Annotated in this window: 85 protein-coding genes and 1 tRNA gene (1 of these 86 only partly in view); 42 read left to right on the top strand and 44 right to left on the bottom strand. The window is 50.9% G+C overall.

Features of this window, described 5'->3' with window-relative positions:
• Positions 1 to 371 precede the first annotated feature (371 nt).
• The 14 genes from JUF22_RS12260 to JUF22_RS12195 form a co-directional block, all read right to left on the bottom strand.
• Positions 372 to 953, bottom strand: a complete 582-nt coding sequence (locus JUF22_RS12260) for a hypothetical protein (protein WP_203646660.1) — start codon at positions 951 to 953, stop codon at positions 372 to 374.
• 4 nt (positions 954 to 957) lie between these two features.
• Positions 958 to 1,434, bottom strand: a complete 477-nt coding sequence (locus JUF22_RS12255; protein WP_203646658.1) for a hypothetical protein — start codon at positions 1,432 to 1,434, stop codon at positions 958 to 960.
• A gap of 2 nt (positions 1,435 to 1,436) precedes the next feature.
• Positions 1,437 to 1,910 carry a hypothetical protein gene (locus JUF22_RS12250; RefSeq protein ID WP_203646656.1) on the bottom strand — a complete coding sequence of 158 codons (474 nt, stop codon included), beginning with the start codon at positions 1,908 to 1,910 and terminating at the stop codon, positions 1,437 to 1,439.
• Between the two features lie 92 nt (positions 1,911 to 2,002).
• A complete protein-coding gene (locus tag JUF22_RS12245) occupies positions 2,003 to 2,302 on the bottom strand; it encodes a hypothetical protein (protein ID WP_203646654.1) in 300 nt (99 codons plus the stop codon).
• Positions 2,303 to 2,492: 190 nt separating this feature from the next.
• Positions 2,493 to 3,407 carry a prenyltransferase gene (locus JUF22_RS12240; protein ID WP_203646652.1) on the bottom strand — a complete coding sequence of 305 codons (915 nt, stop codon included), beginning with the start codon at positions 3,405 to 3,407 and terminating at the stop codon, positions 2,493 to 2,495.
• Between the two features lie 145 nt (positions 3,408 to 3,552).
• A complete protein-coding gene (locus JUF22_RS12235) occupies positions 3,553 to 6,651 on the bottom strand; it encodes a YfhO family protein (protein WP_203646650.1) in 3,099 nt (1,032 codons plus the stop codon).
• A 372-nt stretch (positions 6,652 to 7,023) separates the two neighbouring features.
• A complete protein-coding gene (locus tag JUF22_RS12230; RefSeq protein ID WP_203646648.1) occupies positions 7,024 to 8,850 on the bottom strand; it encodes a DUF2207 domain-containing protein in 1,827 nt (608 codons plus the stop codon).
• Between the two features lie 997 nt (positions 8,851 to 9,847).
• Entirely contained in the window at positions 9,848 to 11,398 is a 1,551-nt protein-coding gene (locus JUF22_RS12225) for a glycoside hydrolase family 43 protein (RefSeq protein WP_203646646.1), read from the bottom strand.
• Between the two features lie 424 nt (positions 11,399 to 11,822).
• Positions 11,823 to 13,445, bottom strand: coding sequence for a glycoside hydrolase family 43 protein (locus JUF22_RS12220; RefSeq protein WP_203646644.1), 1,623 nt, complete (start codon positions 13,443 to 13,445; stop codon positions 11,823 to 11,825).
• Between the two features lie 150 nt (positions 13,446 to 13,595).
• Complete coding sequence (locus JUF22_RS12215) at positions 13,596 to 14,381, bottom strand: alpha/beta hydrolase (protein WP_203646642.1); 786 nt, start codon at positions 14,379 to 14,381, stop codon at positions 13,596 to 13,598.
• Positions 14,382 to 14,397: 16 nt separating this feature from the next.
• Complete coding sequence (locus JUF22_RS12210) at positions 14,398 to 15,255, bottom strand: alpha/beta hydrolase (protein ID WP_203646640.1); 858 nt, start codon at positions 15,253 to 15,255, stop codon at positions 14,398 to 14,400.
• A gap of 35 nt (positions 15,256 to 15,290) precedes the next feature.
• Positions 15,291 to 17,099: a family 43 glycosylhydrolase gene (locus JUF22_RS12205; RefSeq protein ID WP_203646638.1), complete on the bottom strand. Its 1,809-nt coding sequence runs from the start codon at positions 17,097 to 17,099 to the stop codon at positions 15,291 to 15,293.
• Positions 17,100 to 17,136: 37 nt separating this feature from the next.
• Positions 17,137 to 18,519: a glycoside-pentoside-hexuronide (GPH):cation symporter gene (locus tag JUF22_RS12200; protein ID WP_203646631.1), complete on the bottom strand. Its 1,383-nt coding sequence runs from the start codon at positions 18,517 to 18,519 to the stop codon at positions 17,137 to 17,139.
• A 55-nt stretch (positions 18,520 to 18,574) separates the two neighbouring features.
• Positions 18,575 to 20,008: an alpha-N-arabinofuranosidase gene (locus JUF22_RS12195; protein WP_125764872.1), complete on the bottom strand. Its 1,434-nt coding sequence runs from the start codon at positions 20,006 to 20,008 to the stop codon at positions 18,575 to 18,577.
• Positions 20,009 to 20,217: 209 nt separating this feature from the next.
• On the opposite strand from JUF22_RS12195, the gene JUF22_RS12190 reads away from it, so the two are divergent.
• Positions 20,218 to 21,126 carry an ArsR/SmtB family transcription factor gene (locus tag JUF22_RS12190; RefSeq protein ID WP_125764874.1) on the top strand — a complete coding sequence of 303 codons (909 nt, stop codon included), beginning with the start codon at positions 20,218 to 20,220 and terminating at the stop codon, positions 21,124 to 21,126.
• Between the two features lie 309 nt (positions 21,127 to 21,435).
• Here JUF22_RS12190 and JUF22_RS12185 read toward each other — a convergent pair whose 3' ends face one another.
• Complete coding sequence (locus tag JUF22_RS12185; RefSeq protein ID WP_203646629.1) at positions 21,436 to 22,341, bottom strand: AraC family transcriptional regulator; 906 nt, start codon at positions 22,339 to 22,341, stop codon at positions 21,436 to 21,438.
• Positions 22,342 to 22,521: 180 nt separating this feature from the next.
• Entirely contained in the window at positions 22,522 to 23,979 is a 1,458-nt protein-coding gene (gene cls / locus JUF22_RS12180) for a cardiolipin synthase (protein ID WP_373306117.1), read from the bottom strand.
• A 118-nt stretch (positions 23,980 to 24,097) separates the two neighbouring features.
• Here cls and JUF22_RS12175 point away from each other — a divergent pair, with 118 nt between their 5' ends.
• Positions 24,098 to 24,253, top strand: coding sequence for a hypothetical protein (locus JUF22_RS12175; protein ID WP_164511336.1), 156 nt, complete (start codon positions 24,098 to 24,100; stop codon positions 24,251 to 24,253).
• Between the two features lie 409 nt (positions 24,254 to 24,662).
• Here the strand turns inward: JUF22_RS12175 and JUF22_RS12170 are convergent, their stop codons facing one another.
• Positions 24,663 to 25,487 (bottom strand): DNA/RNA non-specific endonuclease, encoded by an 825-nt coding sequence (locus tag JUF22_RS12170; protein WP_203646627.1) that lies wholly within the window; start codon positions 25,485 to 25,487, stop codon positions 24,663 to 24,665.
• Between the two features lie 258 nt (positions 25,488 to 25,745).
• On the opposite strand from JUF22_RS12170, the gene JUF22_RS12165 reads away from it, so the two are divergent.
• The 3 genes from JUF22_RS12165 (at position 25,746) to JUF22_RS12155 (ending at position 26,949) form a co-directional block, all read left to right on the top strand.
• Positions 25,746 to 26,288, top strand: a complete 543-nt coding sequence (locus JUF22_RS12165; protein ID WP_203646625.1) for a hypothetical protein — start codon at positions 25,746 to 25,748, stop codon at positions 26,286 to 26,288.
• A 58-nt stretch (positions 26,289 to 26,346) separates the two neighbouring features.
• Complete coding sequence (locus tag JUF22_RS12160) at positions 26,347 to 26,517, top strand: hypothetical protein (RefSeq protein ID WP_203646623.1); 171 nt, start codon at positions 26,347 to 26,349, stop codon at positions 26,515 to 26,517.
• Positions 26,518 to 26,586: 69 nt separating this feature from the next.
• Complete coding sequence (locus JUF22_RS12155) at positions 26,587 to 26,949, top strand: hypothetical protein (protein WP_203646621.1); 363 nt, start codon at positions 26,587 to 26,589, stop codon at positions 26,947 to 26,949.
• A gap of 501 nt (positions 26,950 to 27,450) precedes the next feature.
• Here the strand turns inward: JUF22_RS12155 and JUF22_RS12150 are convergent.
• The 4 genes from JUF22_RS12150 to lepB form a co-directional block, all read right to left on the bottom strand.
• Positions 27,451 to 28,089 carry an HAD family hydrolase gene (locus JUF22_RS12150; RefSeq protein WP_203646619.1) on the bottom strand — a complete coding sequence of 213 codons (639 nt, stop codon included), beginning with the start codon at positions 28,087 to 28,089 and terminating at the stop codon, positions 27,451 to 27,453.
• 172 nt (positions 28,090 to 28,261) lie between these two features.
• Positions 28,262 to 29,593, bottom strand: coding sequence for a C1 family peptidase (locus tag JUF22_RS12145; protein WP_203646617.1), 1,332 nt, complete (start codon positions 29,591 to 29,593; stop codon positions 28,262 to 28,264).
• Positions 29,594 to 29,773: 180 nt separating this feature from the next.
• Complete coding sequence (locus JUF22_RS12140; RefSeq protein WP_203646615.1) at positions 29,774 to 30,232, bottom strand: MarR family winged helix-turn-helix transcriptional regulator; 459 nt, start codon at positions 30,230 to 30,232, stop codon at positions 29,774 to 29,776.
• Between the two features lie 173 nt (positions 30,233 to 30,405).
• Complete coding sequence (gene lepB, locus JUF22_RS12135; protein ID WP_125764890.1) at positions 30,406 to 30,999, bottom strand: signal peptidase I; 594 nt, start codon at positions 30,997 to 30,999, stop codon at positions 30,406 to 30,408.
• Between the two features lie 343 nt (positions 31,000 to 31,342).
• Here lepB and JUF22_RS12130 point away from each other — a divergent pair, with 343 nt between their 5' ends.
• Positions 31,343 to 32,539 carry a multidrug effflux MFS transporter gene (locus tag JUF22_RS12130; RefSeq protein ID WP_203646613.1) on the top strand — a complete coding sequence of 399 codons (1,197 nt, stop codon included), beginning with the start codon at positions 31,343 to 31,345 and terminating at the stop codon, positions 32,537 to 32,539.
• A gap of 930 nt (positions 32,540 to 33,469) precedes the next feature.
• Here the strand turns inward: JUF22_RS12130 and JUF22_RS12125 are convergent.
• Positions 33,470 to 34,711, bottom strand: coding sequence for a condensation domain-containing protein (locus JUF22_RS12125; protein ID WP_203646611.1), 1,242 nt, complete (start codon positions 34,709 to 34,711; stop codon positions 33,470 to 33,472).
• A gap of 262 nt (positions 34,712 to 34,973) precedes the next feature.
• On the opposite strand from JUF22_RS12125, the gene JUF22_RS12120 reads away from it, so the two are divergent.
• Positions 34,974 to 35,486, top strand: a complete 513-nt coding sequence (locus JUF22_RS12120; protein WP_203646683.1) for an acyl-CoA thioesterase — start codon at positions 34,974 to 34,976, stop codon at positions 35,484 to 35,486.
• A 119-nt stretch (positions 35,487 to 35,605) separates the two neighbouring features.
• Here JUF22_RS12120 and JUF22_RS12115 read toward each other — a convergent pair whose 3' ends face one another.
• On the bottom strand, positions 35,606 to 36,163 hold the full coding sequence (locus tag JUF22_RS12115; RefSeq protein WP_125764894.1) for a GNAT family N-acetyltransferase: 558 nt from the start codon (positions 36,161 to 36,163) through the stop codon (positions 35,606 to 35,608).
• A gap of 107 nt (positions 36,164 to 36,270) precedes the next feature.
• On the opposite strand from JUF22_RS12115, the gene JUF22_RS12110 reads away from it, so the two are divergent.
• From JUF22_RS12110 to JUF22_RS12095, 4 genes are all read left to right on the top strand, one after another.
• On the top strand, positions 36,271 to 36,918 hold the full coding sequence (locus tag JUF22_RS12110) for an NAD(P)-dependent oxidoreductase (RefSeq protein ID WP_203646609.1): 648 nt from the start codon (positions 36,271 to 36,273) through the stop codon (positions 36,916 to 36,918).
• A gap of 111 nt (positions 36,919 to 37,029) precedes the next feature.
• Positions 37,030 to 38,346, top strand: a complete 1,317-nt coding sequence (gene brnQ / locus JUF22_RS12105; protein ID WP_373306118.1) for a branched-chain amino acid transport system II carrier protein — start codon at positions 37,030 to 37,032, stop codon at positions 38,344 to 38,346.
• Between the two features lie 109 nt (positions 38,347 to 38,455).
• Positions 38,456 to 38,722: a hypothetical protein gene (locus JUF22_RS12100; protein ID WP_203646605.1), complete on the top strand. Its 267-nt coding sequence runs from the start codon at positions 38,456 to 38,458 to the stop codon at positions 38,720 to 38,722.
• Positions 38,723 to 38,913: 191 nt separating this feature from the next.
• A complete protein-coding gene (locus tag JUF22_RS12095; protein ID WP_203646604.1) occupies positions 38,914 to 39,597 on the top strand; it encodes a YjjG family noncanonical pyrimidine nucleotidase in 684 nt (227 codons plus the stop codon).
• Here the strand turns inward: JUF22_RS12095 and JUF22_RS12090 are convergent.
• The 8 genes from JUF22_RS12090 to rpmH form a co-directional block, all read right to left on the bottom strand.
• The gene (locus tag JUF22_RS12090) at positions 39,594 to 39,857 is read right to left on the bottom strand and encodes a type II toxin-antitoxin system Phd/YefM family antitoxin (protein ID WP_191988070.1); all 264 of its coding nucleotides are present in this window, start codon (positions 39,855 to 39,857) and stop codon (positions 39,594 to 39,596) included. The two genes, JUF22_RS12095 and JUF22_RS12090, sit on opposite strands and share 4 nt — an antisense overlap.
• A gap of 80 nt (positions 39,858 to 39,937) precedes the next feature.
• Positions 39,938 to 40,324 (bottom strand): hypothetical protein, encoded by a 387-nt coding sequence (locus JUF22_RS12085; RefSeq protein ID WP_203646597.1) that lies wholly within the window; start codon positions 40,322 to 40,324, stop codon positions 39,938 to 39,940.
• Between the two features lie 389 nt (positions 40,325 to 40,713).
• Positions 40,714 to 42,624 carry a tRNA uridine-5-carboxymethylaminomethyl(34) synthesis enzyme MnmG gene (mnmG, locus tag JUF22_RS12080; RefSeq protein ID WP_203640140.1) on the bottom strand — a complete coding sequence of 637 codons (1,911 nt, stop codon included), beginning with the start codon at positions 42,622 to 42,624 and terminating at the stop codon, positions 40,714 to 40,716.
• Between the two features lie 60 nt (positions 42,625 to 42,684).
• Entirely contained in the window at positions 42,685 to 44,079 is a 1,395-nt protein-coding gene (gene mnmE / locus JUF22_RS12075; protein ID WP_203646595.1) for a tRNA uridine-5-carboxymethylaminomethyl(34) synthesis GTPase MnmE, read from the bottom strand.
• 261 nt (positions 44,080 to 44,340) lie between these two features.
• Positions 44,341 to 45,132, bottom strand: a complete 792-nt coding sequence (gene jag, locus JUF22_RS12070; RefSeq protein ID WP_203646593.1) for an RNA-binding cell elongation regulator Jag/EloR — start codon at positions 45,130 to 45,132, stop codon at positions 44,341 to 44,343.
• 479 nt (positions 45,133 to 45,611) lie between these two features.
• Entirely contained in the window at positions 45,612 to 46,445 is an 834-nt protein-coding gene (gene yidC, locus JUF22_RS12065; RefSeq protein WP_203640147.1) for a membrane protein insertase YidC, read from the bottom strand.
• An 11-nt stretch (positions 46,446 to 46,456) separates the two neighbouring features.
• The gene (rnpA, locus tag JUF22_RS12060; RefSeq protein ID WP_125583415.1) at positions 46,457 to 46,813 is read right to left on the bottom strand and encodes a ribonuclease P protein component; all 357 of its coding nucleotides are present in this window, start codon (positions 46,811 to 46,813) and stop codon (positions 46,457 to 46,459) included.
• A gap of 95 nt (positions 46,814 to 46,908) precedes the next feature.
• Entirely contained in the window at positions 46,909 to 47,043 is a 135-nt protein-coding gene (gene rpmH / locus JUF22_RS12055) for a 50S ribosomal protein L34 (protein ID WP_081624573.1), read from the bottom strand.
• A gap of 535 nt (positions 47,044 to 47,578) precedes the next feature.
• Here rpmH and dnaA point away from each other — a divergent pair.
• The 12 genes from dnaA to JUF22_RS11995 all read left to right on the top strand — a co-directional run bounded on the left by dnaA (position 47,579) and on the right by JUF22_RS11995 (position 60,927).
• Entirely contained in the window at positions 47,579 to 48,937 is a 1,359-nt protein-coding gene (dnaA, locus tag JUF22_RS12050) for a chromosomal replication initiator protein DnaA (RefSeq protein ID WP_125764912.1), read from the top strand.
• Positions 48,938 to 49,206: 269 nt separating this feature from the next.
• Positions 49,207 to 50,346 carry a DNA polymerase III subunit beta gene (gene dnaN / locus JUF22_RS12045; RefSeq protein WP_125764914.1) on the top strand — a complete coding sequence of 380 codons (1,140 nt, stop codon included), beginning with the start codon at positions 49,207 to 49,209 and terminating at the stop codon, positions 50,344 to 50,346.
• A 652-nt stretch (positions 50,347 to 50,998) separates the two neighbouring features.
• The gene (yaaA, locus tag JUF22_RS12040; protein WP_203646591.1) at positions 50,999 to 51,226 is read left to right on the top strand and encodes a S4 domain-containing protein YaaA; all 228 of its coding nucleotides are present in this window, start codon (positions 50,999 to 51,001) and stop codon (positions 51,224 to 51,226) included.
• On the top strand, positions 51,226 to 52,377 hold the full coding sequence (gene recF, locus JUF22_RS12035) for a DNA replication/repair protein RecF (protein WP_203646584.1): 1,152 nt from the start codon (positions 51,226 to 51,228) through the stop codon (positions 52,375 to 52,377). The genes yaaA and recF overlap by 1 nt, the downstream gene beginning before the upstream one ends.
• A gap of 3 nt (positions 52,378 to 52,380) precedes the next feature.
• Positions 52,381 to 54,327: a DNA topoisomerase (ATP-hydrolyzing) subunit B gene (gyrB, locus tag JUF22_RS12030; RefSeq protein WP_203646582.1), complete on the top strand. Its 1,947-nt coding sequence runs from the start codon at positions 52,381 to 52,383 to the stop codon at positions 54,325 to 54,327.
• An 88-nt stretch (positions 54,328 to 54,415) separates the two neighbouring features.
• On the top strand, positions 54,416 to 56,938 hold the full coding sequence (gene gyrA / locus JUF22_RS12025; RefSeq protein WP_203646681.1) for a DNA gyrase subunit A: 2,523 nt from the start codon (positions 54,416 to 54,418) through the stop codon (positions 56,936 to 56,938).
• Positions 56,939 to 57,230: 292 nt separating this feature from the next.
• Positions 57,231 to 58,010 carry a helix-turn-helix domain-containing protein gene (locus tag JUF22_RS12020; protein ID WP_203646575.1) on the top strand — a complete coding sequence of 260 codons (780 nt, stop codon included), beginning with the start codon at positions 57,231 to 57,233 and terminating at the stop codon, positions 58,008 to 58,010.
• Between the two features lie 303 nt (positions 58,011 to 58,313).
• On the top strand, positions 58,314 to 58,610 hold the full coding sequence (gene rpsF, locus JUF22_RS12015; protein ID WP_203640007.1) for a 30S ribosomal protein S6: 297 nt from the start codon (positions 58,314 to 58,316) through the stop codon (positions 58,608 to 58,610).
• 35 nt (positions 58,611 to 58,645) lie between these two features.
• Positions 58,646 to 59,212, top strand: coding sequence for a single-stranded DNA-binding protein (gene ssb / locus JUF22_RS12010; RefSeq protein ID WP_125764926.1), 567 nt, complete (start codon positions 58,646 to 58,648; stop codon positions 59,210 to 59,212).
• A 28-nt stretch (positions 59,213 to 59,240) separates the two neighbouring features.
• Positions 59,241 to 59,480, top strand: coding sequence for a 30S ribosomal protein S18 (rpsR, locus tag JUF22_RS12005; protein WP_048733694.1), 240 nt, complete (start codon positions 59,241 to 59,243; stop codon positions 59,478 to 59,480).
• Between the two features lie 143 nt (positions 59,481 to 59,623).
• Positions 59,624 to 60,466 (top strand): hypothetical protein, encoded by an 843-nt coding sequence (locus JUF22_RS12000; protein ID WP_203646573.1) that lies wholly within the window; start codon positions 59,624 to 59,626, stop codon positions 60,464 to 60,466.
• A 197-nt stretch (positions 60,467 to 60,663) separates the two neighbouring features.
• Positions 60,664 to 60,927: a hypothetical protein gene (locus tag JUF22_RS11995; RefSeq protein ID WP_203646571.1), complete on the top strand. Its 264-nt coding sequence runs from the start codon at positions 60,664 to 60,666 to the stop codon at positions 60,925 to 60,927.
• A 71-nt stretch (positions 60,928 to 60,998) separates the two neighbouring features.
• On the opposite strand, the gene JUF22_RS11990 is transcribed toward JUF22_RS11995, so the two are convergent.
• The 4 genes from JUF22_RS11990 to JUF22_RS11975 form a co-directional block, all read right to left on the bottom strand.
• Positions 60,999 to 62,186 (bottom strand): metal-dependent hydrolase family protein, encoded by a 1,188-nt coding sequence (locus JUF22_RS11990; RefSeq protein WP_203646570.1) that lies wholly within the window; start codon positions 62,184 to 62,186, stop codon positions 60,999 to 61,001.
• Positions 62,187 to 62,463: 277 nt separating this feature from the next.
• Positions 62,464 to 64,071, bottom strand: coding sequence for a peptide ABC transporter substrate-binding protein (locus JUF22_RS11985; RefSeq protein ID WP_203646568.1), 1,608 nt, complete (start codon positions 64,069 to 64,071; stop codon positions 62,464 to 62,466).
• Between the two features lie 466 nt (positions 64,072 to 64,537).
• Entirely contained in the window at positions 64,538 to 65,725 is a 1,188-nt protein-coding gene (locus JUF22_RS11980) for a metal-dependent hydrolase family protein (protein WP_203646567.1), read from the bottom strand.
• Between the two features lie 427 nt (positions 65,726 to 66,152).
• Positions 66,153 to 67,760: a peptide ABC transporter substrate-binding protein gene (locus tag JUF22_RS11975; RefSeq protein ID WP_203646565.1), complete on the bottom strand. Its 1,608-nt coding sequence runs from the start codon at positions 67,758 to 67,760 to the stop codon at positions 66,153 to 66,155.
• Positions 67,761 to 68,346: 586 nt separating this feature from the next.
• Here JUF22_RS11975 and JUF22_RS11970 point away from each other — a divergent pair.
• The gene (locus JUF22_RS11970; RefSeq protein ID WP_203646562.1) at positions 68,347 to 68,811 is read left to right on the top strand and encodes a VOC family protein; all 465 of its coding nucleotides are present in this window, start codon (positions 68,347 to 68,349) and stop codon (positions 68,809 to 68,811) included.
• A 54-nt stretch (positions 68,812 to 68,865) separates the two neighbouring features.
• Here the strand turns inward: JUF22_RS11970 and JUF22_RS11965 are convergent, their stop codons facing one another.
• The 3 genes from JUF22_RS11965 to JUF22_RS11955 form a co-directional block, all read right to left on the bottom strand.
• Positions 68,866 to 69,246 (bottom strand): type II toxin-antitoxin system HicB family antitoxin, encoded by a 381-nt coding sequence (locus JUF22_RS11965; protein ID WP_203646561.1) that lies wholly within the window; start codon positions 69,244 to 69,246, stop codon positions 68,866 to 68,868.
• 27 nt (positions 69,247 to 69,273) lie between these two features.
• Positions 69,274 to 70,035, bottom strand: a complete 762-nt coding sequence (locus JUF22_RS11960; RefSeq protein WP_203646559.1) for a MerR family transcriptional regulator — start codon at positions 70,033 to 70,035, stop codon at positions 69,274 to 69,276.
• Between the two features lie 74 nt (positions 70,036 to 70,109).
• On the bottom strand, positions 70,110 to 71,993 hold the full coding sequence (locus tag JUF22_RS11955) for a DUF5776 domain-containing protein (RefSeq protein WP_203646556.1): 1,884 nt from the start codon (positions 71,991 to 71,993) through the stop codon (positions 70,110 to 70,112).
• A gap of 597 nt (positions 71,994 to 72,590) precedes the next feature.
• Between JUF22_RS11955 and JUF22_RS11950 the strand changes: the two genes are divergently transcribed.
• From JUF22_RS11950 to dnaB, 5 genes are all read left to right on the top strand, one after another.
• Complete coding sequence (locus JUF22_RS11950) at positions 72,591 to 74,606, top strand: DHH family phosphoesterase (protein WP_125764946.1); 2,016 nt, start codon at positions 72,591 to 72,593, stop codon at positions 74,604 to 74,606.
• 69 nt (positions 74,607 to 74,675) lie between these two features.
• Positions 74,676 to 75,134: a 50S ribosomal protein L9 gene (gene rplI, locus JUF22_RS11945; protein ID WP_125764948.1), complete on the top strand. Its 459-nt coding sequence runs from the start codon at positions 74,676 to 74,678 to the stop codon at positions 75,132 to 75,134.
• Between the two features lie 107 nt (positions 75,135 to 75,241).
• Positions 75,242 to 75,595, top strand: coding sequence for a hypothetical protein (locus JUF22_RS11940; protein WP_203646555.1), 354 nt, complete (start codon positions 75,242 to 75,244; stop codon positions 75,593 to 75,595).
• A gap of 7 nt (positions 75,596 to 75,602) precedes the next feature.
• Positions 75,603 to 75,962 carry a hypothetical protein gene (locus JUF22_RS11935; protein ID WP_203646553.1) on the top strand — a complete coding sequence of 120 codons (360 nt, stop codon included), beginning with the start codon at positions 75,603 to 75,605 and terminating at the stop codon, positions 75,960 to 75,962.
• Between the two features lie 108 nt (positions 75,963 to 76,070).
• Positions 76,071 to 77,462, top strand: coding sequence for a replicative DNA helicase (dnaB, locus tag JUF22_RS11930; RefSeq protein WP_125764954.1), 1,392 nt, complete (start codon positions 76,071 to 76,073; stop codon positions 77,460 to 77,462).
• Positions 77,463 to 78,329: 867 nt separating this feature from the next.
• Here the strand turns inward: dnaB and JUF22_RS11925 are convergent.
• The gene (locus JUF22_RS11925) at positions 78,330 to 78,866 is read right to left on the bottom strand and encodes a flavodoxin family protein (protein WP_203646551.1); all 537 of its coding nucleotides are present in this window, start codon (positions 78,864 to 78,866) and stop codon (positions 78,330 to 78,332) included.
• A gap of 569 nt (positions 78,867 to 79,435) precedes the next feature.
• Between JUF22_RS11925 and JUF22_RS11920 the strand changes: the two genes are divergently transcribed.
• From JUF22_RS11920 to JUF22_RS11905, 4 genes are all read left to right on the top strand, one after another.
• Complete coding sequence (locus JUF22_RS11920; RefSeq protein WP_203646549.1) at positions 79,436 to 80,611, top strand: MDR family MFS transporter; 1,176 nt, start codon at positions 79,436 to 79,438, stop codon at positions 80,609 to 80,611.
• Positions 80,612 to 80,684: 73 nt separating this feature from the next.
• Positions 80,685 to 80,954 (top strand): hypothetical protein, encoded by a 270-nt coding sequence (locus JUF22_RS11915; protein ID WP_203646547.1) that lies wholly within the window; start codon positions 80,685 to 80,687, stop codon positions 80,952 to 80,954.
• A 450-nt stretch (positions 80,955 to 81,404) separates the two neighbouring features.
• Entirely contained in the window at positions 81,405 to 83,024 is a 1,620-nt protein-coding gene (locus tag JUF22_RS11910) for an ABC transporter substrate-binding protein (protein ID WP_203646545.1), read from the top strand.
• 573 nt (positions 83,025 to 83,597) lie between these two features.
• On the top strand, positions 83,598 to 83,837 hold the full coding sequence (locus JUF22_RS11905) for a hypothetical protein (RefSeq protein ID WP_203646543.1): 240 nt from the start codon (positions 83,598 to 83,600) through the stop codon (positions 83,835 to 83,837).
• 59 nt (positions 83,838 to 83,896) lie between these two features.
• Here JUF22_RS11905 and JUF22_RS11900 read toward each other — a convergent pair whose 3' ends face one another.
• From JUF22_RS11900 to JUF22_RS11885, 4 genes are all read right to left on the bottom strand, one after another.
• Positions 83,897 to 84,898 (bottom strand): matrixin family metalloprotease, encoded by a 1,002-nt coding sequence (locus JUF22_RS11900; protein WP_236000779.1) that lies wholly within the window; start codon positions 84,896 to 84,898, stop codon positions 83,897 to 83,899.
• A 435-nt stretch (positions 84,899 to 85,333) separates the two neighbouring features.
• Entirely contained in the window at positions 85,334 to 85,645 is a 312-nt protein-coding gene (locus tag JUF22_RS11895; RefSeq protein ID WP_203646541.1) for a hypothetical protein, read from the bottom strand.
• 160 nt (positions 85,646 to 85,805) lie between these two features.
• A complete protein-coding gene (locus tag JUF22_RS11890; protein ID WP_236000778.1) occupies positions 85,806 to 86,477 on the bottom strand; it encodes a DUF6198 family protein in 672 nt (223 codons plus the stop codon).
• A gap of 172 nt (positions 86,478 to 86,649) precedes the next feature.
• Positions 86,650 to 86,722: transfer RNA gene (locus JUF22_RS11885), tRNA-Lys, on the bottom strand.
• A gap of 1,030 nt (positions 86,723 to 87,752) precedes the next feature.
• Here JUF22_RS11885 and yycF point away from each other — a divergent pair.
• The 9 genes from yycF (at position 87,753) to JUF22_RS11840 (ending at position 99,874) form a co-directional block, all read left to right on the top strand.
• Complete coding sequence (yycF, locus tag JUF22_RS11880; protein WP_125764968.1) at positions 87,753 to 88,469, top strand: response regulator YycF; 717 nt, start codon at positions 87,753 to 87,755, stop codon at positions 88,467 to 88,469.
• A gap of 39 nt (positions 88,470 to 88,508) precedes the next feature.
• A complete protein-coding gene (gene walK / locus JUF22_RS11875) occupies positions 88,509 to 90,365 on the top strand; it encodes a cell wall metabolism sensor histidine kinase WalK (RefSeq protein WP_203646540.1) in 1,857 nt (618 codons plus the stop codon).
• Positions 90,352 to 91,650 (top strand): YycH family regulatory protein, encoded by a 1,299-nt coding sequence (locus JUF22_RS11870; protein WP_203646538.1) that lies wholly within the window; start codon positions 90,352 to 90,354, stop codon positions 91,648 to 91,650. Before walK ends, JUF22_RS11870 begins: the two co-directional genes overlap by 14 nt.
• 28 nt (positions 91,651 to 91,678) lie before the next feature.
• Positions 91,679 to 92,536, top strand: coding sequence for a two-component system regulatory protein YycI (locus JUF22_RS11865; RefSeq protein ID WP_125764975.1), 858 nt, complete (start codon positions 91,679 to 91,681; stop codon positions 92,534 to 92,536).
• A 678-nt stretch (positions 92,537 to 93,214) separates the two neighbouring features.
• Positions 93,215 to 94,042 (top strand): MBL fold metallo-hydrolase, encoded by an 828-nt coding sequence (locus tag JUF22_RS11860; RefSeq protein WP_125764977.1) that lies wholly within the window; start codon positions 93,215 to 93,217, stop codon positions 94,040 to 94,042.
• A 570-nt stretch (positions 94,043 to 94,612) separates the two neighbouring features.
• Positions 94,613 to 95,962 carry a S1C family serine protease gene (locus JUF22_RS11855; RefSeq protein WP_203646536.1) on the top strand — a complete coding sequence of 450 codons (1,350 nt, stop codon included), beginning with the start codon at positions 94,613 to 94,615 and terminating at the stop codon, positions 95,960 to 95,962.
• Positions 95,963 to 96,503: 541 nt separating this feature from the next.
• Entirely contained in the window at positions 96,504 to 96,983 is a 480-nt protein-coding gene (rlmH, locus tag JUF22_RS11850; protein WP_057878196.1) for a 23S rRNA (pseudouridine(1915)-N(3))-methyltransferase RlmH, read from the top strand.
• A gap of 91 nt (positions 96,984 to 97,074) precedes the next feature.
• Entirely contained in the window at positions 97,075 to 98,010 is a 936-nt protein-coding gene (locus tag JUF22_RS11845) for an SIR2 family protein (RefSeq protein ID WP_203646534.1), read from the top strand.
• A 1-nt stretch (position 98,011) separates the two neighbouring features.
• Positions 98,012 to 99,874 (top strand): ATP-binding protein, encoded by a 1,863-nt coding sequence (locus tag JUF22_RS11840; protein WP_203646532.1) that lies wholly within the window; start codon positions 98,012 to 98,014, stop codon positions 99,872 to 99,874.
• Between the two features lie 553 nt (positions 99,875 to 100,427).
• Here JUF22_RS11840 and JUF22_RS11835 read toward each other — a convergent pair.
• Positions 100,428 to 100,475, bottom strand: partial view of a MerR family transcriptional regulator gene (locus JUF22_RS11835; protein WP_203646528.1) — the 3' end only. The gene runs 333 nt beyond the window's last position; the window shows 48 of its 381 coding nt (coding positions 334–381); the start codon falls outside the window, past its right edge; its stop codon occupies positions 100,428 to 100,430.

Genomic DNA, 100,475 nt, shown 5'->3' with positions numbered 1-100,475 from the left:
AAACTGGAATCCTCGTTCTAGCATTGAATATCCTCAAGTTAGTCTCCACCAGGAGAAGACGGCTTGAGAATCAAGAGCATGGAAATAAGGCACGAAACCAAAGTTCGGTTTCGTGCCTTATTTTTGTTCTACAGAGGCTAGTTATGTCACAGCCTCTTTTCTGTACTATTAGAGATGCCTGGTCCCAAGCATCGTAACCCCTACTTCTTCGAAAAATACTGCTTAATGTACGAAACACTCACCAAAACAACCGTAAAAAGAAGCGCCGTCTTAAAATCAGTAACAAAAAATAAACCAAGAAAGAAACCGCACCAACCACCATTAGCAGCGCGACAATCCCATCAAACTTTCTCATTCATCTTCCCCTATTATTATGTATTCGACGAATTCTTATGACGCTTGTTTGGCCAAAAACTCCCCACAACAAAACAGCCAATCACCCATACCGCTAGCTGCCAATTAAGTTGGCCGGCCTGTGGCCACAACAACCGGGCTAACCAACTGGCGCCGAGAAAAGCGACGGAGAAAACCAGAATGCGGAAAACTTTCTGCCGCAACGTCTCCACCTTCTTTGGCACGCGTCGTTGATACCAAGCCTGACCAATCTCATAGGCCGCCACTAAAAACAACGCAATCGCCACGTAGTTTGCGACGTTGGCAACCTGCCAGACGCTAGCTTGCCAGCCCTGAACGGCCGGACTGATGGCCAAGAACCCATAAGCCAGATCTCCCAGCACCAGCCACACCAATTCCGCAAACCGGTCAATCGTACCGTGCCAAAATGTCTGCCAGTGCCGTTGCCAAAAAACTAGACTGAGGTTAAACAGCCCCACCATCAGTGCTAAATGCCCTAACCTCCACGGAATCGTCGCCTGCATGGCTAGTGAGCTGTACAGGATTCCCGCGTTACCTAGAATAATCACGAGGCCCCAAATAAATTTCTTTCGTGTCATGCCCCTACCCCTTCCTGGCCGTCCGCCGACCACGCGTCAGTAGCCAGCGCAAAATATTCACACCCACGATGCCTAACGCGATTGCCGCGCTATCCAAGCCCAAAAACAGATTGGTCGTGGGTGGTAAGTTTATTAAATCCGCACTAAAACTAATGGCCACCATTAAGATTGCCAGACCCCCGAGAAGGCCCTTTGACCAGGTCCACCAATTTTGCACCGGATTGGCACTGTGCTCATTTAATAAGTAGAGCCAATCCGCCGTCTGTTCGGTCGTTAATGACCGTGGATTGTGCCAGAATAAATGCCCTAAACTCACGGCACTCAGGCCAATAGCGGCCACGGCAAAGCCCGCCACCGCTAGGAACCGCCAAGCCCACTCGCCATCCCATTCCAACAGCATCATGGCTAACTGCAGCGTCACCATAACTAAGATAATATCCCCGAAAAATTGTTGCCAGTAATCTCTTGTTTGCTTCGTCACGCTTATTTCCTCCCCGAAATTTGTGTGCGTTTGCCCAACCGATAGCCCCACAACCCGATATTCATGAGATAGATTCCTGTGGTCAGACCGGCCACTCCCAGGCCAGCTTGCTCACGCCAAAGCGATACGCGTCCGACTTGCAGACTGAGAGCCCCCAGCGCGGCCGCGACAATAACGACCTTGGACCAGGTCAGGTTCATCTGCTGATAATCCCCATTGGGCTCATTCAATAGATAGAGCCAGTGCCGCCGCTGTTGCCAGTCAAAGTCGGCGGGATCAGGCTGCGGCCGCCATAGGGTAAGCAGTCCCTCAATACCCAACAGAATCAGCATCAACACCAGGAAAATAGTATTTCCCCGCTGCCAATACCACTCACTGAACTTAGGCACAGCTTGAATCCCTATGTTGACCGCGACAATGAAAAAGAAGGCGTCAAAAACCTGTTGTCGTAAATAACTACGAACGTGTGCTGTCATTACTTTCCTCCCCAGGAAAAACTAGCTGTTTGACTTATAACCCGGGTTAACCCGAGTATATTCCCCCGTTAGATCAACGTCCCCACGTTCATCTAACTGCCCTGTATCCGTGCAACTGCCGCCAACAAAATTGCCAACACCACCATTACCGTTAGTAAGGCCAACACCACTCGGCGCAGGCGCCAAGCCACTCGATAGTAACCAAAGTTTTGCTGATATCGTCGTAACGCTAGTGACCGCGTCAGCCAGTCACCGATGCCCACCCCAATCAGGACCGCATACAGCAGCTGATCACGAAACGAGGCAAAAAACAGCAAGGCTGGCAACGCAACCAGGCTCCCGATACAACAGATATCATAAATGATTAAATAAGGTTTCATACTGCGGTTCATGGCTAGTTAGCTCCTTTACCTGCTGACTACACCTTCCACGATACCTTACTTTGGGACGCTTGCATAGCCAAAATCACCACGCCCCCAAACAATCTCACCGTAAGCAAACTAAAACGCCGATTCCGCTGACTAACCGAAATCGACGTCACTATTTTCAAACTATAACCCGGGTTAATTCTGACATTTCACCCTATAACCAGGCGCCCAACGCAAACAGTAGCGGGTACGCCACGAAAAATAAGGACGCACTCTTAACCATCGTCATGAACGTCTGGCGCTTATCCTGAACCCGAAAGAACGGCTGCATGCCCCGCCACATCACGGGCAGCAACAGAACTGCCAGCGCGGTCCACACCGGTGCGAGGCCCAGGGCCACGTTGACCAGTGGCCACAGGCTACCCAGAACCACAACCCCTTGAATCAGCCGCACGGATCCGCGCTGGCCCAGGTAATAGGCCAACGTGTAGCGATGATTGGCAATATCTTCCGCCCGGTCAGCCGTATCGTTAGCCATTTGTAGCGTAAAGAAGATCAACGTCAACGGCAGACACAGCAAGAAGGTCACGCCCACCATGCGCCAGGTGAGCGGCCGTTGACCATAGATGGACACGTAAACGCAGGTCAGTTGAATCAGAAAGGCAATCGCCAGCGCCACAATGATTGCAGAGAACGGCGTCGCATTGATAGGCCGCGGTCCGGCCGTGTAAAAGATCCCAATTAAATAACCCACGAGGCCAAAGACCGCCACCGGCCAGCCCGTCCGCCAAACTAAAACGACACCCGGCACCGCAGCCAACGCATACAAGCCCCAGGCCAGTTGCGCGACGCCCATTTCAGGCAAGGCTAACCGCCCAACCGGATTCGTCTGTTGCGCGTATCCCGCTCGGTCATGGGCGTGCTGATAATCATAGTAATTGTCGGCCACGTTGACCGCCAAATCAAAAATAAAAACGACCACCAGGCACAACCCAACGTTCACCCAATCCACCGTTCCCGCATAGAACTGGGCAATCGCTGCACCCAAAATGAACCACATAACGTTGAGTGGCGCCGTGTAAATCTCCGTTAACTCGTAAAACACGGGCCACGTTAACCACCGTGACATTTTTCTCACTCCCCACATTGTTTGACACTATTTCCAGTTTACCAAACTTACAGCGCAATGCTGGCCCCCAAGCTCACCGAAATTTCCGTCAACAAAAAGAGGGTGCCGCTCCCGCCCCATGGACAGTCGCAACACCCTAGTCTGTTTACTTCAGTCTGCTTTTCCGTTTTCTCTGACGCCAATGCCACCAATCGACTTCACCGGCTAATCCGATAAGCCCGACCACCGTCAGCATCCAACCGAGCTTGAGTCCCGGTGTCTGGTACGTCAGCTTGATTCGGTGCGTCCCGCTAGGTAGCCGAGCGCCAACAAAGCCGTCGTTGACCACCAGAGTCCGGGTTGGCCGGCCATCCACCGTCAGTCGCCAGCCCGTTGAGTACGGCACCGACGTCGTCATGACGCTGGTCTGACCTGTCGTCAGGTCCCCGGTGATTTGGTTGTTCGTGACCCGTGCATGCTGCAAGCCCCGCCGTTGAACGCGGTGAACTTGCTGATCGTAAGATTGCCCAAATGGCACGGCAATCAACCGCGCCGATTTGAAATTGATCTGCTTCGTCGCGTTAAAGGTCACATCAATGGTCTTGCGCAATTGCTGAGAATAGCCCAGGTTCAGCAGAACGTGTTGCTTGGGTTCATAGTCGGATAAGTTATCGATCCCAAATTGAGAGAACGTCTTGGCCGCGTTACGCGTTCTCGCCGTGACCCAGTAATCGCCCAGGTCCGGTGTCCGCATGGCATCGCGCCAGGCATTCAGTTTAGTTAGCGCCGACCGTGGCGTGGCGCCCAACACGCTGGTATTGTCCTGCGCCTGAAGCTGTCCGGCCGTGGTCAATTGCTCAGAGGTAATGCCGTTGAGTTCCAAATACAACTCGGTCCCCTGCGCGCGTTTGGGCCGGTTCAACGTCAGCGTGTAGCTAATCGGATTGTCTTGCGCATCACTGGCCAGTTGGTGCAGCCCCGTCGCGTTTGCCGTCGTGGTTTGCTTCAGAATCGTCTGGTTCTTCGTCAACACCCGGTTCAATGCCTGCTGGTTCTGGTGCAAGGCAACCATGGGGCCATACTGCTGCATATCCTGCTTGCTGATCAAGCCATTCTCATCCACGGTCAGCTTGGGCGCCTTCAGCGTGCTACCAAACATATCCTGTTGCTTCTCGTTCAGCCCGGTCTTCAGACCCGCTTGCCCCTGTTTCAGGCGATACTGGACAACCTTGTTGGTGCTGTCAATCACTGGCACAGCATTGGGCATGACCGTGTAGCCCAGCGTCCGCTTAGGCGACTGGTAGTCTACCGTCTTCACACCCTTAACTGCCGTTGGCGTGACGGCCCCCTGTGTCAAACTCCGTTCCCGGTCGACGCCACTTAGCTGATGCCAAGCCCCGGTCTTTAACGCTTGCGGTTGCGTGTAGACCAACGGGAAGGCCAGCTTGGTCGTCAATACCTGCGTGCCCACCCCGTTGGATAACGCGTAGACGGGCTTCTCGGTGAAGACCTTTTTCTGAGCATGATAGCCGTACGGTAAGGCTTGATGTGCAGCCACCTGATCCTCGCGGGCAAAGAGGTACTTAACCCCCAGCAGTTGATTCAGTGTGGTTCGACTATCCCCTTGCCCAATCGGCGCGTTCATCGCATACTCCGAGTTCTGCAGGTCGCGGCTAAATTGCCCTACGTAGCCATTTTGAACGGAAAAATACGACATCGTGCCGTGGAGGCCGTGGGTCATGGTCATGTTGTTGCCAACCGTCCGAAAGAGATTGAAGTTCCGCGTGGCATCGACTCGACTGAACGTGGTCGACTTTTGGGCCACCGTTTGGGCACCATCAAAGTAATCCTGAATGTAGCGAGTCGCGTCGCCCCGGCGAAGTTCCTGGGTCGCCTGTACCCCCGCGTTCGGGTCGTAGTAGCCCCAGGCATTATTTACCAAATTGAGGCCGACCAGTGTCCAAACCACCCCCAGCGTGACGCGAGCTGGCGCATTGGCCACAAGGACCGCCGTTAACGCCAGCAGGAGGCCGTAGGTAATCAGGTCTCGGGCGGGATTACTAAAGACCAAGCCGTTACAAAGGTAAACCAGCGCTAACAGGCCAACCGTACTCCCCGCCAGCCACCACCGGTCCCGGTTGGTCAGGGTCGTCAGCTGGTCGGCCAACGTCATCGTTGCGAGTCCGACCGGCACGGCTGCCAGCAGAATCCAGCGGTTAGACGGCGTTGACATTACGTTGAAGACCGCTGCCACGGCCGGAAACATCAGGCCGATGACGACGGCAATGAGCGTGCCCGCCACCCATTTGTGCTGCCGCCAATGGACCAGCGTGTAGACGCAGCCAAAGAAGGAAATGCCGCTCAACCCCAGTACGCTCCAGTAATTTAGCGTGTTCCCAGTTGTCAGGACGGCGTTGCCTAATTTTAAATAGTAATCAATCGGATAGAGCCACAGGCCGTTGGCAAAAATCGACCCGGTCCGTGTGGAATTGAGCATCATCAGGAGTGAAGGGACTAGCAACACACCAGAAATTAAGATGCCCAGCCCGGCAGCGGCCAAGAAACGGGCAATGACCACTGGCAATTTCACAGCCAGTGTCCCCTGCTGCTTGACGTGCAAGTAGCGAATCACCGCGTAAATCAGACTGCCCAACCCTAAGATGTAAGCAAAATAAAAGTTACTGAGAATCGTCACCCCGGTCATCAGTGCCAGCAAGCCCCACCCTTTGCCGTGAAGGATTCGGTCGATGCCGACGAACAATAGGGGCAGCCAAATCATGGGCAGGAGGAAGAAGGGGTGATGGACGCCCACCATCAGCGAGTAGCCGGTAAAGGCGTACGTAATGGCCCCCAACAGGCAGCTGCTGGGCTTAAACGCGTATCGTTTGGCCAGTGCCAGGAAGGCTAGGCCGGTGGCGTAGAGCCGTAGAATAATGGCCCAGCCGAACCCCGCCTCTAAAAATTTCGTCGGTAGCAGTGCCAACACGTAGGCAAACGGGTCGCCGAGAACGTAATAAGCCAGCGTTGTCAGCTTGTCGGCGCCTAGCCCCATCGTCCAGGACCAACCGGCTAGCCCGCCGACGCCCTCTTTTGCTAGCAAGCGGTGCAGCTCTAAAATGACGGGATAATGCTGCGTCACCCCGTCCATGTACCAGATCATGGTGCGATTGGCCAGGCCAAACACGCCAAACCCCAATGCCGCAATCACCGTAAACGCTAAGGTGTAAAGCACCCACAGCGGCCACTGGCGGTGTCCGATTTTCATTTTGTTCCCTCCGTTTTCATTTGGTTGCTGGTCTGATTCGTCCCCTGTCTGCCGACTAATTCGGACCAACCAGTAAATTGTCATTTTTTTGATTACAATTAAAATGTCACTTCCAAAAACGCTGACCAAAAGCTTAAATGGCGTCAGTGTTAGCTAAGTTAACCTCAATTTTTGCAAGAAAAGCGCTCCGTGTCAATGATTCTCGCCAGACGATACCCGATTGTAATGTTTCACATGGAACATTTTGCCAAAACCACCCTTTTGCTGGAAACGCCGGCGTTGGTTAACTGGTCCATACAAAAGGTCGCCACGAGCTTGAAAACTGCTCATGGCGACCGAGGTTTGCTTATATTCTGTTCTGGGCAATCGTTCTTAGAACGCACCACCGCCGGAACCGCCACCGAATCCGCCCGAACTGCCGCCAGAGAAGCCCCCGGAGCCACCAGACGTGGAGCTTAGGTCGTTCGACGTTTTAATCGAGCCGGCAACGCTACTGCCAATCGCATCGCCCAGCGGTTGCCCCGTGACGTTAGCGAAGTACAGTGGGTAGAAATCGATAAAGCTGGCTTGCACTTCTGCTCGGCCAAAATCAATTTCCAATTTCCGGGCAACCTGCTTGGCTAATCCAAAGGCCGCGGCGTACGGCAGGATTTGTTCCCACAAAATCAGGTCACCAATCTTAGCCGTGTTAAAGTGCCCGATGTCTTTGAGCATCCGCCGAAAACCTTGAATTTCGTTGACCAAGATCAGGCCTTCCGTATTATTGCGGTCGATGCGACGCCGTTGAACCAAGGCGTAACTCCAGACGCCAATCAGCAAGATCACGCCGCCACCCGCGGTCAGGGCAAACTCGTCGAGTCCCATGACCCAGGCGAAAATGACCAACGCGATAACCAGTACACTGATACCCGCTGCCAACCAGACTAACCGTTGGCGCAAGGTGATGTTCGCGTCGTCCTGGTATTGGTCGGTTTGCTCGTCGATGCCCGTTTGCCAGTGTTCGAACCACTTGCCAACCTTGCCCTTCTTATCCTTCTTCGCAAATGCATTGAGTTCTTTTAACGTGAAGCTGTCGTTGGCACCCAGGCGCACAAAACATTTCTGCAAGAAATAATTGTCCACGGTCCCCGTCTTGGTGATCCGGACGGTGTTCCGTCGCCCATCCTTCACCGTTTCCACCTTAAGCTGGTGATTGCCCGCCGCCATCATGATATCACCCGTCAGCGCATTCGTATTTGGCCAACGCGCATCAACTAGCGATTCCGCTAAAGCTGGCGTTACGCGCGGGACATCAAAGAAGTGGTCGACTGGAATGGGCCGCGAATAAACGTTGGCCGGATGGCGTTTCAACCACCACCAGGACCCACCAAGCGTCGCGACCAACGCCACGAGTAGGCCCACGTAGCCACCGTAAACCAGTCGGCGCCGACTCTTTCGTTGAGCATTGGCATCCGCGACCAAGGCCGCTTCCTGTCGTTGGGCCGCGGCTTTATGATTCTTCGCAACGCGATTGGGGTTGGTCGCCGTCACGCTGGTTGGAAAGAGCAGGTGACTCTCAATAAAGCTGTTTGAAGGATTATTAGCCACCGTCATCGTCACGGTCCCGGCCGCACGATTGACCTGCGTGTGGCCGTCTAAAGGTCCGTGCGTCCACCCCTGCAGCTGCGTGATGTTTTTCGCTGGCAACTGAATCGTGACCGTCACGTTGGTCAGCGGCACCTCCCAACCACCGCCAACGACGCGCCAGTTAAGCTGAGCGGTGTCGCGGTAGTTCGTGATAACCCCACGCAAATGAAATTTATACGTGACTTTCAGGCGGTTACCCGCACGTACTGACCGGTACAGCTTGGCCTTGAGCCGTTTGGAAGTCTGCGTCAGCTGATAGGTATTGTCTTGTTGATGACTACCTGGCTTGGCCGTCACAACCTTGCCGCCATTGAGCTGCGTCTGCACCTCGGTGAGTTTGCCACCCCGAATTCCCCGCAGATCCTGCACGTTAAAGACGCCATGATAATCCGAATTGAAATGGTACGTCAACGTTTCCGTGACGTTGGCATCCCCATTTTTCAAGACCGTCACGTGCATGTTAAATGGTTGAATCTTATAGCTGGCTGACGCGGTCACGGGCGTGTTGCCCCACACCAATAGTATGGTCAACACCGCCACCAGGCTCCAAATCAGTCCCGTTCCTTTTCGCATGTTCATCCCCCCGTTTTCCCGTGTTTGTTTCAGTGTAGCATATCGTTCTCGGGGTGGGTATTCGTTGGCAAAGAATCTTTGGGCTGGTCTGCCGTTTCACGCCAATAGTCTGTGGTATGTAAAGATCTCCATTAATAACCAATAACCCAGCAACACGATTGTTGTTATCTTTGATTGCTATTTACCAGTTAGCCAGGTACCATAATGGTGAGAAAAGAATTCAGCACACCAAACACCCCAACGATTGCACTCGTTGGGGTGTTTTTTAGTTCTAAAAGTGAACTGGTGGGCTAAGGAACACCTACTTCCGATGTTTACGACTTAACCAATCCGCAAAACTAATAACCCGACAACACGATTGTCGTTGTCTTTGATTGCTATTTCAGTATCATCCTTGTATCATGTATTTGAAAGCATTCAACAAACACGCCAAACACCCCAACGATTGTGGTCGTTGAGGTGTTTTTTAGTTTTAAGCTACAAAACTGGCGAGCTAAAAATCGAAAAAATTATTTCCGATGTCTGCGACTTAGCCAATCGGCAAACCAAGCGACAAGTAATCCCACCGCCAGTGGAAATAAGAAAGCATTCAACAAGTTACTCACTCCTTCCCATCATCACCTAAATCGACGACTTCTTTAGAATACAGGAGTGACCCCCATTCACCGCCTAGTCTGTCTCGCTTTCGTACCCACCGGCTTAATAGCCCGCCAACTCAACCAATCGCCCGGTAATCCGATTGTGAAGCACTTTGATTGTGTTTCCCCACTTGCTCAGTTACTATTAAGCCTGTAGATGGGCGTTACCAACCAGCACCCACCTATGGATTGCATTGGCACCCCTAACTAGTCAAACCAATCCAGTACCTTCAGTCAAGAATTAGGAAACACATGCATTTGCCAGGCCCCGACGACACGCCTCGCTGGGGTCTATTTTTATGCAGAAAAATAGGCGAGCCTTCCGGTATTGACCGGAAAGTGTCGCCTATTAGAGATTTCTAAAAACTATCACTCGTCGTCATCGACTGGATTTCAGCCGTTCCTTGACCCTCTGGCCCATAACAATAAACACCATCAACACAGCCCACAAAGCCACCGGCGACCTCGGTGCTTAGGAAACTCGTTTCCATCTGGGTAGCCAGCCAACGATAATTGCCGATGGCCTCGTCAAAGTACCCAAATGACAGCTTCTGCCCGTGCTGCTTAAGAATTAGTTTCTTCGGCATCTCTGGACAGGTGACCGTTTCAACGACCGTCTCCTGATCATCCAGATGCTTCGTTACCGTTAACGCAAATTGCCCGTCAGCTTCACTGATCATAAACGTCACAAAGTGCGTATGGCTCTGATAAACCGCCAGTCCCACCTGACTGTTCGGAATTGTGACCTCGCCAAAGGCCACTTCAAAGGTCCCCGTCATAGTGCTTTGACGAATCCCCAAGAATGTTGGCGAGTCCATGCTTGCCAACGACTTCAGAGAAGAAACTACCTTCAACACCTGTTTTTGCTGGTCCAAAACGTAGTGGTCGCGGTAAGGGTTACGCAGATATAGCGTCCGTAAGTCTGCTTTATCCGTTTCAAAAGTCAGTTTATTCGCTAACTGTGGGACCGTCTGACTAGGGAGATTCAGTTCGCCGTGCGTTGCCAGACGACCGATACCAGGATTCAAGACCGGCCAGCCATCTTCCCACTGGACCCGACCTAGGAACGTTTCTCGACCCAGATTGACATAGCCTTCACACTGTCTGCTACCGAGGCACACAAAGTACCAGTCGCCCGTATAAGCCTGAACAAAGTCGCCATGCCCAACGTTTTTAACCGGGAAGTCTTTGCCCAAGAAACGATGCGTGAGAATGGGATTATCCAAGTCCCCTTCGTAAGGCCCGAAGATGTTTTTACTTCTGGCAACCGTCATCGCGTGTTGGTGCGACGTCCCCGCCTCCGCTATCAGCAGGTAGAAGTGATCGCCCCGGTGATACAGGTGCGGACCTTCTGGCCAAACAACGTTCCGTAAGGCGCCTTGCCAAACCGGGGTCGTATCTCCAATTTGCCCTGTTTCCAAATCATATTCAGCAACGTAAATTTCTTTATCTCCAGGATACTTTGGCCCGGCTGAATTGTCATGCGTCGCGGCGAAGTAGCATTTGCCCTGATAGAAGAACAAACTGGGATCAATCCCATCGGCAGCATCAATGAAGCGTGGTTCAGACCACGGCCCACGTGGGTCTTTAGCTGTGACAACAAACATGCCACCACGATTCTTCGTCGTTTCATGGTCTGCAATAATGTAATACGTTCCTTGATTATAGCGAATCGTGGGAGCATAGATACCCTCGTGATCATCATTTCCTCGTAGACTCACCTGCGAATCTCGATCCAAGGCATTCCCAATCTGTTCCCAATGAACTAAGTCCCGACTATGAAACACCGGAATCCCTGGGAAATAAGAGAACGTGGAATTGACTAGATAGAAGTCCTTACCCACCGCACAAATCGAAGGGTCCGGATAAAATCCATGTAAAATGGGATTTTCATACTGTACATTTGCCATTGTTTACGCCACCTAGCTTTATTTTTAAAACTTCTAATAACCTGAGACACCTTATATTGTAATCGCTTTCACAAAAGGCCGTTATCTTCCTTCATACCTATTTTTAGTCAATTTGTGACCTTGACGTTTCTGACCCATTTCCCCATAAAAATAGGCGACCCCTCCGGTAAGAACCGAAAAGTGTCGCCTATCACACATACAGTCTAATCTGCTACGCGGGTACCACCCCAGCTGACCGGTTTCCCGGCCTCAATCCAGCTAACGGTGACAAACCACTTGAGCGGGTCCATCATACACCCACCACTAAATTCCGCCAATTAATCTGCTTAACGACATATTCAGTCACCTATTGGACAAATTGTGAACCTAGATTAATGACCGGACAGACAGGCTCTCCCACGCATATAACACCTGAGAAAATTGCTTAGTCAGGAAGTTCTTGGTAGTCGAAGTGGTCAAACGTGGCCACCTGTTCGTACCCCGCATAATCAACGGCCGCTAGCCCCACAAAGGCGCCGGTGAAGAAGCCACCTGACGTTTGCAGGACGTAGTCATCGGACAGGATAGCAGCGTCTAACGTGACGGGCACCGTTTCCCAAGTCTTGCCGTCAAAGGAGTATTGGTACGTGTAAGATTCCTTGCGGGCTTGGACTCTGAACCAAACGGATTTTGCATCTGCTGGGACGGGAATCGCGTTGTCCTTCAGGAAAGACGTGTAGGTATTGTCGTCGTTTTGAGCGACTTCAATCACGCGGCCCTTCTTCTCATCGTTGGTGATGAAGATCCAGGAGTAGTGTTTATCGTTGTAGAAGTTGGCCAGACCAGCCATTTGTTGGTAGCTAAATGGGTCAAAGCTAACTTCCGTTTCGGCATCGAAGTTGAAGGCTTGCCAGCGCCGCGCCACGAAGGACACGTCGAAGGTGCTAGATAAGGACTGTTGCCCCACCAGCTTCAGCTTGCCATCGCCGACCGTTCCCAACTTAGGGGTAAACGGCTGACGCAGCGTGTTCCAGTTGAGGTCCAACGTGGATTTACTAAAGTCATCGTGTTGCGAGTGATCCTTGGGCGCATCGGTTAAAATGGCATCCTTAGGGGCTTCCACTTCAACTTGACCACCGTGACCGCCAACAACCCGTGGCCAGCCAGCATCATCCCATTCAACCTTTTGAATTGCCGTTTCCCGGCCCAACGTGCTCCAACCACGAGGATCATGACTGGATTCGTTGGCGTGGTTCCAAGGACGCGCTACCAGCGAAGCGTAGTACCATTCGCCACCTGGTGTTGAAGCCAAGGCACCATGTCCTTGTTTTTGCAGGTAGAAGTCAGGCGTGTCCACGTTTGTAATGAATGGCCCGTCAGGTTCGCCTTCAAAGGATAATTCATCAAGCGTCTTGGAGCGCGCTACGATTTCCTGGTGGGTAAAGACGGTTCCCCCTTCAGCGGCAAACAGGTAGTAGTAGCCGTTGATTTGATACAGGTGTGGCCCTTCAACTAACTTAACATCATCACCGTTGTAAATGTTGCGGGCCGTTTCCGGCTTCAGTTGCATCGTATCCAGGTCGAACTCAGTCAACGTAATCCCGTTAAAGGGTTGCTTATATTCACGGTGATCCCAGGTTTGTTGAACCAGGTACTTACGACCGTTCTCATCGTGGAACAGGGAGGCATCGAAACCAACCCCGTTGATCTTGATGGGATCCGTCCATGGCCCGTGAATGTCGGTCGCCGTGGTCAGGTAGTTGATCATATCCTTGAATGGCCCATCGGTAATTTTAACGTCGGTGTAGATCAGCCAGAATTTTCCATCGGCATAGGTCAAGTCTGGTGCCCAAATCCCCCCGGAAGACGGATTACCCGTCATGTCGAGCAAGGTCTTCGTGGACAGGGGTGATGGCAACAAGTTCCAGTGAACCAGGTCCTTGGATTCATGTAGCCGTACCCCAGGGAACCATTCGAAGGTTGAGTTCGCAATATAATAGGTGTCGCCCACCCGAATCATGCTGGGATCGGCATTAAAACCAGGTAACACAGGATTTTGAATTTTCATAAGAAATTTATCCTTTCGTGTAAACTGAAATTTAATTTAGCAGGGCCTTTCGTTCGGCCGTAAATAACGAATAAATGAGGATTCAAACCTGGCAAGCTCGCCAGACCTGAATCCCCATCTTTCGTCGTCATTTTGGAATCGCCGTGACGGCTATTTCTGGCCTAACAACGTCTCCTTGAAGAACCCGAGAGTTTCTTTAAGCAACGTTTCTTTCACAGCAACTGAGTTCCAAGCATGACTGGCGCCTGGCACAACAACCAGATTTGTTGGCTGTTGATAAACGCTTTGATATTTCTCTGAGTAGCTGAGCGGTGCAATGTTATCCGCATCCCCATGAATGATGGTCACTGGCCCCTTATACTTGGCGGCCTCTTCGTAGATTCGAATGTTTTGCAAATCCGCAAAGAAAGCTGGGCCTAGTTTTAAGCTATTGAAGTCCAGATAACCCGTCTGGGAAACCGTATCCGTCGACTTGCCCTGCAACACGTGTTTGTTCGCAATCTCATCAACAAAGACTGCCGCTGGTGACCACATGCACAGTGACTTGATATCGTTTGGTAGCTGCCCCGCTGTCATACTAGCGGCCACACTGCCTAAACTCATGCCAAGTAATGACAAGCGCTGGGTATCAACGAAATCCAGTGTCTGAACAAAAGCAACCAGTGCACGACTTTCCTGGAGTTCCTGACTGAAGGTAAAGTCGATGAAGTCCCCGTCACTCTCACCATGGTAACCGTAGTCAAACGCAACCGCCGCGATACCATTTTTGTTGAGCAAGCGACTCATGTAGACGAAGGAATTAAATGCTTCGTCACGATTCGAGCTGAATCCGTGAAACATCAGGACGGTTGGCTGTTGACCCGTCGCACCGTCAGGGATGTGCGCCGTTCCGCGCAAGGTCAACCCGTTGATTTCCGTTGATAACTGTTTAATCATTGCCTATCTCCTCCCGCTACTGACTGTCGGTTGGCAGATGCTTCGTGATAAATCTGGCAATCTTGTCCCAAACAGCCGCGCTCCAAAAGTTACTCTCGTGGTCGGCACCCGATACCGTGACGGCTTCTACTTCATAGCCGTTGCGGTCGAGGCACTCGGCCATTTCCGGCATCTGCTGATACGGGACCAAGGTATCCTTGGACCCGTGCATTAACAGGAATGGCGGGTAACTTTGGTCGGGCCGGACTTGATAGACGGGACTCATTTGTTCGAGCGTCTTGGGAAACGCGGTGTTTTCTAAGTGCTGAGTCACTTCGACAAATTCCTTTTGATTCTTCAAAGCAACGACATTTGACACGCCGAAACAGCTAACGACCACGTCAACCTTATCCGAAAATCCTGCGTAATCAGCCGTTTCGTAGCGCGGATCATCCGCGGTCAACCCAACTAATTGCATCGCATTGCCCCCGGAAGAAGTTCCCAGACCAATAACCTTATCCGCATCAATCGCATACTGCGCGGCATGTGCCCGCAAAAACCGGATCGCACATTTAACGTCCTGGAGAAATGCTGGGAACGGATGGCCCTCAAACGCATTGCGGTGTTTGACCATCGCCACCACGTAGCCCTGTTTTGCCAGGTTTGCTAATTGGATGACTTCAAAGCCATTATCACCGGTTTGCCAGCCACTTCCTTGAACAAAGACCACCACGGGAAATGTTTGATCCGTTGGGCCCTCTAAGGACAGGCGCCACGGCACAATCAAATCCAACACTTGGTTAGCTTCCCCGCCGTCTTCGCAGTAGGAAATGTTTGGTATCACCGAGTACATCCCGGTGTAATGGTCATTCGATGACAAGTAACTGCTAATCATTCACTCAACCCCTTGTTCTTGGTTCTCTAAACAATTTAGTCTTTCTTCGGGTCAATCTTCACCTGTAAGGCAACATTGACCAGTTGTGGCTTGAGGTCCAAGTCCTCGGTCATCCCCAGGTCTGGCTCACCATCAACATCGAAGTGCACGCGCCGAATACCAGAACTCCGTGGCCCCTCTTTACCTGGGTGCGCATGGTAGCTGTTCCAGTAATGACCGTCATCATCAATGACGTAAGCGTTATGGCCGGGGCCAAATTCGCCGGCAACCGTGTTGGATGTCAGGATTGGGTAATTACTCTTCTGCCAATTCTCTGGGTCTAACGGGGATAACTCCCGATCAATTTGCATCAGACCAACCACGTAGCTGTCATCGATCAACGCCCCAGAATAGGTCAAGTACACCTTACCGTTTCGTTGAATCGCAAATGGTCCTTCATTAACTGGCGCACGGTTGTTTTCCCAACCATAGATAGGTTTCGCAATCACGACGGGTTCCGAAATCATTTGCCAAGGATGAGCGGCATCGACTTCAGCAATGTAGAGCCAAGCACCTAAGTCGTTGGGCACAAACTGCCGCTGCGACCAGGTCACGTAAATGTGCTCATCAATTTGAAATTCCGTCATATCCAACGTAATCCCTTGCTTGATCAGTGGGTCACCGTTGGGCTTAACTACCCGTTTGGGTTCACACCAGTCACTAGCTAACATGGGATTGCCATTGGGCTTTAAAGCCATGACATACGATTGAACGTCTTCAAACCGGTCGATGGTGGCTGAGTGGAACACGAACAGCTGACCATCGATGATATGAAATTCCGGCGCCCAAAGCAGATTGCCAATCGTATCGTACATGTTACTGTCCAAGATTTTAACTTCCTGTGCCGTTACTAATTCAGGAACCGAATCGGCTTCACGGATGTACAAACTGTGGTTCCGGTCCGCATCATTCGTCGCAATGAAGTAATACTTGTCCTGCCAGCGACCAATGCAAGGGTCCGCACGGTCTAACGCCATTGGGAAGATAAAGTGATCTTGGTGAATCCGCCCCTTGATAGTGAGGCTTTGTGGCTTGGTAAAATCAATGTTGCGACTGTACCAGTCGACGCGTTTGTTGGTCTCGGTCCCATCGCTATACTTCGCGACAGCCTTAACCTCTTCTAATTCTTGCTGACTACCGACTGTGACTTCCTTAGGGAGCTCATTAGCTGTGTTGTACGGTTCATCTAACTTATTCAGTAGATAATCACCGATGGCATCACTAATGCTAATCTCACCGCGAGGAATGCAGCCATCAATATTTTCGGCAGCAACCTTAGGCTGGTTCGGAATCGTGGCAACTTCGCTTTGTTCGTTACCACTAATTTCAAATGCCTGGGTGTCTGCATTAAACCAGAAGCTGGCGGCGTAACACTTGCCGGAAACTTCCCGCCAGAAGACCTTCTGTGCCATCTGACCATCGACTCTGACCTCTAAGATCACGTCGTTGCCCACCTTGATTGACGACAATTGTTGATAGTGGACAAAATCTTCGGTCGTGAAGCACAGGAGTTCACCTTTGCTGGTTAAGTCATTCTCAGCCTTGGAACCCGTTTGAATCGCAAAGATACCAAATGTGGTGTCATTGATTTGGAAGATGCAAGGTTGAATCAACGTTTTCGCGTCGATACTGCCGTCGTCCTTTTCAATGCCCTTAGGGAAGAGCACCCCATAATTGTGATTCAACTCTTTAAAGGCTGCCCCATTTTGGGAAATCCCTAAATGCATTGAATGAGATAACTTGGCGTCATAGCCCTCATCGTTCCACGGATCACGTTCATAACAAAGTAATTGATAATTTTTCATAAGCTAACCACCTCGTAAGTTCTCCTGGATTGATAGACTAGTCTTCAGCTGCTTGTTCTTGTTCAGCCTTTTTGTTACGAGCATCAATTTCAGCACTCATTTTGTCCATGCTACTGTCGGTGATTGGGTAGAAGATAAACAGAATCATCCCGGCGATGATGAAGATCAGTGGCAATAAGGATTGCATGGTCAAGATACCGTGTAAGGTACTTGCGGTTTGCATCTTCAAGCTAGCGTTGAAGCCGATAAACTTCAAGAAGTAACCAGGAACCACACCACCTAAAGCCAAACCTAAGGCAACGGCGAAGGAACAAACGGAACTGATGATAGCGTTTTCACGTTTGCCTAACTTCCAGTCACCGTAGTTAACAACTTCGGTTTCGAAGGCCCACATGTAACCAGTGGTAACGATCATCCCGATGGAAGCTAATAATTTACCAGTCATAACCAAGCCAACGCTGTGGGCGTTACCAAAGTACATGATCAAGAGACCTAACATTAAGACGCCACTGAAACCGAGCATCAAACCTTTACGACCCATGTGACGCTTAAACCATGGGAATAATGGAACTAAGATAAATGAAGGAAGTGACCCTAACAAGTTAAAGTACTTCAGTAAATCAGGACGGCCCATGTTGTAAGTGACGTAGTAAGAACCGGATGAGTTAACAATACTCATGAAAATGAAGGCCAAGATGAGGTAGGCCAGTAAAATAGCAAATGGTTTGTTGACTTTCATTTGAACAAAGATATCTTTAAAGGAAACATCGTCCGTTGCTTGAGCAGACATGTGGTAGTGTTCGTGAATCATGGTGAAAGCAAAGAGTAACCCAATCAGACCCATGATGGCGAAGATACCCATCGTCAGGAACCAACCTTTTTGAGAAGCTTGGCCGGTGTAGGCGCCAGAGAAACCAGTAACTAAGAAGGGTACCCCAAATGAGATCAACATCCCACCAACGTTTGAGCAGAACATGCTGTAAGCGTTCAGTTGGGCAATTTCATCGTTGTCCCGCGTCATGGCAGCTGGCATCGCACCTAATGGTGACAGGAACGTGTTCAGTAAGGATAACCCAACGTAAGTCGTGTACGCGTAAACAAGTTTGAATGTGTAAGCGCCACCAATTGAGTAGAAACAAAGGACGGATAAGACCGCATAAGGAATGGCTAAGTAAAGTAAGTACCCACGATATTTACCAAATTTGGTCGTTCGTTTGTCGACCCAAGTACCATAAACTGGGCTGGCAACCGCATCAATAATTCTAACGAGTAAGAACATTAACGCGGCATCTGCTGGCTTCAACCCATAAACGTTGGTATAGAAGAATAACAGATAAGTACTGACCACGTTAAAGATCAGGTTGACGGACATCGAGCCAATCCCTTGACCCAACTTTTCTGTGAATTTCAGCTTTGGCATTGCCTGAGCTTGTACGCTTTGCGCTTCATTATTTTCCAAAAGATTTTCCCCCACTCTATTTGATAGGAAGTTTCATCGTCACAATTTCTCGTGGATCCAAGTTCATCTTGAGTTCATTACCCGTGACCGTGTAGTCTGCGTAATCCTTGTCGACAACGGCATCTGGATGATCAAGATCGTTGTGCGCATTCATTTCAGCTGGGTTCAAGCACTTCGTGTAGGTGATGTCGCCAATTGCTTTAGGCAAGGTCAGGGTTAACTCGTGTGCTTTATCAGGATTAACATTACATACAGAAACGATGTAGTTATTATCCTTTTCTGAAACGGTGTAGTTTAAGTCATTGTTCATTTCATGGAACGCTTGTAATAACCGCGCATCTTGATGTAACTGGTACATCTTGAAGACGTAGTAGGTTGGCGTCAAAATAATCTTGTCGCCCTCGGTCATCACCATGCTCTGCAAAACATTGATCATCTGCGCAATGTTCGCCATCTTAATCCGGCCGGCATACTTGTTAAAGATGTTCAGTGACGTGGCAGCAACAGCGGCATCCCGCATCGTGTTTTGTTGAATCAGGAAGGCGGGGTTCGTGCCCTTCAACGGCTGGAACCAAGTCCCCCATTCATCCACAACTAAGTCCGTGGACTTTGGCATCAATTCCAGGTGCCGTGAGATCATGTCGTCAATTTGACGGGCACTGTTCAATAGGCTCGTCCAATCTTCAGCGTTAAAGTCGACCGCATCACCCTTGTCGTTCCACCCATTGGTTAAGGCGTAATGGTGTAAGGCTAAGCCATCCATAAAGGGTTCAGCGCGTTCAGTAACTTCCTTGGTCCAGGCATAATCGTCATCGCTAGGACCACTGGCAACCTTGTACATTGGACCGTTATATTCTGAAACATAGGTCTGGAAGCGCCGGTAAACGTCTGAGTAGTACTCAGCGCTCATAAAGCCGCCGCCCATCCAAGCTTCGTTCCCTAATCCCAAGAACTTAATCTTGTAAGGCGCTGCGTGACCATTTTGCCGCCGTAAGTTAGCGAAGTAAGAATCGCCATCGGCTGTCATGTATTCGATCCAATCAACCATTTCCTTGACGGTCCCACTACCCAAGTTAATGTTGATGTAGGCCTCACACCCAAGTTGTCGGCAAAGTTCAAAGAACTCGTCCGTCCCGAAGGAGTTGTCTTCCACAACGGCACCCCAACTATGGTTGATGGTCTTTGGCCGCTGATCGACTGGCCCAATCCCATTTTCCCAATGGTACTCATCAGCGTAGCTACCGCCGGGCCAACGTAGCACTGGAATATGTAAGTCTTTCAGCGCATTGACCACGTCACTCCGCAGTCCATTGACATTTTCAATTGGGCTGTCCTTGCCAACCCAGATACCATCGTAAATCCCATGCCCCAAATGCTCTGCAAATTGTCCTTGTAAATACTTACTAATCAGAATCTTGTCATTTGACTCATCCGTAACTTTCGCCTTCATAGGCTCACTCTCCAAATAAGTAATAGTTAAGATATCTTGTATTCCTGTGCACAACCCTATGTTAGCGCTTGCAAAGTCGAAGTCAATATCATTTTTGTTGATTGTTTAACTTTATTTGAATCTACTAATCATTTTCGTTATCAAGGGGGTATAATTGAACTATCGGTAAGATGGATTAGTAACATATAGACTACTTAGGAGATGTATTCATGGATTTATCACTTACAAATAATTCATTGCCGGCGTTCTCGGCGTTAGATAATCCGGTTAGACTAGAAATCATCAATTTACTGTCAAAATCAAAGATGAACGTGAAGGAAATTGCGACGGCTGTAGGCCTCAGCAGTACCATCACCATCATGCATTTGAACAAGTTAGAAGCTGCACATATTATTCGCACCGAAAAACACGGGAATCAGCGAATTTCCATCTTAACGGTCGACAACATTACCATTCATTTTCCTCAACAGCTTTACGTCCCCTATGAAAAATACGAATTCAATATTCCCATTGGGCAATACACCCATTACCAAGTTGCCCCAACGTGTGGCCTAGCTGGACAAACTGGTTTCATTGGCAAGGTCGACAATCCCAAATACTTTATGAACCCTGAACGAACCGATGCTGGGATGCTGTGGTTCTCCAACGGCTTCGTTGAGTACACGGTACCCAACTATCTGGCCCCCGACCAACAGATCAAGATGATTGAATTTAACGTTGAGCTGAGTTCAGAATTTCCGTTCTCAAATAACAATTGGTTATCCGATATTACCCTTTCCTTGGCGGGCAAGACACTGGGAACCTGGACTAGCCCTGGTGACTTCTCCGACGTTCGGGGGAAATTCACGCCTGAATGGGTCTACAGCGATATGAATCAATATGGTTTACTAAAAACGATTCGAATCTCTGAGTATGGTACATTTATCGATGGTCACCATTTCTCCGATGTAACCATTTCAGATATCGATGCCAAGCGTGACAACTGGACGCTACGGTTCTCCGTGCCAAAAACCGCTGAACACTGCGGCGGCTGCACAATCTTTGGCAAACATTTTGGTAATTATAATCAGGATATTAGCTTCCGAACCTACTACCAGGAAAAGATTAAGAGCGACTAACTCAGGTGCGGAGAAACCAAACGTCTTTCGGTGCCTGAACCTCTGTGGCAGTCGCCTGTGTTTTGGAAGCCAAGTGCAAATCCCCCCTTTCAAATTGGCAAATACGTTACCACAATTTTGGCGATGGCCTCGTTGGCCGACGAGCCACCATTTTCTGTTAGCTAACTTACAATTTGAATTGTATTCGTTTTCACAAATACTGACCATCTTCGTTCATGACTGTTTTTAGTTAAATTATGACCTATAAGGCAAAATAAAACCCCGCCAAATCAACATTTGACGGGGTTAGTTGTCTTTTTCTAACCAAACTTATTCAAAATAGCCACTGTCCTTAACCGTTCGGACCCGACGCTTTTGCTTCAATTGGTGCTGATAACGGCTGGGTGTGATGCCAGACCACTTTTTAAATTGCTTACTAAAATTGGATATACTACTGGCTCCCATCTGGTAGGCGACACACTCAATTGAATGATCAGGCGAGCCCAGTAGGCGTTTCGCCCGATTGTATTTCTGCCCTTCAATATAATGCAGGGGCGTGACCCCATAGACCTTCTTGAACGTCCGGTGACCATAGCCGCTACTAACTCCTACCTGCTGACAAATTGTTTCAAACGAAAATGACGGGATTTCCTGCTGCGAAATGTTTTTCTTAATCAGTGAGGCAATCAGCCGACTGGTCTTCGCCTCACTCTCACTATACTTGGCCGCCTCTTTTGATGGCCGACTTTGTAAGTTCGCCGAAATCGCGTAGAAGAAGGTCAATACCGCAATCTGAATCTTAAGATTGGCCTGTTCCTTGTTCAGGGTCCGATCTGCACTGGCCGCCACAATGGTCGTTGCCGCTGTCATCGCAGCTTGCGCCAGTGGCTGGTCTGCTGGAATCACAGCATTTACAATGTTACGCAACAATTCTGACTTCAATTCGAGGCTCTCAATGCTGAAGTGAAAACAAATATAGGTCATTTCTGCATCTTGACTGGAATTTTGGTTCGTATGGAGTGTTCCCGGTGAAATAATCATGACATCCCCAGATCCATAATCATAGGCGCCTAAATCCTTGATGGTCGTGGTCTGACGGCCATCTACAACACACATCAACTCAAAAGCTTGGTGTTTCTGTTCAAAAAACTGCCAACCACCAGGAACGGTTCGCTGGTGACCTCCAAATAAATATAGGCTTGAATCAACAACCGGAATGGGTATAAATGGCTTCATCCCCAGCTCCCCCTTTCGCTAACGGTCAACCCCTTAAAAATGAAAGCGGTTTACTATCATACATTCATTATAGCAACTTAGTTGTCGAAAGCAACCAACTTGGCTTTACCTGGAATAAGTTGTTCCTATTTGCGCCCATACAAAAACGGCTCACCAAGTTGCGTAAGCCGTTCTGATTGTTTATAAAATTGGTGATAACAGCCGTGAAGCCGTCTGCTTAAAGCGCAGGTAGGCCGACTGCTGCTTGAATTTTTCGGGCGTAATCAGCTCACTGTGCCGCATGTCAGCCTCGTAAATCTCTTCCAACTGCGTGGCGACGGCTGGGTCGTAAATAAACGCGTTGATTTCGAAATTCAATTTAAAACTCCGGTAATCCATGTTGGCCGAGCCCACAGAGGCAATCCGGCCGTCGACAACCATGGTCTTGGCGTGGATGAACCCGTTGTGGTAGAAGTAGATCTTCACGCCATCATCGGCGAGTTGGCGGGCATAGTACTGCGTTGCCCGGTAAACGAAGGCGTGGTCCGGCTTGTCCGGAATCATGATTCGCACGTCAACGCCGGCCATGGCCGCAATCCGCAGGGAGTCCAAGACACTGTCGTCCGGAATCAGGTACGGCGTCTGAATCCACAGGCGCTTCTCCGCCGTCTGAATTAGCCGCATGTACCCCATCTTAATCTGTTGCAGGTCGGAATCCGGCCCACTAGAGACAATCTGCAAACTGGTTTCCCCCTTAACCTTGGTCAGTGGGAAATATTTGTGCTCGATGCGGTCGTCCTTGAACGGATGGTCGCGGTCGGTGGCGTTCCAGTCCAGCATGAAGCGTGCTTGCAGGGAGAAGACCCCGGAGCCCACGATGCGTAAATGGGTGTCGCGCCAGTAGCCAAACTTTTCCTTGCGACCAAGGTACTGGTCACCGATGTTAAAGCCCCCGACGTACCCGACCTGGCCGTCAATCGTCACGATTTTCCGGTGATCACGGAAGTTCAGCCGGAAGTCGATCACGGCCGAACGCGTGCCCAGGAAGGCCTCCACGTGGCCACCAGCGTCGATCAACGGCTTGAAGAACCGTTTCCAGGTGCCCATCGACCCCCATGGATCATAGATCACGCGAACCTCGACGCCGTCCTGGGCCTTTTTTACCAACAGGTCCAGGATGTCATTTCCAATCTTATCGTTATAAAAGGTGTAAAATTCAATGTGAATACTGGAGTGGGCCCGCTCAATGTCCTCCATCATGAGATGGAACAGGTCGTGACCATCCGTAATCACCCGCACCCGGTTCTTTCGGGCTAAGAAGGCGTGGTCGGTCTCCATAAACATATTAACCATGTTGATGACCGAGTGACTAATTTGGTCAGCCGGCATAATTTTGTCGCCAATTTCTTCACGTTGCTGATTGAGCCGTTCCTCTAACTGAACCGCGACTTGTCGCTTCAGTCGAAACATCCGGCCCTTGGGCAGTTTCCGCCCAATAAAGGCGTAAGCGATAAACCCGACGACAGGCAGTAAGACCAGCACCAACATCCAAGCCCACGTCGCGGCAATATCACGTTTCTCGCGGAAGACCGTTATAAAAGCCAACGTCGAGTTGACAAGCACAATGATTTCCAGGATGAGCATGTAATTCACGTTCACGGGTAATCCCCTCCTCTAACTCTCTGTGATTTTATGATACGCTAAATCATCAAAATGTCTTTAGTTTTCCTTAACTTTTTTCAATTAATTCATCCTAAATCGATCAGGAGGCGTTTCCATGTTTTCTCACTTGACCACGTTAATTGGCGGCTTACACGGCACCAGCCCCTTCCGCGTTTTACACTGGATTTTCCGGGACAACCCGACCATCGGGATCATTCTGTTGGCGGGCATTATTTTGTACAGCATCTACCGCTACATGAACCGACGCTAACATGTCGTTCCCGCTGGCGGGGTCAAGGTGGCCTGCTATGGGGTCGCTTCCAGCCTGAGAAACGGTCTTCCAGCTCGACTTTGAGCCCCAAAACCGGTCTCAAAGGTCGTCCCGTGGTCTAAAACTGAGAAATTCACTCAGTTAAGACCACTGACACAGCTGGCCACCTTGCCCCGCCTCTGGTCACTCACGTTAGCGCATTAATTTTCTGACTCGTTTTTCGTCGAGTCCTTTGAACGATCATTGTGCCCATGGCAATACTTGTTTAGCCCGTTCAACGTATTAGTGTTGTTCTACCACTGTGGTTTTATAGCTTCGTCCTTCCCAAAAAACAATTGAATCCAGTCAACTCATATCAAAAAATCACTCAGCCACAAATCAGTGGACTGGGTGATTTTAATTTTTCGTTTTAAAAGCTGCTGGCCGGGTCGCCGTATTGGCTGGTCCCGGTTGTGTAATTGATTTTGACGCCGGCCTGGATGTTAAAGATGTAGACGTTGTAGGAAACGCCGGGGTTGTTGACCGACTTGGCCTGCATGTGGACGCCGCGAGCGACTAACTCATTTCCCCGGAAGACCGGTTGAACCTGGTAGCGAATGTAATCGCTAGGATGGCTCTTCAGGTAACTGGCCACCGGATTTTCATAGGCGGTCATGCCGGGGTCGTTCAGCGAACGGGTCCCGGTCATCAGGTTCTTCAGGTTGTTATTTTGCCCGGTCAGTTGGTACCCGATTAAATGACTTCGGTTATACAAGTAGCCCTTCTTGCCATTGACCGTGTACTCCTTGTTCTTCCAGCCAGTGGGACTGACGTTGAGCGGTTGCCGTTTGGCCGTGGGCATCGTACTCTTGCTCAACAGGGCATTGGCCGTGGTCACCCGGTTCAAGGTATCCAGCTCGCCGTACGTTGCCCAGGGCCCCTTCTTCGTAGACAATTGGGCCGCGGTAAACGTTGGCTTATTGTGGTTGACCGCCACAATTTGCGTACCGGTGTATTTCTGATCCGCTAGGGCCTTCGTCGCAACCGATTGCTTGGGCGCCGTGGCCGTGGTGCTCGAATTCGTTGCCTGATGGCTGGTACTCCCCACTAAACTCGTGGCCACATTGGTAATTTTACGGGCGGTCGGGTTGCCCTGACTGCTCAAGGTACCTACGACCCCAATCAAAATCACCGCGATGGCGGTGTAAATGGACACGCGCCCACCCCGGCGGCGTCCCCGATAACGTTTGCTCATTTTTCTCTTCCTCTCAGCTCTCATAGTGTTACCCTCTATTTTAGCAAAGGAACATACGTTTGTCTTCCTTTATTAACTATTAATCACTATTTTTAATTATTAAGAATTGATTATTACGGTCAGTCACGCCAACTTAACACTTTTTTAACTGCGCGTCCCCCTTTTCTAGCGTGTCACCATGCTATACTATAGGGGAGAAGTAGGCGGTTTGTGTGAACAACATAAAACTGTTATCATTTGCGATGAGGTGATTGAGATATGAAGAAATCCCGTACGATTGCCGCCGCTCTGAGCCTTTTGGCTGTATTTGCCATCGGCTTGGCCGGCTGCAGTAGCTCCAGCAGTAAGTCGGGGAGCAACCAACAAGCTAGTTTTAAAAACAAGACCACGAAAAAGGCTGACGTGAAGTCCACGTTGACGGGTTCCAAGCAACTCTGGTACGTCAATGGTGCTATCAATGCCAAAAGTAATTCGGGTCTGGAAGCCTACAGCTTCGACGCTAACGGTAAGGCGACCGTCTACAACGTTAACAAGTACTACAAGTCACTTAGCGCTGCCAAACAGGACAACGCCTTAAACAAGATTGGGACCCTGAACACGACCTTTAAGACCAAGGGTGACAATACCGTCATCAACTTTAAGGGTAAGCTGTCGGACATTCCGATGACACAAAAGTTCACGGTCAAGAAGACGGTCACTGGTAAGAATGACGCCGCTAAATTAAAGGTCGCCGGTTACCACATTTCTCGTGACGTCGATGATGACGTGACGCAGGCCGTTTTGGTTAAGGTCGCTGAATAAACTATCCGAGAAACGGCGCTGCGCTGGCAGAGCCGTTTTTTGTTTGGAGGAAACTTTTATGAAAAAATTGGGTCCCTGGATCGGGGCGATTCTGGTCGTTGGCGGTGTCCTAGTCTATCAACGACACCGTCACCTCCCCGCCATCGTCCTCCTAGAAACGGGCGTACTGGGAATCGCTGTGGTCGTGGGAATTCTCCACCTAATCAGCCTCTGGCGTAACCACCGTTAACCCGTCGCAGAGAATGGCTGACAGCGCTTTCTCTTTGGGGTATGATAGGGCCAAAGGAGTGTGATACTGATGTTGAAACACAAGTTTACCATGGACACTATGGACCCCGCAGAATTCAAGGAACACCGTGAACGCTTCAGCACACTGGTTTCCGAAAACCCTTGGCTGATTCCGACGGTGATTTCCTTAGAGATCATCCCGGTGACCACCATGCTACACGGCTTCTGGAAGAATCGCCAACTCAAGAAACAACTCCAAATTGAACGTGAAAAAACCAAGCAACTCCAGTTAGGTGGCGGCTGCCAACACGGTCATTGTCACGGTGGTAAGGGCGGTCACTGTCACCACCATCCAAGCGGCAAGCCCCAAATGCTAGCGGATGACGCCCCTGAACACGCACCCATGGGTCATTGCCATCATCACATGGGTTAATGTAGAGAATTAACTTAAAAATCACCTCCAGCTCACGGGCGGGAAGTGATTTTTTCATCTCTTAATAAAATTTTATCGAAATGTAACATATGTATGAAATTATAAACACGATTAGTTTTACGAATTTTAAGCAAATAAGTAGCGTCAAATTCTGCGAAATCGCACAAAAACAGTGTGTAAACTATTAGATAAAAGTAATCCAACCCCCTTTTAATCCCTAAAATACCCCTATTACACTAACTGTTTAGATATATCTAATGAGTTGTATTATTAATTGATAAATTCCCTTCACACTTTCTTCACAATTACCAGTTAGGATACAAGCATACCAATAAAAACCTATTAACCAACCTTTTTTCATTTTATTTATCAATAAAATGATCCACTTACCCTAACCAAGTAGGTGACCTGACCGTCCTCTAACCAGGGACGGTTTTTTGTTTTCTCAGGAACCAAAAAAAGGGACGTCCCGCCATCACTGACAAACGTTCCTACCTAACATTAAATCGTTAATAATTCCGCCGGGGTACTTAACAAGTACGTCGGCTTTTCAGCCTTCACTGAGGCTGGGTCGGCGGCGCCCCACATAGCTGCAGCGGTGGCTACGCCAGCGTTATGCCCCATCTGCATGTCGTACTTGGCATCCCCGATCATGACACTCTCATCAGCCGCCAAGTCAAACCGGTCCAGCAAGCTTAAAATACCATCGGGCGCTGGCTTGTAATGGCTCACCGTATCGGAGCCACTAATGGCCTCAAAGGTTTGACCCAGGCCAAGTTGGTCAAGGTTGCGTTGCAGCGGGACCGAGTGCTTGCTAGAAACCACGTATAAATGGTCCCCCCGTTGTTTCAAGGCCGTTAAGGTATCCGCAATCCCATCAAATAAGGTGATACCGAGCTTTTCAGCTTCGTGATACTGGGCGCGAAATTCTGTATAGAGTTCAGCCAATTCCGTGTCACTGAGCGTTTCCGTTGCCATTTTCGCAAAGGATACCTCAATCGGCACGCCCATGTAACTCACGACCGCCTCCCGACTGGGTTGGGTCAAGCCTTTAACAGCGTATGCCTGCTGGGTCGCCAGCACGGCCACGTCCCGGGTATCGGCCAGCGTACTATCAAAATCAAACAAAAAATTGTGCATCAGATCACCTCATCAATTTGTCTTGCCAACGTCTCTCTTATTTTACGCGTTGCGGGTGCCTACTGGCCAGCGTTAACGCCTATCTTTTTGAAAAAAGCTGTCGACAATGTTTCACATGAAACATTTTGCCAATAAAAAATCAGTCGCCAGGGTGCACGACTGATTTTATCGTTTATGCTAAGGAATCCCAAGGCGCCAAAGCCTGTGGTGTCGTGGCTAAGACGGCTTGTTGTTCTGGCGTTAAGAAGCGCTTGTGCACGACCACTTCGTAGACGAAATCATCCATCCAGTCGTCGGTCATGACAAAGTACCCCTTGTCGCCGTTCTTCTCGCCCCAACTGTTTTCAACCTTCCAACGGTTGGGTTCATCAGCAACCAGGTTGACCCCGGTCAGCGTCATGGCGTGAGACACGTTGGCCTCCCCCGTAGCGAGGCGTTGGGCCTTGGTCAAGCTCAGGTCGACACCGAATAGGTCGCTGACTTGGAACAAGTGACTGTCTAAGAAGCCGCGTTCCCGGCTCATTTGTTGCAAGACGTCGTTGCCGAACCAGACCGATTCACCACTCTGGAGTTGGGCAATCGCGGCCTGCTTCATGTCGGCCAGTGGTAAGTTGATGAAGCTGATGTGCTTGCCACCGACGATGTTGTCCTGGCTAGGCAGGCTGTAGTGTTGGTTGAATGCCTTGTCTGGTGAGTTAGCAATCACGACATAGTCATCAAGATCGACGTCAAAGTAATCGTGGAAGAAGCCTTGAGGCGTTAACCCTTCGGCGCGGTGAACCTTTTGCTTGTCGTCCTTGAATTCCAGGTCAAACGTGGTTGGAGGTTCACCGAAGGCGTAGGCCGCCATCCGGTAAACTTCCTTTAAGGCTTGCGCCCGCGTTTCCGCAATGGCGTCCTCGTCCGCACCGTCCGCGACCAATTGGCGCAGCGCCAGTGCATCCTTACGCAATTTCAGATTCAACGCAGCTCCGATACCGGTCGTATCATTGCTGTTAAATGATTCTGGCATGGCACTCACCGGAACGACCCCGTACTTCTGCACGAGGGCCGCTCCCATGGCCCACTGGCCACCGTCATTATCGGGATGGCCCAAGTAGTAAGCGACTTCGCGGTCATCGAGTGGCTGGTCGGCCGTGCGTAAAATATTGTCGAAGAACATGTTGGCCCGTTCCACGCGATCCCAGAAGAACAGATAGCTTTGGGACAATTCAAAGTCCTTCACGTCGTATTTCGCCGCAAATTGATGGCGAATCGTGTTCAACGTGGCAAACAGCCAGCAACGGCCGGAATGCTTCTGGTTGGAGACCTTCCCCGTCGGTAATTCCACGGAGAACGTGCGGTTCAAGCGCACGGTGGCTTGGGGATCTTCAGACGCTGCGAGGACCCCGTTTTTGATAACGGCCCGGCTCACAACATTGTGGGCGGGTTGTTTTTGTAAATCAGCACGTAAATCCGCCGTCTCAGCAGCGGTTAATTCATGATTGGTCTTGGTTTCTGGCATAGAACGAACTCCTCTCGCGATGACTTCATGAGAACTCTCATGAAAATCTCATAATTTACATAGATTCATTCTAGCCCTTTCGCTTTAGAAAGGCAATTAATTTTTGACGACACGAAAAAACGTGACCAGGCCCACTCGCCTAACCACGTCAATCAACCTATGTATACTTTTAAACCAACCCTACGTCTGATCAGCCGGCCCAGTCTCGTTTCCCACGGCCCGCAAGGCCAACTGCCGAATCTGAGCAACCAACGCATCGTGCTGATCTGCCGGCACGTCTGCGAGCAAGCTGTCGGCCACTTCCTGCCGCAATTTAACAATATCGGGATACAACGCCTCGCCCCGCTTGGTCAACGACAGCTCGTAAACGCGCTTGTCCGCCTTGGATTGGCGCTTGCGCACGTAACCCAAGTTGACCAACTGATTGACCGCCCGGGTCACGTTGCTGGGGTTCAGGTAAGTTAAGCTGATCAACTTATCCTGCGTCAACCGCGGTTGTTCGTGAATCCGTAAAATATAGTAATACATGCTGGCGTTTAACCGGTACGGTTGGAGGCGCCGGTCAAGCGCGATACGCGTGTAACGGTTGGCAATCGACAACCACTTTAAAATGTCGGGATCATTGCTACTGGTGACCATAAGCCGCCTCCTTCTCTAAAATTACGTGCGCAAGCATATACTAAATTATCACGATTGTCAAGCAAACACGCCGGTTACCCGCCTCCTTAGAACCCGAAGGACAGCGGCCACTATGCCGTCTGAGGACAGTAAAAAAGCGTGGCCCCCATTACGGTTCCACGCTCTCATTTTAACTAATAAGCTAAGCTATTCACATTGGCCCGGCGCGTCTTGCTAGACGTCCAGAATGGCACCTTAACGACCCCTAAGACCTTGTCCTTATCGACGAAGCCCCAGTACCGACTGTCGTTAGAAACACTCCGGTGGTCCCCCAGCACGAAGTATTTGCCCTTAGGCACGACCGTGGTGATTTTCTTACCATCATTCCACTTCTGGGTCTTCTGCAGGCTAGCCAGCGTCCAGTTCCCAGTCCCAGCAGTCCGTTCGCTGGTGGAAATGAAGCCCTGATCAACCTTCTTCTTGTTGACGTAGATGTAGCCGTTCTTGCTCGTCACCGTATCGCCAGGCAGACCAATGACCCGCTTGACGTAGTTGGTGTTGGGCTTAGCGGAAGGATCTTCGCCATGGGCATCAAAGACGATGACGCTCAGGTGCTTGACGCTAGCCTGTTTCCAAGCAAAAACCTTTTCGTTGTTTTGGAGGTTCGGTTCCATGGATGGCCCGTCGACCCGGACCCGGGTGAAGACGAACGACTTAATCGCAAATGCGATGGCTAACCCAATGATCACAGGGATAATCCAACTCATGACTTCCTTTAATGCTTTCATGATTGAGCTCCTTATTTTCAGATATTAATATATTTTTATCATACACCCCGACTGCCCTTAGGAAAACTTTTTCTATCAGTGAGGGTCAAGTATCATCTTACCATTTACTGACTGAAAGTCCCACGTTTTCCCGTAAATTAATCCGCGGGTAACGTTTTTGTTGGCTGACAATCCGGCATTTTTTCAAATGTCGCTTGCAAATTGACGTATTTCCAGCAATAATAAGGAAACGAACTTACGTCAGTAACTGATGTTCTGGACCGCCATTCTGCCCGGCAGAGTAGCGGTCCAGTAGTGTTTCTAGCAGTAATTATTCTATTATTTATGAAAGGGCTGACTGTTTTTGAATCCTACGCTTTCTCGACGTCGTCAAATTTGGCTGACGTTACTCCTGGGGACCGTGAGTGCGACCGGACCCCTGGCCATTGATCTTTACTTACCGGCCCTCCCCCAAATGAAAATTCAATTTGCCACCAGTGCCTCGTTGATGCAATTGAGTATCACGGCCTGCCTGATTGGGCTGGCGCTGGGCCAATTGATTGCCGGCCCCCTCTCCGACCAGTATGGCCGTCACAAGCCGCTGGTACTGGGATTTATCATCTTCGGCCTGGTCTCCCTGGCCATGGCCTTCATCCATTCGATCACGCTCCTGATCATCCTGCGGTTCATTCAGGGACTGGCGGGCGCGACCGGTCAGGTGTTGGCCCGAGCCGTGGCGCGGGACCTATTTTCCGGTAAAAAATTGACGCGCTTCTACGCGTTGCTAAACACCGTCAACGGGGTCTTCCCCATCATCGCGCCCATTATTGGGGGCTTCATGATTCACTACGTCGACTGGCAAGCCATCTTCATCCTGCTGGCCATCATCGGTTGGGTCATCGCCCTGGCCGTGGCGTTTGGCCTCCACGAATCGCTGCCTGTTGACCAACGGCAAACGGGCGGCTTCACCGCCTCCTTGGCAACCATGGGCAAATTGGTGGTGCAACCCGCTTTCTGGCCGTTGATTCTAGCCACGGGACTGGTCTACGGTGGACTCTTCAGCTACATTTCCGCCTCGACCTTCGTCTTCCAAACGGGCTTTGGCCTGGCACCGCAAACGTTTAGCCTGCTCTACGCCTTCAATGGTTTGGGCATCGTGGTTGGCAGTAACTTACCCGGTCAACTCGCGAGTCGCTTCACCAATCGCCAACAGGTCACCAGCCTCCTGACGCTGGCGGCCGGGGTCAGTGCCGTCTTACTGGTGACGCTCCTGTTCCCAGCTAACGTCTGGGTCGTCAGCGTGCTCGTTTTGGCTCTCGTCATTCTGATTGGGGCGCTGCTCACACTGACAGTCACCATCATCATGGACCAAGCTACCAGTAACGCCGGCGGGGCTTCAGCCGTCATCGGTCTGGCGCAAAACGCTTGCGGTGGCCTGGCATCCCCACTGGTTGGCCTGTCCGGTAGCTCCTACGCCGCTATGGCTACCATGTTGCTGGTCTGCAATGTGGGCGCCCTGGGCCTGGTCCGCTACCAAGCCAAAACTGCGGTGGCTAAATAGGCTTTTGCTAAACCAGTCGTTCCCGGCGGTGGACTCAAGGTCCCCTGCTGTGGGGTCGGTTCCAGCCTGAGAATCGGGCTTCCACCTCAACTTTGAGCCTGAGAAACGGTCTCAAAGGTTGCCCCGTGGACTAGGCTGCGTGAGAAACCTCAGCTAAGACCACCGACACAGCTGGGGACCTTGGCCCACCTCTGGTCACTGAAGTTGATTGAGCTGGTGTAATTTAGCTCGAGTCGGCGTTAACTTTTTAAAATAACTATATGACTCTAGTCGATACGAAGGGCCCAACCAAATCTACGGTTGCGCCCTTTTTAATTACCTATCAGTTACTCCCAACCGCGGCCCTACCGCCGCCAAATACGCCAACAGTAAGCCAACATGGACGAAACCAACATCAGCCACAAAACCAGCGAAACTGAGTTGGGTTACGCAGTGTCAGTGACCAGAGGCGGATCAAAGTGACCAGCTGTGTCGGTGGTCTTAGTAGAGCGATTTTCTCTACTTAGAGCACGGGACGACCTTTGAGACCGCCCTTCGGCTCAAAGTCGAGGTGAAAGCCCGCCCCTCAGGCTGTAACCGGCCCCACAGCAAGGCACTTTGAATCCGCCGCCGGGAACGCCTGTCATCGCATTCCAGCTCATTTTCACCCCCGTTGGTTAGGTGATTAGGTTAACTGTGGGCGTTTTTTAGCCACTTCGGCCACTCTGGGTCACAGCCAAGTCACTCACCACCAGCCAACCAGCGACCTATGCTACACTGCAAGTGAAACAACGTATTAAGGCCGTCCACTAAAAATGCAGATCACGCCAGTTAACGAATCGCACTCCCCCCAAAGGACGTGGCGTTACTAGCGGCACTCACCTTAATTGGATTGACAAAAGGGGCTGTGACAACCGTCACAGTCCCTTTTCGCGTCTGCCTAACCACTACCTAGCCTTCGTCAGCTAGTCGGCAGTTGTCCGGCAGATCTTCACGTCCCCACTGTGTCAGCTGGGCGACGACGTTCTTTAAAATTTTAATGCCTAATTGATAGTCCGGTTCGGACCCCAACATGCGGAAGGCCAACGTCCAGGCATCATGATACACGCTCACGGTCAGCTGGAAATGCGGCATCGTGCGGTAAGCCCCAGCAAAGTAAATCTGCGTGACCGCCACGCCACCAAAGTCCAAGCGGGTGTGATCAATATGACCGAAGTTAGCAAACGAAATGGCCGCTTGCGGGCGGTGCTTTTCGGCCAATCGCCGCACCAGTTGCGGTGGCAGCGCCCGACTCATCCGATTCAATTCGACCAGCGGTGGCAGGTAGGCCAACTCGTCACGTAGCCGACTGATGGTGGCTTGCGTGCGTTGGACCACGTCGCCTAGCCGGTCGCCATCTTCAACCGTAATCGGGATGGGCATTTCGCTAGTCAGGTTGGCGACCTGAACCACGTTGCTGGCGGCCACTGGGCCGTGTAAACGTAGGTCGACCTGATAGGGAATAATCAGCTGCTTTTCACCAGTTAAGGCAAAGAGCGACAGCGCGTAAGCTGACAGGAGCATGGCATTCATTGTCACATTTTCCGTCTGGGTCCGTTGCCGCAGTCGCCGACTCACCACCCGGGGGATGGTCGCCTCGCCACGGTGATGGTGCACGTCCCCTTGGAGACTCGGAAAGGTCTCGTCCGAGTTGCCATTCAACGTTGGTAGCGCCCGATGGGGATGGCGTAGGTGGGCTAAAATTTTGCGCACGCTACGCTCATTGATAAAGTTGGCCAGGTCCTCGCCATCGTAGGCCGCGGCCAACAGGTACAGGTAATGCTTAAAGCCCTCGCCATCCGTTAACAAGCGGCTCATTGACAGGCGCAGGGCGTCGTAAGCCGGATGGTGAATGATCTGAATTTTTAATTGGGGCCCGGTCAAAACGTCCAGGTTGCCCCGCCCCGGGTCGTGAATCGCCGGGATTTCTTCAATCACTTGGTCCAGGGAATCCGCCGCATCTTCAAAGCGGTTCCAGCGTAAGTTGTAGCGGCCCAACACTTGAGGGACCACTGTTTGGGTGGTCGCAACGGCTGCTTTTAGCCGCGCAACGTCAATGGGGTGCGTCAGGCTCAGTGTGCACTCGAGTAACGGGTACGTTTCCGCCAAATCCAGCGTTGGCATCAAGTCCAACGGTTCACCATGATAGATCATGAAAACACCCCTCCTTACTAATTTACGTTCAGTATAGCAAGCCGGCCGGCGTCATTCGCCTATTTCACATAGATATTGATAAAAATTAATAAAGCTGTAACTTGCGGCCCCTATCGCCGTTTACAGCCCACTCTGTTAGAATGGAGGAAGTGCAACGCCATTTGGCTGGGCGGTTAGCTATCCACCACGAGCACCGACTCCGCTCGCCGGGTCCCAGCCAAAGGTTATTCTATTAATGAGGTGAACCAATTTGACTAATGTAATGACGCCCGTTTCCTGCAATGCCACGCTTATCGTGACCAGTCACCGGGTCTTTCAACCAGATTTAAACGAACACGAATCCGTCTTTGGCGGTAAAATTTTGTCGCTGGTAGATGATAGCGCTTCCGTAGCAGCTGTCCGCCTGACCCACAAGACCGTCGTGACCGCTTCTTTCGACCACGTCAGCTTCCTCAAACCGTTCCATTTGGACGACTCCATGTGCCTGGAAGCCTATGTTAGTGGCACGGGGACCCGTTCGCTAGAAGTCTTCGTGAAGATCATCGGCGAGAACCTGACGACCGGCAAACGCTTCGTCGGTTTCACCTGCTTCATCACCTACGTGATTGAGGACGCGACATCCACCAATCCACTGCCACCAATGACGCCCGTGACCGATGAACAACGCTACATCTGTGACGGCTACGCCAAACGAAATGCCCAACGGAAGGAACGGCGGAGCGAACAGACGGATTTGAATGCCCATGTCTCCATCGAGTCCCCGTGGCCAATTTAAGAATGTTCCACATGAAACATTCTGACTAAGTCCCTCGTACGGAATTCATCCTCAATTTAATCACAAACCAAATGGCCGACATCCCAATAGCTCAGGGACTGTCGACCATTTTTCAGCATCTATTCTTCTGTTTCACGTGAAACATCCTGCCACTCACTAGCGAGGATGCCGTACGAATACAGGTCCAGCCAGCGGCCATCCTGGTAGACGCCCTCGCGATTGATGCCTTCACGCACGAAGCCGACCGCCTGATAGGCGTGGATGGCCGGCACGTTATTGGCATTGACCTCCAGCGTGACCTTGTGCAGGCCGAGTTCATTGAACGCAAACGCTAGCACCGTGTTCAGCGTATCTTCACCGAACCCCTGACCACGATCACTGGCGACTGGCAGGGCGATACCCAACGTTGCCCGCCGATTTTTAAAATACACGTCATCTAACATGACCCACCCCAGCAACCCGTCATCAGCGTTGGCCCGCACCATGAAAAAGAAGCGCTCATTGTTGTCGGGTTCCGCGGCCAGTTCACTGTATTCCGCCGCCGTAAACGGATGAAAGGCATCCGCCGACAGATTGCGCAAGAGGCCGGGCTCCCACTGCGTATCCTGGAGCCATTCGGCATCCCCATCCCGCATTTCTGTTAAGTGTACCAAGCTACCTTGTACCACGTCCTTCATGGTCGTGACCCCCTCTGTTTTCTTTTACTCTACCACAGGTTAAAATCGTTGTCGCTACCGACCAACTAGCCTATACTAAACGCAACGAAAAAGGAGGACTTTCATCTATGAAAATTACTGTTATTGGTGCCACCGGGATGGCCGGCTCTGCCATTGTTGCCGAAGCCTTAAAACGTGGTCACAGTGTCACGGCCCTGGCCCGCTCAGAGGAAAAATTGGCGAAGCTTCCGGCCAACCCAAACCTGACGACGCGCACCCAAGACGCCTTTCAACTGACGACCGCTGACCTCACCGCCAGTGATGTGGTGGTTGATGCATTTGCGACCGCCCCCGCTCAGGCTTACCTGCACGTAGACTTGGCCACTCATCTGGTCAGTCAGTTGCGGGAAACCACGACGCCCCGTCTAGCCTTCATTTTGGGCGCAGGCAGCCTGTTGACCGGTGACGACCAGCACCTGTTCGTGCACGATCTGGAACAGGCACCCGAGGCCGCCAGCTTCATTAGTGTTCCCCAGAACCAGTTGAAGGAATTAACCTTCTTACGCGACGTCGACAACGTGAACTGGTTTGGCGTCTCCCCTGCCGCCAACTTCCATCCCGGCGAGGCCACAGCAGCTAAATTAGGCACCGATGAGCTGTTGGCCAATGACCAAGGCGAATCCGGTACTAGTGCCGGCACCATGGCCGTTGCCATCTTAGATGAAATCGAGAATCCGCAACACCACCAGACCCGTTTTACGGTGGCAGATAACTAAACCGCTACGCCGCCATATCATCTGGCGGCGTTTTTTGGTATGCTAGTCTGCGGTAAAACTCTGACATAGAAAGTTGCGATTACTTTGAAAACAAAATTAAATTGGCGGGAAATGTTGTTCATCGGCATGATGCTGTTCGGGCTGTTCTTCGGTGCCGGCAACTTAATTTTCCCCGTCTTTCTAGGCCAACAGGCTGGTAGTCACGTGGGGGCGGCCATCGTCGGCCTCCTGCTCACGGGGATTGGCTTGCCGCTCCTGGGGGTCGCCGGCATTGGGCTGACCCGCAGTGAGGGCGTCTTCGACCTGGCAACCAAGGTCAACCGGCCGTTTGCCTACACCTTCACCATCCTGCTGTACCTCACCGTGGGTCCATTTTTTGCGCTCCCCCGACTCGCCACGACCTCCTTTCAAATTGGTCTGGCACCGTTCGTCCATCACGCCCAGCAGGGGTGGGTATTGGCAATTTTCTCCGTGCTCTTCTTCCTCGTCGCTTGGGCGCTAGCCCGGAATCCCGGTACGCTAATGGTCTACATTGGCAAATGGCTCACACCGACCTTTCTGGTGCTGCTGGGCCTCCTGATGCTGGCGGCCTTCATCAAACCCATGGGCGGCTTTCACGCTACAGCGCGCGGGGCGTACGTGGCCAGTCCCCTAGCAACCGGCTTCACGGAGGGCTACAACACGCTGGACGCCTTGGCCTCCCTGGCATTTGGCATCGTCGTCATCGATAGCATTCGTCAGCTGGGCGTGACCGAGCCCGGCCAGATTGCCAAGGACGTAATCAAGGCCGGCATCATCTGTGTGGTCCTCATGGGGATCATCTACTCGCTGCTGGCCCTGATGGGGACCATGAGTCTCGGCCAGTTTGCCGTTGCGGAAAATGGGGGCATCACCCTCGCCCAGATTGCCGACTACTACTTCGGGACGTTTGGGAATCTCTTGCTCGCACTGATCGTGATCATTGCCTGCCTGAAGACGGCGATCGGCCTGATCTCAGCCTTTGGGGACACGCTTCACGGCCTGTTTCCTCGGCTATCTTACGTGAGTCTGACCATTTTCGCTGCGGCGCTTCCCTGTTTATTTGCCAACGTTGGCCTGACCAAGCTGATCAGCTATTCGACACCCGTGTTGATGTTCCTCTATCCACTAGCCATCGTCCTGATTATCTTGGCCGTGTGCTCACCGATTTTGGGCACCAGCCGCTGGCTCTTTGGCCTGGGGATGCTCTTCACCCTGATTCCGGCGATTTTCTCCGCCGTGGCCGCTCTTCCCGCCGCCTGGCAACGGGCCGACTGGGCTCAGGGGATTCTGGCGTTAAATAATCGCCTACCGCTGGCTGCACAAGGATTTAGCTGGGCAGTTCCCGCTCTGATAGGCTGTCTCCTCGGCTGGCTGCTGAGCCATCTTTTTGACCGTCACACCAATTAACGAAAAAAATATCGTCGTTTCACTCCCATTAAATGAGAAAATCTGGTAAAATAGACGTAAGTTCTAATCGTATGGCCATATTCTCATTAAGTGAAACGAGGTGTTTCGGATGACTCACGTACGTTACCCAGCTACCCCACTCAAGATTGGCGTTATGATTCTAACATTGGTGATGCTAGTCGCGATGTTACTCGCTAGCAATCCCATCTTAGCCGCCTTTCTTTGTTTCAGTTCGTTGATTACGGCGATGCTTCACTTCAATGTCTTTGAAAGCACAGCCGATACTCACTCGCTTAACCGCATTGACCTCGGCATTCAAATTACGTTTCTGGCTCTCTCCATCGTTAAGGCGTTCGCCCTTGGTGGCGGCGCCTAACCACCAGGTCCCATCATCCCCACGATGATGAGGCCTTTTTCTTTTGGCACGACAAAAAGACCGCGGGCCACTCGCCACCACTGAACTGCTTCAGTAGTTTTGATTGGCCCGCGGTCTTTTAAATTGGCCGTTCCTTGCGAATCCCTGAATCTATGCTAAACTCAGAAAAAACGTTTCGAAAGGCGGCTCTCATGAAAAAATACGCAATCTTTGACCTCGACGACACCCTCCTCGACTTTACACGAGGTGAAACGGAAGGTGTGACGGCCATTCTCAACCAGTATGGTGCCCCCGACGTGCCAGCCGCCATGGATGCCTACCTGACCATCAATCACGGTATCTGGCAGCGCATCGAACAGGGCGCCGACCGTGGTCCCTTACTGGACACCCGGTTTGCCCGGACCTTCGCTGCATTTGGCATGACCGTGGACGGCCCCGCCATCGAGGCCCAGTACAAGAGCATGCTCAACCATAACTACTACACGTTGCCTGGGGCCACGGCCTTTCTGACGCAACTAGCCCAGGCTGGCGTGACACTGATTGCCGGGACTAACGGTACCAAGTCCGTGCAAGAAAGCCGGTTAGCGGGATCTGGCATTGCCACGTTCTTTGATCAGATCTACATCTCCGAAGATGTCGGCTATGACAAGCCCGACCAGCGGTTCTTCGCGCCCATCAAGGCCGCCTATCCAGCCATGACGGCGACGAACACGCTCATGGTCGGCGACAGCCTGCGCTCTGACATCCAGGGTGCCATCAACGCTGGCTTGGCCAATGTCTGGTTCAATCCCCACCACACCACCAATTCAGCAGCGTTCCGGCCCACCTTTGAGGTGGATTCCTACGCTAGCCTGACGCCTTTAATTCTCGACTAGCCCCACTCCATATTCTCCATGTCCACGTGCTCAAAGCGCCGGGGCGTTGGGGTGAGCTTAGGTGTCTTATCGGTCACACTGGGTTGTACCAAAAACGCCAGCTCGGCCATCGCTTCCCACTCACGTTTGGGTAACAGGACGGCAGCTTGCGTATCATCCCCATCCGTGGGGGTAATGACGACGGTCTCCTGAAGCCGGTGAACGGCGGCCAGAATGACATCTAAATCTTGTTGTGCAGCTAACGGTGTATAGTGTTTCACGAAAACGCCTCCTCTGGGGTAAAAAAGCGCCCGTTAACGTCGGCACTCCAACCCGCTAACGGACGGCAATCTCATTTATTTTAGGTGCGGCTTAGCAACGTCCCCAGCAAAACAGCGGCCAGTATGAGCTGACTGCCGAGGAGGTACCAAGCCTGTTGGTGCCATAACCGACGCGATGCAACTGGATAATGGTGGTGCCGCCGCTGATACCAGCCAATGACGATAGCCACGGCGTTGACGATCGACAGCAGTCCCAGTACCCGGGCATTCAGCCACGTAGGGTGCCAGAGGCCCAGTGCCACGTACAGGACGCCCAGGTACAGCAAGCCGTGGTAAATCGTATGGTTGCGGGCCAACTGCCCTTTAAGCTGGCCACCACGTTGGTGTAACTGATCCATGACGCGATGATGCTGCCAATGACTGGCTAACGCCAAGATGATGCCGATGATCAACAGACTCGTTTGCATCTAAAACGCCCCTCGTTTTCAATCAGCAGCTTCCCACCGATTGCCCCTAAATGGTGTTGCCCAGGCTATTTTTCAAAGATTAAGGGGGTCGCACAAACCGAGTCGACCAAGTCACCCGCATCAGTGCGCCACTCTCTTGGTTGTCTCACTACATCCCCCACTTTACCGGACGACTGTTGTGTTTCTGCAAAGAATTGGTAAAGGTCTTGTATACTATCTTTTTAATTATCAATATCTATATTTAATAATTAATTATTAATAACAAATAGGACTCCCATTGGCTAAGCTGCTAACCAATGGGAGTCCTATTTTTATTTACTACCGAATCACTCGGGGGACTAGGCATTCACCTAGAAAATCGCCCACACGACTCGCTAGTTTCGTATTAACTAGTCAACTTTAGCAATCTTCCCCTGTTCGATGTACACGCTCAGGATGGCGATATCGGCGGGGTTGACCCCACTGATTCGGCTGGCTTGAGCCAACGTCTCGGGTTGGATCTTCTTCAACTTTTGGTGAGCTTCGGTTGCGAGCCCGTCGATGGCATCGTAGTCGATCTTAGCGGGGATGGCCTTGGCTTCCATCCGCTTCAATTTAACCACGTTGTCCTCAGCCTTCTTGATGTAGCCGGCGTACTTCAGGGAAATCTCGATTTCCTCAATGATGTGGCGGTCTAACGGCTGTTCTGGGGCTGGAATGAACTGTGCCAACGTTTGGTAGTCGACATACGGCCGCCGCAGGAAGACAGCAGCGAGAACACCGTCTTGTAACGGCTTGTCGCCATGACTCTCAATGAAGGCGTTGATCTCAGCGCTTGGCTTGATGCGAATGCTGTTTAACCGGTCCAGCTCAGCCTTCAAGGCGGCCTTCTTGGCTAAGAAATCTGCATAGCGCTCGTCGCTGATCAGGCCTAATTCGTGGCCCTTGGCCGTCAAACGCAGGTCAGCGTTGTCGTGCCGCAAGATCAACCGGTATTCGGCCCGACTCGTCAACAGACGGTAAGGTTCGTTCGTTCCCTTGGTAACCAAGTCATCGACCATGACCCCAATATAGGCGTCAGAACGCTTCAACGTGAAGCCTGGCTTGCCCAGGGCCCGCAAACCGGCGTTGATACCGGCTAACAGTCCTTGGCCTGCCGCCTCTTCGTACCCGGACGTCCCGTTGGTCTGACCAGCGGTGAACAGGTTCTTCAACGGCTTCGTTTCCAACGTTGGCCGCAATTGGTAGGGCGACACAACATCGTATTCGATGGCGTAGCCTGGCCGCATCATCTGGGCATCCTCTAACCCCTTGATGGAGTGCAAAATCTTCTGTTGCACTTCTTCAGGCATCGAGGTTGAAAGGCCCTGAACGTACCATTCGTCGGTGTTCCGGCCTTCTGGCTCCAAGAAGAGTTGGTGCCGGGGCTTGTCAGCGAACCGGACGATCTTGTCTTCGATGGATGGGCAGTAACGGGGGCCGACCCCTTCGATCACGCCGGTAAACATTGGGGCGCGGTCCAGGTTGGCCTTGATGATTTCATGCGTCTTTTGGTTGGTGTAGGTCAACCAGCAAGAGAGCTGGTTTTTCAGGTCTAAATAGGCACTGTCTGGCGTGGTGAAGCTAAAGTGGTTCGGCTCCACGTCACCCGGCTGTTCCTCGGTTTCATCGTAATGAATCGTGTTCCCATCGACCCGTGGTGGCGTCCCCGTCTTGAACCGTTCCAGGTCAAAGCCGTACTTAGGCAGGTTAGCCGTCAGCTTGGTGGCTGGTTGGGAGTTGTTCGGGCCGGAAGAATACATCAGTTCCCCGATGATAATCTTCCCGCGAGCAGCGGTACCGGCCGCAATGACCACGGCCTTGGCGCTGTAGTGGGCCCCGGTGTTGGTGATGACCCCTTTGCAGACGCCATCTTCCACGATCAGGTCGTCCACGATGCCTTGACGCAAGGTCAAATTGGGTTCGCGTTCGATGGTGTGCTTCATTTCAGCGTGGTAGGCGTGCTTGTCAGCTTGTGCCCGCAAAGCGCGGACGGCTGGGCCTTTACCCGTGTTGAGCATCCGCATTTGGACGTAGGTCTTATCAATATTACGACCCATTTCGCCACCCAAGGCATCAATTTCACGGACGACGATACCCTTAGCTGGGCCCCCGACGGACGGGTTACATGGCATAAAGGCCACCATGTCCAGGTTGATCGTCATTAACAGGGTCTTGTTGCCCATTCTAGCAGCGGCCAATGCGGCTTCACTACCAGCGTGGCCGGCACCCACGACGATGACGTCGTAGTCCTGACCGGGATATGCAATTACTTCAGTCATGCTTCTTTCCCTCCAAGCCTAGCCGCTGATGGGAGCGGCCAAGCGGTCTCTTTTATGGTTTTATTTGCCTAAACAGAATTGGCTAAACAACTGGTCGAGCAACTCGTCTTGGTAACTGTCCCCGGTAATTTCACCGAGCAGGTCCCAAGCCCGCGTCATATCAATTTGCACCAGGTCGACGGGCATCCCCGCCGCAATCCCGTGTTGCACGTCATCCAGGGCGTCGTTGGCCTGATGTAACAGACCAATGTGCCGAGCGTTGGTGACCATCACGGTGTTTTGGCTGGACTCGATGCCTTCATCAAAGAACAGGTGCGCGATAGTGGATTCCAATTGATCCATCCCGGTACTTTGTAAAATGGACGTCTCAATAATCGGGCTATCACCGGCCGCAGCCTTCACCGCGGTCATATCAAGTTGTTTTGGCAGGTCCGTTTTGTTTAAAATAAGAATACGTTGGGTGTCAGCCGTGGCGGTTAACAGCTCACGGTCTTCGGCGGTCAACGGCTCACTGGCGTTCAGCACCAACATCACCAAATCGGCGGTGTTGATGGCCTTCCGCGAGCGTTCAACCCCAATCTTTTCGACCTTATCCTGGGTATCCCGAATCCCAGCCGTATCGATCAACTTGAGCGGCACACCCTTGACGTTGACGTATTCTTCAATCACGTCACGCGTGGTCCCGGCAACGTCGGTCACGATGGCCTTGTCCTCGTGCAGCAGGTGGTTCAACAGACTACTCTTCCCAACGTTAGGCCGGCCAACGATTGCCGTGGCTAATCCTTCGCGCAAGACCTTCCCTTGCTTAGCCGTGGATAGGAGCACCTTGATTTGCTTTTGGACCTCTTGGGCCTTCTCTAGCAGCATTTTGGTGGTCATGGTTTCCACGTCATCGTACTCGGGATAGTCGATATTGACTTCAACTTGGGCCAGGGCATCGAGGATGTCTTGCCGTAAATTCCGAATCAGTTTAGACAAATCCCCGTCCAGTTGGTCTAAAGCAACCTTCATCGACTTGTCCGTTTTGGCCCGAATCAAGTCCATCACGGACTCGGCCTGGGTCAAATCGATTCGGCCATTTAAGAAGGCCCGCTTGGTGTATTCACCGGGTTCGGCCAACCGTGCGCCATAGCTCAGGCACAGCTGTAAGATCCGGTTTGTGGCCACGATACCCCCGTGACAGTTGATCTCGATGATATCTTCCTTGGTGTAGGTTTTCGGTGCCCGCATCACGGTGACCATGACCTCATCGACCTCTTCGTTGGTTTCGGGGTCCATGATGTGACCGTAGTGAATCGTGTGACTCCCAACCTGGGTCAAATCGGCCCCCTTAAATAGCTTGCTGGCAACGGCGAAGACCTCTTCTCCACTCAACCGAATGATGGAGATGCCCCCTTCACCAGGCGGGGTAGAAATTGCCGCAATCGTATCAAATTCTGTTGTGGTGACTGCCATGAGCCATCCTCCTTTTTATCTGCGGATCAAACAGGTGCTAACCACCCGTTTGACCCGTCTTGATTATCCTGTATTGGTTACATGCTTGTTTTCTTATCAAGCGTTAACGCACCGGGCGTATCATTTAACGCCATAAAAAAAAGCACCTACTCCACGCCACCTAACTGTGCGTGGATAAAGTACTTTCACTACTTTATCGTAAACTTGATAAGAATGATTGTCTTCACTATAAGGGCTAACGCCTCATTTGTCAAACAGAAACTAAGCCGGCTCGATCACAACGGCGCGGTGGGGTTCTTTTCCTGCCGAATAAGTCGTGACGTAACGGTTCTTTGCCAGGACGGCATGAATCTGTTTGCGTTCAAATGAGGGCATCGGATCCAAATAGATGGGCTTACCGGTCGCCACAACCTCGCGGGCTGTGTTTTCGGCCAGCCGAGATAGCGTAATCGTCCGCCGTTCGCGGTAACCCGCCACGTCCAACACAGCGTCCACATGAGCGGCGCCATGATGGTTCAAGTACAGCTGGGCCAGACTCTGCAGGGCGTTGATGGTCCGACCATGCTTCCCAATCAGCAGGCCCTCCTTGTCGGTCGTAAAGGACAAGTGAATCTGCCGGTGCGCCGTGCTTTCGACCTCAAGGGTAGCATCGATACCGAGCTGTTCAACGATGGTCGCCAGGTAATCCTGGACCCCGTCTATGGCCGCCTGACGCTGCTGACGGCGTTTAGCGGGATCGACCGGTTCCGGTTTAGGGGCAACCGGTTGTGCTGGCTCAGTCGCCGTTTTGGCCGTGACAGGCGCCGGCTTAGTCGTGGGTTGGGTGGCCGCTGAACGTGGCGCGGCTTTAGCCGGCACGTCCTTTTCTGCAGCCATTTCCTTGGCAACGGGCTTCAACGTCACGTCAACCATGGCGTCACGCCGGCCAATTCCCAGCCAGCCTTTCCGTGGAGCGGTGACCACCTTGGTTACGACTTGGTCGCGACTCGTATTCAGTGCGGCCAGTCCCGCCGCAATCGCTGCCTCTTCCGTTTTCCCCGTGTAGATCGTCATCGTCCATTCCTCCATGTCTTTTTCGCTAAGCACTAGTATACCATAACGCGTCAGGTCCCCGTTACTCGGATGTTCGTTGCAGAGCCGCGCACACCCCACTGAAAGGAGGTGAAGGTGATTTTGTTAAGGTAACGACGTGGCGTCGAAAGGAAAGCTGTGACAAGTCCTATCAGTGTCAGCCACGACCTTAGCGAAGCTGGGCCATTGTTAGTGACCAGAGGCGGATCAAAGTCCCCTGCTGTGTCGGTGGTCTTAGTAGAGCGAAATTTCTCTACTTAGACCACGGGACGACCTTTGAGAACGTCCTTCGGCTCAAAGTCGAGGTGGAAGCCCGCTCCACAGGCTGGAACCGACCCCATAGCCGGGTAGGTTGAATCCGCCGTTGGGAACGAATGGCCTTTACCCAGTTTCACTAACAACGACAAAAAAGCCGCCCTAGCAAATTGCCAGGACGACTCAGAAATGCATTTTCATTGGTTTTACTTACGTTTACTTTGCTTGGCCCGCCGAACAGCTTTCTTAACGGCACGGTCATGCTTGGACTTTTCTCTTTCTTTCTCATCGCGTTCCGCTTGAATCTTCCACGGATTTTGAATGAGTAAGGTTTGGCCCACTTGGAAAATGTAGGAAACCGTCCAGTACAGGGACAGTGACGAAGCCACGTTTAAGGCGGTGAAGAAGACCACCACGGGCATCCCGACGACCATCATCATGTTCATGGAGTTGGTTTCCGGTGCTGACTTGGTGGTTAACCACGAACTTGCGAACGTCGCTAAGGCCGCCAAGATTGGCAAAATGAAGTACGGGTCCTTGTGGCCCAATTGTAACCACAGGAAGGTCCCGGACCGCAGAACGGCCGTCCGCCAAATGGCCTGGTACAAAGCCCAGATGATTGGCAGTTGAACCAAGGCTGGCAAGCACCCCATCACGGGGTTGATGCCGGCTTCCGAATACAATTTCTGTTGTTCGGACTGCAACTTAGCCATGGTTTCGCGGTCTTTAGACGAATATTTCTTTTGGAGGGCCTTCAGTTGCGGTTGAACCTCTTGGGTCTTCCGCATGCTGCGCGTTTGGAAGATCATCAGTGGTAACAAGATCACCCGAATGATAATGGTGAAGACGATGATCCCGACACCGTAACTGCCGCCGAACAAGTTGGCCAACCAGATAATCGCCCGCGAGAAGTTTAAGACGATTAAACCGTCCCAGATCCCGGTACTTTGATTGGTGATTGGCTTGTTGCTACAAGCGGAGAGGATAAAGACCAAACTCACAATGCCCAGCATAAGTAGGGTACGTTTGTACTTTTTCACGTTTTTCACGTTTATTCCTCGCTATAGTTGGAATCCAGTAGTTTCGCTAACTTTAACACGTGAATCATGCTGCTTTTCGCATCGGGCATACTGATACCGTCCGCTCGGGGCCGCGCAATCACGAGAAAATCCACATCCTGCTTCAGGTATGGCTTCAACTCGAGAAGGCTCTGCCGGATCCGGCGCTTCACCCAGTTACGGTGAACGGCGTTACCAATCTTTTTCCCGACGGAAATGCCGACCCGAAAGTGCTTCTGGTTAGGTTTTTCCATTGAGTAGACCACGAATTGCCGGTTTGCGACTGAATTCCTGGTTTCAAAGACCTGCTGAAATTCCGCTTCTTTCTTAATGCGGTAAGATTTTCGCATGTGCATCTCCAAAATTCTCGATTTACAGTCCGCGCGGGATTGGTGTTCCAGTCTCCCCGCAGATAAAATAAAAAGACCACTGAAGCTTCAGCGGCCTATGCAGACAATACTTTACGTCCCTTTTGACGGCGACGTGCTAATACTTGACGGCCATTGCTAGTGCTCATGCGCTTGCGGAAGCCGTGGACACGGGAACGGTGACGTTTCTTTGGTTGGAAAGTGCGCTTCATCGTAAAATCTCCTCTCTTATCTATGACTATTTTTTATCTGGTGTTGCCAGACAAATACTAAATGCATTTCCTGAACATAATAGCATAAAGAAAGGAGAAATGAAACAGCAACTTGGCATTTCATAAAAAAAGTTGTTCCCAGCAAAATTTGTTTCATGCACTTTGCTTGTGGATAACTCAACTTTTTCGAAAAAGTTATTCCGGACTTGCCAACCGAGTTATCCACCGTTCCACAGCCTGTTTATTTCTAAAAATTAGGATTTGTGCATTCTGTGGATAACTTGTGAAACACTTGTTGCTGTCGTGTTTTAAGTCCACAGATGGGTGTGCATAACTATATTAAGCGAATTTTATCCACAGTTTCTCACAGCCCTGTGGATAACTCTATTCACTTCCTGTGAAACAATTATGCACACCCCACAATACCCTGTGGAAAACTTTTTTTCTTCATGCTACACTGGACTTACGTTTTCGTTTGGTCGGAGTCCGTCCAAACGTCAAATGAGCATCTAAACTAAAATAGGGGGATACATCAGTGCCAGATATGTTAACTTTGTGGGCTGACATCAAAAAGCTGTTTAAAGAAAACAGCCAGACGACAGCCTACGCGACTTGGATTGAAACAGCCAAGCCGATTGCCCTGAACGGCAACAAATTAACGTTGGAACTCCCATCACCCCTGCATCGTGATTACTGGACCCATCAACACCTGGACCAGCAATTGGTAGAATACGCATACCAAGCCGCTCACGAAGATATTCAGCCCGTTCTTATTTTGGAAGGGGAGCGTCAGCAACAAGCAACGCTCAAGGCCAAGACCGCGACCCCAGGGGAAGCCGTCCCAACCGAACCCACGCCAACCTTTATGAAGGAAACGGCGCTGAACTCCCGCTACACGTTTGACACTTTCGTCATCGGAAAAGGCAACCAAATGGCCCATGCTGCGGCCTTGGTGGTCTCCGAAGAACCCGGCGTGATGTACAATCCGCTGTTCTTCTATGGTGGCGTTGGGTTGGGCAAGACCCACTTGATGCACGCGATTGGCAACAAAATGCTAGAAGATCGCCCAGACACCAAGGTCAAATACGTGACTAGCGAGGCTTTCACGAATGACTTTATTAATGCGATTCAAACTCGGACGCAGGAGCAGTTCCGTCAGGAGTACCGCAACGTTGATCTGCTACTGGTCGATGATATTCAGTTCTTTGCTAATAAGGAAGGAACGCAAGAAGAGTTCTTCCATACATTCAATGCCCTCTACGACGACGGCAAGCAAATCGTGCTGACGTCTGACCGCTTACCCAACGAAATTCCTAAGCTTCAAGACCGCCTCGTTTCGCGGTTTGCCTGGGGATTATCCGTGGATATCACGCCGCCAGACTTGGAAACACGAATCGCTATCTTACGGAACAAGGCCGATGCCGATCAAATTGACATCCCCGACGACACGCTCAGCTACATTGCCGGGCAAATCGATTCCAACGTCCGTGAATTAGAGGGCGCGCTGGCCCGCGTTCAGGCTTATTCGCAGTTGATGCACCAGCCAATTACCACTGACTTGGCCGCAGAAGCGCTGAAGAGTTTGAACCTAGCCAATGCCAGTGATGCCATCACGATTCCCGTGATTCAAGACCGCGTGGCCGACTACTTTAACGTTTCCCTCAAGGATCTAAAGGGGAAGAAACGCAAGAAAGCCATCGTGATGCCCCGGCAAATTGCCATGTACCTTTCTCGTGAACTGACCGAGGCGTCACTGCCCCGCATCGGGAACGAGTTTGGCGGCAAGGACCACACCACGGTCATCCACGCTTACGATAAAATTACCGAATCGTTGAAGACCGACGCCGAGCTTCAAAAAGATATTGATAGTCTCAAAGATGAACTGCGGCGCTAGGACGGATAGTCCCGGGTCACCCAATTTTGGCAGACTCGCGACGGTCTTTTTGTGACCAACTGCGGTATGATTAATTGGGTCGCACCGAACACGGTGTGGATAAGATTCTAAAAACATCAAAGTTATCCACAAGTTATCCACAGGTGGAAAGACTAGTAACACAGGATGTTCCTCAAAGTTATCCACAGAATACACCGCTCTACTACGGCTACTATTTTTTTCTTTTAATTAAGTTAAACTACCTGCACCACGAAAAGGAGTGTCAGTTTATGAAATTCACCATCAACCGGGCTGCGTTCATTAAGGAACTGAACAACGTCTCCCGTGCCATCTCATCAAAGACCACGATTCCCATTTTGACGGGGTTAAAAATTGTTGCGAGTGACGCAGGGTTACTTTTAACGGGGTCCAATGCGGATATTTCTATTGAAACCTTGATTCGGGCCGATGATCCTGATATTGGCTTAAGCATTGATGAACCTGGTTCCATTGTCTTAACTGCCCGGTTCTTCAGTGAAATCGTCAAGCGGTTGCCTGAAAAGGAAATGACCGTGGCCGTTAAGGATGGTTTCCAAACAGAAATCACTTCTGGTGCCGCAGCCTTTAACATCAACGGCCAAGACGCCAACAACTATCCCCATTTGCCAGAAATTGACGCGGCTGATTCCGTGGTCTTATCTGGCGCCGTCTTCAAGGAATTGATTGGCCAAACGGTTATTGCCGTTTCCAACCAAGAAAGTCGGCCGATCCTGACCGGGGTGCATTTCGTGTTGTCTGAGGACCAGTTCTTAGCCGTTGCCACAGACAGTCACCGGTTGAGCCAACGCCAAATTGCGTTGCCAACCCACAGTGATGCCACCTTTGACGTGATTATTCCTGGGAAGAGTCTGACCGAATTGTCCCGGATGATCGGGGATGACAAGGCTGACGTGAAGATGCAATTCTCAGAAAACCAAGTCCTCTTCTTGCTGGGTGACACCTCGTTCTACTCACGCTTACTGGAAGGCAATTACCCTGACACGTCGCGGTTGATTCCCAAGGAAGCCTCCACGACCGTTGAATTCGAAGCACCAGAATTGTTGTCCGCTGTTGAACGGGCCTCTCTGTTGTCTCACGAATCCCGGAACAACGTGGTTAAGCTAACGTTGACGCCAGCCGATAACCAAGTGACCATCTTCAGTAACTCACCTGATGTCGGGAACGTTGAAGAAGAGTTAGCTCCTAAAGCGCTTGATGGGGAAGATCTCGAAATTTCCTTCAACCCTGATTACATGAAGGATGCGCTGCGGTCATTTGGCCAAAGCACGATTCGCGTGGCTTTCACCTCAGCCTTGCGGCCATTCACGTTGGTGCCAACTGAAGATACCAGCAACTTTATTCAGTTGATCACGCCAGTGCGGACGTTCTAAAATTTCACAAGCAGTTTCACAAGCCAATTCACAAGCCAATTCACAAGCGCCGTTTCCCGTTGAGGAGACGGCGTTTTTCTGTGCGCTGTTCGTGATAAAGGGAAAATGAAATAGGGTGGCGAGCAGGCGGTATTCTGAGACAAGACCGACTGAAATGATCAGGCAGATGTGCCAATAGGGCCTACTTTTGTTGGCCACAGCCTGTGGTTTCCCAAAATGTCGGCCAGTGCTTCTAAAATTTGGGGACCACGGTCTGGTGCCTGGTTAGGTGCCTTGAACATAGAATCTGTTCCTCCTAATCTGATTGGTGCACCTCACGAGAGACGGCCCGACGATTAGGTTGTTAGGCCCACCGATTTTCTGTCAGGCTTCTCGTGAAACCAAGCTAAATTCGCGGCAAAAATAGCCCATTGCGTGCGCATTTGACCGGAGTCAGACGTTACATAACGATTTTTATTGAAATTAAAGCTAAAAATTATGGGATTTCGGCCATAACCGGGCTATTTTTGATTCTGAGCAAATTTACCGGTTTTTTAGCAAAAATATCAAGAATGGTATAAATCGTCTCAGACGGCAAAAATAAGGTTGTTCATCTGTACCTTTTCGTTAAAAAGCGGTATAATATAAGAGAAGAAAATTAAGGGGTGAAATTGTGAAAAAAGAAGTTTTCATTGAGACGCCCTACATGACTTTGGGCCAGATGCTCAAAGAAGAATCCGTTATCAGTACGGGTGGCCAAGCCAAATGGTATTTGCGGGAAAACACCGTAAACGTCAATGACGAGCCAGATAATCGTCGGGGCCGCAAGCTGTATCCAGGCGATACGGTCGACGTACCTGAAGTAGGATTATTTTTTATACGCTCAAAGCAGGGTGAATAATGTATTTGCAAGAGTTGCAGTTGCAGCATTTTCGCAACTACCCAACTGCTGATCTGCAGCTGGGCAAGGGCATCAACGTTTTGTTGGGAGAAAATGCGCAGGGCAAGACCAATCTATTAGAGGCCATTTACGTGTTGGCGCTGACGCGCAGCCACCGGACGGCTAACGACCATGATTTGGTCAACTGGCAAGCCAAAACGGCGAAGGTCAGTGGCCGGGTGGTCAAAGCTGCCGGGTCGGTACCGTTGGAGCTGACTTTTTCGCGGCAGGGGAAACGCGCCAAGGTGAATCACCTGGAGCAGGCCCGGTTGTCACAGTACGTGGGCCAGCTCAACGTGATTCTATTTGCGCCGGAAGACCTGGCCATTGTTAAGGGGGCGCCGTCCGTGCGTCGCCGCTTCATGGACATGGAATTTGGTCAAATGAATCCGCGTTATCTCTACAACCTAAGTCAGTACCGCACGTTGTTAAAGCAACGGAACCGCTACCTAAAGGATCTCCAGCACAAACAAAAAAAGGACCTCCTTTTTTTGTCGGTGTTATCGGATCAATTGGCAGCGTACGGGGCTGAGATTATCGCGCAACGCTTGACCATGCTGCACAAGCTGGAGCATTGGGCCCAGGCGATTCACGCGGAAATTTCACAACAACGTGAGGAATTGACGTTTCACTACGCCACACAGGTGCCTGACGACCAGTTAACGGACGCCAAGACCATCTGTGCCGCGCTCACGGCGCTTTACGCTAAGCAACGCGACAAGGAGCTTTACCAGGGGACAACGCTGGTGGGGCCACATCGTGATGATTTGCATTTTCAGGTCAATGACAAGAATGTCCAAACGTTCGGGTCACAGGGCCAGCAACGCACCACGGCGCTTAGTGTCAAGCTCGCTGAGATTGATTTGATGAAGGAAGAGACCGGGGAATACCCCGTGTTACTTCTAGATGATGTGCTCTCTGAATTAGATGATGCCCGGCAGACCCACTTGCTGACGGCAATTCAGGATAAAGTCCAAACGTTTATTACCACCACCAGTTTGAGCGGTATCACCCGCCAACTGATTAAGGACCCAACCATTTTTCACGTGGCTGATGGAACCGTGGTGGCCGACGCGTCGCCAGATAACGACGCAGCAACAAAGGAGGATTAGGCAGTGGCTGATTACGAACATGAAACCAAAGCAGAACAGGCGAAGGAATACGATGCCAGCCAAATTCAAGTCTTAGAGGGCTTGGAAGCGGTTCGTAAGCGTCCCGGAATGTACATTGGCTCGACCAGCGCCCAAGGCCTGCACCATTTGGTCTGGGAAATTGTGGATAACGGGATTGATGAAGCCTTAGCGGGCTTCGCCAACGAAATTCACGTGACGGTCAACAAGGATAACAGTATTACCGTGACCGATAATGGCCGGGGAATTCCTATCGATATCCAAAAGAAGACCGGGAAACCAGCGTTAGAAACGGTTTTCACTATCTTGCATGCCGGTGGTAAATTCGGCGGTGGCGGGTACAAGGTCTCCGGTGGTCTGCATGGGGTCGGGGCTTCCGTCGTGAACGCCCTGTCGACTGAACTAGATGCCCAAGTTATTCGTGGTGGCAAGAAGTACGGGATGACCTTTAACCGGGGTCACGTGGTCTCTCCGATGAAGGTGATCGAAGAGGGCTTGCCCGAAGAACAACATGGCACGATCGTTCACTTCCTGCCAGACCCAGATATCTTCCGGGAAACGACGACGTTTGATATCAAGACGTTGCGGACCCGAATCCGGGAACTGGCTTTCTTAAACAAGGGCTTACGCATCACCATCCGTGATGAACGTCCGGAAACGCCAACCGAAGACGATTTTCTCTACGAAGGTGGGATTCGCCACTACGTTGACTTTTTAAACGAAAACAAAGAAACCCTGTTCGAACCCCCAATCTACGTTGAAGGGGAAGAGAACGGGATTACGGTTGAAGTGGCCTTACAATACACTGATGATTACCACAACAACCTGTTGACCTTTACCAACAACATCCACACCTACGAAGGTGGGACCCATGAAGAAGGGTTCAAGCGTGCTTTGACGCGGGTCGTGAACGATTATGCCCGGCAAAACAAGCTGATGAAGGATAACGAACCTAACTTGACCGGGGATGACGTCCGGGAAGGCTTGACCGCCGTGGTTTCCGTGAAACATCCGGATCCCCAATTTGAAGGTCAAACCAAGACCAAGTTAGGGAACTCAGATGCCCGGACCGCCGTGGATCACACGTTTGCTGACCACTTCATGCGTTTCTTAATGGAACACCCTGACGTGGCCCGCAAGGTTGTAGACAAGGGGACACTGGCGTCTAAAGCCCGGGTTGCCGCTAAGCGGGCTCGGGAAGTTACCCGGAAGAAGAGTGGGTTGGAAATCTCTAACCTGCCTGGGAAATTGGCCGATAACACGTCCAAGGACCCAGCTATTTCCGAACTGTTCATTGTCGAAGGGGATTCCGCCGGTGGTTCTGCTAAGCAGGGCCGTTCGCGGTTGACTCAAGCCATCCTGCCAATTCGGGGGAAGATTTTGAACGTGGAAAAGGCCTCAATGGACCGGATTCTGGCCAACGAAGAAATTCGTTCGCTGTTTACCGCCATGGGGACCGGCTTTGGTAACGATTTTGACGTGTCTAAAGCCAACTATCACAAACTGATTCTCATGACCGATGCCGATGTCGATGGCGCCCATATCCGGACGCTCCTGCTGACGCTGGTCTACCGCTACATGCGGCCATTGTTGGATGCCGGTTACGTGTACATCGCTTGCCCACCGCTCTACCGGGTGCGTCAAGGGAAGATGCAGCGTTACCTGGACAGCGACGATGAATTGAAGGAATTACTGGGGCAGTTACCACCAGCACCCAAGCCTCAGATTCAACGGTACAAAGGGTTAGGGGAAATGGATGCCGAACAACTTTGGGATACCACGATGAACCCTGACAACCGACGGCTCTTGCGGGTTGACGCCGATGACGCCATCAACGCAGACCAAGTCTTTAGCATGCTGATGGGGGACAAGGTTGCTCCCCGGCGTGAATTCATTGAAGACAATGCCACCTTTGCTGAGTTGGATGTTTAGTCAGTGTTAGGCAAGAACGGAGGGTAAAAATTTGGCTGATGATCAAGATTATTTAGGTCGGATTACCGACGTTGACCTTTCACAAACCATGCGAACATCCTTCTTGGATTACGCAATGAGTGTGATTGTTCAACGGGCGTTACCGGACGTGCGGGATGGCTTGAAGCCAGTCCACCGCCGGATTTTATATGATATGCATGAACTGGGGATTACGCCCGACAAGCCATTCCGGAAATCTGCCCGGATGGTTGGGGATGTCCTTGGGAAATACCATCCGCATGGGGATTCCGCCGTGTACGAATCCATGGTGCGGATGGCGCAAGACTTCTCATACCGGTACATGTTAGTCGATGGGCATGGGAACTTTGGGTCTGTCGATGGTGATGGGGCCGCTGCCATGCGGTATACCGAAGCACGCCTGAGCAAAATTGCGATGGAAATGCTGCGGGACATCAACAAGGATACGATTGATTTCCAAGATAACTACGATGGGTCCGAACGGGAACCCGTTGTCTTACCATCACGGTTCCCGAACCTCTTAGTTAACGGGGCTTCCGGGATTGCCGTAGGGATGGCAACGAACATTCCGCCGCACAACCTGACCGAAGTTATTAGTGCCCTGCACATTTTGATGGACAACCCAGATGCCAGTTTAGCTGACTTGATGGAAGCTTTACCTGGTCCCGATTTCCCAACTGGTGGGATCGTGATGGGGAAAGCCGCTATTCGCCGGGCTTACGAGACCGGGAAGGGCACCATTACGCTGCGGGCCAAGGTCGACATCGAAGAAGAAAAGAACGGCAAGCAACGGATCGTGGCCACGGAAATTCCGTACATGGTCAACAAGGCTAAGCTGATTGAACGAATCGCTGAGTTGGCCCGGGATAAGCGAATCGAAGGCATTACCGATGTCAACGATGAAACCGACCGGACTGGGATGCGTATCGTGATCGATGTTCGTCGTGACGCCAGTGCTGAAGTCATTTTGAACAACTTGTACAAGATGACCTTGATGCAGACCTCATTCGGGATCAACATGCTGGCCATTGTTAACGGGGCGCCAAAGGTATTGGGCCTCAAGGCTATTCTGCAATACTACTTGGAATTCCAACTGGAAGTTATTCGGCGGCGGACGCAGTTTGAATTGAAGAAGGCTGAAGCTCGGGCCCACATCCTGGAAGGGTTGCGGATTGCCCTGGACCACATCGATGCCATTATCACGATTATTCGGCAGTCACAAACGGCCGAGGTCGCTAAGAATGAATTGATGACGCGTTACAGCCTGTCAGATAAGCAATCGCAAGCCATCTTGGACATGCGGTTGGTTCGCCTGACCGGTTTGGAACGGGAAAAGGTCGAGAAGGAATACAATGATGTCATGGCAGCTATCAAGGATGACAAGGAAATCTTGGCATCCAAGGAACGCCAACAAGCCATCATTTACCAAGAATTACTCGATATTCAAAACAAGTTTGGGGATGCCCGTCGGACTGAATTAATGGTCGGTGAAGTCCTCAGCTTGGAAGACGAAGACTTGATTGCTGAAGAAGACGTCGTGGTTTCTTTGACCCACAACGGCTACATCAAGCGGTTGCCAACGTCTGAATTCAAGGCACAAAACCGTGGGGGTAAAGGGGTTCAAGGCATGGGCGTGCATGATGATGATTTCATCGAGCACTTAGTCGCAACGTCGACTCATGACATGCTGTTGTTCTTTACCAACACCGGGAAAGTTTACCGGATGAAGGGGTACGAAATTCCTGAATACGGGCGGACTGCCAAGGGAATTCCGGTCATCAACCTGCTCGGTATCAATACCGACGAGCACGTTCAGGCCGTGATCAACGTGGCTAACCCTGGGAACAATGGCCAACGCGACCTGTTCTTTACCACTGTGCAAGGAACGGTTAAGCGGACGCCAGTTGATGAGTTTGCCAACATCCGCAGCAATGGGCTGAAGGCCATCAACTTAAAGGAAAACGATGAACTGATTGACGTCGACATCATTGATGCCGCAGCCAACATGATCATCGGGACCCATTTGGGTTATGCCGTTAGCTTTGCGTCCCAGGACGTTCGGTCCATGGGTCGTTCCGCTACTGGGGTTCGCGGGATTCGTTTACGCGAGAACGATTACGTCATCGGTGCCAGCGTCCTCAAGCCGGACAGCCACGTGTTTGTCATTTCCGAAAAGGGTTATGGGAAGCAAACGGCTGCCAGCGAGTACCCAATCAAGGGTCGGGGCGGTAAGGGTATCAAGACTGTGAACGTGACCGCCAAGAACGGTCCGTTAGCTGGGTTGACCACCTTGAATGGTGACGAAGACCTGATGTTAGTGACCAACAAGGGCGTTATGATCCGCTTTAGCGGGGCTGACGTTTCTGAAACGGGTCGGGCAACCTTAGGGGTTCACCTGATTCGCTTGGCCGATGACACGGCCGTTGCGACCATGGCGAAGGTTGCCAAGGAAGACGAGACGGCTGATGATGACGCCACGACTGCCGGCGAGACCACTGCACCAGCTGAAGATTCAGCTAGTGACGTGGCCACCACGCCAGTTGCGGACGATAGTCAGGCAACGGCGCCGGATTCCGACGCACCAGAAGCTTAATTAAATTGAACTTTAGAGAGCTCTGCCAATTTGGTGGGGCTCTTTTTGTCGTTGCGGATTGCGGTTAATTCGGGGTGACTATTTGTATACATCTAACCAATTATTAGCAGAAGTAGTTAATCTATTTAGTCAGTATTTATAGAAAATAAAATGGGTCACTATCACTTATATATCAGCAATCTGATATCGAATATTTAAATAATTGTATATGGTTTAATCTGTTTACTTTCTCTGCCCGATTTGGTATCTTAGCCTTAATGAAGTTTAACGGAAATTAGACTGGAGGAGAATCATGACGTTTGAAATGGTTGGGAGCTACTTACAAAGGTGTCGGCAACAACGGGGACTGGCGTTGACCGCCCTGGCGACACGGTTGTGTCCGTTAAATGTGTTGGCAGCCATCGAACAGGGGCAGCAGACCCCGAGTGTGGCGCAGCTGACGCAACTCTACCGGCAATTGGGCATCGTGCGTAATCAGCCGTTGCCACAGAGTTACCCCATTCAGCGTCTGCCGACGTTTAGTCAGCAACTGCAGTCTTGGTGGCAAAACCAGAAATACAGCGAGCTGGTGGCCAATATCGCCGCTGGTGACGTGCTCCATCGGTTGACGACGGATACGGATCGGCAGGCCGTGCTGTATTACTATGGCCGGTCGCTAGCCATTATTGGGGATGTCGATGCGGCCGAGCTCCATTTGCGCGCGGGCCTGATGTTCATGACGCCCCAGCACCCGAAGCAGTACCGGTCGCTGGACTTGTTGCTGATGGCTGCGGAGAATGCGGTGAGTGTTCAGACGAGTCAGACGCCCAATTTTGAGGGGTTTGAACGGGCGTGGACCATCATCCAACAGGACCGGGTACTGGACAATCCGGTCAATTTACCAGCCGTTTACTATCAGTATGCCCAGAGCCTGCTACAGAGGAACGCGCCCGCTGAGGCTAGTCGCGTGCTTCAAGCAGGCATTCAGTGGAGCCAGGAGCAACGGTTAGTGTATTTGTTGCCAGACAGCTACTTGTTGTTGGCGTTGGCTTTGAAGATGGTACCTAGTCAGGTGGAAGCGGAATTATCATAGGGATGAGTGCAACGGGGCGTTTACGTCGAGGGAGGTAAACGCCCCGCTGTTTGGATATGTGGGGCTTTCTGTCATGATAGTTGCAAATTAATTGAAAAAGTTTCAAAAATAAAAAAACATTTGGCCTTCTTTTACGGAGTTAACCTATGTAACGTAAGCAACCACCCATCGGTCGGCCCCGATTTGCTTAAGATTGCATTCTATGCTATACTACTAGCTTGTGAGTATCTGGCTTACGCTAGTGTCTCTCCTTGCTTCCACATTGCAGTGGGGGCCTGAAGTCCATAAGGAGGTGTAACATTCATGGAAACTACTAAATACGAAATCACCTACATCATTCGTCCAGATCTTGACGATGCCGCTAAAACCGCTCTGGTTGAACGCTTCGACAAGGTACTGACTGACAACGGTGCAGAATTGATCAACTCGAAAGACTGGTCAAAGCGTCGGTTCGCATACGAAATTGGTGGCTTTAACGAAGGTATCTACCACGTTATCACGTTAAACGCTACTGATGACGCAGCTTTAAACGAATTCGACCGTTTAGCTAAGATCAACGACAGCATCTTACGTCACATGATCGTTAAGCGCGAAGATTAATTTAAACTTTAACTATTGAGAGGAGTTATTCAGCAATGATCAACCGAGTAGTACTTACTGGCCGACTGACACGGGATGTTGACTTACGTTATACCCAAGGCGGTGCTGCTGTTGCCACCTTTACGCTGGCTGTTGATCGGCGGTTCACCAACAAATCTGGTGAACGGGAAGCTGATTTCGTAAGTTGCGTCATCTGGCGCAAGTCCGCGGAAAACTTTGCTAACTTCTTCCACAAGGGTTCCCTTGTCGGAATTGAAGGGCGCATCCAGACCCGGAATTACGAAAATCAACAAGGCCAACGTGTTTACGTGACCGAAGTTGTCGTCGAGGACTTTTCATTCCTTGAACCGCGTTCTCGCAACGCCAACAACGACGGTGGTAACTACAATGGTGGTTCCGCGAATAATGCTCCTCAGCAAAATCAGAATCAAAATGCCAACCCGTACACGAGTGGGAACACAGCTCCGGCTGCCCCAACTCAAAATACGAACCCGAACCCGGTTAACAACAACCAGGGGAACGCTGGGAACAATAACTCAGCCGATCCGTTTGCGAACTCCGGCGATTCAATTGACATTTCTGATGATGATTTACCGTTCTAAACACTAATTATCGAGGAGGGAATTCCACATGGCAGGACAACGTCGTGGCGGCCGTCGCCGTCGGAAGGTTGACTTTATTGCAGCCAACCACATCGAATACATTGATTACAAAGACACTGACTTATTACGTCGGTTTATCTCCGAACGAGGCAAGATTTTACCTCGTCGGGTTACTGGCACTAGTGCCAAGAACCAACGTAAGTTAACCATCGCTATCAAGCGTTCACGGATCATGGGCTTAATGCCTTTCGTCAGTGAAGAAGGTTAATTAAAACCGAAATGAGACCAACTACAGAGATGTGGTTGGTCTTTTTTTATGTCTAACAGATGAAAGTTACAATGTAAATAGGTAACAATCTGCCCAATTCTACAGATTCATGCTAAAATGGCGGGTATGAGGAGATGATGTACATGAGACAACGGGGATTTAAGTTAGGTGTGAGTTTGGCATTAGTCGGGGCGGCAGTCGGGCTAGGCATCGGTCAGCCGGCCACGGCCCACGCGAAGAGTTGGTTAAGTGGGACCACAACGCATCAGTTACTGACGCAGCCCAATGGGGACGCCAATTCACCGAGTCTGTATGCGACCAGTGTGACGACGAAAAAAGCGTATATGTGGAATTTAAAGCATACGAAGAAGATTCATAATCTGAATAACTATCCGAAGACGTCTTGGTATTTGGTGGGCACCGTCACCAAACCGGGGAAGGGCGTTTACTACCAGGTCACGACCTATGACAAGAAGATTAAGGGGCTGGTCTGGAACAAGTATCTGACGGCCTATAGCCAGAAGACACCGCGGAACTTCAAGAGCGCCGCGGCGTATACGAAATTCATTCAGACCGATCCGTCGCAAAAACTCACGCGAGCGGTTCTGAAAGTCTTTCCTAACGTTCCATTAGATTTCCAGTTGTCTAAGTACACGGCAACGCGCTTTGATTCATTCCCAACCAGTATTAGTGGCTACAAGAATATTGTACCCGTCAGCACGTTCTCGCTGGATGCAAGCGACTTCAAGAACATTCAAGGATATACCGATGAATTTAACCTGGATTTTAGCAACAAGCTGTACTGGTACTGGCAAGTTACCTACGGCCAACCGGTCGCTGGTCGAGTTGCCAAGCTGCAGGAGGCTTTAACCAGTCAGGGGTGGACCGCCGAAAAAATCGCCAGCCTCGATAGTAGTTGGCGACTGGGTATTTGCCTCGTTGAAAATGGTCAAATCGCGGTAGTTTTGGCACAAACGACAAAATAGGTTTAAGTGAAGGCCGGTTGCCTATGGGCGGCGGGCTTTTTACGTGGGGCCAGCCCTTGTCGGGGACGACGGTGATGGCTATACTTGAGAATAGATTCAGGGGATAAATGATAACGTTAAGGGGAGGATATTTATGTGTAAAGCTAGTCATTCCACCTGTGGGGACAGGTCCTTAAGCAAGGGGAGGCGACAGTAGCATGCGAAAATTGTGGGCATCTTACTGCCATCTTTACGTGATTGCGTGGCATCAATTTCGCGGCTACACGAAGTGGTTTCGTGTGCTCAACGTCATGTTTGGGCCGGTGATCACTATTTCAATTTTTTCGTTTCTGGTACCATCCCCAGCTAACGATATCTTGTTTGGGGTCATGAGCCTTTACTATATTCTGTTGATCGGAACATTTTTAGTGGAAACGATTATCCACGGCGTGAAGTTCGTTTACCGACAACGGCATGTATAAGCTAAAATCAAAAAAGCAATGCCTCAGCGTGAGGGGTCGAATCCTTCGCTGAGGCATTGCTTTTCTGTTGTCTAAAATTCCCGATGGCCACCTAAGTAGACTTGTTTGTCAGCTTGTTTGACGTTGGCTGTGTCCGCCAGCGGATCAGCTTTCAAGACCTGGAAATCAGCAAACTTGCCCACTTCTAGTGTGCCGTATTCCTGGTCGACGCCCAGCAGTGCCGCCGAGTTCAAACTCGAGCACTGGTAGGCCTGCGCTGGGGTCATGCCCACACGCGTCAACAGGCCAAACTCGTCTGGCGTTAGGTCAAAACCATTGAAGGGGGTGCCGGCGTCGGTCCCACAGGTGAATTTGACACCAAGCTCAAAGGCCCGTTTCAAATTCACGTAGGTATCGTCCAAGGCGTCGGCACATTTCTTCACTTCCCAGTCCGGAAGCACGCCCTTACCGAAGGCGGGAATCGTCCATTCGGCAATGAGAGTGGGCGTGAGGTAGGTGCCCTGTTTAACCATTTGCCGCGCCTCATCCGCTGTTACGTAGAAACCGTGCTCGATGGAATCGACGCCGGCGTCCAGGGCGTTTTGGATCCCCGGGTTGCCTTCCGCGTGGGCGGCAACTAACCGACGCTTGTGATGGGCCTCTTCAACGGCCGCGTGCATTTCTGCCACGGAGAGTTGCGGGTCTTCCATGAAGTCATTGGGCGTCATGACACCGCCGGTCGCCATGACCTTCACCGTTTCCGCACCGGCCTTAAAGGCTTGGCGGACGGCCTTGCGCATTTCATCGGGAGAGTCGACCAGGTAGGCGGCGTGGGGCGCATCCCCGTGGCCCCCGGTCATGGAAAAGGCGCGCCCAGACGTCAGCATGTGCGGTGTATGAGGCAGGAGCCCCTGCTGTTGCAGGCGTTTGAGCTTAACGTCGGCGTCGTAGGTCGTCCCGCACTGGCGGACGTAGGTGACCCCGGATTTTAGCAGCGTTTGTAAATTCTCGTAGGCAAAGACGGCGACCTCGGACTCGGATTGGCCAAATTGGCCACTGAAAGAGTCGGGACTCAGGGTCACGTGGGTGTGGACGTTGAAGAAACCGGGCATCACGTATTGGCCGCCCAGGTCGACCTGATCATCAGCGGCGGCCGGTGTGCCTTGGCCGCGGTCAACTAATTTATGGGTGTCATTATCAACGGTGAACCAGGCATCAGGCACGTTGTGGTCACCAGCGCCATCGAACAGGGTGAAGTTATGGAAAGTAGTTTTGGTCATAGAAATTCCTCCTAAGATTTAAAGTGCATTTATTATGGGTTATATAGCTGTTTAATAAGTTAAAAGATTACGGGTTAAGCCAGTATCAGCCGCAGGGGTGGTGAAAATGAGCTTAGCCGTGGGAGTTCCCTTGGTGGGTTCGCCACCTAGGGAACTGATAGCTTTGAGACGTGCTCTTTCGGCTCAAAGTAAGCGCGGAGACCGAACTTTGGCTCCGGGCGTTCGCCCACAGCGGACCAGTCTCATTTTCACCGACCCGGAGGCAAGGGGGTTAAGCCTATTTCCAGTAAGCGTATTGGTACTGCGCCTCGTTTAACAGCGAGTAGTGCAGTCCGCCGACCTTACTGCTGATCAGCTTGGCCTCGGATGGCTGGTAGAGGGGCAGGTAGCCCTTGACGCTCATTAGGTATTTGTCGGCCTTCATCAGCGACTTGTAGCGGGCCAGTCCGGTTTGACCATCGGCGGTCGCGAGCAGCTGGTTGTAAGTGCTGTCGTTCCAGTTGGTGAAGTTGACGGTATTGCCCTTGGCTGCCAAGTTGAGGTAGTCGGAGGCGTCTAGCCAGTTGGTCGACCAGCCGGTGAGGTTGAGCTCAAAGGTTCCGGCAAAGTCTCGAGCCACGTGTTGGGCGTGGGGGATGGCGGTCGTGGTGACGGTCAGGCCCTTTAGATTCTTCTCCATTTCGGATTGGAGGTAGGTGCCGACCTTCTTATCGTCATCTGTATCATCCGTCAAAAGGTTCAGCGTGACCTTGGTCTTACCGGTCTCCTTCAGGTATTTCGCCCAGTAAGTCTTGGCCTGGACGACGTTGTGGGGGAGCAGGTTGCCGACTTCCTTGGCCATGTCCTGCCCGGTCTTCGGGTTCGCCTGGTCGCCTTGCGGCACGGCGCTCAAGGCTGGCTTGGAACCATCCTGGAGCACCTTATTAGTTAATTGCTTGCGGTCGATGACGGCGGAGATGGCTTGGCGCAGGTTCTCGGAGTTCGTCGCGGTCTTGCGGCTATTGACGTACAGGTAGTTCAAGCGGCCAGTCAAATGGGTATGTAGGCTCGCATCATTACTGTTAGCGCGCACGTATTCACCAGTGACCGTGGTCTCCTGGACCTTGTCGCTCTTAAATAGGTTCGCGGCGGTGTTCACGTCCTTGGTGACGGCCACCTTAACGCGCTTGATCTGAACCTCTTTGGCGTTCCAGTAGTGGGGGTTCTTGACGTAGTGCCAGGTGGCGTTACTACCGGTCCAACCAACCAGCTTGTAGGGCCCGTTACCCACGGATTTTGCGGCGCTGGTCCCGTATTTCTGGCCATATTTCTTGACGGCAGCCGTGTTCAGCGGGTAATACTTGCTGGCGACCAGGTCATCGAAGTATGGGACGGCCTTACTCAGTTGAAATTGGAGCTTGGTCGTGCTCAGCGCCTTAACGCCTAACTTGGAAGCTGGTAGGGTGCCCTTTTGGACGGCAGCGTAGTTCTTAAATGCCGAGAGGACACTAGCGTACTGGGCCTTGGTCTTGGGGTCGGCCATCCGTTGAAGGGACGTCACGAAGTCCTGGGCGGTGACGCGCTGCCCGTTGGCCCATTTGGCGTTCTTCTTCAGCGTGAAGGTGTAGGTCTTGCCATGATTAGTGGGGGTGACGACCTTCGTCGCGACACCAGCCACGATTTTATTGGCCTTGTTATAGGTGTAGAGGCCCTCCATCGTCTGGTAAATGACGCTGGCACTGTTGGTGTCGGTGTCCTTGTTGGGGTCGGCGGTGGCGGGCTCACTGGCCAGCGTCACGTTGAGCGTGCGGTTCTTATTGGTCGTGTGACCAGCCGCGCTGCCACAACCGGCTAGGGATAAGACAGTGAGTAAAGCTAGTGGTGCAGTCCAAACAAAATGTTTCATGTGAAACACCCTCCTAGAATTCAATTGATTAGAACATTAGCGGCGGTGGACAAACAAAAAGCACCCCTACAGAAAATACTTCTCTGTAAGGGTGCTTGCGCACGGTACCACCTTATTTTTGCGACGCGAAAACGCATCGTCTTGATTATGAACGGCGGGCTTCCTAGGAGTCGAGGCCCAAGGGCTAGGATCGATTGAAGCCGCGACTACTCCCGCGATTCACTGCATTGATAACGGATGCTCCCGGTTGACGCTTACTTGGATTTCAGCTAACTGCTCCGAAGGGATGTTCACGGCGACTGGCTTGACCCGCTCTCACTTTACCGGGCTCGCTGACAAGGATGGTCACTGCTACTGGACTTCATCATCACATTTTCATTTTCTAATCAATTGTTAATAATTGCTAGTTTAGCACCGAAAAATTATTTGTCAACGCGAAAATTGAAATTAATTTTTCCGAAGGGGGTTAAAACTGTTGAATACCGCCCACGTAAACGCCCTTGTCCGTTTGCTTTACGGCGGCCGTATCGGCTAATGGGTCAGCCCGGAGCACTTGGAAATCGGCGTGCTTGCCAACTTCAAGGGTACCGTAGTCATCGGCAACGCCTAAAAGCGTGGCCGAGTTGATGCTAGAACAGTGATAGGCCTGTGCGGGGGTCATCCCCACCTTGGTGAGCAGGCCGAACTCGTCGGGGGTCCGGTCAAAGCCGTTGAAGGGGGTACCGGCATCGGTGCCACAGGTGAATTTCACGCCGATTTCAAATGCACGCTTCAGGTTGTGGTAGGTGTCATCAATGGCGTCGGCAGCCTTTTTGACCTCCCAATCGGGAAGCACGCCGCGGCCTTTTTCGGGGATGACCCATTCGGCAATCAGTGTCGGGGTGAGGTAGGTCCCCTGGGCAATCATCTGATGCGCCTCGGCCTCGTTAACGTAGAAGCCGTGTTCGATGGAGTCGACGCCGGCATCGAGGGCGTTTTGAATTCCGGGATTGCCTTCCGCGTGGGCGGCGACGATGCGCCGCTTGTGATGGGCTTCCTCAACGGCTACGTGCATTTCGGGTACGGAGAGTTGCGGGTCTTCCATAAAGTCGTTGGGCGTCATCACGCCGCCGGTCGCCATGACCTTGATGCATTCGGCGCCGGCCTTAAAGGCTTGCCGCACGCCCTTACGCATTTCGTCGGGGGAGTCGACCAGGTAGGCCGAGTTGCGGCCATCCCCGTGGCCCCCGGTCATTGAAAAGGCGCGACCGGATGCCATGATGTGTGGAGTGCGCGGCAGGCGTCCGTCGCGTTGGAGCCGCTTGAGTTTGATATCGACGTCGTAAGTCGCGCCACACTGGCGAATGTAGGTGACACCTGACTTGAGGAGCTTCTGCAGATTCTCGTAACCAAAGACCGCGGACTCGGATTCGGACGCGCCGAAGCTACCGCTAAAGGAGTCGGGATTGCTGGTGATATGGGTATGCACGTTGATAAAGCCGGGCATGACATATTGGCCGTGGAGGTCGACTTGTTCGTCGGTGGTATCGGGGTGACCCGTGCCGCTGGCAGTGATCTTGCCGGTGTCGGTGTCCACGGTGAACCAAGCGTCCGGCGTATTTTGATCGCCAGCGCCGTCAAATAGGGTGAAGTTGTAGAATGTTTTTTTCGTCATGGGTGAGTCCTCCTGAATTTGGTATTTTTTAAATTTTGATAACGGATTGATGGTGATTGGTGACGCGGTTTCTTTGGGATTGATTACGGTTTAGTCAGTCCTTTTGGGTGGGGATTGACCTAATCTTGCCTTAGGTCGTTGAACGGGTTCTGCGCGTGTCTATCCGGAAGCTTGCAGCCTTGGAAACGTGCTACACAAGGCAGGCCCCTGCGCTTAGAAAGTCCAAGCACTCCTGGTTGTTTAAGGTTACAGCATCTTAAATCATTTGACTGGCTCTGCGCGTATCTATCCGAAAATCAGCAGCCTTGGAAACGTGCTCCGAGAGCCAGACTCCTGCGCTTAACCCCGGTTCAGTAATCCCCCCAAAGACCGGGGGCATCACTAAACCGACGTTAATGCTCAGAGTCTAAGCGGCTCTCTCCGCACTCTACTTCCAGTAAGCATACTGATACTGGGCGTCGTTGATCAATGAATACGTCAAGCCGCCAACCTTGTTGCTAATCAGTTTGGCCTCTGAAGGTTGGTACAGGGGGACGTAGCCCTTGACGCCCATCAGGTATTTATTGGCGGTGACCAAGCCATTGTAGCGGGCCTGGCCCGTTTTATTTTCCGCGGTCGTGAGAAGCTGGTTGTAGGTCGAATCATTCCAGTGGGTGAAGTTGACGGAGTTGTCCTTGGCCGCCAAATCCAGGTAGTCGGACGCGTCCAGCCAGTTGGTCGACCAGCCAATCAGGTTGATGTCAAAGTCGCCAGAGAAGTCGCGGGCCACGTGTTGGGCGTGGGGCAGCGCGGCCGTTTTCACGGTCAGGCCCTTGAAGTGTTTCTCCATCACGGATTGGAGGTAGGTGCCGATTTTCTTATCGTCGTCACTGTCGTCGGTCAAAATGCTAATGGTGGCAGTGGACTTGCCGGTCTCCTTCAAGTATTTCTGCCAATAACCCTTAGCCTTGGCAATGTCGTGGGGGAGCAGGTTGCCGGTTTCGGTGGCCATATCGCCGCCCGTCTGGGGATTGGTTTGGTCGCCACGCGGAATGGCACTCAGCGCGGGCTTGGACCCGTCCTGGAGCACCTGACTGGTCAATTGATTGCGGTCGACGATGTAGGAAACGGCCTGCCGCAAATTTTCGGAGTCGGTAACGGTCCGTTTGTGGTTGAAATACAACAGGTTCATGCGGCCCTGCAGGTGAGTGTGGAGCTGTTTTTCATTGCTATTGGCCCGGACATACTCACCACTGACCGTGGTTTCTTGGACCTTGCCCGCCTTGAATAGGTTAGCGGCCGTCGTTTCGTCTTTGGTCACGGCGACCTTAACGCGCTTGATTTTAACGTTCTTGGCGTTCCAGTAGTGGGAATTCTTCACGTAGTGCCAGGTCGAATTGCTCCCAGTCCAGCCGACCAGCTTGTACGGGCCATTGGCCATGGCCGTAGTGGCGCTGGTCCCGTACTTACTGCCGTATTTGGTCACGGCGGCGGTGTTCAACGGATAATACTTGCTGGCCAGCAGGTCATTGAAGTAGGGCACGGCCTTGGTCAACTGAATGCGCAGCTTGGTTTTACTGAGCGCAGTGATTCCCAGCTTGGATGGGGCGGCCTGACTGTGTTGTATGGCGCTGTAATTTTTAAACGACGACAGGAGGCTCGCGTATTGGGCCTTAGTCTTGGGGTCCGCCATGCGCCGAAGCGAAGTCACAAAGTCTTGTGCGGTGACGGGCTGACCATTGGCCCATTTGGCCGTCTTCTTCAGGGTAAACGTATAGGTCTTGCCGTGATTCGTGGGCGTAACGACCTTGGTGGCCACCCCGGGGATGATTTTGTTGTTGCGGCTGTACGTGTAGAGACCTTCCATCGTTTGAAAAATGACGCTGGCACTGTTGGTGTCGGTATCCTTGTTAGGGTCGACAGTGGCTGGTTCGTCGGCCAAGGTGACGTTCAAGGTTTTATTCTTATTGGTTTGACCCGCGGCACTACTGCCACAGGCACTCAAGGTGATGGCCACCAGCATGGTGACGGGAATTAGTGCTGCAAAATGTTTCATGTGGAACACCCTCCTAGTTTCAATTGCTTAGAAATAGTGGTGGACACAAAAAGCGCCCCCACGGAAAGAACTTCTCCGTAAGGGCGCTGTCGCACGGTACCACCTTAATTTTTACTCGAACGTGAACGGCGACACTCCTAGAGGCCGGTAACCATCAGCTAGGTCCGATGGGCCAGCCAGGTCGCGATTCACTGCAGGGATAACGGTTGCCACCGGTCGGGCTTACTAAATTTCAGCTGACAGTTCAGAAGGGAGTTCGCGTCGTCAGCCTTGACCCGCTTGCACTTAACCGGGCTCGCTAACAAGGACCAAGGACGTTACTAGTCTTCATCATCACTTTTTAATTTTCTAATCAATTGTTAATGATTGCTAGTTTAGCAGGAATCTAGCGAATGTCAACGGAAAGTTGGCAAATAGTTGTGGCAGAGACGACCGATTTTTGTGGATGTCTTATAGAAATAATGGTTTCGAAAAAAATATAGACGAACACCGATCGTGCTGTTGCCAAATAATCAAGCCTAATCACTACCGGTTTTTGCCAGTGATTGGTACACTTAAGCCATCTAAATTGAGGAGATGGTTGTCCATGCAATCCCGTTTGATTCCTAGTTTTGCGTTTGAAAATGCCAAGGAGGCGTTGACCTATTACCAAGACGTGTTCGGTGCGACCGACGTGTACCGATTCAGTCCCCAACCCGAGCAGGCGCAACAATTTCACCTGCCGGCTGAGGCTGATTTAGACAGTATGACCATCCATGGCGGCTTTACCGTCTTAGGGATGAGTTTTCAAGTGGCAGATAGTTTCCGTGGCCCGGTCCAGTCGTCCAATCAGGTCGATATGATTTTAGACATCGATGGGGATGATGCTGCCAGCGTTCAGGCGGCCGAGGACTTTTACCAACACCTGCAGGCCAGCGGTCAGGTCACCATTGATATGCCGTTTGCCGAGCAGTTCTGGGGTGGCAAGATGGGCCATTTCACGGATAAGTACGGGATTTCTTGGATGCTGCACGTGATGAAGTGGAGTCAGATCAAGGACCCCAATAAGTAAGCAAAAACGACCGATACCAGTCCCTTTAGAGGTGCGGTATCAGTCGTTTTTAGTTTAGGCATCTAGCCGGAGATGTAGTGCTTCGGTTAACAGTTTTGAGAAATTAATGCCTTGTTCAATGCCAAGGTCATTTAAGTAGTCTGGAATCGAAACGTGCTTGCGAACCATTACGGGGTGCTGCCGGCAGAAAAGTTCCAGGTCAATTGAAACGAGGGCCTTCATGTCTGGGGCAGATACCTCGATTTGATCGAACGGTGTGGCTGGCGGCACGGTATCCTCACCAGCTAAGGCCGTGCCGATTAAGTCTTGAGCCATTGCTAAAGCATCGGCCGGGTCATCACCCTGAGTCCAACCGATGTCCGGGACCTCGACGCTGAAGCCACCAACAGTTTCCTTATGCAGAATGATGGGATAAACCAGTAAGTTTGGCAGCATGAATTTCCTCCTTGAAAATGGGGCTCGTTATTTGGCGTATCGTGTAATCACGGCAACCAGTGTTTGCGCGGCGTCGGGCAGCCCAACGTGGTCGTTATAGTAGTCCGCAAACCGGCTATCGGCAGCGTACATTTGGGCCAGGCCACGGTGAGCTTCTGCGGTGTAATTGTTCCACGTGAAACATAACCATTGCCGGTGTCGCGTGAACACCTGTTGTGCTGCCTCACTAGCTAAGTCACCACTGCGGGTCACCGTGCGGAGCGCTTGAAAGAGTGCCTGCTCAGTGGCCTGCATTTGCTGGTAATCGGCTTCGCTCAGGTTGGCAAATTTCTGTTGACTGGCGGCAAAGCTCTCGGCGCCATAACGTTGCCGAACCTCCGGGCCAAATTGCCGGTCGTTCTGGTCTAATTGTGCTTGCTTAAAGGCGCTAAATTTTTCTGCATTGGTCATTTGGGGACCTCCATTTCTAGCCGCTAGGGTGCGGTCTAGGGTATTTAGCAAGGTCGTCAGGTGGTCGCGTTCAGCGGCTAAACGCTGGCGTTGGTCGGCTAAGGCGGCTGTTTGCGCCGCTTTAGGCTGAGCTAGTAAATCTTGGATCGCGGTGAGCTGAAAGCCAAAGGTTTGGAAATAACGAATCATTTGTAGCTGGTCCACGGCAGTCTCTGGGTATTCGCGGTACCCGTTCGTGGGATTGCGTTGGGCTGGCAATAGGCCAATTTGATCATAGTAGCGCAGGGTGCGCGGACTCACGCCGGTGAGCTGGCTGAGGGCTTGGACACTGTAGGTCATGCGACCACCTCCTTTTCTTGCCTAAAACCTACTATAGAGGTTGCCGTTACGTCAAGGTCAAGCACTTATTTACGCTAATCAATCACCCGCACCGCTCGCGGATTCGCGGTTACATAGCCACCCGGTACGCGGTAGCGCCGCGGGCTGGGCTTACTTAGGTCGTGGGGGTGCGCGTAGGACCAACCCAGAACCTTTAGCCGCCGTCCCGGCCGGTAGGTTTGCCGCCGCTCCGTGAGATTTGCCGTGCCGTAGCGGGTCACCCGAGTTTTGGTCTGAATGTGGGTGGGCGATACGAGTTTCCCGGCCCGGATGAGTTGACGATTGGCCGTTATGTAGGTCCCATTGGCGAGTTGGAAGCGCGTCGTGAGGTGGCGGTGCTGAATGGCGACCACCTTGAGGACGCTCCCCTGGGCGTAGTGGGTGACCGGATTGGCGGTCGTCAGATGGGGTTGCGAGTGCGCATCGACCCCGGCCGGATCAATCACCGTAATCTGGCGGGGCGCCGTTCGATAGTAAGCCGCCGTCACGTAGCCGGTGCTGGCCGTGATGTAGCCCGTTTGCCCATCCGTGCGACTCGCATGATTGATGTCCCGCACGCGGTAACGGCGACGGCCGGCATGAGATTTGGTTTCACCGATAATGATAAATAGGGGCCGATTAGCCCGCGGCTGTTGGGCGTATCTGGTTTGGCGCTCCTTGACCCGAAAGGTCGCGTGGCGGTAGAGGTAGAGTGACTTGATGGCGTAAACGACCCGTGGCTGGAAATGCTGGGGAGGTTGCTTGGCAGCGGCCCCTTTCCGTGGCGGCTGAGGGTGACTGGTCGTGGTGGTGTGTGTCGTTGGGGTGGAGGTGACTGGTTGCTTAGGTGCGAGTCCTGGTTTCGGGGACGGCTTGGCTGGAACCGGGGCCTTCGCCCATTTCAACCGGTAATACTGGAGGCTGTCGGTTAGCAGGATGCTGCCATCAGCGTAGTCGATTGGGGCCGCTTCGGAATAATTAGCGTATGTATGCACAGGCATGATGATGAGCCACTTAGTCCCGGGATAAATGCCGCTCACCAGGGCATCCGTGCCGTCCAGGGTCAGGGTTTTGGAGACATTGTTGAAAACTTTCAGGCTATTTTGGACGGGCTCGCCGTCAAGTCCCTTGACCCGCGCGGGCAGACGGACGGTCGAGTCGGGAGTGAACGTGGCGGGATCAATGTAGGTGACTTTCTGTTTGAAGTCGACGTACTGGCCGATGCCCAGGACATTGACCTTGCCAAATTTTCTGAAATAGGAGAAGTCGGTGACCCGCTGATTACTAATGGTTAGGTTCGTGCGGCCGTCCTGATTGTGATATTTTAGGTTACTAAATTTGCTAAGAAGGGGGTCTAGCAGGTGAATGTCCGCATCGGTCAATCCGGCATAGTTCATATAGCCGCTAATCCCGGTGAGACACAGCTGACGGGGAAAGGTCGACGGGTCTTCCAGGATGTTCACCTGGTTGAGAGCGGTGAAGTCGGTGTTGTGCATGCCATCCTGAAAGACCGTCAGACTGCCCGAGACCGGAACACCGGCCAGTGGCGCCCAGGAGACGCGTTTAGCAACATCAAACTGAATGGTGACGCCAATGCCGGTGGGTAATTCGCGTAGACTCTCGAGACCTTCTAGGGAGGTAGCGACTAGAGAACTCGTATAGTCGCTGATGTCCGGTTGAACACCGCGGTAGTGGCGGATATCCCCGTACGTGACGGGGCGACCCTCAGTGCCAAAGGCGTTGCCAACCAACGCGGCTAGGTTGGCATCCGCGAACGCGACGGGATCCTGGTCAGCATGGGCGGGACTGGGCAGTGTCTCGGTTGCTTCCGTTTCAGCGGCTAGCACGGGACTGGGGAAGATGACTGGCAGCCCGCAGACTAGGGTGAGGGTCGTGAGACTTGCCCAGAGTAACTGTTGGCAATGACGATGTGTTTCCATGACGTGCTCCCCCCAACTGAGCCAATTAGCTGATTCTTCAGTCGGGGTAAGTATAGCATGTTAGAAAGATGTTTCCTAAAGAAAAATGCACAAATGGTTTAATGTGTGCGGCTGATAATTTGAGCATAAATTTGGCAAATACGCTGCGATAAGAAAACTGATAAAAATATAAAAATCCTTATATAGCCGGGGTAATCCAGATTAAGATGAAATGGATACGATTGAATGGTTTTAGAAATTGTCAGATAGAATAGTTCCACGTATAAAATTGAAATTGTTGTATTTGTGATTGTCCAATATCAAGCTCCCTCGAGTAATTTGTCACAGCACCCAACGTCCCCGTCCCCAGAAACACTGTATTCCCCACGCACAACCAGCCCCACGCCCGCTTCCCATGAAACACCAAGCCCAGAACGACTTTTCACCATCCCTAAGAATCCGAACCCAACGCCGCCATGCCGGGGTTTCATCCAAGACCGTTGTTTTGTACTGACCCCGAAGTGTGATAAAATAAGGGTATTATTTGTAACTTTCTGACCCCGTCAAAATGATGCGGGTAACCATAACTTTTTAAGATGAAACAGATGAGGAGCAAGTATGAATAAAATATTTTCACGAGACAACGTGCCCGAGTTTTTGCAGAATCGGCGCCTGCGGGGAATCGCGGTACTCACGGCGGTCTTGGCCATTCTGGGTATCGTGTTGTCGTTCCTGTTGAACTGGATCTTCGGGATCGTGATTCTGGTGCTGGTGGGGGTGGCCACGCTATTTCTGTTCAATACCATGGCAGAGATTGGTGCGGACACCACCCAGTACATATCCGACCTGTCGTTTCGGATTCAACAGGGCGAGCAGGAGGCACTGATTCGGATGCCACCTGGTGTCATGATTCTGGGCGACACGGATCAGATCGAGTGGGTCAACCCGTATCTGCAGCATTACTTTGGTGATACGGATGTGTTGAATCGCACGTTAAGTGACGTGGATGCCGACCTGGCCAAGCTCGTGGCGACGACACCACCGCAGACCATGACCACCGTGAGCTGGCGCGACTACCGCTTTACGCTGTACGTCCAACCGGATTTTCACGCGGTCTACCTCTACGACATCACCCACTATCAGTTGATTCAGGAACAGTACGATGACGAGAAAATTGCCATCGGCCAAGTCTTCTTGGATAACTATGATGAAGTGACGCAATCAATGACCGACCAAGACATTTCCAACCTGCGAAATTACGTGACCAATGAGCTATCGGCCTGGGTCCAACAGTTTGACATGTACCTCAAGCAACTGGATGACGACCACTACTTCGTGCTGGCCTACGCCAAGTCGCTGGCGGCCATCGAGGCGGATAAATTTAAAATTCTCGACACCATTCGGGAGAGCACGTCCAAGCAAAACTTCCCGTTGACCCTGAGTATGGGAATTGCGTACGGCGATGCCAACCTGAATAAGCTGGCCGACCAAGCCCAGAGTAACCTGGACCTGGCGCTCGGCCGGGGTGGCGACCAAGTTGTCGTCAAGGCCGCCGACCAAGAAGCCCGCTACTATGGTGGGAAGACCAACCCGATGGAGAAACGGACGCGGGTCCGGGCGCGGATGATTTCACAAGCCCTGCAAGAGCTGATGAACGAATCCGACCAGATTTTCGTCCAAGGCCATACCCAACCGGATATGGATTCGTTGGGGGCCTGCCTGGGGATTCGGCGGATTGCCAAGATGAACAACAAGACCTGTTGGATCGTCCTCGACAAGGAAACCGTCCATTCCGACGTGCAGCGCTTGCTGGATAATTTGAAAGCCTATCCGGACGTGGATGCGGCCATCATTTCACCAGAAGAGGCGCTGGAAAAGGCGACCGACCAGAGCATGCTCTTGATGGTCGACCATTCCAAGCCGTCCATTTCTATCACGGCCGACCTGTACAAGCGCCTGGAGAACCGCGTGATGATCATTGACCATCACCGGCGGGGCGAAGAATTTCCCGAGAACCCCTTGCTGGTCTACATTGAACCGTATGCCAGCTCGACTTGTGAGTTGATTACTGAAATGTTTGAGTATCAATCACAAGAGGGGGAACCCATCAACAAGCTGGAAGCCACGGCGATGTTGACCGGGATTTTCGTTGATACCAAGCACTTCTCGCTACGGACCGGGACCCGGACGTTTGACGCGGCCAGTTACTTGCGGTCCGCCGGGGCCGACGCCATTGAGATGCAACAGTATATGAAGGAAAACGTCGATAGTTACCTGCAACGCAATCATTTGATTGAAATGGTTGAGTTCGTGAACGAGGACATGGCCCTGATCACCGGTGAAGAGGATCAAACCTATGACCCTGTTACCGCGGCGCAAGCGGCCGATGACCTGCTGAACATGTCCGGCGTGGATGCCTCGTTCGTGATTACCCGTCGTGCAGACGGTCGCGTGGGGATTTCTGCCCGTTCGTTGGGTGAAATCAACGTGCAGCTGACCATGGAAGCCATGGGCGGTGGCGGTCATTTGTCCAACGCGGCGACCCAAATCGCTGATAAGACGGTGGCCGAGGTCAAGCAACAACTGTTAGATATCCTGACCCATGCCGATGAACCTGAGCCAGCAACGACTTAGTTAATTGCTTCTCGCCAGTAGGTAGCGTAGGATAATTATTAGATATGTAATAAGTGAGGAGTGAACGACGTGAAAGTTATTTTTGTCAAAGACGTTCGCGGTAAGGGTAAGCGCGGGGAAATCAAGAATGTTCCCGATGGTTATGCCCAAAACTTCCTGATCAAGCGGGGGCTGGCTAAGGAAGCCAACCAATCCGCCATGAGTCAGTTAAGTGCCGAACGTAAAGCGGAACAACGCCGTGAGGCCGAAGATTTGGCCGAAGCGCGCGACTTGCAAAAGCGGTTAGAGGCCGACAAGACGGTCGTTGAAATCGTGGCGAAGGCGGGGGAAGACGACCGGTTATTCGGGTCAATTCCTAGCAAGCAAATTGTTCAAGCCTTGCAAAAGCAATTTGATTTAAAGATTGATAAGCGTAAAGTTGAACTCCCAGAACCGATTCGGACGCTGGGCTTCACCAACGTGCCCGTTAAGCTACACAGCGATGTGACGGCTAAGATTCGGGTACACGTGGTCGCTAAGCAAAAATAAGCGATTATTTAATTGAAAGTCGATGAAAGGTCACCTGTTTGGGTGGCCTTTTTTTCAGGAATGAAATCGGCGGCTTGCCAGCCGATTCGGAAAAGGAAGTCGTTAGCATGCTCAGAAAAATAGTCACTAGTCTTATTGGTGTTTTTGGCATTTTGTTTACGGCGTATTTGGGTTTTTATTTTGCGTGGAATGCGCAAGCCATTGATTTTCACGATAGCCCCGCCATCAGCAATGTGCCCCTGGGATTTTGGGTGGTCGGTGCACTGGTGGTGACCGTTAGCTTGGTGTCCCGCAAGTTGAAAATTTTCGGCCTGGTTGCGGCAATCGTCGGAATCATTGCGATGATGGTGTTTGATCATTGGTTCGATGACTTCGGGGTGATTGGCATCAACTACCTAGTTTTGGTGGCGATGACTGCGGCTGTCACGTGGCTACCGCGCCGCTCGGCTACGAAGGGGTGAGGGCCAGATGCTCGCGAAATTAAAAGCGCATTGGCATAAAATTGGACTTGCGCGAAAAATAATCGAAGTCGTGGTGGCGGTCATGCTGTTGCTCTCGACCAGTCCTAGCTTGGCGGTTCGGTTTTCAATTTTGACCGACGCGGAACCAGCTGTGGCGGTGTCTTGCCATCCCAAGTATGACCCGGATAGTGCGACCATTTTACCAGGCACGGCTATTGGCAAATGGGTCTTTCCGACCTATACAATTTACCCGCAGCGTTACTCGGGCTTTTTCCATGAGGATACTGGGACGTCGATCGTGGATTTTCAAATCTACCGGATTTTAATTTTTAATGTGGCCTTACCGCAGGTGTCTCCGGGTCCGTAGAATTCGCCGAAAAAAGCCACACTAAAATCCACCGACTTCTCGCATTCCATGGTAAAATGGAACTCTAGTTTATGTCGGGGTTTTTCTTTAAAGAGGTAAATACTAAGCATGGATAATAACGTTCTAACAGATCACACACCACCACAGAACCTCGAAGCCGAAAAGGCCGTCCTCGGGGCGATCTTTTTGAGCGCCGACGCGTTGGTGGATGCGCTGGAATACCTGGCCCCAGAGGACTTTTACCGCCGGGAACACCAGATTATTTTCCAAGCGATGATGGATTTAAACGACCGGGACGAGGCCATTGATGTGGTCACGATTACCGACCGGTTAACGTCTAAAAATGAGCTGGATGACGTCGGTGGCGTGACCTACATTGCCGAATTGGCAGGGTCTGTGCCGACCGCAGCCAACGCAACCTACTACGCGAAGATCGTTCAGGAAAAGGCCATCGTGCGCCGCCTGATTCAAACGGCCACGAACATTGTTACCCAGGGTTACCAACAGGACGAAGACGTTGCCGACATGTTAGACAACGCCGAAAAGGACATCATGAGTGTGGCGGAGACCCGGAATCAAACGGGATTCAAGCCAATTCGTGACGTGCTGAACAGCTCCTTTGAAGAGATCAACAAATTGTCCGAGCAGGGGGATGTCATCACGGGTCTCTCGACGGGCTATGCCGAGCTGGACAAGATGACGACCGGTCTGCACGACGATGAATTGATGATTCTCGCCGCCCGCCCAGCCGTCGGGAAGACCGCCTTTGCCCTAAACATTGCGCAAAACGTGGGGACCAAGACCGACAAGACCGTCGCCATTTTCAGTTTGGAAATGAGTGCCGAATCGTTGGTCAACCGGATGCTCTGTGCGGAAGGTTCCATCGACGCTAATCACCTGCGGACGGGGCAATTGTCCGAAGAAGAATGGCAAAACCTCATCGTTGCGATGGGCAGTCTGGCCAAGGCCAGCATTTATATCGACGATACCGCCGGGAATAAGATTACGGAAATTCGGGCCAAGTGTCGGCGATTAGCTAAGGAAAAAGGAAACCTGGGCTTGATTGTGATCGATTACCTCCAACTGATTGAAGGGACCAACCACGAAAGCCGGCAACAAGAAGTTTCCGATATTTCACGGCAACTGAAGAAGCTAGCCAAGGAATTGCACGTGCCCGTTATTGCGTTGTCCCAGCTCTCTCGGGGTGTGGAACAGCGGCAAGATAAGCGGCCCGTGTTGTCCGATATCCGTGAATCCGGGTCAATCGAACAAGATGCCGATATCGTTTCGTTCCTGTATCGTGATGACTATTACGAGCGGGACGGCGACGAAGACGGTGGCGGCAACGACAGTGATCCTCGTGACGAGGGTGACCAAGATGTCGGGGAAGTTGAAGTCATTATTGAAAAGAACCGGTCGGGTCCGCGGGGAACCGTTAAACTGCTATTCGTGAAGTCGTTTAACAAGTTCTCGTCAGTGGCTTATACACCGGATCAATAGAAATAGCGTTTTGAAAAGGTTGCGGACAGTCGTGTTCCGCAGCCTTTCTTACTGTCTTGATGAATAAATACAAGGATATATGTATAAACGACAAAATTCGTCCCCCACGGAACGTGGTATTCGTGAAAAGCACTAAAAGTAGTTGACCAGCAAATCCCTTGCGCCCCTAAGGCTTTACCCAGTAACATCGTCAAGTAGGTTAAAATTCATAAGAGTGTGCCAGAAAGTTCACAGTTTCATCATATTTTCCCATTAGTATATGAAGCATAGAAGTTAACCAATCGGTTGCTTCTACCAAAGATTAACAATCTTTTTTCATGTACTCCTCCTCCCCTGGAATAATGAAAAAATAGTTAACGTCATTCTTATAATAGTGACGTTACCCCTACTCCGATGACCATCGCTTTCCCCGAGCGGTGGTTTTTTTTGTGCTCTGGGTTCTGCGCCTCCGGGCTGGTGAAAATGGGCCGTGACGCTGTGGGCGCACGTCTGGAGCCGAAAGGCGGTCTCCAGACTTACTTTGAGCCTCTGAGAAGCGAGTCTCAAAGATAGCAGTTGCCTAAGCGGGGAACCCGCTAAGGCAACTCCCACGGCTGAGCCCATTTTCACCAGCCCTGCGGCTGATACTGGTTCGGGGCAACCACCGCTCGGGGAATGGGTTATTGCTGGTAACTTATATTGAAGGTAACCATTGGGAAGTCATCTAATCCGTCTTAATCATGGAGGAAGATTATCTCATCTAAACCAAAAAATAAATCCCGATATACCAACCAGAAATGGCGGTATATCGGGATCTTTGTCGTTATTTCAGATTTAGAATGTTTCACATGAAACATTGTTAAAATTACGTTGAATCGGAATTGACCGCTATGCGTTTTCGTTGGCGCGGAGCCGGCCGCCGAGTTGCCAGAAGCTGCTAGGCATGTCGGACATGTTCCGGACATCATCGGGGCCATCTGCCGTTACGGTGGCCGTGCCTTCGAAGCTCATTTTCAACCATTCGCAGGAATGCTGAACGGCCTGGGTGATGCCTAGCGCCTTGGTTTGTGGTTCATCGGCGCCTACGACTAAGAGGTAGACGTGTTTGTGACTGAAATCAAAGTCGTTGGTATAGCTGTCAAACCAGCGATCCATGAAGACCTTGAGCTGGCCGGTCATGCCGTACCAGTAGACCGGCGTACCCAAGACAATGTCATCGGCTTGAGCAAAGGTGGCCATCAGTTGTTCGTAGTCATCGGTCAAATCCTGTTGCGGCTGGTTAGTGTCCCGTTGGTCGTGGACAAAGTTTAGCTGATGCTCGGCCAGATTCACGGTGTCATGTGGAATATCCTGTAAAAAGCGTTCGCCTAGGGCCACGGTATTGCCGTGTAGTCGGGGACTGCCATTAATAAATAAAACGGTCATGTCGGATCACTCCTTTGGTTTCAGTGTACGAGAAGTATGGAGGAAAAACAATTAATTGGCGAGGGGATTGTCCTTGAGAGGGTGCTGTTTATGGGGATAGTAATTACCTGTCGGGAAGGGATAAATGAGTTAAATCAATAGGTTAAATACACTGGAAAGGCAGCCTAATAATGAGGATGGCGCGTGTGGGCTAAACGCGTGTTAGCCGCAGGGATGGTGAAAATGGGTGGTTAATGTCAGTGACCAGCGGTGGGCCAAGATGGCCAGCTGTGTCGGTGGTCTTAACTGAGTGATTTTCTCAGTTTAGAGCACGGGACGACCTTGGAAACTCGCGAACTTCAGCGAGGTTTCAAGGCGAGGTGGCGGACCGCTTCTCAGGCCGGAACCGGTCCCCATAGCAGGCCATCTTGAGCCCACCGGCGGGAACGAACGTGACCATCCGTATTTTCACCATCCCGGAGACGCGGGCAACAACCAGTCTAACCCATACCCCGCACCAGCTTCATTTTCTGCAAAGCGTATGCTAGAATTAATCTAATTGAATTTTAATCTTTGAAAGAAGTCGGCTTATGCGCGAGATTCGCTTGCGGTGGTTGCTGCTGGGCGCCTTGTTCAGTAGTATCGGTATGAGTTTTATTTGGCCGTTGACCACGATTTACATGCACAACCGACTGGGGGCGTCGTTGACCGAAGTCGGGATTATTTTACTGTTATACTCTTCCGCGAACGTGGTGGGGAGTGTGATTGGGGGCCGACTATTTGACCGGCTGAACCCGTATTACCTCACGCTAGGGGGCATCAGCGTATCGCTAGTCACCTTGGGAACGCTGATTTTCAGCCACGGCTGGCCGGCGTTTCCGATTGCTCTGGTCTTCTTGGGTCTGGCTTCCGGCTGGACGCTAACGATGGTCAACTCCCTAGGGACCACGATTCACAGCCGCGACGGGCGGTACATTTTCAACATGCTCTACTTCGCACAAAACCTGGGGGTGGTGCTGGGGACGGCGCTAGTCGGCTTTGTCTATAGCACCAGCGTGACGCTCCTCTTCGTGATTGCGTTTAGCCTGTTCATCTGCTTCTTCACGGTCGTTCTGACCTGCTACCACGCGCCAGCCGTGATGCAACGGCAGGTGGTGACCAAGCAAGCCCAAGACGTGACGATTGCCTTGCCTAATCGACGAATTATGGCGACATTTTTTATTTCGTTGATCATTATCTGGGTGATGTACGAGCAGTGGGTGTCCAACTTGTCCGTTTACATGACGGGGATGGGCATTCCAATGCGTGAATACAGCCTGTTGTGGACGATTAATGCCGGCTTGATTGTGGTGTTCCAGGCGCTATTAAATTGGCTCGCCAACTTCTTTAGCAATCTGTATCTCCAAGTCTATGCTGGGATTTTCTTCGTGGCTTTGTCGTTTGTCACGCTCATCTTTGCCAAGGACTACCTGCACTTTGTGATTGCCATGGTCATCCTGACGATGGGTGAGGCGACGGCGTTTCCGGCCATCCCGGCGATCGTTAACGGGTTAACGCCCCACGCGGTTAAAGGGAAATACCAAGGCATGGCCAATGCGTGGGCCAACGTGGGGAAGGCATTTGGCCCACTCTTTGGCGGTCTGGTGATCGACCACGGTTCCTACACGCTCCTATTTATCATTGCGGCGGTCGCCAATCTGTTGATTCTGGGGTTAAATGGCGTCGTGATTCACGCCAACCAACAGAATGTGGAAACTTATAAGTAAACTGCTTGACCTTTTGGTGTATAATTAACGCAGAGGAAGTTATCTGTACTAAAGGGAAATCAGGGGAAAGCACATGACAAAAAAATTCAGGGGAATCAGCGGCGTTATGCTGGGCCTGGTTGCTGGGGGCTTGCTCTTCAGTCAGGTTCCGCAAAACAGCTCAACTGTGACGGACTCGGTTGTTCAACCGACGTCTGGCCAAACTGCGGTGCAACTCGACACAACGGGTAAGGGGCACGTTGCGGTCAAGACGCAGACAACGACCAGTCAAGCGGGGAAGACCGTTAGCCGTCAAACGACGACTGTTTCACAAGGCCATCGGCAACAGGACATGAATAAATAAAAAAGTTTATCGGTAAAATAACGGTTTCTTAACCAGAATATACAAAAGGGCCAACCTACGGCGACGCGGGTTCGCTCTTTTTTTTGCCAATTATGCAGAAAATATGCAAAGAAATGAATGTTTATAAAAGAATTGACATTTAAAATGGATGATGATAGATTTAGTATCAATCAAGAAGACGTTGCCCAGAAGAGTAGCCCTTCACCGTTTGTTCAGCGAGTCCGGGTCGATGCAAGCCGGATCAAACGGTCGGGGTGAAGCGCATCTGGAGGTCGGCGCGGTGAATCAAGTAGCCGTGCCTGGGTCGTGCCCATTACCGCACGGGTGTGAAATGCACCATGAGAGATAAAACAAGGTGGTACCGCGAATCGTTCGCCCTTGTTAGCCAGAGATGGTTAACGAGGACGGGCGATTTTTTTGGTTAGGCAAACAAGATGAGGGGTCGATTATATGAAGAAATTAATGGGATTAGGTTTTGGATTATTGGCAGTCGCAGCATTGGCCGGGTGTGGGTCAACTGCAGCGCAAACGAGTGCGGACAAGGCAGATAAGGCGTTGAGCGTCACCATGGTCGGGAATCCCGCCACGGCCGACCCCGCCATTTCGGGTGACAGTAACAGTTCCAGTTTGATTGCGCAGACTGAAGAAGGCCTGTACACGTTGGATAAGAATGGTAAGGTCATCGCCGGGATTGCTGAAAAAGTAGTTAAGCCCACGAAAAATGGCACCGTTTATACGTTTAAGATCAAAAAGGCTGCCAAATGGGCAAACGGTGATCCGGTGACGGCACAAGACTTCGTGACCTCCTTTGATTGGCAGGTCAATCCGAAGTCCAAGTCGCAGGTAGCCAACAAGCTCAAATACTTAAAGAATTATGATGCCGTTCAGGCTGGGAAGAAGTCTCCATCTGCATTGGGTGTGAAGGCCCTGGATAAGAGCACGTTACAGTTGACGCTGTCCAAGCCACAACCCTGGTTGCCAGACATCTTGGCTACGGCGGCGTATCCAATGAAGACCAGTCTCTTCAATAAATATGGCAGTAAGTACGGGATCAGCGCTGAAAAGACGCTTTCCGAAGGGCCTTACAAGTTGGTTGGCTGGAGTGGCGCGGCTGACAGCTGGTCTTACGTGAAGAACCCACATTACTGGAATGCCAAGAATGTAAAAATTTCCAAGGTCAACGTGCAAGTTGTGAAGGATCCGGGCACGTCAGCTAGCCTGTTCAAGTCTGGCAAGGTTCAAGAAACCGTGCTTTCCGGGCAATACATCAAGCAAAATGCCAACAACCCAGAAATGAATACGACGCTGAACAGTTCCATGCGGTTCCTGGAATTTAATGATAAAAAGACGGTGACGCACAACACCAAGGTACGTCAAGCCTTCTCCTACGTGGTCGACCGGAACGCCCTGACCAAGAATGTGCTGCAAGATGGGTCCGCCGCTGCTAAAAGCCTGATTCCGTCCGGTGATGGGAATGACCCAACCACGGGTAAGGACTTCTCCGAAGATGTGGGTAACCTCTTGAGTTACAACCCTAAGAAGACCACTGAATTGTGGAACCAAGCGAAAAAGGAGCTTGGCATCAAGAAGGCCAATTTGGAACTCCTGACCGCCGACACGGATGAACAAAAGCACGTGGCCCAATACCTGCAACAACAGGCACAGAAGTACATGCCCGGCCTGAGCATCACCATCAAGTCGATGCCATTGGCTCAACAGATTGCCAAGGGTGCGGCCGGTAACTTTGATATCGACCTCGACGGGTGGACCACGGATTGGCGGGATCCAGCCGACTTCTTACAAATGGCTGATGGGACCAGCTCCGTGAACTTTACCAAATGGGATAACGCCCACTTTACCAATTTAATGAAGCAAGTCGACGATACGGCCAGCCACACCACGCAACAACGGTGGGACCTGTTGAAGCAAGCCGACACCTACGTGACCAAGCAAGCCGGCTTAGTTCCGCTGTACCAACAAGCCAAGGCGCACCTGGTTTCCAAGTCCGTTGGCGGGTTGAAGTACACCATGATGAGCGACGCGCAATATAAGTATGCTTACTGGAAATAACGGGTTTATGGGCTAAACTGATTTCTAGCAGCGCCTCCGGGCTGGTGAAAATGGGCCGTGACGCTGTGGGCGCCCGCCTGGAGCCAAAGGGCGGTCTCCAGACTTACTTTGAGACGAAGATCACGTCTCAAAGATAGCAGTTGCCTAAGCGGGAAACCCGCTAAGGCAACTCCCACGGCTGAGCCCATTTTCACCAGCCCTGCGGCTGACACGGGTTTAGCCCGTAATTCTGCGGATGTTGATCTAGCAACTATTGTATAGTGTCCACCGCGTTCCGATTCGTTTTCCTCGCCCCGGAGGCGAAAGACAACACCGTTTTAAACAAACTAATCAGTGAGTGCTTGCCCCGTGAGACAGGGCTCACCGACTAACCTCAAATTTTCGACCTCTAGAAAAGCAGTCGCTCCGCACTTTAGCGGACCGGCTGCTTTTTGTTTTGCCGAAAGGGTGGCGTTCACTGATTAAACTGTCGTATGATGAGTGGCAAGAACTATTCCACCGCTTAACTTTGGGGAGACGCTATTGGCGTGAAGTTGGGGGTGGTGGGTAGTCATTGTCGGAGGAGGTACGGGGATGCATTTTCACAAATTATTTATGGACCAAGTTGCACAGACGGTGGATCTATTCGAAATATTTTTGTTCTTATTGGTACCTGTCTTCCTTGTCAAGGGGGCCGTTGATCTGGTGACGCTAGGAGAACTGTTCTGGGTCGATTACGGCCGGTTCTTCCTGGAGGCTATTGCAGGCTTCATCGGGTTGTTTGCGGTGATCGACCTGATTGAGGCCGGACTGCGGTACTTCCATCGCGAGTAGTTTTTTTACATAAAAAGCCGTCGTCTCGAGCATTGTGCTGGGGACGACGGCTTTGCTGCCTAATGCAGCATATCTTCGGTATAAATGGTGTGATCTGAGACGTGTTCAAACAGCTCGTGGCCATTGCTGGTGTGGGTATCGACGAACATTCCCTGCCCATCGTTAATGACGTAATAATTGCCAGCCGCGTTCTTGGCTAGCATAACCACGACTTCTTCACCCTGATGGAGCACTTCGCTGTCGGTAACGGCCATTTTCGTGGTCCCACCCTGGGTAAAGGTGACGGACTTGCCGCTGAGACCCTTGAAATGTTCATTGATCTTTAGCGTTTGGGTGGTGTAGTAGTTCTTGGGGGCCTTGTGGTGGGCGACACTCTTGGTAATGGTGCCCTCCACGATGGTGCCGGCGTCCTTACGAATCGCTTCCACCCCATAGATGCCATTGGAGTAATCCTTGAGGTGGTCAACGGTCAGCGTGGGCTTGGCTGAGGAAGCCAGCACCTTTTTCGTACTGAGCGGGGTCGTGTAGACCTTCTTAGCCCCACGGATATCGACGTTGCGCAGGGGATGTACCCGGTTGGCCGGATTCATCACGCTGATGGAGCCGGACTGATTGTGGCTCAATCCCAGCGCGTGACCCATTTCGTGGATGGCGACGTTGGTGCGTTGTTTCTTATTGTATTTGTATTTTTTTAGAACAGTGCGGTTGAGGTACATGGCCGCGCCGGTCTGGTGACCAGTCTTGTCATAAGACATGCCATTGTAAGCCATCCCGGTAGCGTTGGTCCAGATACCGGAATTCTTGGCAACGCTCGTGGTAAACGTGCGCGATTTTTTATTCTTGGTGGTCGACCATTTGAAGGCCTTAGAGTTATTCCAGGACTTTCGGGCCGCCGTCCAGATGGAGCGGTAGTAAGCACTGGTTGATTTATTGTAATAGGACGCCTTCTTAGCGGCGTAACGGTACTTGTTTGCCGGCGTAGGGTTCTTGGTGGCTGCACGGGCAGAAACGCCGCCAAGGAGCGCTAAGCAGGTCGTTAGCAGGATGACAGATTTTTGCAAACGAAACGACTCCTCTCCAAATTAGCTGGGGATGGAACCAGTCACTAAAATGCCTTGTTACTAAACTGTCCAACCCGCTTATTACCTAAGCTTAGTCCCGCAATCAGCGCTTGTCCAGACTGAATTAGGGTATGATGGCTGGCAAAAATTGTGATGCAGTGTCGTGTAGGCCGTTCCCGGCGGCGGGCTCAAAGCGCCCTGCTGTGGGGTCGGTTCCAGCCTGAGAAGCGGTCTCAAAGGTTGTCCCATGGTCTAAGATCTACTAAGACCATCGACACAGCAGGGCACTTTGGCCCGCCTCTGGTCACTAACGTTAAGCTTGCGGTCCAAGACTCTGTTTGTTGTTCGCAGATGTTCCTCGCTGAGGCACGTCGTTATGCGATTGAGCGCGTGAGCAATCGGCTAATTTTTGCTGCGTTTCTCCCTATATGTAGACTAGATAAAATTTAACCCATGGTAACGCTCCTCATGTTGCCAGGCGGCGACGAGGTCTTGGGCGATGAAGAAGTAGTCGGCGGCGGTCATGTTGGGGCGAATTTCGTGTAATTTTTGGGCGACGTCTTGCGTGGACAGGGACTCCTGTCCGAAGGCGTGATCAAATAAGTAGGTATCGAGGACTTGCAGTTGGGAATCGGTGAAGTGAAAATTCAGGAGTATCAGAGCGCTGGGCTTGATTTTGGTCTTGGCGCAGATGGCGTTCAGGACCTCTAGCAACAAAAATTCGTGAGTCAGTGTGGCATCGTTCATATGTGGTTCTCCCCCCTTGTCCTGTTAGAATACGGGAAAGCGGCGGCAATAGCTAGTAAATTGTCTTATAAATAAACTTGATAAAATATTTAGTATGCGGCATTAAATGATTTGTCAAAAAAACCGCCAATCAGGTGTGATTGGCGGCGTGAATTCGTCTTTAATGGGAAACGCGGAAATTGTGGTACAGGTGCGGCATGATGTGTTTGTCGGACGCCGCAATGATGACCCCGTTGAAGAGGATGGAGTAAAGCGTCCCCACGTTCACGGAGTAAATCTGCCGGGTGAACGCGTAGCAGACCGCAATCATGATGATCGGTGGAATGAAGTCGACGAACTGTGACGCCGTTGCCCGACCACCCAGGTACATGAAACGCAGGATATTGGAGGTGTCATCATTGGGATGCATAATCAGGTTGGCCCGCTGGTAGATGGAAATCGAGCAGGCAAAGATGGTGACCCCTAAGATGCTCAGCAGCATGCGCCAAGCTAAGTTCAGGTCGGGAATTCCCCATTTGGTAAACATCGCCACAAATAAATCAATGAAGTAGCTGAAACAGGAAATGAAGACAACCTCACCAACAAATCGGGGGATATCGACCTGATGAATCAGAAATTGGTTCAACAAGGCGCTGCAGATTCCGACAATCAGGAGGATGACCCCCACGTTGCCGTGAATCCAATAGGCGATGTTGACGGCCGCCGCAGTCCAAATCCCACTACCGGCATTGGCGGCGACACTCAGGGCGTTTCCAAAGGCGTTCAGGACCAGCCCGATGATGAGGGCGACGACGCGATAAGACATGTGATTCTTCTTCTGTTGCTGTTGCAAAACGACTCACCTCGACATAGTTTCCGTAGCGTTTCCCCCTATAGATAGCGGCGCGAGAAAAAGCCAGGTGGCGTTATGCATAGATATTAAATGTAGCGGATATTTATTACCTAGTTATACAAAAAAATCAGCAACCACGAAGTTAACCTCGTGAAAGCTGATTAGTAAGTGATGGGCAGTCAGGGGATCGAACCCTGGACCCACGGATTAAGAGTCCGTTGCTCTGCCAGCTGAGCTAACTGCCCATGTGATTGACTTGTTGCTGTTGTATGTCTTCCATATCAACGAGAACTATCATATCATGCGGGTGCAGGGTGCGCAACCCCTTTTCCGAAAAAAGTTGATTTTTATTCAAAAAAACTGGGTATTTTATCAAACGTGAGGAAAACTTATCCCCGGTTTAATGCGGATTATAGGTATTTTTATTTCGCCAAAAAGTTTTTTGGGTTTTTTGGCATTTTTTTCAAAATTGCGGTAAATCCGGGGCAAGTAAGTCGGTTTACGTGGCAAAAAAAGTTGAAATTTTTTTAGTTTTTTTTGAAAAAGGCTGCTTTTTGCAAAAATTGCCGTGATTTTGACTGAAATCAATCAAATTAAGGGGCAGTCAGAACTTTAGAAATTTGGTAGTAGTTGATGTCGTTATTGGAGGCGGCGTAAAAATCAGTCGCTTGACGATGATGACAGATTGGTTGGAAACGATTTTTCAACTGCGAAGCAATTAGGTTAGCTGAGAGAACCAACGAACCGACCGATTATTTTAGTCGATGATCATAAAAATGCTCCGGGTTATCCTACCCAAGTCTGCCGTTAAAGCAGAAGAATCGCCGACTAACCCGTAATCGATTTGACCTGAAATTGTAAAGAACCTCTTACTTGGCCGGCATGGGACGGGGCTTTCAATTGTTTTTTATGAACTTAGTGGACAAAATGTTGTGTTTTGTCCACTAAGTTAGTATATTTCCCGGGAAATATAAAGTTAAAACCACCTTAAATCCTTGATACACTAGGACTGAAAGAAACTTCATGATGTGTTATAATTCAGATAGCGTTGCTCTCAACGACACCGGAACCTTATCGGGTCGGACAACGCCCCTTAAAAACACCAGGCGTTCAACAAAGGAACGCCGATATTCCTTGACTTTAAACGATGAAAAAACTGAAAAGAAACTGCTGTGGCCCCATTGTCGGTGGTATTTTGACACCCAACGGCCGGCCTGCCGGTAATCCTGCAATTACCGGATCGCTCGTATTTCCCTTAAGGAGGAAATTTTTACTATGCCTAAGAAAATTCTCGTTGTCGATGATGAAAAACCAATTACTGATATTATGAAGTTTAATTTGGAAAAAGAAGGTTACGAGGTGGACGTCGCCTACGATGGCGAAGCCGCTGTCCAACAGGTCGAAGAGGGGAACCCCGACCTGGTTATTTTGGATTTGATGTTGCCTAAGCTCGATGGCTTGGAAGTTGCCAAGTCTATCCGGAAAAAGCATGATATGCCAATCATCATGGTCACGGCCAAGGATTCCGAATTGGACAAGGTCGTGGGCCTGGAAGTTGGGGCCGATGATTACGTTACGAAGCCATTCTCTAACCGGGAATTGGTGGCACGGGTCAAGGCTAACCTGCGGCGGCAAAGTGCTGCGGCACACGCCCAACCCGAAGAACCTGAGAACCAAGACATTGAGATCGGTGATTTAACCATCCATCCCGAAGCCTACTCTGTCTCCAAGCGCGGCGCTAACATTGATCTGACACACCGTGAGTTTGAATTGCTCCACTACCTGGCCCAACACATTGGCCAAGTCATGACCCGGGAACACTTGTTACAAACGGTCTGGGGCTACGACTACTTCGGTGACGTGCGGACCGTGGACGTCACGGTTCGGCGGCTCCGTGAAAAGATTGAAGATGCCCCTAGCCACCCAACTTGGCTGGTCACACGGCGGGGTGTCGGGTACTACCTGCGCAACCCAGATTCCGACCAAGCCTAGCGGTAACGCTAAATCTCGCATTGAGGAGTATGTGACTTCGTGAATAGTAAAATAAAATTTTTCCAGTCGATTCATTTTAAAATCGCGCTGGTCTTCGCGCTACTCCTACTTTTAACGCTGGAGATCGTTGGCGCTGTGTTTGTCCGTCAGTTGGAACGCCAGAACTTAAACACGTTCAAGGCCCAACAGGTGGTGCAGACCTACATTGTCAATCGGCTGTCTGACGAGTTGACCACGACGAATGCCACTAAGAGTGACAAACAAATCAAGTCGACGCTGTCGGAAATCAACAATACCAATAACGCTCAGATTCGGGTCATCGATAACAAGGGGACCATCCGTGGAACCAATGAAGTCGATAACCAGGGAATCGTGGGCCAAAAAACTACTGATAATAACATTAAGAATGCCATCTACAATAACCGTGACGTGGTGCGGACGACCTATAATTCACAGAATAATAGTCGGTACTATACCACGATTACGCGGTTGATTCGGACCCAGGGAAATAACAGCGAGTTAGTCGGGGTTATTTACATGCGGTCCAGTCTGGACTCGGTCTATCAAAATATCAATCAAATCACGCTGATCTACGTATCGGCAACGTTTGTGGCGATTATTTTGGGGCTGGTCATGGCGATAATTATTTCCCGGGCTATAACCCGGCCAATCGATGAAATGAAGAAACAAACGTTGCGGATCGCTCGAGGGGATTACTCTGGCCACGTGCACGTGTATGGGAACGATGAACTGGGCCAACTGGCCAGTGCCGTCAATAACCTGTCCGTGCGGGTGGAAGAGGCCCAAGAGTCTACCGAGTCCGAACGGCGGCGACTCGACTCCGTCATGTCCCACATGACCGATGGGGTTATTGCCACCGATCGGCGTGGTAACGTGACCATCATTAACGAGACGGCTAGCAGCTTCCTCGACCACGACCCCGATGATGCCGTGGGTAAATCCATCTTGGACTTACTGGATATTCGTGACGACTATACGTTGCGCGAACTGCTAGAAGATCCCGATGATTTAGTCTTGGATTTTTCGACTAAAGAACATGATTTGATTCTGCAAGCCTACTTCTCCTTGATTCAACGGGAGTCTGGCTTCATTTCCGGATTAGTTTGTGTGCTCCACGATGTCACCGAACAACAGAAAATCGATCAGGACCGGAAGGAATTCGTTTCCAACGTGTCCCATGAGTTGCGGACGCCGTTAACCTCCGTGCGGGCCTACATCGAGTCCCTGTCCGAAGGGGCTTGGAAGGATCCCGAGGTGGCGCCCCGCTTCTTGAAGGTCACCCAGGAAGAAACCGACCGGATGATTCGGATGATCAACGACCTATTGACGCTGTCACGGATGGATTCCGGGACGCAAAAGGTCGACCTGGAAATGGTCAACTTAAACGAACTATTTAACTACGTGCTCGACCGTTTTGACATGATGTTGAAGCAAGATGATAAGCCTGAAAAGACCTACACCATCAAGCGTGACTTCACTAAGCGTGACCTCTGGGTCGAAATTGACACGGACCGCTTCACGCAGGTACTGGATAACCTGATGAACAACGCCATCAAGTACTCACCCGATGGTGGTATCGTCACGGCCCGCCTGCTGGAGACGCACAACAACGTGATTTTAAGCGTGTCTGACCAAGGACTCGGGATTCCACGGGCAGATATTCCGCGGATCTTTGACCGGTTCTACCGGGTAGATAAGGCCCGTTCACGGGCACAAGGCGGAACGGGACTGGGTCTCGCGATTTCCAAGGAAGTCGTCCAAATGCTGGGCGGCCGAATCTGGGTCGACAGTCGCGAAGGCCGTGGGTCCACGTTCTACATTTCCTTGCCTTACAAGCCGTACGATGAGGAGGATCTCTGGGATGAAGATAACTAAAGCATTTCTACCACTGGGATTGACCTTAGCTGTGGCAGTCAGTGTGACGTTATCCGCCATGATTTGGACGAATCCTGCGCAGTATGAGCGCAGTCGCCAGCGCAGTTCCAATACGCCGACGACCGAACTGAATACCCGACCACAGAAGGATATTTACCTCCCGACCGAGGTGGTGTACACCAACGGCAGTGGCAAGCAAGAACTGCTGAACAACCGGAAAGTTAACCTGACCACGGAGATTCGCGAGGCCCTGTCTAAATGGGACCTGGGGAGTATCCGCCGGGTCCAACCGGGCTCGCGTTCAGCGTACATGCATTATTTAACCACCAAGAGTAGTTTACTGATGTCCTATTCGGCACCGGTCAATATTAAAATGTTTAATACGATTTTTGGCAGTAAGCTGGCCCGAACCTCCGCGGAATTTTCCCGGATCATGGTGCCGCTGAACGATGCCAAACACCTGTATTTGCTGGATGACAAGGATCAAGAAGTTTACCGTATCAGCGTGCGCAAGAGTGATCTCGCCGCGTTACAGAAGATTTTGAAAGAAAACTTATTCCGCATCGACGTCCAGATGAAATGGTTCACCAAGTCGGCGATTCCGTACGTCACGAACAGTGTGACGGTTCAGTCGTATAGCTATTTGGTCAACCAACAGTCGACGGATTACTTTACCACCCGCCTGCTTAACAAGGGGGAGTCGACCAACGTTTCGGCCAAGAAGAATAAGGATAATACGATTTATAGCGACGGGGCCTCGCGCCAGCTGACCGTTTACAACAAGAGCGGGACGGCGTTGTACGAGGACTACAGTGCGCTGCAATCGTCATTCAACTTCAGCCAGGCGCTTAGTGCCAGCTATAGCGCGGTCAAGTCCATCGGGATTCCCATGGAAAACCTGCGTTATTATGGCTACAATTCTGGGAAGTCGACCGTGACCTACCGGAGCTTCGTTGAAGGGTTCCCCATTTTTAACCAGAGTAACTACGGGGCGGCGCGGATTCAGATGTTAGCGCAGGGCGTTCGGCGGTACAATTTCTCACTGTATAGCCTGCAAGTGCCTGTGCCTAACGATAAGAAAGCCGAGTCGTTGCCTAGCACGCAAAGCGTCATTGACCGACTGGTAGCGGCCGGGTATAGTAAGAAGAAAATGGCGACGTTGCAGTTGGGTTACCAGTGGTTGGCCTCGTCCTCATCGGATAAGGTCGTCAATTTGACGCCAACCTGGTACGTGTTCTACAACGGAAGCTGGAAAACTTACGACCAGATGCTAAAGCAGTCATAAACCGGTCAAAAAAGGAGGGCGGTCCGGCATGGATTTTCGCCGCATCGAGTGGTTATTCTTAGTCGCGTTCATTGTTATTGATATCTTCTTGTTCGCCGCCTTTCAGCGCGATACGTCCGGGGAGACCGATACCACGTCCAGCCGCTCGGCCGATAGTGACACGACGATCATTAAGGAAATGCGCTCTGACGATATCACGTTTGACACGCCATCGAAGAAGAGTGGCGAAGGCTACTACATTTCCACGACCAACGACGACAGCATCAAGAGTAGCTTGACCAGTCTGAGCGACCAGACCGTGCGTTACGAAACGGACGGGACGATTGCCTCGACGTTTAAGACGGCCGTGACCGGCGTTGACCCCAAGCATCCGGATAAAACGCTGGATACTGTGGTCAATAACGGCGCGCTCATTTTAAACGGCACGAATTACTTCTATAACAAACAGTTGTCGAGTCGCAACACCGTGGTCTACACGCAACACGTGACGGACGGTCAGATTTATTCGCGCTACGGGGAAATCCGATTCAGCCTGACCAATGACGGCCAGGTGACCGGCTACACCCAAGGGTATCTGACGGACGTCGCGACCTTGCGGGAAAAGACCGAGACCATTTCGGAACGCAAGGCGCTGATCTGGTTGTACCAGTATAACCAGATTGCCAACAACACCAAGATCGTCTGGACCAAGCTGGCGTACACACGCTACTTCACGTTGAAGAATAGCAGCGTCTACATCCCAACCTGGGTCATCGCGGTCAAGGCCAACAGTGGCAACAACGCCGGCGTCCTCCAGCTGAAGCACGTCAACGCGTTCACCGGGGCCATCCTGACCAACGATAGCAACGTGAAGACGGTCAGCGGGACCTCGACCACCAGCAACTAAGCCACGTTAACTGAAAAAAGATGAAAGGCGGCCGCGAGCCGCCTTTTTTGCTGGGACGAAATTTTCGTGATGGTCGCTCCCGGCGGCGGGGCCAGGTGCCCTGCTGGTGGGGAACGGCTCCAGCCTGGGAAGCGGTCTTCCGCCTCGCTTTTAAGCCTGGAAGCCCGCCAGTCTCAAAAGTCGTCCCATGGCCTAAGCTGAGAAAATCGTTCAGCTAAAGCCATCGACACGGCTGGGCACCTAGCCCCGCCTCTGGTCGCTGTTGATGGTGGAAATTTTCACAACGGTAACCAGTGTTAGACTGATTTGGGTTTGGAAATTGCATGAGGACATTAGCTGAATCGTCTGAGTAGTCATGAGTGGGGGGAAAAACTGAACACTGTTTGTGGGTTAATCCAGTCTAAGCCGCAGGGTGGGTGAAAATGAGCTCAGCCGTGGGAGTTATCTTAGCGACGGGCTTTGCCGCTTAGATAACTGCTATCTTTGAGACTCGGGCTTGGAGGCTCAAAGTAAGTTCGGAGACCGCTTTGTGGCTCCGGACGGGCGCCCACCGCGTCACGGCTCAATTTTCACCCGCCCGGTAAGGCGCAATACATCCGGTATAACCCAATTAATATTAGTTACAAGGAAGCTGAAATGCGGTATGATTACGGTATTGAATTTTAAGGAGAGGTCGAATTGAATTTGCGAACGGATACAGCAGTAGCAGATGACCTGCGCATCAGCATTTTATCTAGTGGTAGCACGGGTAATGTGGCCTACGTGGAGAGCCCCAACGAACGCATCATGATTGATGCCGGGTTGAGCGGCAAGAAGATTGAAAAGTTGATGGGTGATATCAACCGGAACATGAACGACGTGAACGCGTTGCTGGTCACCCATGAACACTCGGATCACCGTCAGGCCGTGGGCATTTTGGCGCGGCGGTACGAGCAGCTGAACGTGTACGCCAACAAGGGCACTTGGGACGCCATGGATAGCAAAATTGGCAAGGTCGAGTTGGCCCAAAAGCATTTATTTGCGCCGGATACGGTCCAAACGTTCGGGGACATTGACGTGGAGAGTTTCTCCGTGTCCCATGATGCCGCCGAGCCCCAATTTTACGCGATTCACTACCATGGGAAAACGTTTGTCATTTTGACGGACACCGGCTACGTTTCCGAGCACGTGGAAGGTGTGATCAAGGACGCCGACGCCTACTTGTTGGAGTGTAACCATGACGTGGAAATGCTGCGGATGGGCGAGTACTCGTGGCCATTGAAGCAGCGAATCCTGGGCGACAAGGGTCACTTGTCAAACGAAGAGGGCGCTGACGCGTTGATGGACGTGCTGGGTAACCGGACCAAGAAAATCTACCTCGGCCACCGGAGCCTGCACAACAACATGCAGTCGCTGTGTCACCTGACTGTGGCCTCCATGATGGAGAACCGCGATTTCGGCGTCGGCCATGACTTCCAGCTGATCGATACCAATCCGGAAGAAGCCACCCCGTTGGTTGCGTTGTAGGCGAAATCGGTGAGTTGTGGAATTGTTGGTTGGGGTCAACTGAATCGCGTCGGAATAGCCAGACAGATTAACAGCAAGACTACGCAATGTCACAATCTGCGTAAAGTCGAGCAAACCAACCAGTAATGCCTAGAACCAAACCAACATCCAAACAAATGACCACCTAATTTACCAAATAACGACGAACCGGGGCTAAGCCAGTGTTAGCCGCAGGGCGGGTGCAAATGGGCTTAGCCGTGGGAGTTCCCTTAGCGACGGTCTTTGCCGCTTAGGGAACTGCTATCTTTGAGACTCGGGTTTGTGAGGCTCAAAGTAAGTTCGGAGACCGCTCTGTGGCTCCGGACGGGCGCCCACCGCGTTCCGGTCCCATTTGCACCCGCCCGGAGGCGGACCCAACACAGCTTAACCCCAGGTTCTTCGTAAGATTTGGTAAACTTTAGGACTTCAGCACCGAATCATCGAAAAAAATTCATACTCACTCGTTAAGATGAATATAATTAAAAAACGACGGCCAGAGCGTCAAAGTCCCTGGCCGATAAATGAGGAGGGTTCGCGCGTTAGCGCAATGTGATGGATAACAATAACAACGATAATAATCAATTTGAAAATAATGATCAAAACCAAGCAACTCCAACGCCCACTCCGGAACCGCGGAAACGGCAACGGGGCGGCCTGACCTTGACCAAGGTGGCCGTGACGGCACTGGTCGCCGGGCTGTTAGGTGGGGGTGCCGCTTACGGCGGAATCACTTACCTGAATAATAGTGGCATCAATGATACCGCGGTGCCAGCCGGCAGTAATAAGAGTGGCAACGCGTCGACGTCTAACGTGACGGTCAACGTGTCTAGCCAGTCGACCAAGGCCTTTAATCAGGTCAAGGGGGCCATGGTCTCCGTGATTAATTTACAGAAGCAAAACAGCAGTAGCAGTACGCTGGGTCAATTGTTTGGCGCCGAATCTTCTAGCTCGAATTCCAAGTCGAAATCCGAACTGGAAGAGGCGTCCGAAGGGTCCGGGGTCGTTTACAAGAAGGACGGCAATACCGCCTACATCGTGACGAACAATCACGTGGTGTCCGGGTCTTCCGCTCTGCGCGTGGTGACCAGCTCAGGTAAGCAGTTGCAGGCGAAATTAGTCGGGAAGGATTCCGTCACCGACTTGGCCGTCTTGAAGGTCAACGGGTCTGATTTGAAGACCGTCGCTTCCTTTGGGAATTCCGATAAGATCAAGGTCGGCGAGACTGCATTGGCCATCGGGTCACCGCTGGGTAGCCAGTACGCAACGTCGTTAACGGAAGGAATCATTTCCGCTAAGAAACGGACGATTGAAACCACGAACTCATCAGGTACTCAGACTGGGAATGCCACGGTTATCCAAACCGATGCCGCGATTAACCCGGGGAACTCTGGTGGTGCGCTGATTAACGTCGGCGGCCAAGTCGTTGGGATCACCTCTTCCAAGATTGCCAGCGATGCTGAAGGGACTAGTGTTGAGGGGATGGGCTTTGCCATTCCATCAAACGAAGTCGTCAACATCATCAATCAATTGGTCAAGAAGGGGAAGGTTGTGCGGCCAGCGTTAGGGATTACCTACGTGGATCTCGCCAACGTTTCCAGCGCCCAACAGAAGTCGATCCTGAAGCTGCCATCTAGTGTGGAGAGCGGGGTCGTTGTGATGAGCGCCAGCGCCGGGTCACCAGCGAAGAAGGCTGGTTTGGCCAAGTACGACGTCATCACGGCCATGGGCGGTCACCAAATTTCTGACCAGTCCACGTTGCGTGACATCCTCTACAAGTATAAGCTGAACGATACGGTCTCGATGACGTACTACCACAATGGCAAGAAGAAGACGGCCAACGTCAAATTGACCGAGACGTCTTCTCAGTTGAGCTCCTCAACGTCAGCCAACTCAGAAAGCTAATTGAATCTGAAATGAAAGCGACCACCGGAATTTTCTGGTGGTCGCTTTTTGCGATGATAATAAAATTAATGAAAAACCGAAGTTTCCGACTGGCTTGAAGGAAATGAAAACGTGTCCGCCGGTCGGGAGCCCGAACGAAATAGGCGGAACGCCGGGTGGTAATTCAGGGGCAAAAATAAGCCTGTGGACAACTGTGGATAACTTGGGGGATAAATGGCATAATAGAACAGTGGAAAAGTTATGAACAGGGCCAGACCGGCAATGGAACCGGTGCAAAAGTTATCCACAGGCTCGGCAAAAAGCTGTGGATAGAAAAAGTTATTCGCTACTTTATCGGTGACAAAGCCAGTGCTCATGTAGTTTGTAAGCGGATAGTCCGAACAGACGTTTCGTCTTAAAACGGTGGATAACTTATTTGATATTGACTTTTTAACAAAAAATAAATATGGGGGGTCTCCAAGTAGAACCCCCCAATATCTAGGAAATCAGGTTGTGCACCTGTGGATAACTTTGTGGACAACCTGTGTACAGGAGGCTAATTATGAACATCAAATTTGTCGTTGTCGGTAAACTCAAGGAAAAGTATTTTAAACAGGGAATCGCGGAATACGCGAAGCGGTTGTCGCGCTTCTGTAAGTTTTCAATCGTCGAGGTGCCCGATGAAAAGGCGCCAGAAAGTATGTCCCAGGCGGAGATGGACCAGGTCATGGCTGCGGAGGGTGAACGTATTCTGAGTAAGATTAAGGACCGCGAATACGTCTACGCGTTAGCCATTCTGGGCAAGGAACGCTCGTCGGAGGAGTTTGCCAAGGAGCTAAAGGACTTGACCACCTACGGCCACTCAGACATCACGTTCGTCATTGGGGGCTCACTGGGTCTCACACCGGCCGTCCTGAAGCGCGCCAATACCCAAATTTCATTTGGGCGGTTCACGTTGCCCCACCAGTTAATGCGGCTGGTGTTGACGGAGCAGGTTTACCGGGCGTTTATGATTAATGAGGGGTCTCCGTATCATAAGTGATGCGGTTTTTCTTAAAGCTAACGGCAACTAGGTTCATTGTGTGAGGCTTGTGTCATATGATTGAATAAGAGTATGTAGGGAGATCAGTATTATGGATAATCAGGTAGATACGTTAAGCAAGCGGATGAGAAACTTAGCAATAACGAAACAACTGAATTTTTTACTAGGTTCGGGCACGTCTGTTCCAGCGATTCCTTTAATGGCAGGATTGACGAATAGTGAACTACTTAAAAAGGTAGAGGTAACGAGTCGTGAAATTTTAGATCGGTATAGACAAAGTGCTAATGTAAGAAACACACAAAGTACATATGACGGGTTTATTCAAGTAGTTATCGATCTTTTAAATCTATCCAATTCAAGACAGTCACCTAAAAACGTTAACATTTTTACAACGAATTATGACCTTTTTATTGAAAAGGCTATCGATAAAGCTTCGAAGAATAATAGAATTGTATTTAATGATGGTGCTAATGGCTACTTTCAAAGAATGCTAGACAGTTCTAATTACAATCGAACTGTTTCGTATAGGGGATTGAACAACGATTATTTAAATGAGGTACCGTCGATTTCTGTGATTAAACCACATGGTTCTATGAACTGGGTTAAGGAAAAGGAAAATATTCGGATAATTAATCGAGTTAGCCCAATGCCGGTTGTCGTGCCACCAACGGGGCTTGAGGCTGCAACAACTTTTTTACAGAATCATTTTTATGAAATGCTAAGGATATTTCAATTAGAATTAGATAAACCACAATCCGTTTTATTTATAATTGGGTTCTCATTCCAAGATAAACATATTGGAAAAATGGTTAGAAGAGCGCTTCAGAACGCTGAATTAATGGTATATGCAATTGGATATAGTGATGCAGATAGAGGAACCTTTTTGAATAATTTAGGCTTCTTAGAAGAGAGGCCGAACTTCAAAATAATCACTCCAAAGGATGTTTTTGTGGATAAAAATTCTGATAACCTTAATTTAGAATGGTTGACACGTACTTTGAACGGGATGTTATCAGAGGGGGATTAAGATGCAACTGACTAAACGAATTGGTGTAATAGTTGGTGTTGATGGACCTGTTGCCAGTGTTGGTGTATATAATATGTCTAATGCTTCTGAAATTATTTGGTTTGGGGATATTCTTACAGGACCCAAGATTGGTGCATTATTAACGATTAATCAGAATGATGTAAAAATTATCGCATCAGTTATTACTGAAAAAGTAATCGATCAGCAAAATACGATTAGAAGTACAGAATTCGATAATAGATATAAGAAAGATTCGATAAATCGAGTAATCCAGCTTAAAACACGCGGCGTAATTATTGATAATACATTTCAAGTTACGAGTTCTTATGTGCCAATGATTGGGAATGAAGTGACATTAACCACTAAAAAAGAGTTAGGAGAAATTTATAGCGTAGATAAAACGACTGGGTCCATCAATATAGGGCAGTCGATTCTAGAAAACCAACCTGTTGAGTTGAATATCAATACTTTTTTTGCGAGTCATATTGGTATTTTTGGGAATACAGGCAGTGGTAAATCTAATACATTGCAGAGATTGTACTTCGACTTATTTCATTCCAAGTATAAAAATCGGATATTCCAAAAAAGCCAATTTTTCATCATTGACTTTAATGGGGAATATACAGGAAAACAATTTGATATTGGTGATAAGAAAAAGGTTTTCACGTTGAGCACCCGAAGCGCTGGAGATAAGGTATTTATCACGAAGGACTACTTGTTTGATGCAGATATTTTATCGACTCTTTTTAGTGCAACTGCAGCTACTCAAGCACCCTTTTTGAAAAAAGCTGTTTCATTATTTAATGAAAAATATGATGATATGAATTTCGAGTTTGGAAGATTTGTTTGTGGAACTTTAAAAAAAATATTGACTAGTGGTTCCTCAGCAAATCAGGATAGTATACAAGATTGGATTCAAAGTTGTAAAAAGTACGTTCAGGATGGGAGTATTTATTCGGAAATTGATAAAATTCAGTTCAATTCTACTTACGAAAATTATTATATTGATACTACAAATGGAAAAATGTATTTTAACGCGGGCTCAGAGGGGGCAATCAGTGATTCAGATTGGATAGGTTTAAAGGGTGAGGAGATTGAAAAGGCATTATCAAATTACTGGAAATCAAGTAATAGAACCCCAATTGAAAAGCTTGCAGTTTTTTTGGATTTTCAAAAAGTTCATAGAACGGCATGGGGGAAAATTAATCGGGATTATCTAAACCCCTTATTTCATCGTATTGATTCAGTATTTACTAGCCTCACCAAAGTAATTGAAGTGGTAGACGATGTCGAAGATAAGTATGATCCAGTAAATGTTTTTTCCTTGGTCCATACTAATCAAGAAATCAAGAGGGTTATCCCTATGATGTTGTCTAAAATGTTTTATGATTTTCAAAAGGAGAACACTACAGGCCATGGTATTACCAAAACTAAGCATTTGATAATTGATGAGGCACATAATATCCTAAACAATCAAGAAACGAATTTTGGAGATACTTGGCAAGATTACAGGCTCCGTACATTTGAAGAAATAATAAAGGAGGGTCGAAAATTTGGCTTTTTCTTGACTATTAGTTCACAGAGACCGGCGGATATTTCACCAACAATTTTATCTCAAGTCCATAATTATGTAGTTCACCGGCTAGTTAATGATAGAGATTTACGTATGTTGGAAAATACAATGCCAACCTTGGACAGAAGTTCTTTTCAGATGATACCCAGCCTTGGAAAAGGAGAAGCTGTAATTACAGGAAGTGCAATGCAAATTCCTGTCTTTGTAAAGATACCTAAAATTAAAGATAAGGAAGTTCGTCCTGCTAGTGATGATGTGGTACTTACTGATCTATGGGGAATAGATGAATGATCTGATTCAGATATGAAAATTAAGTTTATAAATTTCAACCGGTAGCGGTTGGCAGATTGTAGCAACGGACCCTGTTGATTATCACCACTGAAATATTCACCGGTATTGTTCGGCAGGTACTATTTACAACAGTTATAAAATTTATGAGGTACTTCAATGAGAATGAGCCTGGATGAGCAAGGAAATTTGGAGCAGAGATTGTTTATCTAGTCTAGTGGGTTATGATTTTCCCAGTGTGTTCTCGCGGAAATTTAAATAATGGTTGATTTAGGTCCAAATACTGACCGAGTATCGGTTGTATGTGGGGGCACGTAGGAGTAGTATTCGAATCCGCGAGCTCCAAAATTTTACTTATGGGCTTCAATATATCATATTTGAGTTAGCCGATTAGGGTAATTGTAGAGTAGGTTATTATGTATCTCCATATCATAAGTGACGCAGTTTTCTTGGGTTTAATCGCTGAGTGGGTAGTTATGAGAGCCCATATCATAAGTAACACAACACGGCAAACAAACAGGCCTCGAAATCATCGAGGCCTGTTTGCTTAGGTTACTCACATCACTGCGCTGTCCCCAGCTAAATACCGCTCAAGCTTATGATC

The sequence above is a fragment of the Levilactobacillus lanxiensis genome (assembly GCF_016861655.1).
GTDB lineage: Bacteria > Bacillota > Bacilli > Lactobacillales > Lactobacillaceae > Levilactobacillus > Levilactobacillus lanxiensis.
The sequence above is the reverse complement of the archived record's forward strand: the minus strand, read 5'-3'. Positions and strand labels throughout refer to the sequence as shown.

Coding starts and splice junctions, on each gene's coding strand:
- JUF22_RS11985 (WP_203646568.1), bottom strand. CDS start 64,071: ATGAAACATTTTGTTTGGACTGCACCACTAGCTTTACTCACTGTCTTA.
- JUF22_RS12160 (WP_203646623.1), top strand. CDS start 26,347: ATGAAAAAATTGGGTCCCTGGATCGGGGCGATTCTGGTCGTTGGCGGT.
- JUF22_RS11975 (WP_203646565.1), bottom strand. CDS start 67,760: ATGAAACATTTTGCAGCACTAATTCCCGTCACCATGCTGGTGGCCATC.
- JUF22_RS12150 (WP_203646619.1), bottom strand. CDS start 28,089: ATGCACAATTTTTTGTTTGATTTTGATAGTACGCTGGCCGATACCCGG.
- rpsR (WP_048733694.1), top strand. CDS start 59,241: ATGGCAGGACAACGTCGTGGCGGCCGTCGCCGTCGGAAGGTTGACTTT.
- JUF22_RS11965 (WP_203646561.1), bottom strand. CDS start 69,246: ATGCTGCCAAACTTACTGGTTTATCCCATCATTCTGCATAAGGAAACT.
- JUF22_RS12140 (WP_203646615.1), bottom strand. CDS start 30,232: ATGGTCACCAGTAGCAATGATCCCGACATTTTAAAGTGGTTGTCGATT.
- JUF22_RS11960 (WP_203646559.1), bottom strand. CDS start 70,035: ATGACCTACAGTGTCCAAGCCCTCAGCCAGCTCACCGGCGTGAGTCCG.
- JUF22_RS11990 (WP_203646570.1), bottom strand. CDS start 62,186: ATGACCAAAACTACTTTCCATAACTTCACCCTGTTCGATGGCGCTGGT.
- JUF22_RS12085 (WP_203646597.1), bottom strand. CDS start 40,324: ATGCAAACGAGTCTGTTGATCATCGGCATCATCTTGGCGTTAGCCAGT.
- JUF22_RS12120 (WP_203646683.1), top strand. CDS start 34,974: ATGACGCCCGTTTCCTGCAATGCCACGCTTATCGTGACCAGTCACCGG.
- JUF22_RS11895 (WP_203646541.1), bottom strand. CDS start 85,645: ATGAACGATGCCACACTGACTCACGAATTTTTGTTGCTAGAGGTCCTG.
- JUF22_RS12115 (WP_125764894.1), bottom strand. CDS start 36,163: ATGAAGGACGTGGTACAAGGTAGCTTGGTACACTTAACAGAAATGCGG.
- JUF22_RS12225 (WP_203646646.1), bottom strand. CDS start 11,398: ATGGCAAATGTACAGTATGAAAATCCCATTTTACATGGATTTTATCCG.
- JUF22_RS12175 (WP_164511336.1), top strand. CDS start 24,098: ATGTTTTCTCACTTGACCACGTTAATTGGCGGCTTACACGGCACCAGC.
- JUF22_RS12000 (WP_203646573.1), top strand. CDS start 59,624: ATGAGACAACGGGGATTTAAGTTAGGTGTGAGTTTGGCATTAGTCGGG.
- JUF22_RS11940 (WP_203646555.1), top strand. CDS start 75,242: ATGCTCAGAAAAATAGTCACTAGTCTTATTGGTGTTTTTGGCATTTTG.
- JUF22_RS11865 (WP_125764975.1), top strand. CDS start 91,679: ATGGATTTTCGCCGCATCGAGTGGTTATTCTTAGTCGCGTTCATTGTT.
- JUF22_RS11910 (WP_203646545.1), top strand. CDS start 81,405: ATGAAGAAATTAATGGGATTAGGTTTTGGATTATTGGCAGTCGCAGCA.
- JUF22_RS12185 (WP_203646629.1), bottom strand. CDS start 22,341: ATGAAGCCATTTATACCCATTCCGGTTGTTGATTCAAGCCTATATTTA.
- gyrA (WP_203646681.1), top strand. CDS start 54,416: ATGCGAACATCCTTCTTGGATTACGCAATGAGTGTGATTGTTCAACGG.
- JUF22_RS11980 (WP_203646567.1), bottom strand. CDS start 65,725: ATGACGAAAAAAACATTCTACAACTTCACCCTATTTGACGGCGCTGGC.
- JUF22_RS12095 (WP_203646604.1), top strand. CDS start 38,914: ATGAAAAAATACGCAATCTTTGACCTCGACGACACCCTCCTCGACTTT.
- mnmG (WP_203640140.1), bottom strand. CDS start 42,624: ATGACTGAAGTAATTGCATATCCCGGTCAGGACTACGACGTCATCGTC.
- JUF22_RS11935 (WP_203646553.1), top strand. CDS start 75,603: ATGCTCGCGAAATTAAAAGCGCATTGGCATAAAATTGGACTTGCGCGA.
- JUF22_RS12020 (WP_203646575.1), top strand. CDS start 57,231: ATGACGTTTGAAATGGTTGGGAGCTACTTACAAAGGTGTCGGCAACAA.
- JUF22_RS12100 (WP_203646605.1), top strand. CDS start 38,456: ATGACTCACGTACGTTACCCAGCTACCCCACTCAAGATTGGCGTTATG.
- JUF22_RS12245 (WP_203646654.1), bottom strand. CDS start 2,302: ATGAACCGCAGTATGAAACCTTATTTAATCATTTATGATATCTGTTGT.
- rnpA (WP_125583415.1), bottom strand. CDS start 46,813: ATGCGAAAATCTTACCGCATTAAGAAAGAAGCGGAATTTCAGCAGGTC.
- JUF22_RS12250 (WP_203646656.1), bottom strand. CDS start 1,910: ATGACAGCACACGTTCGTAGTTATTTACGACAACAGGTTTTTGACGCC.
- JUF22_RS12125 (WP_203646611.1), bottom strand. CDS start 34,711: ATGATCTATCATGGTGAACCGTTGGACTTGATGCCAACGCTGGATTTG.
- JUF22_RS12145 (WP_203646617.1), bottom strand. CDS start 29,593: ATGCCAGAAACCAAGACCAATCATGAATTAACCGCTGCTGAGACGGCG.
- mnmE (WP_203646595.1), bottom strand. CDS start 44,079: ATGGCAGTCACCACAACAGAATTTGATACGATTGCGGCAATTTCTACC.
- JUF22_RS12215 (WP_203646642.1), bottom strand. CDS start 14,381: ATGATTAAACAGTTATCAACGGAAATCAACGGGTTGACCTTGCGCGGA.
- JUF22_RS11955 (WP_203646556.1), bottom strand. CDS start 71,993: ATGGAAACACATCGTCATTGCCAACAGTTACTCTGGGCAAGTCTCACG.
- JUF22_RS12200 (WP_203646631.1), bottom strand. CDS start 18,519: ATGCCAAAGCTGAAATTCACAGAAAAGTTGGGTCAAGGGATTGGCTCG.
- JUF22_RS12190 (WP_125764874.1), top strand. CDS start 20,218: ATGGATTTATCACTTACAAATAATTCATTGCCGGCGTTCTCGGCGTTA.
- JUF22_RS12110 (WP_203646609.1), top strand. CDS start 36,271: ATGAAAATTACTGTTATTGGTGCCACCGGGATGGCCGGCTCTGCCATT.
- JUF22_RS11970 (WP_203646562.1), top strand. CDS start 68,347: ATGCAATCCCGTTTGATTCCTAGTTTTGCGTTTGAAAATGCCAAGGAG.
- JUF22_RS11925 (WP_203646551.1), bottom strand. CDS start 78,866: ATGACCGTTTTATTTATTAATGGCAGTCCCCGACTACACGGCAATACC.
- JUF22_RS12230 (WP_203646648.1), bottom strand. CDS start 8,850: ATGCGAAAAGGAACGGGACTGATTTGGAGCCTGGTGGCGGTGTTGACC.
- JUF22_RS11995 (WP_203646571.1), top strand. CDS start 60,664: ATGCGAAAATTGTGGGCATCTTACTGCCATCTTTACGTGATTGCGTGG.
- JUF22_RS12240 (WP_203646652.1), bottom strand. CDS start 3,407: ATGTCACGGTGGTTAACGTGGCCCGTGTTTTACGAGTTAACGGAGATT.
- JUF22_RS11905 (WP_203646543.1), top strand. CDS start 83,598: ATGCATTTTCACAAATTATTTATGGACCAAGTTGCACAGACGGTGGAT.
- JUF22_RS11915 (WP_203646547.1), top strand. CDS start 80,685: ATGACAAAAAAATTCAGGGGAATCAGCGGCGTTATGCTGGGCCTGGTT.
- JUF22_RS12260 (WP_203646660.1), bottom strand. CDS start 953: ATGACACGAAAGAAATTTATTTGGGGCCTCGTGATTATTCTAGGTAAC.
- lepB (WP_125764890.1), bottom strand. CDS start 30,999: ATGAAAGCATTAAAGGAAGTCATGAGTTGGATTATCCCTGTGATCATT.
- JUF22_RS12195 (WP_125764872.1), bottom strand. CDS start 20,008: ATGAAGGCGAAAGTTACGGATGAGTCAAATGACAAGATTCTGATTAGT.
- rlmH (WP_057878196.1), top strand. CDS start 96,504: ATGAACATCAAATTTGTCGTTGTCGGTAAACTCAAGGAAAAGTATTTT.
- JUF22_RS12170 (WP_203646627.1), bottom strand. CDS start 25,487: ATGAGCAAACGTTATCGGGGACGCCGCCGGGGTGGGCGCGTGTCCATT.
- dnaN (WP_125764914.1), top strand. CDS start 49,207: ATGAAATTCACCATCAACCGGGCTGCGTTCATTAAGGAACTGAACAAC.
- jag (WP_203646593.1), bottom strand. CDS start 45,132: ATGACGATCTACACGGGGAAAACGGAAGAGGCAGCGATTGCGGCGGGA.
- dnaB (WP_125764954.1), top strand. CDS start 76,071: ATGGATAATAACGTTCTAACAGATCACACACCACCACAGAACCTCGAA.
- JUF22_RS11855 (WP_203646536.1), top strand. CDS start 94,613: ATGGATAACAATAACAACGATAATAATCAATTTGAAAATAATGATCAA.
- JUF22_RS11845 (WP_203646534.1), top strand. CDS start 97,075: ATGGATAATCAGGTAGATACGTTAAGCAAGCGGATGAGAAACTTAGCA.
- JUF22_RS11950 (WP_125764946.1), top strand. CDS start 72,591: ATGAATAAAATATTTTCACGAGACAACGTGCCCGAGTTTTTGCAGAAT.
- JUF22_RS12235 (WP_203646650.1), bottom strand. CDS start 6,651: ATGAAAATCGGACACCGCCAGTGGCCGCTGTGGGTGCTTTACACCTTA.
- recF (WP_203646584.1), top strand. CDS start 51,226: ATGTATTTGCAAGAGTTGCAGTTGCAGCATTTTCGCAACTACCCAACT.
- rpmH (WP_081624573.1), bottom strand. CDS start 47,043: ATGAAGCGCACTTTCCAACCAAAGAAACGTCACCGTTCCCGTGTCCAC.
- JUF22_RS12165 (WP_203646625.1), top strand. CDS start 25,746: ATGAAGAAATCCCGTACGATTGCCGCCGCTCTGAGCCTTTTGGCTGTA.
- ssb (WP_125764926.1), top strand. CDS start 58,646: ATGATCAACCGAGTAGTACTTACTGGCCGACTGACACGGGATGTTGAC.
- brnQ (WP_373306118.1), top strand. CDS start 37,030: ATGTTGTTCATCGGCATGATGCTGTTCGGGCTGTTCTTCGGTGCCGGC.
- rpsF (WP_203640007.1), top strand. CDS start 58,314: ATGGAAACTACTAAATACGAAATCACCTACATCATTCGTCCAGATCTT.
- yycF (WP_125764968.1), top strand. CDS start 87,753: ATGCCTAAGAAAATTCTCGTTGTCGATGATGAAAAACCAATTACTGAT.
- JUF22_RS12210 (WP_203646640.1), bottom strand. CDS start 15,255: ATGATTAGCAGTTACTTGTCATCGAATGACCATTACACCGGGATGTAC.
- JUF22_RS12220 (WP_203646644.1), bottom strand. CDS start 13,445: ATGAAAATTCAAAATCCTGTGTTACCTGGTTTTAATGCCGATCCCAGC.
- JUF22_RS11840 (WP_203646532.1), top strand. CDS start 98,012: ATGCAACTGACTAAACGAATTGGTGTAATAGTTGGTGTTGATGGACCT.
- JUF22_RS11920 (WP_203646549.1), top strand. CDS start 79,436: ATGCGCGAGATTCGCTTGCGGTGGTTGCTGCTGGGCGCCTTGTTCAGT.
- JUF22_RS12155 (WP_203646621.1), top strand. CDS start 26,587: ATGTTGAAACACAAGTTTACCATGGACACTATGGACCCCGCAGAATTC.
- JUF22_RS11870 (WP_203646538.1), top strand. CDS start 90,352: ATGAAGATAACTAAAGCATTTCTACCACTGGGATTGACCTTAGCTGTG.
- JUF22_RS12205 (WP_203646638.1), bottom strand. CDS start 17,099: ATGAAAAATTATCAATTACTTTGTTATGAACGTGATCCGTGGAACGAT.